General features: G+C 35.3%; 81 protein-coding genes and 1 pseudogene (2 of these 82 cut by a window edge). 23 read left to right on the forward strand and 59 right to left on the reverse strand.

The annotated features are described in order from the left end of the window. From L0669_RS17735 to L0669_RS17765, 7 genes are all read right to left on the reverse strand, one after another. Window positions 1–2,628 carry the 5' portion of a SusC/RagA family TonB-linked outer membrane protein gene (locus L0669_RS17735; protein WP_263759120.1) on the reverse strand. Its footprint begins 420 nt before the window's first position, so the window shows 2,628 of its 3,048 coding nt (coding positions 1–2,628); its start codon is at window positions 2,626–2,628; its stop codon lies off the left edge, out of view. A gap of 540 nt (window positions 2,629–3,168) precedes the next feature. Continuing rightward, window positions 3,169–4,194: a LacI family DNA-binding transcriptional regulator gene (locus L0669_RS17740; RefSeq protein ID WP_263759122.1), complete on the reverse strand. Its 1,026-nt coding sequence runs from the start codon at window positions 4,192–4,194 to the stop codon at window positions 3,169–3,171. Window positions 4,195–4,594: 400 nt separating this feature from the next. Next, window positions 4,595–5,110: a cupin domain-containing protein gene (locus L0669_RS17745; protein WP_263759124.1), complete on the reverse strand. Its 516-nt coding sequence runs from the start codon at window positions 5,108–5,110 to the stop codon at window positions 4,595–4,597. Window positions 5,111–5,136: 26 nt separating this feature from the next. Next, window positions 5,137–6,078 (reverse strand): ROK family protein, encoded by a 942-nt coding sequence (locus L0669_RS17750; protein ID WP_263759126.1) that lies wholly within the window; start codon window positions 6,076–6,078, stop codon window positions 5,137–5,139. 217 nt (window positions 6,079–6,295) lie between these two features. Beyond that, on the reverse strand, window positions 6,296–6,985 hold the full coding sequence (locus tag L0669_RS17755; protein WP_263759127.1) for an SGNH/GDSL hydrolase family protein: 690 nt from the start codon (window positions 6,983–6,985) through the stop codon (window positions 6,296–6,298). A 440-nt stretch (window positions 6,986–7,425) separates the two neighbouring features. Then, the gene (locus L0669_RS17760) at window positions 7,426–8,025 is read right to left on the reverse strand and encodes a murein L,D-transpeptidase catalytic domain-containing protein (protein ID WP_263759128.1); all 600 of its coding nucleotides are present in this window, start codon (window positions 8,023–8,025) and stop codon (window positions 7,426–7,428) included. 214 nt (window positions 8,026–8,239) lie between these two features. Beyond that, the gene (locus L0669_RS17765) at window positions 8,240–8,818 is read right to left on the reverse strand and encodes a Crp/Fnr family transcriptional regulator (protein WP_263759129.1); all 579 of its coding nucleotides are present in this window, start codon (window positions 8,816–8,818) and stop codon (window positions 8,240–8,242) included. 259 nt (window positions 8,819–9,077) lie between these two features. Here L0669_RS17765 and L0669_RS17770 point away from each other — a divergent pair, with 259 nt between their 5' ends. Continuing rightward, on the forward strand, window positions 9,078–9,656 hold the full coding sequence (locus L0669_RS17770) for a cysteine hydrolase family protein (RefSeq protein ID WP_263759130.1): 579 nt from the start codon (window positions 9,078–9,080) through the stop codon (window positions 9,654–9,656). Window positions 9,657–9,729: 73 nt separating this feature from the next. On the opposite strand, the gene L0669_RS17775 is transcribed toward L0669_RS17770, so the two are convergent. The 24 genes from L0669_RS17775 to L0669_RS17890 all read right to left on the reverse strand — a co-directional run bounded on the left by L0669_RS17775 (window position 9,730) and on the right by L0669_RS17890 (window position 55,275). Then, entirely contained in the window at window positions 9,730–11,751 is a 2,022-nt protein-coding gene (locus L0669_RS17775) for a site-specific recombinase (RefSeq protein ID WP_263759131.1), read from the reverse strand. Window positions 11,752–11,902: 151 nt separating this feature from the next. Further along, window positions 11,903–12,250 (reverse strand): hypothetical protein, encoded by a 348-nt coding sequence (locus L0669_RS17780; RefSeq protein ID WP_263759132.1) that lies wholly within the window; start codon window positions 12,248–12,250, stop codon window positions 11,903–11,905. A 121-nt stretch (window positions 12,251–12,371) separates the two neighbouring features. Continuing rightward, window positions 12,372–14,309, reverse strand: a complete 1,938-nt coding sequence (locus L0669_RS17785; protein WP_263759133.1) for an OmpA family protein — start codon at window positions 14,307–14,309, stop codon at window positions 12,372–12,374. A gap of 12 nt (window positions 14,310–14,321) precedes the next feature. Continuing rightward, window positions 14,322–15,242: a PorP/SprF family type IX secretion system membrane protein gene (locus tag L0669_RS17790; RefSeq protein WP_263759134.1), complete on the reverse strand. Its 921-nt coding sequence runs from the start codon at window positions 15,240–15,242 to the stop codon at window positions 14,322–14,324. Window positions 15,243–15,334: 92 nt separating this feature from the next. Beyond that, window positions 15,335–16,597, reverse strand: a complete 1,263-nt coding sequence (locus L0669_RS17795; RefSeq protein ID WP_263759135.1) for a T9SS type B sorting domain-containing protein — start codon at window positions 16,595–16,597, stop codon at window positions 15,335–15,337. 142 nt (window positions 16,598–16,739) lie between these two features. Beyond that, the gene (locus L0669_RS17800) at window positions 16,740–18,164 is read right to left on the reverse strand and encodes a collagen-like domain-containing protein (RefSeq protein ID WP_263759137.1); all 1,425 of its coding nucleotides are present in this window, start codon (window positions 18,162–18,164) and stop codon (window positions 16,740–16,742) included. Window positions 18,165–18,413: 249 nt separating this feature from the next. Beyond that, entirely contained in the window at window positions 18,414–24,317 is a 5,904-nt protein-coding gene (locus L0669_RS17805; protein ID WP_263759139.1) for a tail fiber domain-containing protein, read from the reverse strand. Between the two features lie 684 nt (window positions 24,318–25,001). Beyond that, the gene (locus L0669_RS17810; protein WP_263759141.1) at window positions 25,002–25,601 is read right to left on the reverse strand and encodes a PAS domain-containing protein; all 600 of its coding nucleotides are present in this window, start codon (window positions 25,599–25,601) and stop codon (window positions 25,002–25,004) included. Window positions 25,602–26,061: 460 nt separating this feature from the next. After that, the gene (locus L0669_RS17815) at window positions 26,062–27,057 is read right to left on the reverse strand and encodes a helix-turn-helix domain-containing protein (protein WP_263759142.1); all 996 of its coding nucleotides are present in this window, start codon (window positions 27,055–27,057) and stop codon (window positions 26,062–26,064) included. A gap of 485 nt (window positions 27,058–27,542) precedes the next feature. Continuing rightward, complete coding sequence (locus L0669_RS17820; protein ID WP_263759144.1) at window positions 27,543–28,538, reverse strand: helix-turn-helix domain-containing protein; 996 nt, start codon at window positions 28,536–28,538, stop codon at window positions 27,543–27,545. Further along, the gene (locus tag L0669_RS17825; protein ID WP_263759146.1) at window positions 28,538–29,521 is read right to left on the reverse strand and encodes a helix-turn-helix transcriptional regulator; all 984 of its coding nucleotides are present in this window, start codon (window positions 29,519–29,521) and stop codon (window positions 28,538–28,540) included. Before L0669_RS17825 ends, L0669_RS17820 begins: the two co-directional genes overlap by 1 nt. A gap of 311 nt (window positions 29,522–29,832) precedes the next feature. Further along, the gene (locus L0669_RS17830; RefSeq protein ID WP_263759147.1) at window positions 29,833–32,064 is read right to left on the reverse strand and encodes a DUF6055 domain-containing protein; all 2,232 of its coding nucleotides are present in this window, start codon (window positions 32,062–32,064) and stop codon (window positions 29,833–29,835) included. A gap of 164 nt (window positions 32,065–32,228) precedes the next feature. Continuing rightward, window positions 32,229–34,427: an alpha-galactosidase gene (locus L0669_RS17835; protein WP_263759149.1), complete on the reverse strand. Its 2,199-nt coding sequence runs from the start codon at window positions 34,425–34,427 to the stop codon at window positions 32,229–32,231. A gap of 403 nt (window positions 34,428–34,830) precedes the next feature. After that, window positions 34,831–36,042: a M24 family metallopeptidase gene (locus L0669_RS17840; RefSeq protein WP_263759151.1), complete on the reverse strand. Its 1,212-nt coding sequence runs from the start codon at window positions 36,040–36,042 to the stop codon at window positions 34,831–34,833. A 45-nt stretch (window positions 36,043–36,087) separates the two neighbouring features. Further along, window positions 36,088–38,232 carry a family 43 glycosylhydrolase gene (locus tag L0669_RS17845; protein ID WP_263759153.1) on the reverse strand — a complete coding sequence of 715 codons (2,145 nt, stop codon included), beginning with the start codon at window positions 38,230–38,232 and terminating at the stop codon, window positions 36,088–36,090. Between the two features lie 6 nt (window positions 38,233–38,238). Next, window positions 38,239–40,929, reverse strand: coding sequence for a DUF5695 domain-containing protein (locus L0669_RS17850; protein WP_263759154.1), 2,691 nt, complete (start codon window positions 40,927–40,929; stop codon window positions 38,239–38,241). 86 nt (window positions 40,930–41,015) lie between these two features. Beyond that, entirely contained in the window at window positions 41,016–42,707 is a 1,692-nt protein-coding gene (locus L0669_RS17855) for a DUF885 domain-containing protein (protein WP_263759155.1), read from the reverse strand. A 108-nt stretch (window positions 42,708–42,815) separates the two neighbouring features. After that, window positions 42,816–45,866 carry a beta-L-arabinofuranosidase domain-containing protein gene (locus tag L0669_RS17860; RefSeq protein ID WP_263759156.1) on the reverse strand — a complete coding sequence of 1,017 codons (3,051 nt, stop codon included), beginning with the start codon at window positions 45,864–45,866 and terminating at the stop codon, window positions 42,816–42,818. A 24-nt stretch (window positions 45,867–45,890) separates the two neighbouring features. After that, on the reverse strand, window positions 45,891–48,140 hold the full coding sequence (locus L0669_RS17865) for a S9 family peptidase (protein ID WP_263759157.1): 2,250 nt from the start codon (window positions 48,138–48,140) through the stop codon (window positions 45,891–45,893). 289 nt (window positions 48,141–48,429) lie between these two features. After that, window positions 48,430–49,845 carry an APC family permease gene (locus tag L0669_RS17870; RefSeq protein WP_263759158.1) on the reverse strand — a complete coding sequence of 472 codons (1,416 nt, stop codon included), beginning with the start codon at window positions 49,843–49,845 and terminating at the stop codon, window positions 48,430–48,432. Between the two features lie 601 nt (window positions 49,846–50,446). Continuing rightward, complete coding sequence (locus L0669_RS17875) at window positions 50,447–51,682, reverse strand: NAD(P)/FAD-dependent oxidoreductase (RefSeq protein ID WP_263759159.1); 1,236 nt, start codon at window positions 51,680–51,682, stop codon at window positions 50,447–50,449. Window positions 51,683–51,757: 75 nt separating this feature from the next. After that, window positions 51,758–52,768, reverse strand: coding sequence for a 4-hydroxyproline epimerase (locus L0669_RS17880; RefSeq protein ID WP_263759160.1), 1,011 nt, complete (start codon window positions 52,766–52,768; stop codon window positions 51,758–51,760). A 3-nt stretch (window positions 52,769–52,771) separates the two neighbouring features. Then, on the reverse strand, window positions 52,772–54,340 hold the full coding sequence (locus tag L0669_RS17885) for an aldehyde dehydrogenase (NADP(+)) (protein WP_263759162.1): 1,569 nt from the start codon (window positions 54,338–54,340) through the stop codon (window positions 52,772–52,774). A 20-nt stretch (window positions 54,341–54,360) separates the two neighbouring features. Further along, window positions 54,361–55,275, reverse strand: coding sequence for a dihydrodipicolinate synthase family protein (locus tag L0669_RS17890; protein ID WP_263759164.1), 915 nt, complete (start codon window positions 55,273–55,275; stop codon window positions 54,361–54,363). 138 nt (window positions 55,276–55,413) lie between these two features. Here L0669_RS17890 and L0669_RS17895 point away from each other — a divergent pair, with 138 nt between their 5' ends. Next, complete coding sequence (locus tag L0669_RS17895) at window positions 55,414–56,256, forward strand: AraC family transcriptional regulator (RefSeq protein WP_263759166.1); 843 nt, start codon at window positions 55,414–55,416, stop codon at window positions 56,254–56,256. A gap of 715 nt (window positions 56,257–56,971) precedes the next feature. Here L0669_RS17895 and L0669_RS17900 read toward each other — a convergent pair. From L0669_RS17900 to L0669_RS17920, 5 genes are all read right to left on the reverse strand, one after another. Then, window positions 56,972–58,579 carry a RagB/SusD family nutrient uptake outer membrane protein gene (locus tag L0669_RS17900; protein ID WP_263759168.1) on the reverse strand — a complete coding sequence of 536 codons (1,608 nt, stop codon included), beginning with the start codon at window positions 58,577–58,579 and terminating at the stop codon, window positions 56,972–56,974. Window positions 58,580–58,590: 11 nt separating this feature from the next. Then, window positions 58,591–61,578, reverse strand: coding sequence for a SusC/RagA family TonB-linked outer membrane protein (locus tag L0669_RS17905; RefSeq protein WP_263759170.1), 2,988 nt, complete (start codon window positions 61,576–61,578; stop codon window positions 58,591–58,593). 391 nt (window positions 61,579–61,969) lie between these two features. After that, window positions 61,970–63,910: an OmpA family protein gene (locus L0669_RS17910; RefSeq protein WP_263759171.1), complete on the reverse strand. Its 1,941-nt coding sequence runs from the start codon at window positions 63,908–63,910 to the stop codon at window positions 61,970–61,972. 11 nt (window positions 63,911–63,921) lie between these two features. Then, window positions 63,922–64,827 carry a PorP/SprF family type IX secretion system membrane protein gene (locus L0669_RS17915; RefSeq protein ID WP_263759173.1) on the reverse strand — a complete coding sequence of 302 codons (906 nt, stop codon included), beginning with the start codon at window positions 64,825–64,827 and terminating at the stop codon, window positions 63,922–63,924. Between the two features lie 63 nt (window positions 64,828–64,890). Then, window positions 64,891–72,072 (reverse strand): DUF7507 domain-containing protein, encoded by a 7,182-nt coding sequence (locus L0669_RS17920; protein ID WP_263759175.1) that lies wholly within the window; start codon window positions 72,070–72,072, stop codon window positions 64,891–64,893. A gap of 472 nt (window positions 72,073–72,544) precedes the next feature. On the opposite strand from L0669_RS17920, the pseudogene L0669_RS23715 reads away from it, so the two are divergent. Together L0669_RS23715 and L0669_RS17925 are read left to right on the forward strand one after the other, a co-directional pair. After that, window positions 72,545–72,610, forward strand: a pseudogene (locus L0669_RS23715) (two-component regulator propeller domain-containing protein); the annotation flags it as partial. Between the two features lie 57 nt (window positions 72,611–72,667). Next, window positions 72,668–75,421, forward strand: a complete 2,754-nt coding sequence (locus L0669_RS17925; protein ID WP_263759176.1) for a sensor histidine kinase — start codon at window positions 72,668–72,670, stop codon at window positions 75,419–75,421. Here L0669_RS17925 and L0669_RS17930 read toward each other — a convergent pair. After that, window positions 75,418–76,050 carry a response regulator transcription factor gene (locus L0669_RS17930; protein ID WP_263759177.1) on the reverse strand — a complete coding sequence of 211 codons (633 nt, stop codon included), beginning with the start codon at window positions 76,048–76,050 and terminating at the stop codon, window positions 75,418–75,420. The two genes, L0669_RS17925 and L0669_RS17930, sit on opposite strands and share 4 nt — an antisense overlap. A 226-nt stretch (window positions 76,051–76,276) precedes the next feature. Between L0669_RS17930 and L0669_RS17935 the strand changes: the two genes are divergently transcribed. The 9 genes from L0669_RS17935 to L0669_RS17975 all read left to right on the forward strand — a co-directional run bounded on the left by L0669_RS17935 (window position 76,277) and on the right by L0669_RS17975 (window position 83,666). Beyond that, a complete protein-coding gene (locus tag L0669_RS17935; RefSeq protein WP_263759178.1) occupies window positions 76,277–76,693 on the forward strand; it encodes a hypothetical protein in 417 nt (138 codons plus the stop codon). Window positions 76,694–76,728: 35 nt separating this feature from the next. Next, the gene (locus tag L0669_RS17940; protein WP_263759179.1) at window positions 76,729–77,733 is read left to right on the forward strand and encodes a TQO small subunit DoxD; all 1,005 of its coding nucleotides are present in this window, start codon (window positions 76,729–76,731) and stop codon (window positions 77,731–77,733) included. A gap of 249 nt (window positions 77,734–77,982) precedes the next feature. After that, the gene (locus L0669_RS17945; protein ID WP_263759180.1) at window positions 77,983–79,110 is read left to right on the forward strand and encodes an NAD(P)/FAD-dependent oxidoreductase; all 1,128 of its coding nucleotides are present in this window, start codon (window positions 77,983–77,985) and stop codon (window positions 79,108–79,110) included. Beyond that, on the forward strand, window positions 79,111–79,824 hold the full coding sequence (locus L0669_RS17950) for a methyltransferase domain-containing protein (RefSeq protein ID WP_263759181.1): 714 nt from the start codon (window positions 79,111–79,113) through the stop codon (window positions 79,822–79,824). Then, on the forward strand, window positions 79,821–80,873 hold the full coding sequence (locus L0669_RS17955; RefSeq protein WP_263759182.1) for a type III polyketide synthase: 1,053 nt from the start codon (window positions 79,821–79,823) through the stop codon (window positions 80,871–80,873). Before L0669_RS17950 ends, L0669_RS17955 begins: the two co-directional genes overlap by 4 nt. A 325-nt stretch (window positions 80,874–81,198) precedes the next feature. Next, the gene (locus L0669_RS17960) at window positions 81,199–81,636 is read left to right on the forward strand and encodes a 3-hydroxyacyl-ACP dehydratase FabZ family protein (RefSeq protein ID WP_263759183.1); all 438 of its coding nucleotides are present in this window, start codon (window positions 81,199–81,201) and stop codon (window positions 81,634–81,636) included. After that, complete coding sequence (locus L0669_RS17965) at window positions 81,633–82,907, forward strand: beta-ketoacyl-[acyl-carrier-protein] synthase family protein (protein WP_263759185.1); 1,275 nt, start codon at window positions 81,633–81,635, stop codon at window positions 82,905–82,907. The genes L0669_RS17960 and L0669_RS17965 overlap by 4 nt, the downstream gene beginning before the upstream one ends. A 1-nt stretch (window position 82,908) precedes the next feature. Continuing rightward, complete coding sequence (locus L0669_RS17970; protein WP_263759186.1) at window positions 82,909–83,163, forward strand: acyl carrier protein; 255 nt, start codon at window positions 82,909–82,911, stop codon at window positions 83,161–83,163. Further along, window positions 83,160–83,666, forward strand: a complete 507-nt coding sequence (locus tag L0669_RS17975; RefSeq protein WP_263759187.1) for a 4'-phosphopantetheinyl transferase family protein — start codon at window positions 83,160–83,162, stop codon at window positions 83,664–83,666. Before L0669_RS17970 ends, L0669_RS17975 begins: the two co-directional genes overlap by 4 nt. 25 nt (window positions 83,667–83,691) lie before the next feature. Here the strand turns inward: L0669_RS17975 and L0669_RS17980 are convergent, their stop codons facing one another. Continuing rightward, window positions 83,692–84,420: an IclR family transcriptional regulator gene (locus L0669_RS17980; RefSeq protein ID WP_263759188.1), complete on the reverse strand. Its 729-nt coding sequence runs from the start codon at window positions 84,418–84,420 to the stop codon at window positions 83,692–83,694. Window positions 84,421–84,512: 92 nt separating this feature from the next. Here L0669_RS17980 and L0669_RS17985 point away from each other — a divergent pair, with 92 nt between their 5' ends. From L0669_RS17985 to L0669_RS17995, 3 genes are all read left to right on the forward strand, one after another. Further along, window positions 84,513–85,463, forward strand: a complete 951-nt coding sequence (locus L0669_RS17985) for an aldo/keto reductase (RefSeq protein ID WP_341849975.1) — start codon at window positions 84,513–84,515, stop codon at window positions 85,461–85,463. A gap of 337 nt (window positions 85,464–85,800) precedes the next feature. Beyond that, on the forward strand, window positions 85,801–86,217 hold the full coding sequence (locus L0669_RS17990) for an OsmC family protein (protein WP_173971299.1): 417 nt from the start codon (window positions 85,801–85,803) through the stop codon (window positions 86,215–86,217). A 117-nt stretch (window positions 86,218–86,334) separates the two neighbouring features. Continuing rightward, window positions 86,335–87,132 carry an alpha/beta hydrolase gene (locus L0669_RS17995; RefSeq protein WP_263759189.1) on the forward strand — a complete coding sequence of 266 codons (798 nt, stop codon included), beginning with the start codon at window positions 86,335–86,337 and terminating at the stop codon, window positions 87,130–87,132. Window positions 87,133–87,225: 93 nt separating this feature from the next. On the opposite strand, the gene L0669_RS18000 is transcribed toward L0669_RS17995, so the two are convergent. The 5 genes from L0669_RS18000 to L0669_RS18020 form a co-directional block, all read right to left on the reverse strand. After that, window positions 87,226–88,215, reverse strand: coding sequence for a hydrogen peroxide-inducible genes activator (locus L0669_RS18000; RefSeq protein WP_263759191.1), 990 nt, complete (start codon window positions 88,213–88,215; stop codon window positions 87,226–87,228). A gap of 128 nt (window positions 88,216–88,343) precedes the next feature. Further along, window positions 88,344–89,153: a siderophore-interacting protein gene (locus tag L0669_RS18005; RefSeq protein WP_263759192.1), complete on the reverse strand. Its 810-nt coding sequence runs from the start codon at window positions 89,151–89,153 to the stop codon at window positions 88,344–88,346. A gap of 11 nt (window positions 89,154–89,164) precedes the next feature. Then, complete coding sequence (locus tag L0669_RS18010) at window positions 89,165–90,340, reverse strand: MFS transporter (RefSeq protein ID WP_263759193.1); 1,176 nt, start codon at window positions 90,338–90,340, stop codon at window positions 89,165–89,167. 64 nt (window positions 90,341–90,404) lie between these two features. After that, window positions 90,405–91,268, reverse strand: coding sequence for an AraC family transcriptional regulator (locus L0669_RS18015; protein ID WP_263759195.1), 864 nt, complete (start codon window positions 91,266–91,268; stop codon window positions 90,405–90,407). 168 nt (window positions 91,269–91,436) lie between these two features. Beyond that, a complete protein-coding gene (locus L0669_RS18020) occupies window positions 91,437–92,255 on the reverse strand; it encodes an alpha/beta hydrolase (protein ID WP_263759196.1) in 819 nt (272 codons plus the stop codon). A gap of 255 nt (window positions 92,256–92,510) precedes the next feature. Between L0669_RS18020 and L0669_RS18025 the strand changes: the two genes are divergently transcribed. Beyond that, the gene (locus L0669_RS18025; protein ID WP_173971304.1) at window positions 92,511–92,945 is read left to right on the forward strand and encodes an META domain-containing protein; all 435 of its coding nucleotides are present in this window, start codon (window positions 92,511–92,513) and stop codon (window positions 92,943–92,945) included. Between the two features lie 401 nt (window positions 92,946–93,346). Here L0669_RS18025 and L0669_RS18030 read toward each other — a convergent pair whose 3' ends face one another. Then, entirely contained in the window at window positions 93,347–95,743 is a 2,397-nt protein-coding gene (locus L0669_RS18030) for a TonB-dependent receptor (protein ID WP_263759197.1), read from the reverse strand. 390 nt (window positions 95,744–96,133) lie between these two features. Here L0669_RS18030 and L0669_RS18035 point away from each other — a divergent pair, with 390 nt between their 5' ends. Continuing rightward, window positions 96,134–97,249 (forward strand): PepSY-associated TM helix domain-containing protein, encoded by a 1,116-nt coding sequence (locus L0669_RS18035; protein ID WP_263759198.1) that lies wholly within the window; start codon window positions 96,134–96,136, stop codon window positions 97,247–97,249. 367 nt (window positions 97,250–97,616) lie between these two features. Here the strand turns inward: L0669_RS18035 and L0669_RS18040 are convergent, their stop codons facing one another. The 3 genes from L0669_RS18040 to pdxR all read right to left on the reverse strand — a co-directional run bounded on the left by L0669_RS18040 (window position 97,617) and on the right by pdxR (window position 100,240). Continuing rightward, the gene (locus L0669_RS18040) at window positions 97,617–98,051 is read right to left on the reverse strand and encodes a carboxymuconolactone decarboxylase family protein (protein ID WP_173972513.1); all 435 of its coding nucleotides are present in this window, start codon (window positions 98,049–98,051) and stop codon (window positions 97,617–97,619) included. 32 nt (window positions 98,052–98,083) lie between these two features. Further along, window positions 98,084–98,539: a MarR family winged helix-turn-helix transcriptional regulator gene (locus tag L0669_RS18045; RefSeq protein ID WP_263759200.1), complete on the reverse strand. Its 456-nt coding sequence runs from the start codon at window positions 98,537–98,539 to the stop codon at window positions 98,084–98,086. Window positions 98,540–98,779: 240 nt separating this feature from the next. Next, window positions 98,780–100,240 carry a MocR-like pyridoxine biosynthesis transcription factor PdxR gene (pdxR, locus tag L0669_RS18050; protein ID WP_263759203.1) on the reverse strand — a complete coding sequence of 487 codons (1,461 nt, stop codon included), beginning with the start codon at window positions 100,238–100,240 and terminating at the stop codon, window positions 98,780–98,782. A 76-nt stretch (window positions 100,241–100,316) separates the two neighbouring features. On the opposite strand from pdxR, the gene L0669_RS18055 reads away from it, so the two are divergent. Both L0669_RS18055 and L0669_RS18060 read left to right on the forward strand, forming a co-directional pair. Continuing rightward, the gene (locus L0669_RS18055; RefSeq protein WP_263759204.1) at window positions 100,317–100,958 is read left to right on the forward strand and encodes an FMN-dependent NADH-azoreductase; all 642 of its coding nucleotides are present in this window, start codon (window positions 100,317–100,319) and stop codon (window positions 100,956–100,958) included. Between the two features lie 10 nt (window positions 100,959–100,968). Further along, entirely contained in the window at window positions 100,969–101,853 is an 885-nt protein-coding gene (locus tag L0669_RS18060; protein WP_263759205.1) for a DMT family transporter, read from the forward strand. Between the two features lie 68 nt (window positions 101,854–101,921). Here the strand turns inward: L0669_RS18060 and L0669_RS18065 are convergent, their stop codons facing one another. The 3 genes from L0669_RS18065 to L0669_RS18075 all read right to left on the reverse strand — a co-directional run bounded on the left by L0669_RS18065 (window position 101,922) and on the right by L0669_RS18075 (window position 105,019). Next, the gene (locus L0669_RS18065; protein ID WP_263759206.1) at window positions 101,922–103,136 is read right to left on the reverse strand and encodes an MFS transporter; all 1,215 of its coding nucleotides are present in this window, start codon (window positions 103,134–103,136) and stop codon (window positions 101,922–101,924) included. 58 nt (window positions 103,137–103,194) lie between these two features. After that, entirely contained in the window at window positions 103,195–103,776 is a 582-nt protein-coding gene (locus L0669_RS18070; RefSeq protein WP_263759208.1) for a TetR/AcrR family transcriptional regulator, read from the reverse strand. Between the two features lie 247 nt (window positions 103,777–104,023). Continuing rightward, a complete protein-coding gene (locus tag L0669_RS18075; RefSeq protein WP_263759209.1) occupies window positions 104,024–105,019 on the reverse strand; it encodes an SLAC1 family transporter in 996 nt (331 codons plus the stop codon). Window positions 105,020–105,112: 93 nt separating this feature from the next. Between L0669_RS18075 and L0669_RS18080 the strand changes: the two genes are divergently transcribed. The 3 genes from L0669_RS18080 to L0669_RS18090 all read left to right on the forward strand — a co-directional run bounded on the left by L0669_RS18080 (window position 105,113) and on the right by L0669_RS18090 (window position 107,428). After that, window positions 105,113–105,952, forward strand: a complete 840-nt coding sequence (locus L0669_RS18080; protein ID WP_263759210.1) for an AraC family transcriptional regulator — start codon at window positions 105,113–105,115, stop codon at window positions 105,950–105,952. Window positions 105,953–106,153: 201 nt separating this feature from the next. Next, window positions 106,154–106,543 (forward strand): DoxX family protein, encoded by a 390-nt coding sequence (locus L0669_RS18085; protein ID WP_263759212.1) that lies wholly within the window; start codon window positions 106,154–106,156, stop codon window positions 106,541–106,543. A gap of 81 nt (window positions 106,544–106,624) precedes the next feature. Further along, on the forward strand, window positions 106,625–107,428 hold the full coding sequence (locus tag L0669_RS18090; protein WP_263759213.1) for a DUF1223 domain-containing protein: 804 nt from the start codon (window positions 106,625–106,627) through the stop codon (window positions 107,426–107,428). Window positions 107,429–107,595: 167 nt separating this feature from the next. Here L0669_RS18090 and L0669_RS18095 read toward each other — a convergent pair whose 3' ends face one another. The 9 genes from L0669_RS18095 to L0669_RS18135 all read right to left on the reverse strand — a co-directional run. Then, window positions 107,596–108,363, reverse strand: a complete 768-nt coding sequence (locus L0669_RS18095) for a LytR/AlgR family response regulator transcription factor (RefSeq protein WP_173972501.1) — start codon at window positions 108,361–108,363, stop codon at window positions 107,596–107,598. Continuing rightward, on the reverse strand, window positions 108,344–109,360 hold the full coding sequence (locus tag L0669_RS18100) for a sensor histidine kinase (RefSeq protein WP_263759214.1): 1,017 nt from the start codon (window positions 109,358–109,360) through the stop codon (window positions 108,344–108,346). The genes L0669_RS18095 and L0669_RS18100 overlap by 20 nt, the downstream gene beginning before the upstream one ends. 421 nt (window positions 109,361–109,781) lie before the next feature. Then, window positions 109,782–110,186, reverse strand: coding sequence for a hypothetical protein (locus L0669_RS18105; RefSeq protein ID WP_263759215.1), 405 nt, complete (start codon window positions 110,184–110,186; stop codon window positions 109,782–109,784). 294 nt (window positions 110,187–110,480) lie between these two features. Continuing rightward, window positions 110,481–111,161: a metal-dependent hydrolase gene (locus L0669_RS18110; RefSeq protein ID WP_263759216.1), complete on the reverse strand. Its 681-nt coding sequence runs from the start codon at window positions 111,159–111,161 to the stop codon at window positions 110,481–110,483. A 103-nt stretch (window positions 111,162–111,264) separates the two neighbouring features. Further along, window positions 111,265–112,035 (reverse strand): DUF1223 domain-containing protein, encoded by a 771-nt coding sequence (locus tag L0669_RS18115; RefSeq protein ID WP_263759218.1) that lies wholly within the window; start codon window positions 112,033–112,035, stop codon window positions 111,265–111,267. A 61-nt stretch (window positions 112,036–112,096) separates the two neighbouring features. After that, a complete protein-coding gene (locus L0669_RS18120; protein WP_263759219.1) occupies window positions 112,097–112,507 on the reverse strand; it encodes an organic hydroperoxide resistance protein in 411 nt (136 codons plus the stop codon). 227 nt (window positions 112,508–112,734) lie between these two features. Next, window positions 112,735–113,757 (reverse strand): alpha/beta fold hydrolase, encoded by a 1,023-nt coding sequence (locus L0669_RS18125; protein ID WP_263759220.1) that lies wholly within the window; start codon window positions 113,755–113,757, stop codon window positions 112,735–112,737. A gap of 139 nt (window positions 113,758–113,896) precedes the next feature. Further along, complete coding sequence (locus L0669_RS18130; RefSeq protein ID WP_263759221.1) at window positions 113,897–114,298, reverse strand: cupin domain-containing protein; 402 nt, start codon at window positions 114,296–114,298, stop codon at window positions 113,897–113,899. 270 nt (window positions 114,299–114,568) lie between these two features. After that, window positions 114,569–115,343, reverse strand: partial view of an epoxide hydrolase family protein gene (locus L0669_RS18135; protein WP_263759222.1) — the 3' portion only. Its footprint extends 527 nt past the window's final position; only the last 775 of its 1,302 coding nucleotides appear in the window; its start codon lies beyond the right edge, outside the window; its stop codon occupies window positions 114,569–114,571.

Below are 115,343 nucleotides of genomic sequence, written 5' to 3' on the forward strand. Positions count from 1 at the left end.
TCTAATCATCATGGTTCTTTTTCCAACACCCTGAATAAAAATGCTTAAATCAAAATTTTTGTAATCTAAATTATAAGTCGCTCCGTACGTATATCTTGGAAAAGGATTTCCAAAAACAAATTTGTCATTGTCATCAATTTTACCATCTTTATTAACGTCTACATAACGGTTATCACCTGGCTGAACATTTAATCCTTCCGGAACTGCTGCGCCTTTGATTTCATCCCAGTTCTGGAAAATTCCATCTCTCTTTAAACCAACGTATGAATTGAAAGGCAATCCTTCACGAAGAATAACCTGTAACTCTTCTACCCCAGTTAATCTTTCTTTTCCTCCGTAATCCAGTACTTTGTTTTTAGAATCACCAAAATTCACCATCAAAGTATGATTTAATACTTTTCCTTTATGTCTGTAAGTCGCGCTTATTTCCCATCCTCTGTTTCCTACTTTACCAGCATTAAACATTGGTAATCCTGTACCAAAAACTCCAGGCACCTGAGGCGGTACAAGAATATCTGAGGTTACTTTATCGAAATAATCGAATGAAAATGATAAAGCTCCTTTAAAGAAATCGGTATCAATTCCGGCATTAAAAGTGGCTGCTTTTTCCCATTGAATATCAGGGTTTGCAAAATTATACCCCGTACCACTTACACCACTATTATTAAAACCATAGGCGTTTTGAAAAGTAAAATAAGTCGTTTGGTATTGATAGTTACCTACGTTTTGGTTTCCTAAAATACCATAAGAGGCTCTTAATTTGATGTTACCTACCTTATCGTTATAGTTTTCCATGAAATTTTCTTTGGTCAACGCATAACCAAGAGTTCCTGAAGGAAAGAATCCCCATCTTAATTCATCTCTAAATTTTGATGAACCGTCATATCTAAAACTAAATTCTGCAAAATATTTATCTTTAAAATCATACGAAGCACGACCAAAAAGAGAATTAAGACTATTTTTTGATGAACTTGCATTAGAGTTATAAGAGTTCTCTCCAATTACAGTTTCGCTGGTTGGCGTTCCTAAATCCGGATCTGTATATTTTTTGTAAATACCAATTCCTCTGTCAGAATGATTTTCGTTAGAAACCCCAATCAATCCGCCTACATTATGAACACCACCAAAAGTTTTAGTGTACTCTAACATAAATTGCGTATTCAGGTCAAGACTTTTTCTCGTTTCATCGTTCGTATCTCTGTCAGCACCATAAACTCCCTGAGGCGCAAATTTTACTTCTTTTACTCTGCTGTACATACTTCCGGACCATAAACGTCCTCCAAAAACACCTTTTACTTTTAAGGCATCTGTTAATTTAAATTCAGCATTCAAAGCTCCAAAAACATCATCATTATCATATTTTCTAAAACCTCCCTGCTCTAAAATTCCCAATGAATTAAATTGCTGTAAAACATCATTCGTCAGGTAATTACCATCCTTATCTTTTTGAGTATAATATAACGGAACCCTGAAAGCATCTACCATTAAGGTACCTGTGCTTGATGAGTGATCTGTAATTTTTTGTTTTGAATAGGCTAATGTCGACGTTAACTTAAATTTGCCATATTCGTTCGTAAGGTTTATTCTAAAGTTGTAACGCTCCATTCCTTTTTTAGGCCCAACGAATGTACTTTCCTGATCCAGATATCCTAATGATACTAAATAAGTGGAGTTTTGACTTCCGCCCGAAAAAGATAAATTTTGATTTAACTGAAGCGCCGGTTTTACAATTTCTTCTGCAAACCATTCTGTATCGCCATTTGCTTTTAGCTCAGCAATTTTAGCTGCCGAAAATACTGCTGTTGATTCACCTGAATTAAATGCAGCTTCATTTCTTAGCATTGCATTTTCGTAACCGTGTACTGGCTTGGTAAAATATTTAGGATTATTAAATCCTGTAAGACTACTGTACTGAATCGACATTGGTTTCTCTTTACTACCTTTTCTGGTCGTAATAAGAACCACACCATTACTGGCTCTCGATCCGTAGATTGCAGCACTACCGGCATCCTTTAATACCGATACACTTTCTATATCAGCAGGATTCAAAGCATTTATATCTCCTCCTACTATACCGTCTATAACTATCAGCGGGCTATTATTTCCTAATGTACTAATCCCACGAATGTTTAGGTTTAAGCCTGCACCTGGCTCAGAGTTAGTTTGCTGAATAGTTAAACTTGGCGCTTTACCTTGTAGGGCAAGCGTTGCGTTTACGTTAGGTCTGTCCTTAAAGGCATCATTATTAACCTGATCGATGGCACCTACAACTTTTCTTTTCTTTTGTGTACCATAACCTACTACAACTACTTCATCTAATGCTGAGACATCTAAGTCCATTACTACATTAATAACGCTTCTGTTGTTCACCTTTAATTCTATCGGTTTGTAACCAATCATTGTAAAGCGCAAAGAACCCGTTCCGTTTTTTAATGTTATCGAGTAATGCCCGTCAAAATCAGCATTTACTGCATTTCTGGGATCACTTACATCAATAACCGAAGCTCCCGGAAGAGAAAGTTTGTCTGAAAGAGAAGTGATGACCCCAGTAACCTGAGTTTTTTGATTCTGGGCTGTAACATGGTTATACCCGCCACAAATGAGAATAATTGTGAGAAAAAAATGCATGTACAGCATCTTTTTCTTTCTGCAATTTGATTGTTTCATCATGAAAAATTTTGGTTAGTTAGTTTTTATTGAATTAATTCTGAAGTTTTAAGGATTGCGTTTTTTTGAAATTTTAAAATCACTTCAACTATTTAAAAATTAGCTTGTCTGTGTTTTGGATTGACTAAAATGTTCCGGAAATTTTAATCGGTAAAAAACCAAACGAACTACAATAAGTATTAATTCATAGCAAACATACTAAAACGTTTTAGTAAAAAAAAACTTTTTTTGCTAAATATAATTTTAATGTTAATTTTATAAGATATGCGCTTATTTGAGGTGTATTATTAAATATTACGCAATTAAAATCAACGAAAACGTTATAATAACTGTTAAAATTATTGATCTTAAAAATCGCTATAAATCAATTTTTACGGTCTACAGACCCCTTTTTTTAGTAAAAGGGATAAAAAAAATCTGAGAATCAATAATTGCTTATTGACACTCAGATTTTCTTAAAAATTAAATAGTATTCTACTGTAAATTAGCGTAGTAAATGCCTTACTTCACGAGTGAAGACTCGCGTACTATCAGCTCTGTTTTTAGTACGATTTTATGACTAGTTTCGCTCACATCTTTTTTCTTTAAAAGAGGCAGCATCAGCTCCATCAATTTAGTACTTATTTCTATCAAAGGCTGTGCAACAGATGTAATCGAAGGATCGTAAATTTTGAACATATCATTATCATCAAATGCAATGATCCCTAAATCTTTTATTAATTTCGGATTGTTTTCTTTCAAAACCTCCAAACCGCTTTGTGCAAGATAGTTAGTAGCATAAAATACAGCATCTAAATCGGTATGTTTATCAAAGAAATCCTTAACATACTCCTTCCCTCTTCCCTTTATAATTTCGTTAAACGGAATTTGAAGTGTATGCGGTTTCAATCCATGTTCTTCAACCGCTTTTTCATATCCTGACAAACGCCCCATCATCTGACTCTGATCTGAAGCGGTGGTAATAAAACCAATATTTTTAAACTTATTTTTGATCAAATGTTCCGTCGCATCAAAAGCCGCCTGAACATTATCAATAACAACACTATTACAATCTAATCCTTCAAAAAACCTGTCTAATAAAACCACAGGAATATTATCTTTTATCAAACTTTCAATAGTATCTTTTATCCCCGGAGACGGTACAATAATAAACCCGTCTACCTGACGAAAATTAAATAAATTGATTAATTCATTCGATTTTTCATCATCATTTTCGTTGCTGCAAAAAATAACTTTATATCCTTTTTCGTATGCAATATCTTCAAAAATTCGGGCCAGTTTCGAAAAGAAGTTATTCGAAATATCTTCGACCATAAAAACCAGGATTTTAGATTTTCCGGTTCTAAGGCTTTGTGCAATTTGGTTGGGTCTGTAATTAATTAATTTTGCATAATCTAAAACCTTTTTTGTAAGTTCTTTAGAAATGTGTTTTTCTTTTGCCTTACCATTTAACACAAAAGATACCGTAGTTACAGATATCTTCAATTCATCGGCAATATTTCTAATAGAAACAGGTTTTTTCTTCATTTTAAAATCATTTTTAATTTAAAACCACAATTTTTTGCTCAAATATAGTAAAGTTATTATTGTGGTATTAAATTAGTACTATTTTACTTAAATAAAAATATTAGATCTTATTTCAATTGCAAATCATAAAACCGAATCTTTTTCTTAGGAGCTAATCCCGCTATCCGTTCTAATCTTTTTATTTTTTAAAGGAAAAAATAAAAAGGATTTCCACTTCTATCGGGGCTAGGACAATCATTTTCATAATAATGTTTTCGTCTAGTTTGTCATCCTGAGGAACGAAGGATCACACATATAGCTCGACAAAGATTGGCGACATTCTATATAAGAATTTCTTGTGTGATTTCTCCTTCGTCGAAATGACAATATTGAGTTTAAACTTTTGCAAAATTACTTTTTATTAACGCCCAAAATCATCCTGAAGTCGGACAATATCATCTTCATCCGAAGGATTGTCCTGATCTGTATGTTGCCAGATTTCGGCAATTACGCCCCACGAATCCAAACCTATCAAACGGTGACGTTCTCCTTTATCCATCTGAATAAAATCACCATTTTGCAATGTTTTTAATTCACCTTCTTCATCTGTATCACTAATTTTAACTCCAACCGGACCTTCTACTACTTTCCAGATTTCAGCTCTTCTAAAATGGTATTGCCACGAAAGTCTTTTCTCCGGAGCTACCACCAAAATTTTAGGGCTCAACTTGTTTGTTATTTGTACTTCGTCAAGTTTTAAATGCGGAAAAAACTTAGCAATAAAAGCACTTGCCTGACTTTCTTCAATTACAAAAAAACCACCCCAGGGTCTCGTCTGATCTTCGTTGATGATGCTAAAATTGTGTTGCTCGATTTCGGTTCTAATTTTATCAAACACAATTGCTTTGCTGTCTGTATCTTCTATTTTAATATTCATGATCTTCTTTTTTATTATTTTATTACTTAAAAGTACGGTAATTCTGCTTTAATGCGTTCCCAAAAAACTTCATTAAACAAATAACTTGATCCCAAAATACTTGTTTGCTCCGTATTTTCGACAATAGAAATTGCTATGTCTATATTTTTACTTTTTAAGTTTTCCTGAAATTTAGCTAAAAACAATCGATTCGATTTGGCAATATTTCCGCCAAGAATCAAAAGATCAGCTTGGAAATCAATAATAAAAGGTGCTAAAAATTCGCTTAAATTATTAGCAAAATCATCAAATATTTTTGCTGTCGAGTAATCTTCAATACCGGCAATTTCCTTTACTCCATCCGTTAATTTATTTCCTGTAATACTTTCGTACTGACTCAAAAACCATCTTGTCGAAAAGTAATTATCTGCAATACTATCCTCAAAAGGTTTGTCCCACAAACAACCATTATGCGGCACATTACTTCCCTGAGTAATAGGTAATTTATTGTCTAAAAAAGCAGCTCCAAAACCGGTTCCCAGAGTTATCGCGATTACTTTACTATTCAACTCAGATTCCTGTTTAAGCGATCCTCCTACTCCAAAACAGCTGGCATCATTAAGAAACCTGAAACTCACATTTTGGGTGCTTAAATATTTTAAAAGTTCTTCTGAAACCGAAACATTATATAAAGATTCATACTTATCATTTCCTTCAAACATCGCTATTCCGGTTTCGTACTGAAACGGACCAGGCATAGAAAAAGCGATCCCGATAGTATCACTCAGAGAATAGTCGTATGTTTCCTGAATGATCTGAATGGTTTGATTAATGATATCTGCCCATTTTTTTATAATCACTTCTTTAGAAGCTTTGCTATCTACAGCTCCGCTAAAATATGTTCCCGGAATTATCACAAAATCATTACCATTTACAGCAGCACTGCTTATGTGGCTTCCTCCAATATCTACACCTATTGTTATTGACATTTCTTACTCATTTTAATTATTTTTTTACTCATAATCAATTCAATTAATTATCTCTATTTTTTCTCTATTTTGTTGTGGATAAGTCACTTTATAGCTTTTTAAAATAATATTCAAACCTAAAAAGAAAGACTTTTAACATCCGATACTATATTGTCAAAAAACAATACTATTCTCCTGAATTACTTTTCCTGAATTATAAATTCAGAAAATTTGTAATTTACTTTTTGAGTGCTTTAGAAATCGCTTTTTCTAAAATAGGTTCCATAATAGCATATCCCGCTTCGTTAGGATGCACGCCATCTGTACCCAATTCTTTTTTCAAACCCATTTGTTCGTTTACCATTGCAGAAAAATAATCTACGTAAAGAAGTTTATGTTGTTCTGCGTATGCTTTGAGCACGTTATTGAGCTGTATCACTTTTTGGGCGGGTTCTAAACCAGGTTTCCACGGAAAATCAAATGCAGGAAGTACCGAGCAAATAATTGCTTTTATTCCGTTTTGCTTTGCCAGTTCGCACATCGAAAAGATATTTCCGGATGTTGCTTCTATAGTATAAGGTCCGGTATTTTGAGCGATATCATTTATTCCGGCCAAAATAACTACTACAGACGGTTTTAAGGCAATAACATCTTGTCGAAAACGCAATAACATTTGTGGCGTAGTCTGACCGCTTATTCCTCTATTAATATATTTTTTTGCATTGAAAAATTCAGGTCGTTTATTGATCCATCCTTCTGTAATAGAATTTCCCATAAAAACTACCCGACTATGATCTTTAGCACTCAGGACAGGAACTTTTGCATTTTCGTCTTTATAACGATTTAAGTTCGGCCAATCCTGAGCATTAGAATAATTTACCGAAAAAAGAAGTACGATGAAGTAACAAAAAAATAAGGGTGTTTTCATTTAATTCGCAATGTGTATTCGATTATAAATTAGATTAGATAATTTCTTTTAAATCTGAAGATTAACGAACAATGAATAGTATGATTAAAATTTTAACACTCTGCGTTACAATTAAAAAATTATACACTACAAACATTCATTAATACGCAAAAAAGCGATATCATGTTGGCAAATATACTAAAACGTTTTAGTATAAAAAATATTTTTAAAAAAATTTTATTCGAACGATTGATTCTTTGTTTTATGGAGTAATAAATTAGGCTAACTCAATAGTTTTAAAGTGGTTTGGATTTGAGGTCACAAAGAAAAATAATGTCCTAATTGTACATTCTTTATTGGCTTTTGTTGCAACTAAAACTTAAATAACACAAAAAAGCAAGGTCTAAAACTACGTGTAATTTTAGACCTTGCTCCTTTCCCGAAATGTATTTTTTCTTATTCTAATAATAGATATTCAAAAGTATTTTTGATTTTGAAGCATCAATGATTTTTTCTATTTTTTTGAAGAAGTCTTCGCTTATCATCGGACAGCCCTGACTATTTGAAATATAGTAATCCTGCTCTTCTGAAGGTACTGCAGAATAAGAATGCAAAACGATGGCTCTCTTTTCGGCATTACTATTGGTTGCGTCTAAACCGGCTAATTTATAGGCTTTACCAAACATTCCTTTATATGATCTTCCAACAGTATACCGCCCTAAAGAAGTTGAGCGGGAATTAACTTCGTTACTAAATTTTAAATCTCCTTTAATCTTGGTTTCAGATCCTGATCCGTGGGCGACTAATCCCTGATCTATAATGGTGTTTTTAATTAAATCGTATACAAAAAACCGATACTTCCCAGACTTTATTTGCATATCAACAAAAAAAGCAATTTTAGAATTATAACCTGCATTCTTTTTTAATGCCTCTTTAACTTCTGCCAATTGACTATCAAATCTATCTATTTTTATAGTAGCGGGTATGGTGTCATTTTTATATTCTTTTGCATTCACAAAAAAACTAATACATAAAAATGCTATTACATTTAATACTTTCATAAAAATTTATTTTGCCGTTAAAATAAATGCGACTCACAACGAGAATTCACAGTATTGTAAACTATAATTTACAGTTACAAAAATACTGCGGGCAAATATTTTAAGGGGACCAAATAAATCAAAAAAATAACAAATTAAGACATTATAACTAACTAAAAATCAACCGACAAACTGTTTTAAATTAAATCTTCATCTTTTAGAAAGCAACTAAATATTACAACAATTTCCTCCTGATTTTACTTAAAAATTCATGCGAGATACCTAAATAAGCCGCAATTTGATGTTGAGGAATTCTTTGCTCGAGCGTTGGGTATTTGCTTTTAAACTCCAAATAACGTTTGTCTGCGGTTTTATTGAGCATACTAATCATCCGCAACTGAATTGATTCTAATGCTTTTTGATTCATCAAACGAAAAAGTCTTTCGGTTTGAGGCATTGCCTTATAGAGTTTCTCCTTTTGCTCTTTGTTGATCATGATTACTTTGCAATCTTCGAGAGCTTGAATATTGAGTTTTGAAGGCGTTCCCGAAACGAAACTTCCAATATCCAAAACCCACCAATCTTCTACTGCAAAGTATAAGATATGCTCTTTGATATTGTCTTCGTTATAAAAAATTTTAAAACAACCTTCTAATATGTATCCTTCAAAATCACAAACTTCTCCCTCAGAAAGTAGCATCTGATTTTTTTGAATTTCTTCGATATGATAAAACGAACTCAGTTTTGCAAACTCAGTTTCAGAAAGATCTATATACTTTTTTATGTTTTCGTAAAATAGGTTTTGTTCTGTCATTTGTTTTATAAGATGAGTTTGTTGTGGTTCTCTAATTTAAAAAAAATATTGATTTCCTGAACCAACATGATACTTTATGTGCTGATTTATTCCCTTTTAAGTATTTGGTGAACTAGTTCAACGAATCTATTTTTTGTATCGCTATACCTTTGACAAAAATATTTAAGACATGAAAAAATTAACTTCACTATTGCTCATAATCGCTACTACAATAGCGTGCAATAAAAAAAATGATTCAACAATTCAAAACACAAAAGAAATGGAAAGTTCAAAAAAAGAAAAAACAGCATTAATTATTATTGATATTCAAAATGATTATTTCCCAGGCGGAACTATGGAACTAGTTGAACCTGAAAAAGCGGCACTAAAAGCAAAAGAAGTTTTATCTTATTTTAGAGAAAACAAAATGCCCGTAATACATGTTCAACATATTGCATTGCAAGATGGTGCTACATTTTTTCTGCCCAATACAAAAGGTGCCGAAATTAATTCAATTGTGGCTCCGCTTGCTAACGAAAAGATAATTACAAAAAACTATCCTAACAGTTTTAGAGATACCAAATTATTAGAATATCTGCACGAAAATAATATAACCAATCTGGTTTTCGCCGGTATGATGACTGATGTTTGTATCGATGCAACCGTAAGAGCTTCTATGGACAACGGTTTTACTAATACCTTGATTAGCGATGCTGTTGCGACAAGAGATCGTGAACTAAACGGAAAAGTAGTTCCGGCAAGCCAAATTAATACTGCTTTTCTAGCCGGATTAAATGCTCTTGGCGGTTTATACGCGACAGTACTATCAAGCGATGAATTTCTGGCAAAAAATAAATAATTCAAGGTTATTTAATATAAAACATTGGCAAACCAATTCGGGTTTACCAATGTTTTTTAATTTATAATAAATGCTATTCAGATACCGCACTATTTTTTGGTGGGAAAAAGAACTGCAAAGGTTTACTTCTAAAATATCTAAAGATCGCTCTTGCTACTTGTCTTAATTCTGAAAGCGGAATGTTTCTTGAACGAAATGCCAGCCCAAGCGACAAACTAAAACTCACCATAAAATTCACCAAACCAATAAGCCCAATGCCTAAAACCGACCAGAAAAACATCCATTCGTCTACATAAAAATTAGCGCCATATAAACCCATTGCAAAGTTTCCGCTGGCAAAAGTAATATGTCTGATGTCGATATTTAACCCAAAGAAAATCCCGATGAAAACAGTGCTTCCCATGAAAACACCAAACCAAAAATTGGAAATAATTCCCGCCCATTTTTTTTCGTATAATGAAGCCAATTTCTTCGTCCATTTTTTTCCTAAACTCATTTTAAGTAATGGATGTTCCTGAATACGGTAATAAATATGGTTGTGTTTATCACGATTGGCAATACTACCTGCAATAATCCCGGATAAAAACAGAAAAACCCCAGCTATGGCAGCATGAAGAATTGCCGGAGAATAAATTGGGTTTAAATCATTGAGTAAAACAGGCCATTTTTGCTCTGCAATATTATAATGAAAGATTTGATCGATAGCCCAAATTCCAAATAATGAAACCGGAAAAGCAATCATTACGTTCCCTACAAAAGCAATAAACTGCGAGCGAAATACTCGGGCAAAAAATATGGCAAACTCTTTATACTTGTACTCTTTTTTATCCTGTGCTTTTTGTTTGAAACCTTCCTGTAAAGCTCTTACTAATGCAGAGGCTGTCATTGCGGGTTGTTTGGTAGCCAAAGTAAACCCAAGTATGTAAATGATGATGAATCCTATAGAATAGTTCATGCTGTACAAGAACATATGACTAAAACCACTGGCATGTATTTTACCTAATAAGAGTTTGATGATACACAATATCCCTACAATAAAACCACCACCAGCTGCTGAATAAAGCATTTTAAAATACTCTTTACGGCTGTTGGTAATATAATGTTCACCAGTATTGGCGGTATGTTGCGTTATTTCATACGATAAAAGTTGCGTGCTCTCGTTGACTAATTTCTGAATATTGTTTTTGTTACAATTGTACTTAATCAGTTTATACGAAAGGTAAATCGTGTTTCTGTTCGCGTCTTCTTCGGTGCCTTGTATTAAAAGTGGTAATAAAGATCTTAAGCGATCAAGTTGCTGGCGAATCCGCAATAAGCTTTGATTTACGTGCAACGAAATACCAAATTTATTACTGTTTTTAAACGCCGTTTCGATATAATCCGTGCATTGTTTGTGCAGGATAATCAGTTGTTTGTAATCGAGATCGTCTGCTTTTATTACATTTTCAGGAGATTGAAGCAGTTTTTCATTCATTGTCAATAATTCGCGCTGGAAGGCAATAAACGGACTTTCGAGATTTTCATATTCCGGTACCATCCTGATTACATCAGTTTCCATCGCCGATCCGCAAATGCGGTATGTAATAACTTCCATGGCAAAAACCAATTCGTTAAACGATGAATTCTCTTCGCGTACTCCGTAAATAGATCGAAACTTTAAAAGGGAAAACAATTGCAGAATTTGTTCCTGCGGTATTTTACTAATCCAAAGTAAATCTGTATTCACAAAAAATACCTGATTCAGGATAAATTGTAAAGTGTCTTTTTCGGGCTGCTCGGGAATTAGTTTGGCGAAAATTCTCTTGCGAACTTCAAAAAAGAAATTGGCATCCTGAAGAATCCCTGCATCCGAAAGAATTTTATTGAACTTTTTATTTTCTAAATTAGTACTGATGCAATCCATCAGTCCGTCACGATAATTTTGGTTTTCCTGAAGCAGATAAATGAGTTGAGACAAATCGACTTCGGTTATTTTTTTGGGCTTTTTAGGACGAATTAAATTAACCAATTCTACCAGCAGCTCTATATTTTCTATTTTAGATTTCCATAACTGGTCATTATTAAAGTTTTTTTCGAAAAAATATTTTAATGTCATTTTAGGTTTTCTCCTCAATTTCATTCTATCAAGTTTAATTATTGCTGTTTTTACAAATAAACGCATTCTTTTTATTTAAAATGGTCAAATAAGTATTGAATTAAGGCATTTATATCTATTATATTTAACGAAAGAGTTTTTGAAAGATGAATTAAAACGTTACATTATGAAGAAAAAACTTTAGTTCTGATCGCATTTCCGACTTTACTTTAGATAGATCCAGTAAGAAAAGATCGTCTATCATTTCGAGTTTTGATTTTATTTCTTTACTAAAGGTACAAACAATTAAAGGAGTTCCTCTTTGATAAATTCGCAGGAGATCATATAATTCTTTGTCTGAGTGAATGACAAACAACATAATGGCGTAATGCTCGATTATATTGTCAAATTTTTTGAAGTTTTTATAAACCTCAAATGCAAAATCTTTTTTAAACTCGTACTTCAAAAACCTCGAAAAACAATGCTGACTATCATATACCAATACTTTTTTCTTCTTCATTCTTTACTTTAATTTGTATGTTATTAAACGAAGTATGCTCATTCTTTTTTACAGGTAAAAAAAAAGAATGAGCGCTATTTATTTTGCAATAAAATGACTTCTAATTAATTTGTTTCCAGGTCTACATTGCTGTAATGATAAACTGGCTTCTTCTGTTTTGTTGGTGTTCTTCTTCAGAACATGCTACGCCATCGGCACATTTATTTACTAATTGGCTTTCTCCGTATCCTTTGGCTATTAATCTGCTTTTATCGATTCCTGATTTTATCATAAAATCCATAGTAGATTGTGCTCTTTTTTGTGATAACGCAAGATTATAAGCTTTAGAAGCGCGGCTATCAGTATGCGAAGCTACCTCAACTTTCATCGTAGGATATTGTTTCATAACCTCAACAACTTTACTAATATCTAAAGCAGCATCGGGACGAATATTGAATTTATCCAAATCGAAATAAATCATTTCAATGGCAAATACTTTCGCTAAATCTGTTCCGGTGGTAATTTTTTCGATGTTCTTTTCTAAACCAATATTAAGGTCTGTTTTTCCTTTTTCGGTTGGTATTGTCACCTTTTCTTCGGTGGTTAAGTAATCTTCTTTACTAACTCTTACGTAATATACTTTTCCGCATTCGGCCTTTTCATAACTAAAACTTCCTTTGTCATCAGTAGAAAGTTCTTTTATCACATTCATTTGCTCATCAAGCAAGAGTGCTTTGGCTCCAGCCAAAAAAGAATTCGTTTTTTTGTCTGTAACTTTTCCTGCCAGTACTTGCTCGCACGACAGTTTTCTGGTTTCGATAAATTGGTAGATATCATCGTATCCTTTTCCTCCTTCTCGATTAGACGAAAAATATCCTTTACTGGTATTCGTATCAATTATAAAGGCAAAATCATCCATTGAGCCGTTTATTGGAGTTCCTACATTAGAAACATTCCCAAAACTTCCGTTTGAATTTATTTTGGCTACAAAAACATCCAAACCACCCAATCCCGGATGTCCGTTGGAAGAAAAATAAAGTTCATTTTCTGCTGATACAAACGGAAAAGTTTCTTTGCCTTCAGTATTAATCGTGTTTCCTAAATTTTCAGGTATTCCAAAAAGATCATTATCATAAATTGCTACTTTATAAATATCAGATTCTCCCAAAGTTCCGGGTCTGTTTGAAGCAAAATATAATGTTTTTTCGTCAGGGCTAAGAGCAGGATGCGCTGTACTGAAATCATCGCTATTAAAAGGAAGTTCTTTTACATTCGACCATTTTCCGTTTTCAAGCGTGGCTTTATATAGTTTTAATAAAGTAGTTCCTTGTGTATCTTTTCCTTTTTTACCTTCATTGTAATTGTTACGGGTAAAATACATCGTTTTGCCATCTTTAGTAAAAACCGGAGTAGCTTCGTTAAATTTAGAATCTACAATATTCGAAAAAGGTTGTGCTTTTTCTAATGTACCATTTGCGTTTACTTTGGCAGTATATAAAGTCGAAAATGCCTGATTGGTCCATTTTTGTGTTCGTTTAGCAATTCCTCTTTGTTCGCGCGTACTTGCAAATACAATTTTATCCCCTAAAAATGAAGTCCCGTAATCTGACAAATCAGAATTGATGTCTAAAGTTTCGATAACATAACGTCCGGAATTTTCTTTGATTACCGCATAGTAATCTTTGTTGGCTTCATACAATTTCGCTCTTGAATCGTTACTGTTTATTTTATTAAAGGCATTTAGCATTTTATCTGCGCCATCATAATCTCCAACTGATTTAAGCGTTTGAGAATAGCGGAAATAATATTCCGGATCAACAGTTTGATTGAGCGCAAAAAGTGCTGCATACCACTTATTGGCCTGCGGTAATTGGGCATTAAAATAATACGAGTTTCCTAGTTTTTGAAACAAATCGACTGACTTGTATCCTTTTTCGGCTACGTTTTCGTAAATTTTTATCGCATCGATATAAGCGAGTTGATCATACTCTTTTTCTGCTTTTTTAATTTTATTATTTTGGGCATAACTTTCTAATCCTAAGACTACAATCAGGATGCTGACTACTATTTTTAATTTCATAATAAATATCGTTTAGAAGAATCTTGGTGAAACAATCTTATCGTATTTTTTGAATAGCTCAAATCGTAAGAAGATCTCATGCGAACCTGAATTGTAATTGGCTAATTTTGTGGTTTCGGCATCATAGGCATATCCTATAAATAAACCGTCGCTTACCTGAAAACCTACTAATGCGCTTAAGGCTGCACTCCAACGATACGCTACTCCGGCCGTGAATTTTTCGTTAAACAAAAAGTTAGCGGATAAATCTACTTGCAAAGGCGCTCCTTCGGTCATTTTTACTAATGCGGATGGTTTGAATTTTAGATTATAATCTAAATCAAAAACATGTCCTGCCATGAAGTAATAATGAATCTTTTCTTTGGCAACATAGGTAGACATACCATTATAATGACTGGTCTCCAGTAATGCCGGTGCCGAAAGTCCTACATAAGTATTATCTGAATACAGGTAAACTCCAGCTCCTACATTAGGAGAAATTTTATTCTCTACGTTTTCCTGAAATCCGGGATCGGTAGGATCATAAATATTAAGTTTTGTATAATCGACGTTTAATAAATTGGCGCTTCCTTTTATTCCGAAAGCTAATTTATATTGGTACGATACATCTATTGTATAGGATAAATCTACCCCTAGATTGGTTTCGTCAGATGGCCCTATACGATCGTTAACGAGTGAAAATCCAATACCTACTTTCGAATTTTCGATAGGAGTATGCAAAGAGAATGTTCCTGTTTGCGGCGCGCCTTCGAGCCCTACCCATTGTGTGCGGTAAAGTCCGAAAATACTCATCGCATCCCGCGAACCTGCATATGCGGGATTTATAACACTTGCATTATACATATACTGTGTATATTGTGCGTCTTGCTGAGCACTTATATAATTACAAGTGAACAGAATAATTAGCAATAACCTTATACTTTTTGTCTTCATTTTAATTATTTTTAAAGAATAAATTGCAGGCGAAAAACGTATTGAACTTCTACAATTCATATTATTTATACTCGCTAACAATAAATCGTTTTTTAATTATTTTGATTGATATACAGATATCCTGCTTTTTCTTTGTTTTGGGTATTGGTTCGGTATTTTAAGATATAGAAATAAGTTCCTGTTGGTAGCCCTGCATCTCTGTTTACAGTGGCGCGTCCATCTGAGAATCCTCTAAATACACGATCACTCTCATTGTAACCACTGGTTTGATATACCAACACTCCCCATCGATTATAAATTTCTACTGTATTGTCCGGATATTTGTTGATTCCTTTAATAAAGAAAAAATCATTTTTACCATCGCCGTTTGGAGAGACTGCATTATGAACAATTAAATCATCCTCTTCTTCTACTGGTTTAGTGACTCTCGCCAGTGTAAAAATTCCGTAACCTGATACCTGAGCAGTTACCATAGTTTGTGCATCATCTGTTACGCCACCTTCTGAAATCCATTTTCCTGAAGCAACATCCCATCGCACAATTTGTATTTCGGTACCATTACTTTCTTCATAAATAAACGACGGTGTTGTATCTCTGTTTAAAGTAAGCGTAAGTACAATATTAGTATCTCCTTTATCTTTTGTTATTTCCCAATATTCAGTATCATCAATTAGCCTTATATTATCCTGTTTGCTATTATGAGGATAAGAAGGATCTGAATTTTGTAAAAAATAATGTGATGTATAAGTGTCTGAATTATCAGCAGAATTTGCATGTAAAGAAGGACGATAGTAATTGGCGTCTCCAACTGGATATTCAAATGCTGCTGTACCAATTTTTGCTACTCTTCCGTCAACAAAACTATTATTGCTTGTATTGGTATGCATTCCATTAATTTCAAAAATTACTTTTCCGTTATAACTATCGGCATCAATAATTCCTTTTTGAAAATTTGAATTTCCTGAAACCGAAATATCTGTTGCCAATAAAAAAGGAGATGCTGCAGCTTCATTATTAAAAACAACATTTTTAAAACGCGAATAAACAGATGAAGAAGGAATATCTCCGTCGATAATTTGTTCCTGTTGTCCTGTAAAATACGTTGTTCCTTGTTGCGTAGCTGTAAAATCAACCTTTCCGTCATTTGTATAATGATGAAAAAGATGAACCTGACCATCATTGATAAACTCTCCGGTGTTGGTATTTTTAAAATCAAAATGTACCGAAACCAAAGTTCCAGGTTCAACCTTTATTTGATCGGGATTCAATAACTGCGCTTTTACATTCGATACTGAACAGCACAAAGCAAAGCTCAGCATCGTTGTTACTTTTATAAAAGGGAATCTATTTTTCATAAGAATTCAATTTGCTGCTTTACGCAGATTTAGAAATCAAAGCACAGTTTTTATATTAGTGTGCTTATTTTTAAGTATTTTGGAATGCTAGTTCCTTGCTTTTTAAGTAAAAAAACAAACCTAGATTATAGCTTAGATAGCACTAGTATTTTGAGAGAATTTGATATTTAAAAGTTGGAGCTATTGCTTCTATAATAAGCTGGTAGGATTCTTTTGGAGCTAAAAGTATAATGCTTTCCATTTCATCAATACTACGGCTTCTGCCAGCAGATATCCTTACGGTGGCTGCAGAATTATCATCCACTCGTTTTATGGTAAACACTCTCCCAATTAACATTGAAAATCCTCCCGTAGCAGGTAAGTCTAGCGTAATTGTACCTGAACCCGCCCCACTTGCATCGATTAAAACAACCTCATCAAATATTATATTAAAAGTTGTTGATGCTGTAACTCTTCTGATTGTTGAAGTTTTAAAAGGTGTTTGCCAGGCAACAGTACCCGTTGCACTAGTTGTCAAAATTTGGCCTGAAGTCCCTGGATTAATCTTTATGTTAGCATTATTTAAAAGTGTATTACTCCCTGTATCAACACCAATAACACCTGTACCGCTAAGAGTTCCTGTAGCCAAATCGGTTTTGACCTTACTGATGTCCAGTTCAATCGCTGTGTTTTTAAATGTCGTTCCCGTACCATCAGTAATTGCGATATAATCATTAGCAGATAAATTTCCGGCTCCTACAGTAGGTGGTGCTCCTGCCGGACCCTGAGGGCCTTCGGGACCAACTGCACCATCAACTCCATTTGTTCCGGGTAAACCTTGAGGACCAACTTCTCCTTGTGGACCTTGTGGGCCTGTTAAACCATCAATTCCATTTGTTCCATCAACTCCATTTGTTCCGGGTAAACCTTGTGGGCCAGTTGCTCCTTGCGGACCTTGTGGACCAACTAATCCATCAACTCCATTTGTTCCCGGTAAACCTTGAGGGCCAATTTCTCCTTGTGGACCTTGCGGACCAACTAATCCATCAACTCCATTTGTTCCCGGTAAACCTTGAGGACCAATTTCTCCTTGTGGACCTTGCGGACCAACTAATCCGTCAACTCCGTTTGTTCCCGGTAAACCTTGAGGGCCAATTTCTCCTTGTGGACCAGTTAAGCCTTCCAGCTTAATTTCATTCCAATTATTATCTTCGTCTTTATAAGTCAGCATCTGAGTTGATGCATCATATACTAAAGATGTGACGGTTTCTTTGAAAGTGACTATATCATCTTTATTGATCATTTTTACCCATTTAATGCCATTCCAGAAATAAAATCCCGGTATAACATCGTTTATGGTTCGCGTATTAAAAACTAACAAACTAGTTGTCGCAGTTCCGATAATTGGTGCCTGAAGTGATAATTGTGTCAATTGAACACGAGGCACAAGCAATCCTTTATTTGTAGCCGAAATATCTAATTGAGAGGATTGATCTGGATTTAGAGTTCCTATACCTACCTGACTGTAAGTGACTGTCGTAAAGGATAACGAACAAATAATTCCGTAAAAAGTATTTTTTAATTCCATAAATTTAAATCTTAGTGATATACATTGCAAAGAGACGAAATGCATGTACCCCAAAACGTCAAATAAAGAACAGATTAAGACATAATTCGACCTTTGATTGCTTTTTTAGCAACAATCATATTACTCAAAACCAAAATATTAGCGATTATTCAAAGAACATACGAGTCATTAAATTGATCGTACTCTCTTTTCTAAAAGGGGATAAAATTGAGCACAGCCTTAAAAAAGACTGTGCTAATTCTATTTTAATTATTTTTTAGACAATAACTGTTTTACAGCATTTTTTAAGTCTTCTAATTCTGCTTGTTGTTTCTTTTGAGTTTGTTCTAACTCTTGCAACTTTTTATCTTTTAATACAATTTCATTTTGTTGCTCTTTTACAGCTTCAACAAGTACAGGAATTAAAGTGGTGTAAGAAACCGAGTAATATCCTTTATCATCAACCGTAACAGCTTCTGGTAATATGGCTTCGATATCCTGAGCTATAACCCCCAATTGGTGTTTTTGATCAAAACTCATTTCTTTAAATTCATCTGTTCTCCAGTTATAACCTACTCCGTTAATTTTCATTACTTTTTCTAAAGCGTTTGTAATTGGAGTAATGTCTTTTTTATATCTTCTGTCTGATGATTGAGCCCAGGTTGTTGTTCCTCCTGCAGCACCATTTACATAAAATCTAAATGAAGCATTTGCATCAGCCTGATTAATAGCCATACTACTATTTACTCTGTTATAAACCAAAGCTCTATTAGTAAAAATCCCTGCTCCATTTATATGAACCAATTCGAAAAAGTCATTCCCTCTTCCGTTAAGAGATGATCCTATAATCCATCTGTCATTTGCAGCATTTCGAATAAAATTAAGTTCAGCCGGATCAGCATAATTTCCTGATGTAAGTCCGTTATTAATATGCATAACAGCACCTCTAATTGTACCTGCAACATCTAATTTTTGACCTGCATCTAGTTTACCAATACCTATATTTCCATTATTTAAAATAGACATACGTTTAATGTTGCCCGTCCAAAAATCTAAACCACTTACATTTCCATTTGCGGCAGTTGCTCTATTAGAAGATATTCCTTCACCACTTGTCGTAGGTCCAAAATACAAACCAGTTCTTGTTGTTCCGTTTCCTAAATTTTCTCCATCGACTTGTAATGATTTAGAAATTACAGCATTCCCTACAACACTTAATTCTTTTGTTGGAGCAGAAATTCCGATACCTAATCTTCCGTTTTGTACATCAAAACTTGCTACTGTTTTTTTAACTCCTGAAGTAACCCCATAAACATCTAACGTATTCATTGCTGAAGCAGCCGGACTTATAAATTCTATTCCTCCACCCCATGTGTTTTCTGCACCAGCTTCCCAAAAACTTATTCTACCTTGTGCGTTAGCATTTGTATTACCAACACCATTGCTAAGAAAGTTTAAGGTTGGTGTAACTGATCCGTTAATTAACTGATCTCCGCCAAAAACATTAAATTTATATGCTGATGCAGCTGTAGTTCCAATACTTACACTACCCATTTGGTAAATATTCTGAGTATTTGCATTGGCTTCATTTGTTGTACCAGCTACTCTCCATGGTTCATTAACTGCTATAGTTGCCGGTCTCCAATCTGTACCGCTCCATGATAAAACTTGATTCCCTGTTGGTGCGGCTGTATTTATTGGTCGACCTTGCAATTGGTTTGCATTCCATAAATTGGTTGTGTTTAAAGCAGATATTATACGGTTTGTATTATCTACTGCTATACCTGTACCAGCCGTGTAAACTGGCGCTGGATTACCTGCAGGACCTGTTGCTCCTGTTGCACCAACATCTCCCTTATCTCCTTTTGGACCAGCAACACCAGTTGCACCTGTTAAACCAATCGGACCTTGTGCACCTGCAGCTCCGGTTAAACCTCTTGCTCCATCATCTCCTTTTGGACCTTGCGCTCCAGTAGCTCCGGTTAAACCTTGTGGACCCGCAACTCCCGTTGCACCAGTTAAACCAATTGGACCTTGAGCCCCAGTATCACCTTTTGCTCCAGCAGGACCTGCTATACCTTGCAATCCCTGAGGACCTGTTGCTCCTATTGCACCTGCATCTCCCTTATCTCCTTTTGGACCAGCAGCACCAGTTAATCCTATCGGACCTTGCGCTCCGGTAGCTCCAGTTAAACCTTGTGGACCAACTGCACCATCAGTTCCATCTTTTCCGTCAGTTCCAGCAATACCTTGCAATCCTTGAGGTCCTGTTGCTCCTACAACACCATCATCTCCTTTTGGACCTTGCGCGCCAGTAGCTCCTGTCAATCCTATTGGACCTTGCGCTCCGGTAGCTCCTGTCAATCCTATTGGACCTTGCGCTCCGGTAGCTCCTGTTAAACCTTGTGAACCAACCGCACCATCAACTCCATCTTTTCCGTCAGTTCCCGCAATACCTTGCAATCCTTGGGGACCTGTTGCTCCTACAGCACCGTCATCTCCTTTTGGACCTTGCGCTCCTGTAGCTCCAGCTAAACCTTGCGGACCAACTGCGCCATCAACTCCATCTTTTCCGTCAGTTCCAGCAATACCTTGCAATCCTTGGGGACCTGTTGCTCCTACAGCACCGTCATCTCCTTTTGGACCTTGCGCTCCAGTAGCTCCAGCTAAACCTTGCGGACCAAATGCGCCATCAACTCCATCTTTTCCATCTTTTCCATCAGTTCCGTCAGTTCCGTCAGTTCCCGCAATACCTTGTAATCCCTGAGGACCTGTAGCTCCTACAGCACCATCATCTCCTTTTGGACCTTGTGCTCCAGTTAATCCTATTGGACCTTGCGCTCCGGTAGCTCCAGCTAAACCTTGTGGACCAACTGCACCATCAACTCCATCTTTTCCGTCAGTTCCAGCAATACCTTGCAATCCTTGAGGACCTGTTGCTCCTACAGCACCATCATCTCCTTTTGGACCTTGTGCTCCGCTTGCTCCTGTCAATCCTATTGGACCTTGCGGACCAACTGCGCCATCAACTCCATCTTTTCCGTCAGTTCCAGCAATACCTTGCAATCCTTGAGGACCTGTTGCTCCTACAGCACCGTCAGCTCCATTTGCTCCAGCAACACCTTGTAATCCTTGAGGACCTTGTGCGCCAGCTGCTCCAGCTGCTCCAGCTATACCTTGTGGACCAGTTAATCCAACTAATTGTTCTGGTGTAAAATCTTCATATTTAAAATCTTTTCCATCGATACCATTTGTACCGTTAGTTCCTGCTGTACCTTGTGGTCCAGTTAATCCAACTAATTGTTCTGGTGTGAAATCTTCATATTTAAAATCTTTTCCGTCAATACCATTCGTTCCGTTTGTACCGTCAGCTCCATTTGCTCCGGCAACACCTTGCAATCCTTGAGGACCTTGTGCGCCATCAGCACCATTAGTTCCTGCTATACCTTGTGGACCAGTTAAGCCAACTAATTGTTCTGGTGTAAAGTCTTCATATTTGAAATCTTTTCCATCGATACCATTAGTACCGTTTGTACCATCAGCTCCATTTGCTCCCGCAATACCTTGTAATCCTTGAGGACCTTGTGCTCCATCAGTACCATTTGTTCCTGCGGTACCTTGAGGACCTGTTAAGCCAACTAATTGTTCTGGTGTAAAATCTTCATATTTAAAATCTTTTCCGTCAATACCATTAGTTCCGTCAGCTCCATTTGCTCCGGCAACACCTTGTAATCCCTGAGGACCTTGTGCTCCATCAGTACCGTTAGTTCCGGCTGTACCTTGAGGACCTGTTAATCCAACTAATTGCTCTGGTGTGAAATCTTCATATTTAAAATCTTTTCCGTCAGTTCCGTTTGTTCCGTTTGCTCCATCAACTCCGTTCGCTCCGGCAACACCTTGTAATCCTTGAGGACCTTGTGCGCCAGCTGCTCCTTCTGGACCGGTTAAACCAACTAATTGCTCTGGTGTGAAATCTTCATATTTAAAATCTTTTCCATCAATACCATTTGTACCGTCAGCTCCATTTGCCCCAGCAACACCTTGTAATCCTTGCGGACCTTGTGCGCCATCAGCTCCATTGGTTCCTGCTACACCTTGAAGGCCTGTTAATCCTACTAATTGTTCTGGCGTGAAATCTTCATATTTAAAATCTTTTCCATCAATTCCATTCGCTCCAGCAACACCTTGTAATCCTTGAGGACCTTGTGCGCCATCAATTCCATTGGTTCCAGCTATACCTTGAGGACCTGTTAAACCTACTAATTGTTCTGGTGTAAAATCTTCGTATTTGAAATCTTTTCCATCAACTCCGTTTGTACCATCAGTTCCATTCGTTCCAGCTATACCTTGAGGACCTGTTAATCCAACTAATTGCTCTGGTGTGAAATCTTCATATTTAAAATCTTTTCCATCAATACCATTTGTACCGTTTGCTCCATCAACTCCGTTAGTTCCATCAGCTCCATTAGCTCCGGCAACACCTTGTAATCCCTGAGGACCTTGTGCTCCATCAGTTCCATTTGTTCCTGCTACACCTTGTGGACCAGTTAATCCAACTAATTGTTCTGGCGTAAAATCTTCGTATTTAAAGTCTTTTCCATCAATACCATTAGTTCCGTTTGTACCATCAGCTCCATTTGCCCCAGCAACACCTTGTAATCCCTGAGGACCTTGTGCGCCATCAGTTCCATTTTTTCCTGCTATACCTTGAGGTCCAGTTAAACCAACTAATTGTTCTGGTGTGAAATCTTCATATTTAAAATCCTTTCCATCGATACCATTAGTTCCATCAGCTCCGGCAACACCTTGTAATCCTTGAGGACCTTGTGCGCCATCAGCACCATTTGTTCCAGCTGTACCTTGAGGTCCAGTTAAACCAACCAATTGCTCTGGTGTGAAATCTTCATATTTAAAATCTTTTCCATCGATACCATTAGTTCCATTTGTACCGTCAGCTCCATTTGCTCCAGCAACACCTTGCAGTCCTTGAGGACCTTGTGCGCCATCAGTTCCATTTGTTCCTGCTATACCTCGAGGTCCAGTTAAACCAACTAATTGTTCTGGTGTGAAATCTTCATATTTAAAATCTTTTCCATCAATACCATTTGTTCCGTTTGCACCATCAACTCCTTTAGTTCCATCAGCGCCATTTGCTCCGGCAACACCTTGCAATCCTTGAGGACCTTGCGCGCCATCAGCACCATTTGTTCCTGCTATCCCTTGAGGGCCAGTTAAACCAACTAATTGTTCTGGCGTGAAATCTTCGTATTTAAAATCTTTTCCATCGATACCATTAGTACCGTTAGTTCCATCAGCTCCATTTGCTCCATTTGCTCCGGCAACACCTTGTAATCCTTGAGGACCTTGTGCGCCAGCTGCTCCTTCTGGACCAGTTAAACCTACTAACTGCTCTGGTGTAAAATCTTCATATTTAAAATCCTTTCCATCAATACCGTTTATACCATCAGCTCCATTTGCTCCGGCAATACCTTGTAATCCCTGAGGACCTTGTGCACCATTGGCTCCTGCTATACCTTGAGGTCCAGTTAATCCAACTAATTGTTCCGGTGTGAAATCTTCATATTTGAAATCTTTTCCTGCAAGTCCAGGTAAACCTTCAGGACCTTGTGGACCGGCTGCCCCTCTTGGACCTGATAAACCTGCTAAAGTAATTTCATGTGTTTTTTCATCTTCATCTTTATAAGTCAAAATCTGTGTTGATGAATTGTATGCTAATGATGTTAATGTTTCATATGACTTTACATCTTTAGCAATCTCAACGGTAGTTATTGTACCCGCTTCGTTTGAATAGGTATATGTTCCGTTGCCATTGTTGACCAAAGAAGTAATCGTTTCTCTAAAACTACCTATTTCGTCTTTACTAATAATTCTTACCCATTTTACTCCATTCCAGTAATAAAAACCGGGTGTAACATCATTAATTGTCTCTGTATTATAAACTAATAAACTCACTGCAGCTGTACCAATTACAGGTGCTTGTGATGAAATTTGCGTTAGTTTTAAACGAGGTATCAATATACCTTTGTTTGTAGCGGTAACATCTAACTGAGAGGATTGTTCCGGGCTTAAGGTTCCTACTCCAACCTGACCATAAGATACTGTTGAGAACAACAGTAAACCTATAACTCCTAGAAAAGTATTCTTAATTTGCATAGCGTTAATCTTTAAATTAATAAACTGAACTTTACGTTACACTTTCAAAACCTAAACATTTGCTTCAATTAATGCTCTCTTAATAATTGAAAGACAAGTAAGTTGTTTATAGAATTTTTTGTTTTGAGAAATAACATAAATTATTACATGACAAAGGAAGATATTTCGATAGCCTGTAAACGTCAAAAAAACACCACTTTAAGACACATTTAGGTTTTATACTGATTTTTAAGCAATGAAAAAAGTTTACAAGGCTTCTGAATTATCAATTCCACAAATTTTTAACATTATGATTGTTCGATGCTTAAATTATTTTGCACGGAAAAAGAAAACCATACTTTTAAGGCTGTAACTGTGAAATATTCAAGACATGTAAAAGGCTATATTTAGATTAAAAAGACTTAAATCATAAAAATAAACCTACGAATTTGGTTAAAACACGTCATTAAATCGTAATTTTTTTATATGCTTTCTACTTTAATAAATAATAGAAAAATTAAAATGCTGAGGTAGAAACGAAAACATTAAAAGATTAAAAAAGACGAAAAATGTCTCTTTACAAATAAAAAAACACATAGATATATTTGCCATTATTTGAACCAATATACAAATCAAAAAAAGTTGCCAAAGAAAAATTTCCGTGGCAACTCCGTTTAAAATCTATTATACAACAGTACGTTTTGTTTATCGTTTTTTAGAAACAAAAAATTTACTGTTTCTTATCAATGTAAGTTCTCTTTCTTTTTGAAAATAAATATCTGTATGAGTTCCGGCAAGTCTTAATGGTTTTCCTTGACTATCACGTTCTATAACTTTACCGCGACTCATAATCCATTTGTATTTTCCGTTGGAAGTTAAAACCCTGTGTTGATTTTCAAAATAAGAGGTTTTTCCATCTAAATGATTATCAATAGCAGCGTAATATTTATGAAGATCTTCGGGATGTAAGGCTCTGTCCCAAAGTTCTAAATTGTCAAATACATCATTAGAATCTAATCCTAATAGTTTTAAGGATTCTGATGAATAAAAAACAACATTGGTGGGTATATCCCAATCCCAAATTCCGGCAGCAGAAGCTTCTAAGGCAACCCGGCTTCGCTGGTCGTAAATTTTAGACCTTATTTCTTCGTCTCTTAAATTAGTTATAAAAGGATCGTTCAGCTTAAAAGATAAACTGCCATTTCTCATTGGTGTTGTTTTAGAAGATCCATCTATATCGCTTAGTTTTCTTTGAGGTAATAAACGTTTAATTGCTGCAGTGATTTTTTCTAAATTTAATTCCATTCTTATTCTTATTTAACGAATTACTGTTTTAAAAATAATATTGAAACAGAACCTCCATCTATTCTGTTTTTCCATTTTAATTTCTCCCGTAATACTTTAAAAACTAAATAAACATTCTAATTCTATAAGTATTACAACACAAAGAAAAGTATAGCTATAGATAAGTTACGCCCAATAAACATCACATTAAGACATTATTGAATCCTCTTTTCTTATTGGTCAATATTTTAAAATTGTGTTTTTTAAATAGAAAAAACCTAATTACTAAATTTGATTTAGCCATTAGGTTTTGTTGATTTCTCCAAAAATCTCAAGAACAATAATAGTAACTCTTTTTAATTCATAATTGTATGCGGCTTTAAGGTTAATTATTTACCAAAGTAACGTGCATTTTTTTTCTATTGAAGCCCAAATAATAACAGAATAAGGCATTAAATTGGGCTTACAATGTTTTCTAACATTAATAATTTGAACTAACAAAATCTTCCGAAGGTTTTCTGCCAAATTGCTGAAAATATACTCCCGAAAACAGACTTGGTTTTGAATAATTTAATTCCCGGGCAACATCAGACAATTTCATAAAATTCTCACTCTTAAGGAGTTCATTCGCTAAAATCATTTTTTCTCTTAAAAAGAAATTCTTTGGCGTACTTACAAACCTCTTTTTAAATAAAAATTTAAATTTTGTAACCGACATTCCTGATATTTCAGCCAAAAACAAAACACCCGGAAATACACTGAATAAATTGTTCATCATATAATCTTTAGCCAGATTTAAAGCTTCGGACTCTTTATCAGATATATGATGCAGCATTGGGGCAAGATTCGAATATCTGTCGATAAATTTGGCCAATAATCTTAAACTCACTCCTTTTAAATAAATTTCGAATGCGGGATCTAAGAATGATTTGTTTTTTATGGCATACATAATCAGTTTGCTTTTACTATCAATATGGTCATAGAAAAAGAGTGTATTCTTATCGCTTTTTATCTTTCTTTTAGCGGGATTTTCTATATCAGATTTGGCTATAGATGTACTTAATAATTCTTTGCTTACGATTAATCGCATGGCAAAAACACGCTCACCAATAACAGGTTGAAACACATTTTCTATCGCATTATCAAAAACACCTAACCCAAGATTGGCCTTATAGCCTATTTTGTGCTCAATGCCTTCAATATAGATCAAATTCATTTCGTCGCTAAAATCATAATGTATTATAAACAAATCATTATCTGATTTAAGTCTTCTTAAATGTATACTTTGATTAAAGGTTACGTCTAAAAGTACTACCGAAAGTCCGGGTGTTATGGTGGTGAAAAAAAATCCTCCATCTGCCAATTCATTTGGAACAACTAATAATTTTTCATCAATTAATTCTACATTGAATTGTTCTGCGAGTTCCTTTAGCCAATTTGAGGATAAAGAATAAGTGTGAGTAATTTCAATCATCATTCTAAATGTTTAATTAAGACTTTTGAAAATATTTCAAGAATCTTATGTCCCATTATAAATGGAATCTATTTTTAAAAATTAAATTATGAGAAAGCATGACAATGCCTTGCTTTTATGAGTTAATTAGAAAGAAAAAATGAGGGATTACGAATAGAAAATGATTTGCTATTGATGGAAATAACAAGTATTCATTTTAAATTTTACCAAAATTACGAGAGCACAATAATTTCGATAAAAAGTTCTAAAATATCATTGTAGATGATTCTCAAAAAGATATTTCGACCTTAGTTTTTCTAAATAATTACGTTGCAAATAGACATAAAAATTTAGTCCAAATACGTCATATAAACACCAGATTAAGACATTTTGAAAATTTGTAATACTAATAAATACTATTAATAGAAGTAATAATTGATTAAACTTTGAATGACTTTAATATAAATTATAATCGTAGAATTTGCAGATAAAAAAGAAGGGGTTTAATTCTAAAATTCTGACTTTAAAAAATCATCCACAGGTTTTCTTCCAAATTGTTGGGAGTAGGCTAATGAGAACTTGCTTACTTTAGTGTAGTTTAATTTGCGTGCAATCTCTGATATATCAAGAAAATTTTCGCTTTTAAGAAGCTCATTGGCTAAGATCATTTTTTGTCGGATAAAAAAATGATTTGGAGTTGTGATAAACATCTTTCTAAACAAAGATTTATATTTTGTAACCGACATTCCTGCCAATTCTGCGAGCATATCGACTCCGGGAAATCCGTCGAGTAAATTGTTTAGCATATACTCTTTTGTAAGATCTAAAGATGTTACTTCTTTTTCAGGAATATGATGCAGCATTTGGGCAAGATTCGAATATCTGTTGATAAACTTTGCCAGCAATCGTAAGCTCACGCCTTGCAAGTAAATTTCGAATGCGGGATCTAAGAAAGATTTGCTTTTTATAGCGTGCATGATGAGCTTGCTTTTGCTATCGATATGATCGTAAAAAAAAAGCGTTTTTTTATCACTCTTAATTTTACGTTTACTAATATCTTTTGCATTTCTATTTGCAATCGATACACTTAATAAATCTTTGCTAACAAGCAAACGCATTGCAAATACGCGCTCTCCTACAACAGGTTCAAAAATATTTTCAATCGCATTATCTACGACTCCAAGTCCCAGATTGGCCTTGTACCCTATTTTGTGTTTTACACCGTCAACATGAATAAGATTTATTTCATCACTAAAATCATAATGTATGATATACAAATCGTTGTTTGAGGCTAATCTTCTTATGCGAATGGGTTTCTTAAAAGTTAAATCTAAAAGTACCACCGAAAGTCCTGGTGAAACTTGTGTAAAGAAAAATCCGCCATCAGCCAGTTCCGGCATTACGGTTAGTTTTCCGTCAATAACTTCTGCGCCTTCTCCTAGCTGTGTTACATTATCGTACAGCCATTCGGGAGTCAAAGAATATATGTGACGAACCTCTAACATTATTCTAGTTGTTTAACAAAATCCTTAGGCGACATTCCGAAAAATTCTCTGAATTTTGCAGCAAAGTAGGAACTGTTCGTGAAGTTTAAACGATCCGAAACCTCTGCAATATTAAGTTGTCGTTCTTGCAAAAGTCGTTTTGCTTCTACAAGTTTATTATTTAAAAAGAAAGAGTTGGGTGTCATTCCGGTAATCTTTTTAAACAGTTTTTTATATTTAGAATCTGACATGTTTGCTTGCTGAGCCAGAAACTCGATACTTGGAAATAATTGATTGAGATTTTCTACTAAATACGATTGAGATTTTATAATATACGTTAAATCGTGTTCGTTAATCTTATCAATTACAATCTCCTCAAAGGTCATTTTTTCAATATATTCTGCTAAGAGATTCTGAACCGTTCCTCTTAAATAAAGATCGAACACTGTTCCTCCTACTTCGTGATTGCGCAAATTTGTTAAAAGATTATAGCTATCATTGCTCATTCTGGTAAACTTAACAATCGTATTTAATTCCGGATTTAAAATGTCGTCGGCATGTTCTTTTAGCGACGGATTGTCCTGAAAATATTCTTTTATTAGATCCTTTTTTATAAAAATACAAACAGCAAAAGTTTTGCTTCCTTCCTTAACAATATAATCAGAGTGTAAAGTACTGTCGAGAATTGCCAGGTTATAATTCCATCTTCCAATAGGATTCGAAACATCATCGCATAAAACTACCGCTTCTCCTTCTGTAAGGTTATAATACAGTCCAACAAAATCATCTGTTTTGTTTTCTTGTCTTAAATGAATTTCAGAATTGTACACAACATCTACATAAAGAACCGAAATACCATTTCCCAGATTTAAAACATATCGGTCGCCAGTATGAATATGATCCGGTACTACAATAAAATTGCCTTCAACCGTGCCCTCAAATCCTAAAGCAAATGGTTCAACCCAATCTAATTCTACTCCGTAATGGTGCGTGATTTTTTTCATTCTCCTGATAAAATGTTTTTGTGTGGAATTTTAATTAACAAAAATAGATTTTTTTTCACATTCTTTTTTACGGAGAACTAAATATTTTAGTACAGAATTACTTCGTTTTCTAATTATACATTTAAATATAAGGCTAAGAATAATCTTTCGTACGCATTAAGATGCTGTTTTTTAAAGATGGCAAATCATTTGGTTTTTATCTTATTCTGGTTTTTAATTTGCTTTTATTGCAATAAAAAAACGCTATAAGGTAACTTTATAGCGTTTCTGTTTATAAGAAATAATAATTTGTATTGAATGTCAAACCCAGATTACTCTTTCAAAAATGATTTACTGATAATTTCACTTCCTCTTTGAATGTTAAGCAGGTAAACGCCTTTAAGCAAATAACTGCAGTTGTAGGCAATATCTATTTTGCCCGCCTCGTATACTTTATCTGTAATTGTAGCTATTTTTTGTCCGTTAATATCAAACAATGCAATCGTTACTTTTTGTTGTTCTGTTTGTAAAAAAGAAATGTTGAGGTTTCCTTTTGTCGGGTTTGGGAAAACATTTAAATCTGTTTCCGGATCAGCTGCTACTTTATTGGCGCTAAGCGTAGTTACCGTACAATTGGATGTTGTGCTAAACGCCATTTGTGCAGCGGTAAAATTGGTAAATGTTGCATTGATGTCGATATTTGATGTATCACTGGCACCCTTACCATCGCAATTGTCTCTTCCGTTTCTCCAGTACGGAAACTGCAAATAAACACCTGGCGTAGAGCAGCTGCCAATTTCTGCATCGCCGCCTACAACAACTGAACTTCCAAAATCTCCTGCGAACAACATTGCATTTCCTTTTATATTGGCCGTATTTTTTACGGAACCACCTTCCATCCAGGCATTACCTTCTACAATCGCGCTATTAGATAACGTTGCATTGTATACACAAGCATTTCCTCTTACAATCGCATTGCCGTTTATAGTTCCGCCATCTACCATAGCATAATCATCTATACGCGCATTTCCTGAAATAGTTCCACCTCTTACAATTGCGTAAGGACCTACGTATACCGTAGAGGCTACAGTTGCATTGTTGGACACCCAGCCTCCGCCATTTGTATGCAAATGTCCGTTTGTTTTAAGAAAACTTCTAAAATCAGCTGCCGGCTGAAATCCTTCAGGAGTCGCATTGGCAATTTTTAGTTCATAAGGATATCTTCTTTGTTTTGGATAACCCACATCCATATTGTAATTAACGTGCACTTTTGGTGCTGCAAAAACAACCAGATAAATATTCGCTTCTGTTGATGTATTAAGTGTAAACGAAGCCTCTCCATCGGTTTTATACATTGGGCTGTAACGTGATATTGTACCATCCGTTTTGGTGGTTACAAAACCATAACGCCATCCTGCCTGAGTTGCATTAACTTCTGAATGTCCTTTAAATTTAATCGTAACTTTCTTTTGAGTTCCTGTACAGGTTGGGTATAACGGAATTAAATTCATTCCGTAATCTTGCGGAGCCCAATCATTATTGGTATAATATTGATCTGTTGTTCCTGTAACTTTTGTCAGCAAAGTATATTGCCTGCTGGTATAACGTGGCATGTTTGTTTTTATCGCATTGTAAACGTTTCTGATGGTTTTCCCGAAATTACTCGTTGTATTTATCTGAGAATTCCATTGAATCGGATAATCAAATGCCGGTTGTCGTTGTGCATATCCCCAAAGATAATCATCAAGCTGATCTTGTGTAAAACCTTTCAGTCTCTTAATGGTTTCAAGAGGATGTTCTTCATTCATCGATTCAGCCCACATTCTTCTGGTAAAATCAAATCCTTCTTTTTCCTGAACATAATACATTAAATGAAAATTGGTGTAATGATGTCGGTTAGACGACCACATAAAATGTTTGGTTTGTATCCAGCGGGTCAAAGTTCCGTCAATTTCTGCCCATTGCGGATAAGCCTGAGCGCGCATAAAATTGGCATGTCCTTCATAAAACGGACTCGCCCAATCGTATCCGGCAAATGCTCTCCCCGCACCCGGATTTTCCTGAATGCTCATCATCATTTGCAGCGTGTGGGCAAACTCATGCGATAATGCGCCGCCATCTCTCGTGGCTTCTGGATGTACGAACATAGCGCCAATAGTATTACTAAATGAACTCGCTTGCGCAAAAGCTTCTAATCTGGGATCTGTAGAATTCCAGGTATTCATCATCATAATAATGATCTTATATTTCCCGAAATTGGTTGTTGGGGCATTATTTACAAAATGCAAATCGGTTATGTAGCGTTTAAAGCTAGTTTCGAGCGTATCTGCTACCGATTTTGGCGTAAATCGTAAAGCAGCATCGGCGTAAGCCGCAGGATTCGTTCCTACCTTATCTCCCCAATAAAGCACAAAGTTCGTAGACTCGTACTTTCTGGTGTTAGATACTTTATTATAAAATTCATTATTGGGGTCACTCCATTCTGTGGGAGTAAAAAGCGTTTTCTGTGCAATTGCAAAATAACTGGATAGAAAAACGACAACTAGTAGTAAAAGTTTTTTCATAGTTTATTTAATTAATAGGTTAAGAAATAGCATTCTTTTGTAAATGTAAAAACAACACTAATATCTTTATAAGACAATATTATCTACATTTAATACTATTTTACCTATTTTATTAAACACACCTTTCTGTTTTACAATAAGTTACATAATTACAATTTCAAAAATTAATCAACAGCTGTAATCTCTAGTACAACACTGCTTTCCTGTTTTGCAGAAGAAACTTTTACTCCTACTTTCATCAGGAAATCTCCTGAAAAAACATTTCCAGATGCCTCAAAAGTATTTTTGGCTTCCGGCATGATATTAATTTCTTCGACTTTGTATTTTTTTAAAGGATCAAGTCCTTCTAATCTAACCAGACTATAATTAGGATCTGTTAGCGGATGCAAAGTATAAGAAAAAACTACCGACTTACTTTTGTCCTGACTAACGTACATTAATACCGCTCTGCTTTCGTCATAAGGCGAAATCAATCGGTACAAATCGCCTTGCCAGATTACCGGACTTAACCTTTTGTAATTAGAAACTGCCTGCTGGCAAAATTGCAATTCGTTTGGTTTTAAACCTCCTACGTGAATATCAAAGCCTAATTTCCCCATCATGGCAACATCGGTTTTAAATTTAATCGACTGATTTCCCATAGAGGTCACGTGATTACAAGTCGCCAATGCCGGATAAAAATTAGAATATCCCCATTGTATAAAAACACGATCAAAAGGATCTGTGTTGTCACTTGCCCAAAACTCAGTAAAATAATTCAGCATTCCGTAATCGACTCTTCCTCCGCCACCGGCACAAAGCATCATGGGCAAATTTGGATATTTGGCTTTGATACGGTCAAGCACTTTATACAAACCTTTTGTATATTCTATAAACAAATGCGATTGCTGATTTTTTAAGTAAGTCGAGTAAGCGCTTGTCATCATACGGTTGCAATCCCATTTAAAAAAAGCAACTCCTGATTTCGTTTGCATAATATCGTCTACCACTTTAAAAACAAAATCCTGAACCTGCGGATTGCATAAATCAAGAACCAATTGCGTACGATAAATGCTCTTTTCTCTGTTAGGCAAACTCAATACCCAATCCGGATGTTTTTCGTATAATTCTGTCTTTTCATTGATCATTTCCGGTTCGATCCAGATACCAAATTTTACGTTTGTCTTTTGGGCTTGTTCCATCAAAAAACCAATTCCGTTTGGCAATTTTGACTTTGTTGCCTGCCAGTCTCCTAAACCTGATGTCGAACCGCTTCTTGGGTATTTGTTACCAAACCAGCCGTCATCCAGCAAAAACATATCTACGCCCAATGTTTTGGCATCTGTAAACATATTGGCCAGTTTATTTTCATCAAAATCAAAAAAAGTCGTTTCCCAGTTGTTTAATAAAGTTAAGCGTGGTTTTTCACCATCTTTAAGACCGTATTTTCTAGCCCAGGAATGCAAATTTCTACTTGCCTGACCTTTTCCGTGATTCGAAAACGTATAAATAAATGCAGGCGTTTTAAAGGTTTTTCCTGGTTCCAGATTATATTCTGACGCAAATTCATTGATACCTGAAATAATTCTGAGTTCGTTATTATTATCAATATCAAATGTATACTTAAAGTTTCCTGACCATGCAATTGTACCAGCGATCACTTCGCCCGTATTCTCGCCTGATTTTGAATTTAAAGAAAGAAAAAAACTTGGCGAAGCAAACATATTCGTACGAACACCCAGTTTCGAATCGATCGCTTTAATGCCTCTTGTCAACTGACTTTCCTCCATTCTCACTTCTTCAACCACATCGCTGTAAAACTGAGTCAGCCAATATTGATCAGCATCAAGATGTAATGCTGATGACGCGTAATTGTACAGCATCACCGGTTTTTTCTCATTGTGCAGGATTTCTGTCCACGATTCGATTACATTTTCTTTATAGAATGTTTTATAATGAAGATTAACAAAAACCGGATATTCAGGATCTTTTAATTTGATAATAATCTCAGCAGTATTATTGTCTATTTTTTGAATGGTATGATTTTGATATTCTAATTCTAATGAAGGATTTCCGTCGTTATGAGTGATTCTGATAGCGGGTTCGAATAAATTATCAGTTCCAAAAGTGGGATATGCTGAGTGGCGCAAATCAATTAACGGATTTCCGTCATTCACCACAAAATTCTTGGTGTTTTCTTTTGAAACTGCTTCGTATTCAGCACTATTATTCAGTTTTGTTCCCAAATACGTCTGATACAATTTTTTGTTTTTGCCAACTTTTAAAACTAAAGCCGAAGCCTCAGTCTCGATCTTAATTATTGAACTTTCCTGCGCCTGAATAGGTAAATACATAATAGTCAGTAAAAGTAAAAATCGCTTCATTTTTTTATTTTTTATAAATTTAATACTGTAATGAATTGCAGTATTTATAATTAAATATTAAGATCTTAACACAAACATTCAACACAATCTTGTCATTTCGATTGCTAATGATATAGTGTTTTTTTAGGAGCTAATCCCGCTATCCGTTCCAATCTTTTGTGGCGAACACCGCCACAAAAGGATTTCCACTTCTATCGGGGCTAGGGCAATTGTTTTCATAAGAACTATTTCCCATTTTTGTCATCCTGAGGAACGAAGGATCACACTAGAAACTCGACAAAGATTGGCGACTTTCTAATGTGATCTCTCCTTCGTCGAGATGACAAACTAATCTAAGCCCCTTTGCTTTAAAGAGTTGCTTGTGAAGATTTCTCATTCCTCGAAAAGACAAACAGATCAATAATTAATACCCAAAAGGATTCTCAACACTTTGCATAGGTGTAGTAAACCATTTTGCTCCATTTTCGGTCATGTAAAAATGATCTTCATGTCTGATTCCGAATTTCCCCGGAATGCATATCATGGGCTCATTACTCACGACCATTCCCTCTTTTAGTTTTATTTCGCTTCCGCGGACTAAATATGGGAATTCATGAATGTCTAATCCGGTTCCGTGGCCGACTCTGTGAGGCAATCCCGGTAAATCATAATCCGGGCTAAGTCCGGCTTCCGCCAAAGTTTTTCTGGCCGCATCATCTACAGATCCGCAGGAAGATTCAATTTTGGCAGCATCAAAAGCAGCAAATTGAACCTTTTGCTCTAAATTCCAAATCTTTGTATATTCTTCCGAAGGCGTTCCGTATGTATAAGATCGCGTAATATCAGAAAGATAACCTTCAAGTTTACAGCCTGTATCGATAATAACGGCATCATTTTCTTTTAAAGGCTGAGGAACCGAAACGCCATGAGGATATTGTGTATCATCGGTAAACAAAACAATACAGAAATAAGAACCCGTAGGTATTCCGGCTTTTATATGTGCTTTATTAATAAAATCAACCACTTCGTCAGCTGTAATTCCGGGTCTTAATATTTTGGCTGCAGCACGCTGAACCTCCATAGTAATGTCTTTTGCTTTTTGAATAATGGCAATTTCATTCTTCGATTTTTGCATTCTACAAGCTGCTGTAATTTGTTGCGCATTTATATAAGCGTATGAAGTATTGGCTTTTGCAACTCCATCTACTAAAAAATAAGGGGAAGATTCATCAATAGCAATTCTTCCGTACTCAGAGCTTCTGTCATTCAATATTTTACCAAACAAAATATAAGGTGATTCATGTTCTTCCCAACAATTAATATTGGCCTGAACTTTCATATATTTTTTAAAAGTACCTTCTTCAAATTTTGGTACTATATATTCTAAAGATCCGTCATCAAACAATAATGCACCGACCATTCTTTCAGAAGCATTCCATTTTGTTCCTGTAAAATAATACAAATTGGTTCCCGCGTTAAGGTAAATGGCCTGAACAGAAAGCTCTTTCATTAAACCGGTTGCTTTCTTTATACGCTCAAGATATTCCTCTAACTGAATTGGTTGCACATCATGAGTTCTGTTTTCTATTTTTTCAAGTTCGATTGCAGCCGTCGAACCGCCTATACCTATTGTCATTTTCTGTGTATTTTTATAATGAAAGGCTAAATTAATCAATATTGGTTACTCTGTTTTAGGTTTTGTCTGTTTCATTACTAAAAGTAAATCGTCCTGACTAAGCGCATAATCGTACAAACGTAAGGAAGCCATAAAACCAGAGAAATTTTCTCCGATATCTGATGCTCCAATGATAATTTTGGCTTTAGCAATTGCAGAAGATAAAAGCATCGTTTGCGAATTATCGACAACGCCATCTACATATATTTTCTCTACTACGCCATCAAAAGTTAAAACGATATGATGCCATTTATTAGCTTCGGGAACTTTATTAAATTTCATATCAAAATGACCGTCTAAATGTACTCCCGCGCCATAGCTTCCGCTGTTGTACGCTAAAGCATTGTAAGAATTGGCTAAATTAAATTCGTTTCGATCGCACCATGATGCCAAAATTTCTCCTTCTTTGGCAACATCCGGATTTTTAACCCAGGTACCAACGGTATAAGAACCATTCCAAGCCAAAGATTTCGGAACTGCTTTGTCTAATGTGAATGCACCATTTTTAAAATGAAAAGCTTTAATTCCTTCTGATTTTTCTAAAGTTATCTCGCCGCTTTTAGTGAAAGTTCCACCAATCGAACCTTTATTCGAAATGGTATTTATAGCCGATTTGTTCGCTAATTTAGACGCATCAAGATCAACTAATAATTGCTTAGTACTTTTTACCGCAGGAGGTGTATTTGATGCTTTATTTTTTAAGCGTAACGGAAGATCGAATAATGAACTGTACACTTTTATGTTCCAGACTGCTGCGTACAATCCTGTTTTTTCAGTCGCTAAAACGGTTAGTTTTATATAACGCGCATTCACATCATTATCATCAATCATTGGACTTCCCGCTGTACGATTTTTAGATTTATCGGCATACGACAACCAGTTTTTTCCGTTTACAGAATATTCTAATTTATATTGGTAATAATAACTCGCAAACTCAAATTGCGTCATGATTCTTCTGATCTTTTTTTCTGAACCTAAATCAACAATTAAATGTTGTGGAGTGGTATTATCGGCAGCTTTCCACATGGTAGCATTATTATCATCTGTCGCGTACGAAGGTTTGTATTCGTAATCGTATTGCGTCGATTTTAAGTGATAATAAGACGATGCTGTCGTTGTTTTACCAAAAGCAATATCTTCAGGTACAGCCGATTTTATAAGATCACTTATACCTTTACTTGTTGGTGCTACTTTTTGAATGGTCGAATCATTTTCGAAAATCATTTTATCGATACAAACCTGTCTCGCAAGTCCGCCTCGGGTCATAGGATAATCGTGTTTATGATACACAATGTAATAATCGTCATTCTCTTTTAGAACAGAATGATGCCCTGGACCATGTACACTTTGATCTTCATTGGTACTCAAAATCGGATTGTTTTTTCCGGGCGTAAAAGGTCCGTAAGGAGAATCAGAATACGAATAACGAACATTGTAAGTTTCATCGTGACAAGAGGCTCCGGAATACATTAAAATATATTTAGAACCTTTTTTCATCATATAAGCGGCTTCAAAAGGTTCCGGAGTTTGCGCTAACGGAATATTGGCTGAATGAACCATTTCGCCCATTGTTTTTTTATTTAATTCGCCTACGGCATATCCGCCATTGTAGTGTACCCAGGTTCCCCAGTAACCGTAAACTTTACCATCGGTATCAGTAAAAAACTGTGCATCGAGAGACGGATAACCTTCTCTGGGATATCCGTTTGAAATTACCGGAACATCCTGTTCGCTCAATTTTTTCCATGGTCCAACGGGAGTATTTGAAACATAACCGTAAATATTACAGCCCATTTCGCAGTTTCCAAAATACAAATAATATTTACCATCGTCTCCTACTACAATATCGGGAGCCCAAAAATTTGTAATCGATTTTGCCGAAAAAGAAGGGATTTCCATGATATAATTGTACCAGTTTTTAAAGTCTTTGCTATACCAGACTGTTGGCGCTCCGGATGCTAACATTTCGTTATCAGTTGTAGCATAGATATAATAGGTATCGCCAAACTTTTTAATGGTAGGATCAGCAAACCAGCCCGGTAAAATAGGATTTTGAGCTCCGGGCGCGTTTACAGTGATGTCTTTTTGGGCAAATGCAGTTCCCGAAAAAGCGAGTATAATCAAACAATAAAATAGATTATTTTTTAGCATTGCGTACTATAGATTAATTTGAATCGCTTTTGTTTTTAAAGCAATTTTATAAGCGCCTCTTACTTTTTCATAAGGTAATTTTACGTTCTGATCGATTCTTAAATAAGCATCTGGTGTATAAGCAGTTTTTGGATCTAAAGTAATCGTAATGGCTCCGGTTTTGGTATTATAACTTACTTTTTGAAACGTTCCCGCATCTAGGGTTAACCATATTTTTTTAGCGCCGATGAATACTTTAGATTTAGCCGCTGTTGTGATTGCTACTTCAACTTCGTCTCCTTTTTCTTTTAAATTTCCTCCAAAAGCCAACCATCCCAAATCTTTTTCATTAGTGATAAAAGTGGCTGTATTAACGGCGTAACCAAAAAATCCTGAACCATAATCTCCAGACAAATAATCGATTCTAAGCGTTTCAGGATAAGAGTGAAATGCTGAAGGCCCAAAACCATCCTCGGTAATATTAGAAATTCCTCCTAACAATCCTCCGTATCCTACTTTTAACAAATGAAAATCTTCCGGTGTTTTTCTAAACTGTTCTAAAACCGGAATAGCATTAAGAGCTGATCCATAATGATGAATCTGACGTTCTACTCTTGACAATTTTCCTCCGTATAAAAAGTCCCAATATCTGCGTGCGTTTCCGTTATACGCCCAGTTAGGCATTGTTGGCATATAGGCTAAAATAGCATCCAGCGTGATCTTTGCTTTGTCGTTGTATCCAAAATAATCCGACCACATGTATACTTCTTCCTGACCTGTAGAATCCCAAGGCATTTCACTTCCAAAAGGATAATTAAGCGTTCTCCAATGATCTGCTCTGGCTTTCATTTTAGCTTCCAGATTATTAGCCATCTCGGTGTATCCTTCGGTTTTTAAATCTTTTAAAATCAATAGAAAAACGGTTCCTTCCATTTGACCAAACTGAGCGTAATAAGGCGCTAGTGTTGTCATGGCAATACTTGTTTCGTATGCATTCTTTAAGTACCAGTCCCAGGTATGATTCGTTACCAAGCCTTTGTGGTATCTCGCCAAACGATACATCGTCCAGTGTGCTGCAGCAACGTGCGGATAATTATACGATCTTCCCGGATCATCAGATCCTTTTTTGTCCCAGGCTGCCCATGTTTTATAGTTAATATCTTTGCTGTACGTTCCTTCCGGCATTAAAGTAGGTTCGTAATAAAAAACACTTTTTTTAACGCCATATTTAAGTGTATCGGCTGTATTGTATTGAATTCCGCCCCACAATGTTTTATCAACAAACTGCTGTAATTTGTCTATTTCTTCTTTGTTAGGTTCGATCAGTTGTTTCATAATAGCACCCAGCCAGCCTCCTGCTCCTCCTTCATCGCTTAAACCTGCAATCCATACACGGCTGTCCTGACTTACTTGTTTTTTAGTTTCATAATCGTACGAGATTACAGAAGGGTTTCTGTGAAAAGGATCGTTTTTCTCATTAAACCATTGTGCTGTTGTAGAGAAATGACCAAAATCGGCCACAACATCTTTTTCAGATTTAATCACCTTATAATTAATAGTTTGCTGTAAACCATCTTCATACGTAACGGTTAATCTGGCTCTTCCCCATTTCTTTCCGTTTACTTTATATTGAAAATATCCTTTGTCATTTTTTCCCTTTGCCTCAATTGTCAAAGCGCCTTCCGGTTCGATTTTAAACGATTTTACTGCTTTTTTATATTGTAAAAAAAGTTGTCCGTCTACATCTTGTGGCAATACATAACCCGGAATTCCAATTGCTACAGGACGTTCTTTTTCTATTAAAGTTTTTTGGATATCCTTAATTTCATCCACCAAAACAAATTTTAAAGAAAAGTTTTTCGAAGCTCCCGGCGCCAATGTTAATGATGTTGCCGTATTCCATTGTTCTGCTGATTTCCATTCATTCTCAGCGTAAGCTTTACTCAATGGCATCCACTCATGAAATCCTTCAAATACGATACTTCTTGGCGTAGCATCATCCAATAACGGACGATAGGCTTCAAATGGCATATTTTCTTCAGAAAGTAATAACAACGCGGGACCGTGACCACTTAATCTTTTTACTTCAAGATAACCGGCGTCTTTTCCTATGTAAGGATCAAAAAACACATTTTGCGCATGTGTATCGTCAAGCGATTTTCCTTCGAGAATATTATTAAAAACCATTGGAATTCCTAAGGCGCCAATTTCTACTGCTGCTGATGAATTATTGGTAATTTCGAAACGCATCACTAATTCTCCGTTTTTATTTTCATAATAACGTTTTACCGTAAGCGGAGTTCCTGCGGGAAAAGCATTAGAAAGATCTGCTGCTGCCAATGTAGTTCCTGAAACAGCTAATTCTTTTACTGATGCGCGTTTGGCTGCACTTGAATAATTTTTCCAGGCTCCGTTTGCCTCTTTTATCCTAAAATTGATGTCTCCCAGATGGTAAAGTCCGTCTTTATCGCGAATCGAAAGTCGGTCGCCCGGAGTAAAATCAAAGGTTTTATCTGTTACCGGAGATAAAGTGGCTACGGTTTGAGAAGATTTTAATAATTTAATTTGAAACGATTTGGTACTCAAATTAAGATATCCTTTATCGATTTCCAGTGTCGATTTTTCGGCTTTGATTTTGTCCCAATACTCCTGCGCTTGTAGATTATTTGAAACTAAAGAGCAACAAATCATTACAGCTAATAATGTTATTTTTTTCATATTTCTTATTATTATTTTAATCTCTCTAAACCGACTTTTCAGCCTTTATCTTTTATAATTTTAACTACCGATTTTTTCTTTTCTAGTTATTTAAAATCTGTCGAGAATTTCCAGTTTGTTTTATAATTTTCATCCACAGGCAAATCTTCTAAAATGATTCTTAGCATTTCTACCGGCATTATATTTTCTTTTAAAACACGGTCGTGAAATTGTTTTTCTGTCCATCCTTTGGCTAGTAATTCGTTTCGTAAAGCATAGAATTGTAATCCTCCTGTCATGTAAGCCACCTGATACAATGGCGCATCTCCACTGGCAAAAGAACGTCGGACTTCTGCTTCTGCATTTGCTCTTTCGTGTCCTACTTCATTTACTAATAAGTCGATACATTGTTGTGGTGTCATTTCTCCTAAATGGTATTTTAATGAAAAAATGATTCGGGCGCAACGGTGTATTCTCCAAAATAACATTCCCAGTTTTTGTTCCGGCGTTTGCGGAAATTGTTTGTTCCAAAGGTTGATTTCCCAATACAAAGCCCAACCTTCCATCCAAAACGGAGTATCGAAAGGCTGACGATATGATTTGTAACGACTGTTCATGAAAAACTGCAAATTATGTCCAGGCAATAATTCGTGCTGTACCGTTGCAAACGAAAAATTCGGATTGTTGCCACGCATACTCATAAGCTTGTCTTTCTGATCCATATCTTCGGTTGGATACGAAATACTGATTTCCCATCCTCCTGTAAAAAACGGATTTATCTTTTGACGTTCCGGTGTCATCATAATCATTTGCCAGGTTTCTTTTGTCAAATCCGGCAAGGTGATTAAATCTCTGTCTTCGATAAACTTAACCGATTGATTGTATAAATCAGTAATCGCCTGTGGTTGTTCGCCTGCCGGAACATAAGTGTCTTTAACGTGTTCCAGCGCTTTTTTCCAATCGTTTCCGTAACCCAGTTCTGTTGCAGCTTTGATCATTTCTTTCTTGCACCATTCGAATTGATTTTGTGCTGTAGCTATAAGTTCTTCTGGCGAATACGGAATATATTCGTATGATAAACTTTTTATGATTGCCTCTCTGCCAATTGGCTTTCCTATAATCCCGCTTCCATCGTCTTTTACGCTTGTTTTAGAATAATTTGCTCTTAGAAAATCCTCGTAAACTTTAAGTTTGTCCGACAGGTTTTTATACGGTTTTTGCATCCACCATGTAAAATCAGGATCATAGCTATAATAAAACTCATAAGCTTCTTTTAGTGATTTCTCGAAAGAAACGACTGTTTTTGCTGCTTTGTCTGCTGCAAACCAATCTTTAAATGGTTTGTTTTTTAATGCCTCTGTTTTTTTATCGATACTAAGTCCGGCAAGATCAAATGCTTTTGCCAACTGACTTGAAACAGGTCTTTTTCCTCTTCTTCTTTCTTTAATGAACAGATTAATCTCATCTGAAAAATCCAATACTGAAGCTACTTCTTTATAGGATTTATATTCAATTTGTAAAAAATAATTTTCTTTGTTTATAATGTTCTTAAGCAACAGATAATCTACTTTTCCGTCTTTTGATAAATTCTTAAAATCAATGGTTTGTATTGTTTTTGACCAATCATCGTAAAATTTTGAAAATCGTACATAATATTCTTCTGATTCATTATTAGAATAAAAACTCTGCAAGGCTGTTTTATCGGCCCGAAAAGTATTTATAACATCAATGAGATCGTGTGCGAATGATTGAGCTGCCATTGCTAAAAATAAAAAAAGGGTTAGAAAATATTTTTTCATAGTATTGATTTGATGATTCTGATTGCTTTTTTTGCCACAGATTAAAGGATTAAAATGATTTTCTAATCTGTGTAATCTGTGTAATCTGTGGCATGATTTTTTAGCTATTTATTTCAGCGTAACATCCAGATAAACCGAATGACGTCCATAGCTTTCATAAAATGGTTTATAAACAATTCCGTCGATAGTAAACTCTAATTTCTTAGGGTCTCCTTGTATTGATTTGCTGATATCTTTAACATCTAAAGTTACTTTACGCCAATCTTTTCTTGGTTCAGGTTCCTGTGCTGCAAGCAATATTGGCCCGTAAAATAAACTGGCGATATTTTGCTGATCCATTACTGATTCTAAATGAAACTCAAACGGCATGCGTAACTCAATTATGTCTCCATTTTTCCAATTGCGTTTTAAGGTAAGATAAGTTCCTGGCTGGGCTTTTATCTTTTCCTGTTTCCCATTTATCGCCACAAAAAATCCTTTGGTTGCCCAATGTGGTACACGAACTTTTACATCGAATTTACCATTGCCTTTGATTGTTAATTTTGTAAAATCTTCTTTAGGAAAATCTGTTGTTTGTACTATCGTTACCTTTTTTTCCGTCCATTCTAAAGTAGATGGCACATAAAGGTTTACATATAAGGTATTAGTGTCTGTACTTTTAAAATAAATCGAATTTTGAAATTTTGTATTGCTTTCAATTGCAGTTCCGTTACAACAAGTAAAACCCGTCATGTGAGCATTTCCAAATTGTTTTACAGAACCCGGTCTCAATGGTACGTGATACGTGTTGGCAGGACTATCTTGTGCTACAGATGCCAGAATATGATTGTAAAGTCCGCGTTCGTAGTAATCCATATATTCCGCACGCTGATCGTAAAGGAAAAGATCTCCCGTTAGTTTCAGCATATTATAAGTCGCACAAGTTTCATTTTGGCCACCTGACGAAAAACCATTTTCGTAAATAGTCGCAGGCTGACTTATAAAACATTCTGCATTAGCAGGATTTCTTGCTCCGGCAACACCGCCAATAGTATACATATAATCGTTTACGGTTTTGTACCAAAAGTTATCGGCAACATTGTAATATTCCGGCGTATTAGAATCGCGGTACATTTCGAGCGCTCCCATAATTTGCGGAATGTGCTGATTGGCATGCAATCCGCGGAAAGTATCTACATTTTTCGCCAGTCCGTGCGAATGTTTCGCATCGCCATAGAATACTTTAATATTATCGAATAATTGGGCTACTTCAAGATAATGAGGATCTTTTGTGATGCGGTACAATCTTGCCATGGCTTCGTTCATTCCGCCAAATTCTCCCGCTATATATCGGTTCCACATACTGATAAGGGTTTCTGTTGGCAGCTTTTTCATACGGGCATACACCCAGTCTCCCATTCCTTTTGCAGTTTCAAGCGCTTTTTCGTTTCCGCTTACTTCGTAAACGTCCATTAATCCGGCAAGAATTTTATGCAAAGTATAATAAGGCGCCCAAATTTGAGTTTTTTGTCCTCCGTAAGTTGCACCGTTTTCCAGCATAATAAACTGATCTGGCGGATAAGCGCTAATAAAACCTTTTCCCCAATTTTCATAATCGGTACGAATACCTTCCGGACTCAAATCTGAATCGTAACTTGTTTTTCCGGGACCAAAAGGTACAGCTGTAGGATCTGACACAAATTTACCTCCAGCCTCTTTTGGTTTTCCGGATAACTGTTCTAATTGATATAGTGTATTCACCATATACTCCATTTTCTCTTTAAAGTTGGCCTGAAGCGTTTTATCATAACCCGTACTTGCGTAAGCCTGAGCAATTGCAGTTAAGTAATGTCCTGTTGCATGCCCGCGTAATTTGGTTTCCTGTGTATCCCAAACGCCAAGTGGTTCTGCACCTTTTGGCTGTTCCTGCCCAAAAGCATTGCGGAACATGTACAGAAAAGAATCCGGATCTGTTGTGGCAAGTGTTGTGATGAACTTATCGCGGTTCTCGATAAATTTGGTTTGATTTCCGTCCTGATCATTATTTAAAACAACCTGATCTAGGTGAAATGTTTCTAATTTACGTTGTGGCGTAGCGGTTTCTTTTACTGCTACTACATTTACAATTGCTTTTGGTTTTAAATCTGTTCCTGAAACAGTTCCCGTTACAGTATATTTTCCTGGTTTTAATACCTGACTATTGTCTGTTGGTGAAGGCCAAATAACACGTACATCTGGTCCCTGAACGCCATCTTTATAAACTCCTTTTATATAACTTGGTAATCTTGGCAGAAAACCTACTCCGGTTTCTACAGCAACATCTGAAACGCTGGTTAAATACTGATTATAAAGTTGTGCACTATTTTTAGGAAACGACGGAAGATCTGTTGCCTGTTCTTCCGGAGCTTCTTCTTCCTGATTATCTTTTAGTGAATTATGATAAATTCTGGCAATTTGTTTTTCATTTAATGGAACGCGATAAATCCTGAAATCGTGCAATTTGGCATTAAGAGCAGGACTGTCAGCTTTTAATGATTTCCCGATGTAAAGCACATTTTTATCCCCAGATTTATTATCGAATATCTGATCCAGATTTAATGCTGCATTTTTAGTTTCGGCAACGCGTAATCCGTTTACATAAGTGCTGACAGATTTAGATGGAATATTGATTACAATGGCTATATGATACCATTTATCGGTTTCCAGAGCTGGTGAATTTGTTTTGTATTTTGCTCCTGCACTATTATTGATTTCTGCCTGAAAGCCTCCCTCTACTGCTATTGGTTCAGCAGAAAAATGGGCATTGGTATTTTTTCCAAAATCAAAAAATATTTGGCCTTTTTGTGCTGATCGAAGGAAAATCCATCCTGATATACTTACAGATTCTTCGCCTATTAAAGCTTCACCCGGAAGTGTTACAAAAGCCTTAGTATCTGCAGGTAAAGAAAGTACTTTCCCAAATTGTTCATCATTAACAAACTTAGCTTGTGATTCCTGAATTTTACCGTGTAAATTATTTCTTGACCAGTCTTTTGTATTTCCATCAAATATATAGCGCGCAATCAATCCTGTCTCGCCAATTCCGTCTAAGATTTGATCGCCTCCTTGTGCCATAATTGTTGTTGAAGCTGATCCCCAAAAACTTAACAGTACACAAATAAATAGCCTATATTTTTTCATAATCTAATTCTTTTTAAACGTTTCTTACTTATAAACTTCACTCCATGCTGGTGGTGTCACTCCTAATAAATGCTGCACAAAATAATCTCTGCGTTTGCGTTCTCCAAAATCGCCTCCGGCCGAATGTCCCATTCCCGGAACGGTAACTAATTCAAAATTTTTATTGGCTTTTATCAATGCGTTTGCAAATTGCATGGTCGATGCGGGATCAACATTATCGTCTAATTCTCCAACAATCAACATCAGATTACCGTTTAATTGTGCAGCATTGGCGGTATTCGAACACGCTTCATATTCCGGTCCTACAGGATATCCCATCCATTGTTCGTTCCACCACATTTTATCCATTCTGTTATCATGGCAGCCACAAGATGCAACGGCTACATCGTAAAAATCAGAATTAAATACTAAGGCTGCTCCTGCATTTTGTCCGCCGGCTGATGTACCGTGAATTCCCACTTTATCAATATTCATATAAGAATATTTGGCGGCAGCAGCTTTCATCCAGAGTTTTCTATCGGGAAAACCTCCGTCTTTTAAGTTCTTCCAGCAAACATCATGAAATGCTTTTGAGCGATTAGAAGTTCCCATTCCGTCAATCTGAACCACAATAAAACCTAATTCTGCCAGCGATGACATTGCCCAATAATAAGGCTGAAAGTTCTTCGGCACAAATGAATCCTGTGGTCCTGCATAAATATATTCGATGATTGGATATTTACGATTAGGATCAAAAGTGGTTGGGCGTACAATAACTCCCCAAATATCCGTTTTTCCGTCTCTTCCTTTGGCTGTAAAAACTTCTGGTGCTGTCCAGCCTGTTTTTTGCAATTCAGTAATATCTGCTTTTTGCATTGCTACAATAGCTTTCTGAGTTTCGACACTTTTTAAAATGGTAATGGGTGCCAAATCTACACGCGAATACTGATCGACATAATATTGATAATCCGGCGAAAAAGTTACTTTATGATTGCCGTTTTCTGTGGTTAATCTTGTGAAGTTTTTTCCATTAAAATCAATTCGGCAAAAGTGTACTAAATAAGGGTCCTGATCTTTGTCTAATCCGCTTGCGGTAAAGTAAATTTGTTTCTTTTCTTCATCTACTTTAATTACTTCTCTAACTGGCCAGTTACCTTTTGTTATTTGATTTTTTACTTTACCTGTGAGAGCATCGTATAAATACAAATGATTCCATCCATCACGTTCCGAAGCCCAAATAATTTCATTGCTTTTTTTACTGTCAAAACGGTATCTTTTTCCACTGTATTCTACAAAAGTCGTACTTGTTTCTTCTATGATGATTTTCACTTTTCCGGTTGTAGCATTTACTTCTAAAACGCGATATACCTGATGCCCTCTTTGATTGTATTCGAAAGTAAAACTACTGCTGTCGTCTTTCCATTCAATACCTGAAAGATCGTATTGCTCCTGAAATAAATCGGTGGCAACCGGAATTTGCTTTTTAGAAGCCACAACAAACAATTGCGGACTTTTGAATGGTAATTGATCGCCTGGTTTTAAATAATCTCTGGTTTGCAATTTTGGCTGAAACTGATCTTTCGGACTAGATTCTACAAAATAAATTTTGTGCTCCTCGCCTGGTCTTACTTTATAAGCCATTATCTCTTTGCTATTTGGTGACCATTGCAAATAAGAAGAATAATAAAACCCTTTTGAACCATCATAACTTAACTGCGTTTCTACTTTTGTTTTTTTATCTCTTATATATAAATTATAATTTTTTATAAATGCTGTGTGCAAAGAATCAGGAGAACCTACAGGTTTATTTCCGAGTTCATCGAAATTCCCTCCCCAATAATCATTCGTTTTTACTGGCTTTTTATAACTCCCTAATTTTGTTAATTCGTAAGTTTTTAAATTACACGAGATTTTAAGTGAATCTGTTGTAAAAACAAGTGTTGACAAGCTTTTGTCAAATTCTAAATTTTCTATCGGAAGATCTTTTGCATTCACTTCTTTGCCTGTTATTTTCGAAAGTGATTGTCCTAGTTTAGCAGCATCAAAAGCCTGCTGTTGCTTTTGTTGTTTCGTATCAACCAAAAGAAATTCTTTTCCTTTTAAGAGATTATTGCTATACCACACATAATCATTTCCAACCCAATGAAACTCTTTTGGCGAATTAGTTACCTTATTTTTGAATAAAGAGTCTACAGCATTTGCTCTCTTATATTCTTTTAAAGTTCCCTGAGCCTGAGCTATTAAACAGTACGAAAGTGTTAAAAATACACTTATTTTTTTACCAGTTGTTCTCATAATTTAAATATTAATAAAAATATATATTATTTCTTGACATCTATGGGTTAATATTAACAAATACTAATATTATATTACCCATCAGAACAATAATATGAAGGAAATCAGTTATTAAATGCATACAAAGGATTTGGCCATTGTATATTGTAGAGACGCACAGCAGTGCGTCTAACACTTTGCATATCGATAAACTTTGCATAGACGCACTGCTGTGCGTCTCTACAATAATTACCTGATTCAAAATTTAATACACCTAACAGGTTATAAAAACCTGTTAGGATGATAAAGATTAATTTGGCGTTTTTTCTTTTATTAAATAGTAGATCGGAATTCCTATTAACATAATCAGAACACCCCAACCGCAAGTAGAGAATTTGGTGAATAATAATGACACACAAACTGCCGAAGCAATGATGATATACAACAAGGGTAAAAAAGGATAACCGATTGCTTTATAAGGACGCGCTGCATCGGGCATTTTTTTGCGAAGAATGATGATTCCGAAGATGGTTAGAATATAAAAAATCAACACAATGATAATTACGAAGTCTAATAAATCTCCGTATTTCCCGGTCAGGCATAATACCGAAGCCCATAAACATTGCGCCCAAAGTGCCCAGGCAGGAACGCTTGCATGATTTAATACCGCTGCTTTTTTAAAGAACAAACCATCAGTTGCCATCGTATAATATACTCTGGCTCCGGCCATTATCAAACCGTTATTGCAGGCAAAAGTCGAAATCATGATCATAATCGCGATGATAAGCGTTCCGATATCTCCAAAAATATAGTCTGAAGCCACTACCGCTACCCTATCTGATTTTGCACCGGCAATTTCGCTAAGCGGAATAACGGCTACATACATTAAATTGGTCAATACATAAATGATGGTAACAATTAAAGTTCCCAGAAACATGCTTAATCCCACATTTCGTTTCGGATTTTTTATTTCTCCTGCTATAAATGTAACGCCTGTCCAGGAATCACTTGAAAATAAAGTTCCTACCATTGCAGCAGAGATTCCCGAGATTAATGCTGTTCTGCCTATTGGAAACCATGAGTCTGTCTCGGTATTAAAAGAATGTGGCGTCCAGGCATCTGTCCAGTTGGCATTCCATACCGATGATTTTGCGGCTAATGTAAATCCGAAAATAATCAATCCTAAAATCGATACTATTTTGATGATGGTTAGAATCGTTTGCAAAATCTTACTGTTTTTGACCCCTCGGGTATTCAGATAAGTCAGGAAAATAATGGTGATAATAGAAACGATTTGCGCTACATTGAGTTTGAAACTTCCAACTTCGTAAATGATATTTTCGTCGCTAACCGCAGGAATTAAATAGGCTGTAAATTTAGAAAACGCCACACCAACCGCCGCAATAGTACCGGTTTGAATAACTGCAAAAAAGCTCCACCCGTATAAAAATGCAATTAGTTTATTGTAAGCTTCTTTAAGATAAACGTATTGCCCGCCGGCATTAGGAAACATGGCGCTTAATTCTCCGTAACTTACTGCTGCAATCATAGTAATGATTCCGGAAATAAGCCATATCAAAATAAGCCAGCCTGTAGATCCTACTTGTCTGGCAATATCGGCACTTACAATAAATATCCCTGAACCTATCATGGAACCTACTACAAGCATGGTTCCGTCGAGAAGTCCGAGTTCTTTTTTAAATTCTTCCTTGTTATTGTCAATCATTTTGGTTTGTTTTTTGGTTGTTTTTTGTTTAGGAATGCGTTAATCGTTTTTAATTTTAAATGTGGTCGGCATTTAGAATTTTGTGATGTGAGTTGTAATAAATGTCAAATTCTAAACAATTCTATAATCTTTTTCAGGAGCTAATCCCGCACCCGAGCCTGAAAGAGCGAACTGGCGAAGCAATCCGTTTCAATCTTTTGTGGCGAACACCGCCACAAAAGGATTTCCACTTCTATCGGGGCTAGGAAATTCGTTTTAAAAAGAAGATTTCTGTTTTTAATTTAAGTTGTGTTGTCATTTCGAGCGAAGGGAGAAATCACACTCGTAACTCCACAATCTAAATCGTCAATCTTTGTCGAGCTCCTAGTGTGATTTCTCGTTCCTCGAAATGACAAGATTAAGCTGATAAAATCCGTTTTAATCTGTGTTTTCGCAAAGCGAATCCGTGTCATCCGCGTTCAATATTGTCTCCAATCTTTGTCGAGTTTCGGTTGAAATAACGAACTCTTTATGCCTTTCTGAAAAATTTATTCGCACCAATTCAAAACATCATTAAATAAAAAAACAGCTTCATGTTTGGTTAAAAAATGAAGCTGATTTATTAGAGTTGAAACATTTGCGTATCTACAGAAGTCTTTTTTCCTGAGATGATTTCTTCTACAATTTTACCTGTTGCGGGAGCCAGACTTAATCCCATCATGGCGTGTCCTGTTACTAAGGTCAAATTTTTAAGTTTTTTATCTCTTGCAATGATTGGCATTCCAGAAGGTGTGCAAGGTCTGAAACCAAACCACGTATCTTGTTCTTTTGGTATTTCAATTTTTAAATCCGGATAAAAATCGTTGATTGAATTTACGATTCCCTGTAATCGGTTTTGATTGATTTTGGTGTCATTGGTGTGTGTAATTTCCATTGTTCCTCCAAAACGAATATCGTTATTCATAGGCGTTACAGCTACTTTTCCTTCGCATAAAATTGTCGGAATCGAGGGTTTATGACTTTGATCGTTCAATGTAAAACTGTATCCTTTTCCCGGTAAAATCGAAATACTAACATTCAGCTTCTTAGCAATATGCGGACTCCATGATCCTGTTGCCAAAACTACTTCGTCTGCTGCAAAATTGCCTTTGTCGGTTATAATTTCTGCAATGGCATTATTCTTTAAAACAAAATCATTTACGGTAGTTTGTGAATGAATTTTTACGTTTAATCTCTTCAGTTCTTCTTTAATGAATTGCATGAATTTTTGAGGATAAACATGGGCATCACTTTTATAATGAACACCGCCAATTACGTTTGTAGCGGTTCCTTTTTCTAATTGTGAAACTTCTTCTTTCGATAAAAAATCAACTTCTAAACCTAATTTTTCTGCCAGTATTCCTTCGTGCTGAATTTCCTCTCCTGTTTTTTCGGTTTTATAAAGCATCAAAAGTCCCTTTTCTTCATAAAAAAAAGAATTGTTTTGTTGGGCAAAATCCTGATAGAGGTCTTTACTTAAAAGCGATAAATTGCAAAGTGCGGGCATGGCTTTTTCGACATGCTTTAAATTGGCGTGCTTGTAGAATTGTAATCCCCATTTCATTAAATCTAAGTTTAATCTGGGTTTTACATAAAACGGACTCTGACTATCAAACATCCATTTTATTCCTTGTGCGATCATGCCGGGCTGTGCCAGCGGAATGATATGCGATGGAACTATCATTCCGGCATTTCCGTAAGAACAGCCATCACTCATATCCGATTTATCAAAAACAACTACTTCATAACCTTCTTTGGCTAGATAATACGCTGAACACAAACCTATTATTCCTCCGCCAATTATACTTACTTTTTTCATTAGTATTCTAAATTTAAAAAATCATTGGCAAGAAGTTTTTCTGTAAACCAATGATTTTTTTATATTATCATTTCTTTAAATCACCTGGAAACCAAAAGCATACGGGTCATCATCTTCATCAATAATGATATTATTATATCCGTAAACTTTTGCCCAGCCCTGAATACTTGGTACTATGGCTTTGATATCTCCTATAGAAGTTTCTTCTTCTACTCTTCCAATAAATTTACTTCCAATAAAACTTTCGTGTATATAGTCTTCTCCTTTTTTTAGTTTTCCTTTGGCGTGAAGTTGTGCAATTCTGGCGGAAGTTCCGGTACCACAAGGCGAACGATCGATGGCTTTGTCTCCATAAAAAACAGCATTTCGTCCGGACGAAGTTGGATCGATAGGATCTCCTGTCCACAACATATGACTTACATCGCGAATCGTATCGTTTTCAGGATGAATGAACATATTTGGGTATTTCTCATTGATGCGTTTACGCACTTCCTGACTGTACTGCACAATTTTTCCGGCTGTAAAATCCTGAACGCCTGAGAAATTCTTTTGCGGATCTACGATCGCATAATAATTTCCGCCATAAGCGACATCAAAAACAATTTCGCCTAATTCCGGACAATCAATAGTTAAACCTTCGGCTGCCAAATATGATTTTACATTCGTCAATCGTACCCAATCTACTTTTTTACCGGTTTGTTGGTATTCGATCTGAACAAGTCCTGCCGGCGCTTCCATCTTAATTTTTCCCGGAATTTTGGGTATCACCAAACCTTCTTCGATTGCGATAGTTATGGTTCCTATGGTTCCGTGGCCGCACATGGGCAAACAGCCTGAAGTTTCTATGAACAAAATTCCGAAATCATTTTCAGAGTTGCTTGGCGGATACAAAATACTGCCACTCATCATGTCATGACCGCGGGGTTCAAACATAAGTCCTTTACGAATCCAGTCGTATTCTTTTAAAAAATGTTGTCGTTTTTCGCTCATGTTGTTTCCCACCAAATTGGGACCACCACCAGCGACAACTCTTACCGGATTTCCGCACGTATGTGCATCAACACAAAAAAAGGTTTTTCTTGGCATAAATTATATTGGGTTCTTTGTTAGTATATCGTTTACAGTTCTGGTAATATTTAGCGGATTTTTATCCTGTAAAGCGTCCGGCAATAATTGATTGGGCCAATCCTGAAATGTTACGGGACGAACCCATCTTTTTACCGCCGTTAGTCCCACCGATGTAAATTTACTGTCTGAACTTGCAGGAAAAGGCCCGCCGTGAGTCATTCCGGAACACACCTCTACTCCTGTGGGAACATTATTAAAAATTAATCGTCCGACTTTATTTTTAAGGTTTTCGACTGTCTCTTTAAAATTATCCCATTCTTGTAAATCAGAATTTAAAACTGTTCCTGTCAATTGGCCTTCCAACTCCAGAATAATAGTATTGAGCTGCTGTACATCATCGCATTTGACCACTACAGAAAATGGTCCGAAAACTTCTTTGTGAAATGTTTTATTTTTTAAGAAGGTTGCGCCATCCACCGCAATTATATTTTGCAATGCATAATTGGGCTTTACTACTTTCTCTAAACTAGTTTCCTGTGTATATCCTTCCTGGTCAAGCACTTCTGATTTCAGGTTTTCGTATTGCTTTTTTATAGTGGGATGCAGCATGCAGGTTGGGTCTAATTTGTCTGTCTCTAAAGCTAAAATAGCAATAAAATTATCTAAATCAGCGCTTTTTATTCCTAAAATAAGACCCGGATTTGTACAAAACTGACCTGTTCCTGCTACAGTGGATGCAGCATAATTTTTAGCCCATTTTTCTCTTTCTGTTTTTAAAGCTGAAGGCAAAATAAGTACGGGATTGATACTTCCCATTTCTGCATAAACCGGAATTGGAATGGCTCTGTTGGCCGCGATTTTGCAAAGTGCTGTACCGCCTTTTATACTTCCGGTAAAACCTACTGCCTTAACTGACGGATGTTCTACTAATGCTGTTCCAACTGCGATACCGCTGCTGTTAATATTAGAAAATACACCGTTTGGCATTCCGGTTCTTTTGGCTGCTTTTATAACCGCCGAGGCTACCAATTCTCCTGTTCCTGCATGAAGCGGATGCGATTTTACTACTACAGGACAACCGGCTGCCAATGCGCTGGCGCTATCTCCGCCAGCAGTAGAAAACGCCAACGGAAAATTACTGGCTCCAAAAACGACTACAGGGCCAATTGGAATCTGTAATCTTCGAATATCAGGTTTGCCTTCTGTTTTATTAATGATTGCTTCTACCCATGAACCTTCTCTCAGCATGGTTGCAAATGCTCTCAATTGTCCGGTGGTTCTTCCGCGTTCGCCATTTGCTCTTCCGGCCGGGAGGCCTGATTCCTGAATGTAGGTCGCTAATAAATCTTCGCCAAGGGCTTCTATTTCTTCAGCAATGGCATCCAGAAAATCTGCTTTTTTGGCGTCTGCAATTGTTCCGTAAGTTTTAAAAGCTTCTTCGGCTAATGCTACGGCTTGCGAAATTTCTTCGTCTGTAGCTTCATAAAAAACAGTTTCATTCTCCGAATTTAGTTCGGGATTGATTGTTTTATAGGTCGTTTTACCTTTTGCGGAAAGCACATCTCCAATATAATTTTTTCCTGTAGTCATCGCTTTCTTTTAAACTTTAATTAAATACTTTTATAGGCTGGCAATACGGGTCTGTTTTTCATTGCAAAATCAATGATTGACAAAACGCGTTCTCTTTCTTTACCCTGCAATGGCAATCTTGGTGCTCTTACGTTTTCTGTTCCAAGTCCTGTTGCTACTTCGGCTAGTTTGATGTTTTGTACTAATTGCGGAGAAATATCCAATTCTAATAATGGCATAAACCATCTGTAAATTGCAATTGCTTCGTCTACTTTTCCGGCTTTAACCAATTTGTAAATGGCTACTGTTTCAGCAGGATATGCTACAACTAAACCTGCAACCCAACCATCGGCACCAGCTACTAAACTTTCTAATGCCAAAGTATCTACGCCACAAAGTACTTTTAATCTATCGCCAAAACGGTTTCTGATTCTTGTTACATTGCTTATGTCTCTGGTAGATTCTTTTACTGCCTGAATATTATCCAGTTTTAAAAGTTCTTCGAACATGTCTAATGTTACCTCGATTTTATAATCTACAGGATTGTTGTAAATCATAATAGGTAATAAAGTGCTTTGCGCAATTTCTTTAAAATAAACTACCGTTTCATAATCTGTTGCTTTGTAACGCATTGGCGGCAATAACATTAAACCGTTTACGCCCAACTCTTCTGCACGTTTTGCAAGCGTAATGGCTTCGGTAGTAGTTTGCTCTGCAATGTTTACAATAACCGGAATTTTTCCATCGACTATTCTTAAAGTGTTGGTTATTAAAACTTCTTTTTCTTCTTTAGTCAATGTACTGGCTTCTCCAAGAGTTCCTCCCAGAATGATTCCATTAACTCCAGCATCAATTTGTGCTTTAATATTCTTTTCGAACATTACGAGGTCCAGTTGACCTTCTGCTGTAAACTTTGTCGTTACAGCTGGCATTACGCCTTCCCAATTTATTTTCATATTCTTAATTTTTATCAAAAATAAAGCTTAAAGAAACGAGCCCCTGTGTCATTATTAGCCTTTATCAATACTATATTACCATATCTATTGTATAATCTGTTTTTTTTGTTAATATTTACATATCCTAAAAATATCACGTTGAAAATTCTACCTTTTAAAATACCTAAAACCGAAAGAGAAGCTCTAATTTATCAGGAAGATATCGAGCGTGTTTTCTACGATCAATTGCATCAACATGAAGAAATTCAGATCAGTTATATTGCAAAAGGTTCGGGAACTTTAATTGTGGGAGATTCTATTAATGATTATAAGGAAGAGGATATTTTAGTAATTGGTGAGAATGTTCCTCATGTTTTTAGAAGCAATGTCGAGGCTAGCCCGGAATCTGTAATGCTGACTTTGTTTTTTACTAAAACTTCTTTTGGGAAAGATTTCTTTAGTCTTAATGATATGAGCACGGTAGACGACTTTTTTAAAGATTCTGAGTACGGTATGAAGATCCTTTCGAATCAGAAGAAAATTACACACCATTTTAATAAATTAAAAAAGCAGAACAAAATTCAGCGTATTGCTTCTTTTCTGAAAATTATCAATATTATTATTTCTTCGGAGAAAACACCTCTTTCGTCTTTTGTTTACAAGAAAAAATATACGGATGATGAAGGCCGCCGAATGAGTGCTGTTTTTGAATATGCAATAGAATTCTACCATCAGAATATTACTCTTGATGAAGTGGCAGAAAAGGCTAATATGAGTAAAAATGCTTTTTGCCGTTATTTTAAAAAACGAACCAATAAGACTTTTTTTCAGTTTTTAATTGAAATTAGAATTGAAAATGCCTGTAAACTTTTACACAACAAAAAAGATCTTTCGATTTCGTCTGTGTCTGAACTTTGCGGTTTTCAGGATATTGCTAATTTCAATAGAAAGTTTAAAGAACTTAAGGGGATTTCGCCTTCTAGTTATCGCGCGCAGTTTTAAGTTTTGTTTCTCGCAGATTTTTTTTTAATCGCGCAAAGACGCAAAGGCGCAAAGTTTTTGTTTAACTTGTTTTTACAAATTGTCAAAAAAATAAGGCTTTAGCTAAATATTTACATTTTGGCTAAAGCCTATAGTTGTCTGCGCATTTTTGTCATCCCGAGGAACGAGGACACGAGCGATAGCGAACTGGCGAAGCAATCTCCGTTAGTAGCTCGACAATTTTTGAAATACTTTGTGTGAGTTTCTTGTGGAGATCCCCCGTTCCTCGGGATGACAAACTAAACGATTATTCATTGTCGAGTTTCTTGTGGAGATTTGTTTCTCGCAGATCTTGCTGATTTGGCAGATTTTATTTTTTATTGGACTATAATTTAATATAAAAAACTTTTAACCCAAGAATGATTATCATATTGTCAGGCTGAGCGGAGTCGAAGCCCACGGTTCAACTGGAGCGCCCTTCGACTTCGCTCAGGGTGACAGGATTGTGATTATCGTTATTATGAAAATGAATCTCCTAGCCCCGATAGCAGTGGAAATCCTTTTGTGCCGGTGTTCGGCACAAAAGATTGGAACGAATTGCTTCGCCAGTTCGCTCTTTCAGGCTCGGGTGCGGGATTAGCTCCTAAAAAATGAAAAGCCATTCCTAAAAGAAGGAACAGCTTTTCACACACTTATAATTACAAGTAACCAACTTGTAAAATCTTCATAATAATTTCTAGTATCCCGGGTTTTGCTTTAAATTACTATTTTTAGCCATTTCTGATTGCGGAATCGGGAAAATAGCTCTAAAACTATCATTGGCATCTGCTTTTTTAGAAAACCATGATTTTGTTGAGTATATTCCGAATCGTATTAAATCTTGTCTTCTATGTGCTTCTCCAACAAATTCCCATGCTAATTCGTCAAGGAATCCGCCGTACTGAATGTCTGCACCACCTTCTAAATTTGTAATAACTCCGGCTTGATACGTTCCGTATTTGTATACACTTCCTCCTAAAAGTTTTGCTCCGGATACTACGGCTTTGGCAGGATTAGTGTTTTTGAAATTTCTTTGTCTGACTTCAGTAACAATGGCTGCTGCTGCGCCGGCATCGCCTTTTCTTAGTAAACATTCGGCTTTTATCATCATGGCATCTGCTAATCTGTAAAAAGGAACGTCGTTACTGGCTTGTCCTATTACTCCTGGGCCAATTTCGTATTTCACCATTCGGTACCCTTCGTTTGGTTCGCAACCATCTACGCTGGTCATGTAATTGATGTATTCGAATTGTGTTACTTTATCGTCTAGCATTATTGGCTCGCCTTTACTTGTAAATTGTTTACCTCCTATCCAACAGTCTTTTAATCGTTGATCATCAGGATCGTAAGTATCGATGAACTGAGGGATTCCGCCAGTTCCGTTCCATGGACCTCCAGCTAAATCATAAGTTGCCTGACTTGCGGCTGCCAATGTTCTGTATGGCCAGCTTGTTCCCGGAGCTTTTACCTGATCGTAAGGAATTGATAATATTTGCTCTGTAGAAAATTCATTTTTTATGATGAAATTGTCTCGATAATTATTGTTCAGTCTAAATCCGCCATTATTGATCACATCATTAACCTGAGCCAAAGCTTCGTCCCATTTTGGTGTTCCTAAATAAACACCGGCATTGAGGTACAATTTTGCCAAAGTCATTTTTACAGCCCACTGATTGATTTTACCGTAAGTCGAAGAATTATTCTTATCGCTTAGGTAAGGTAAAGCTGTTTTTAATTCGCTTTCTACAAAATCATAGACTTCTTTTCCTGTGTTTTGAACTGGTAAATATCCCGGAGGGTTGATATATGAAGTTACAATAGGAACATTTCTGAAATTATCTAATAGCAAATAATAATAAATGGCGCGTAATGCTCTTAGTTCCTGAATAACATTTTCTTTGTTATCCACACCTTCTAATTGCTCTATTTGATATATTGCTCTATTGACTTTATTTACTCCTGTAAACATATAATACCAGTTACCTTCGGCCATAGGGAGCGCCGTACCCCAGGTATGTTTGTGCATTGTAATGTAATAATCTCCCCAGCCAATTCCGTTTCTTTGAGGGGTTACCATTAGATCTGATGAATCTTCATAAAGGTTGTAAATAGCATCCCAATCTGAATAAATTTGTCTAAATGAATTGTACGCTGGTGCAATAATACTGGCTAAATCTTCCGAAGTTAATTTAGTATCTTCGGCACTTACTTTGTCATAAACGGTCTCATCTAGATTTGTACATCCTGTTCCTAAAAGGAATAAGCCCGAAATAAGAATTTTATATACTATATTTTTATTTTTCATTTTGATTTAATTTAAAAAGTTACATTTAAACCTAGTGTGATACCTCTTGTACTTGGGTATTTATCTCTACCGTCCATTCCTTGCGACAAAGGATCTTGTCTTTTTATTTCCGGATCTAACCCTTTGTATTTCGTAAATGTGGCTAAGTTATTTCCTGACACATACAAGCGCATTGCGTTTATAATTCTAAATGGTTTTACATCAAAATTGTACGAGAAGGTTACGTTATCTACTTTTACATAATCTCCTTGTTCAACATAATAACTTACATAAGTTTGATTGTAGTTTAATACGGCTTTATCATACACTTTATCGTATGCACTTTCTAGCATATTGTAAGCAATTGTTGGATTTTCGTAAAACATACGTTGTGTATTCAGGATTTGAAAATCGAATGCTCCTGTTAATACCACACTTAAATCAAATTTGTTGTATGTGAAAGTATTAGTCCATCCTGCGTAATATTGCGGAATTCCGTTTCCTAAATATTGCTTGTTGGCATCGTTATACATTTCTGTAGTAAGTGTTTTTCTTGTTCCGTCAGGTAATTCAACGATCCATTTTCCATCAGTTGTAATGTCTACAGATTTTAATCCCCAGAAATTACCAATTGATTGTCCCACTTCTAATCTGTGTGTTTCAAATGAAATTGGATCTCCTGTATTTCCTGTGTTCAGGAAATCTCCCTCGATTTTGTATAAATCATTCGAAAGACTTGTTAGCTTATTTTTATTGTGTGAAAAAGTCATTGAAGAGTTCCAGACAAAATCTTTTGTTCTAACCGGAATTGTATTCAAAAGAATTTCAAATCCTTTGTTTTCCATTTTTCCAACATTTGCCGTAATTTGAGGGAACAAATAAGGAGGAGTTGGTACTTTATAATCCCATAACATATCGCTTGTTTTTTTACTATAAATATCAAAGCTTCCTGAAATTCTATTATCGAAAAATCCAAAATCAAGACCAATATTTACCTCGGCGGTTTTCTCCCAACGCAAATCAGGATTTGGATTACTTACCGGCTCTAAACCTTTAACCCATTTTCCGTTATTATAGAAATAGCCATCATAATTGTACAAAGTCATAGACATATAAGGATCATTAGGTATTACTCCTGTTTCTCCGTAACCTCCTCTTAATTTTAATGTATTTATAGCTTTAACATCTTTTAGGAAAGATTCTTTATTGATGCTCCATCCTGCAGAAACCGCCGGGAAATTACCCCATTTGTGATTGTCTCCAAACTTAGAAGAACCTTCTCGTCTGATACTAAATAATAAATCGTATTTACTATCAAAATTGTAGTTAAGCCTTCCAAAAAATCCAATTAATTTACTGTCGTTTTTATAACTATCCATGGTTGCGATACCATCTGACAAACCATTTCCTGCATCTAAATTATTATACGAAAATGCATCTGTTGGAAAATCTGAATTACGGGCAGAAAATCCTTCATTAACAGTATATTGATAACTATAACCGCCTAATACTGTAAAATCATGCTTGCCTAAATCTTTATGGTATTTTGATGTAATTTCTACATAATCATTATCTGTAACTCCTGTACTTCTTGAGGCAACTCCATTTCTTTTATTTATGGTATTTGAATAGTGTTGTTTGCTCTCAGCGTATCCGGTTAAACCTGAATTTTTATTTTTTGAAAGCTGCGCACTTACATCCCAGCCTGGTAATAAATCAAGAGTTAAATTAGCCGTAAATCTTTGCCATGTACTGTTTCTGTCCTGTGTAGTTTCATTTAAAATGGCTACCGGATTGTAATACTGCAGCTTGTTAGGATCTTCGTTATAAGTACCATTTGGATTGTATACAGGAGCGGTAGGATTTCTGATCATTGCTTGTCTGTAAGCATATGCAGCAATACCTTCGTCGATACCCATATCTTGTGTTCCGTTTAATAAGCTTAAATTGATCTTTAACCTGTCTTTGAACATGGTATGATTTACATCAAATGAAAATCGATACTCTTTGTTATAAGTATTAATAAAAGCCCCTGTTTGATTTACATAGTTAAGGTTTACAATGTAATTTGTTTTAGCAGTTCCGCCTTTTAAAGCTAAATTATGATTTTGAGAAAATCCTGTTCTTGAAATTTCATCTAACCAATCTGTACTGGCACCACCATCTGTAAATGGTAAAGTAACACCTTGTGCACGCAAATTTCTTTGTTGACTGGCATCTAAAAATTTAGCTTTATTGGCAAAACTAGATGTTGTAGCAAATGTTGAATACGTAATTGTTGGTTCTATTTCGCTGTTTACTGTTTTTGTTGTAATAAGAATTACTCCATTAGCACCTCTGGTTCCGTAAATGGCTGCTGCCGAAGCATCTTTTAAAACATCTATCGACGCAATTTCATTTGGCGCTACTGTATCGATACTTCCAGGTACACCATTAATTAATACCAAAGGACCTGTTCCTCCTTTTAAAGTAGAAAATCCACGTAATGTAATATTGGGTGATGATCCCGGATCTCCTGAACCGTTATTAATGGTTAGACCAGCAACTTTACCTTTGATAAGATCAGAGGCATCATTAATGGCTCCTCTTGTAAAATCTTTTTCTTTTACGCTGGCTATCGCACTGGTAATTCTTGATTTTTTCTGAGTTCCGTATCCTACAACAACTACTTCATTTAATTCTTCTTTACTTTCCTGAAGAGTAATATTTACTACATTCTTATTCAAAACAGTAATTTCCTGAGTGATAAAACCCATATAACTAAAAACCAATTTTGAATCTTTATTTTTAAGTGTAATCTGAAAATTTCCATCGAAATCACTTACAACGCCATTAGAGGTGTTTTTTTCTAAAACTGATACTCCGGGAATAGGAATGTTATTTGCATCTGTAATCTTACCGTTGATCTTCTGTTGTGAAAACGAACTAAAAACAACAAACAAAAACAAAATCGTAAAGAACATCTTTTCTCTGTGAGAGGATGTTGCAATACTTTTTAAAACATGCGTGGCTGGTTTCATAATTTAACAATTTGGTTAGTGTATTTTTAACACTTGTAAAATTATGTTAAATTGGAGTTAACGAAAACGCCGATATTACCTTATGATAATACTATATTATCCTCTTTTTTGAAAAAGTCTCTCTATTTAATAAATCAACTAATAATTTAACAAAAAATTACACCAAAAAATAAATTATATCTCTTTTTAAACCCAAAACACCTATAAGTACTCAATATGGTTATGGGTGATATTTCTTTTGAAAAGTTATTGCAAAAGCTATTTACATATTATATAGAAGGAAAATAATACCAAAAACAATTGATACTTACTGATTTTCAGTTTTACAATACAAAAAGCCCCTTCTATAATTATAGAAAGGGCTTTTTATGGTGCATTATTAATTTGACTATTATTCTATCGAAACGATGATAAATTCGCTTCGTCTGTTTAACTGATGTTCTGCTTCTGTACAAGATACGCCATCAGAACATTTATTAAGCAATTGGCTTTCTCCGTAACCTTTTCCGGTTAATCTGTTTGAAGCGATACCATTTTTTGTTAACCATTGTATGGTTGCTTTGGCTCGTCTGTTGGATAAAGCGATATTGTATTCAGCCGTTTGTCTACTATCGGTATGAGAACGAACATCAATTTTCATCTTTGGATATTGTTTCATTACTGCCAGAATTTTTTCAAGCTCAAACGCTGCATCTTTACGAATGAAAGATTTATCCAAATCAAAATAAATAATAGGTATGTTTAGCGTTTTGGCCAAATCAGTTCCTACTCCTATTGGTTTAATTCGTTTTTCTAATGCAACTACCACACTTGTCTCGCCTTCCTCTCCTATTATAGTTACCGGAACTTCTTTGGTTTCAAAATCTTCTTTAGCGGCTCTTACGTAATATTTTTTATTGCATTCTACATTAAAGGTATAAGTTCCGTCTGCCTGAGAAACTGCCTCGGCAATAACTTTAAATTGTTCGTCAAGCAAAGTTACTTTGGCATTCTCCAATACTTTGCTGGTTTCTAAATCTACAATTGTTGCTTTTAGTTTTTGCTCGCAAAGTAGTTTTCTTGTTTCTGTAAGTTTGTAAATATCATCGTTTCCTATTCCGCCTTCTCTGTTTGAAGAGAAAAATCCTTTACTGGATTCGCTGTTGATGATAAAAGCAAAATCGTCCTGTTTACTGTTTACCGGCGCACCTACATTTTGTACCGCTGTAAAAGTGTTGTCGCTTTTTATTGTCGTTACAAAAACGTCAAGTCCGCCTAATCCTGGTCGTCCGTCGCTGGCAAAATACAATTGATTGTCTGCTGCTATAAACGGGAAAGTTTCTCTTCCTTCGGTATTAATCGCCGGACCAAGATTTTCTGGTTTTCCAAAACTTTTGTCGTCGTTTATCGTTACGCTATACAAATCAGATTGTCCTAAAGTTCCCGGCATATCAGAAGCGAAATACAGTTTTTTTTCATCATTGCTAAGTGCTGGATGCGCTGTGCTGTATTGGTCACTGTTGAAAGGCAATTCGGTTATATTCGTCCATTTATCATTAACAAATTCTGCTCTGTACAATTTTAGCAATGTAATTTTCTGATCGTCTCTGCCTCGTTTTCCTTTCAAATAGTTATTTCGGGTAAAATACATTGTTTTTCCGTCTTTGGTAAAAACAGGCGTCGACTCGTTGAATTTAGAATTGATTTTCTTTTCAAATCGTTCTGGTTCGCCCAGTGTTCCGTCCGCTTTTAATTCAGCCGAATATAAGTTGGTAAACGCTTTATTTGTCCATTTGAATGTTTTTCTCACTACACCCCCGGTATCTCTGGCAGATGCAAAAACAATCTTATTGTTGTAATAAGCACTTCCGTAATCGGTTTGTTTAGAGTTTATTCCGGCATTCACTATTTCAAACCTTCCTGAATTGGCTTTTATTTGCTCCAGATAATTTTTATTATTTTCGAATAAAATACCTCTTTTGTCTGTTGCTGTTTTTTTATTGAAGGCTTCGAGAATTTTATCCGCTTTAGCGTAATCTCCGTTTGCTTTTAGCGTTTGTGCATAACGGTAATAATATTCAGGTTCCTGCTCAGCATTCATTTCAAAAAGGGCTTCGTACCATTTGGCAGCCTTCATTAGTTCGCCATTAAAATAATAAGCGTTACCAAGTCGCTGAAACATTGTTTCGTCTTTATATCCTTTTTCTGCAACCTTTTCATAAGTTCCAATTGCATCAATATAAGCGTACTGGGTATAATCTTTATCGGCTTTATTCTGATTTGCTGTTTGCGCGTTTCCTTTTAGCGCTATAAGTGCTAAAAAAAGAGTAGAAACTATATGTTTAATTTTCATCTTTGAAGGATTTAGAAGAATCTTGGTGAAGTGATACGGCTATAATTATTAAAGAATTCGAATCGTAGGAATATCTCGTGCGAACCTGAATTATAATTATTAAGTCTCGTGGTTTCGCGGTCATAAGAATATCCAATGAATAATCCGTCGGTTACCTGAAATCCTGCCATTGCACTTAATGCAGCGCTCCATCTGTAGGCTAATCCAGCTACAAATTTATCATTGAACATAAAGTTTGCCGAAAGGTCTACCTGCAACGGTGATCCTTCTACCATTTTTGTCAGTACGGCAGGTTTAAATTTGATATAAGGATCTACATCGAATACATAACCCGCTATTAAATAGTAGTTTATTTTGTCTTTGAAAATTGCTGTATCATTATCATCGAATCTATTAGTTTCGATAAAATTAGGAACTGATAATCCGATATAGGCTTTATCTGAATGATAGTAAACTCCTGCTCCTATATTGGGTGAGAATTTGCTGTTCAGATCCTGAAATTGCGGATCGCCCTGATGTTCAGGATTTAATTTGTTTACGTCAAGACTAAAAAGATTCGCAGTCGCCTTGATTCCAAAAGACAATTTAAAAGTCTGAGATGTCGGAATGGTATAAGATAAATCGGCAGAAAAAGTATTCTCATTTGTTGGTCCTATTTTATCGTTTACCAATGAAACTCCGAGTCCGAGATTACTATTATTTAAAGGAGTATTTAATGAAAAACTACTGGTTTCCGGTGCTCCATCAAGTCCAACCCATTGCGTACGATATAAACCAAAGATGCTCATTGCTCCTCTTGAGCCTGCATAAGCCGGGTTTATATTAATGGTATTGTACATGTATTGTGTGTATTGTGCGTCTTGTTGTGCAAATCCTACAGCGGAAAAAAACATAAAAACTAAAACTAATTTTCTCATTTATTTTTCTTTTAATAATGACTTAGCTTTTTACGGCTAAGTCATTTTAATTTGTTCTAACTATTATTTACTCAGGTATAAATATCCTGCTTCCTGATGTGCGTTTGAGTCGCTGTCTTTGTATTTCAAAATATAATAATACGTTCCAACCGGTAATCCGTCAGATTGTTTTACTGTTGTACGTCCTTCGGATATTCCTCTAAAAGCACGTTCTTCGTTATTATAGTTTTCACGCTCGAATACTAAAACTCCCCAACGGTTGTAGATCTCAACTCTATTATCCGGATAACATTCTAAACCTTGAATGTAGAAGCGTTCGTTTTTAGCATCTCCGTTTGGAGACATCGCATTAAAGATTTTGATTACACATCCCTGAATTGCTAAAACGGTTGGATTATTTCCTGAATTATCATTGTCGTCAGAAGCATCATTTACAATAACACCTAAAGGATTTTGTCCCGTTACGAAAGCCTGATTAGAAACTTTTCCGCTATTGATATCGCTTTGTTTTAAAGCATATGTTCCTTTGAAGGTTGCACTATCACTTTCTCCCGGAGCTAATGATATTGGTCCTCCTGTCATTACAATTCCAGGAAGCGGATCAGTAATCGTAATATTACTCAATCTTACATTTCCTGTATTGGTAACTACAAAACGGTAGGTTATAGTTTCGCCTGCTTCTGCATTTCCGTTATTATTTTCATCATTAAATACGGCTGTTTTGATTAAGGCAATTCCTGATTTTTGTTCCAAAGTTGTAACGGTACAAGTAGGACACGCTGGTTCGTAAAATTTATCTTTTGGAGTTAATGGTGCAACATCTTCAGAATCATTATCAATACTTACTCCATTAGGATCATTTCCTGTAACCAATGCTAAATTATAAACGGCACCCAAATCGATATCAGATTGTGTAAGTACATAACTTGCTTTAAAAGTTGTCGCATCAAAAGCTTGTGGTTCCAGCGAAATTGGTCCGCCTGAAACAGTGACCATAGGATCAGATACTACAATATCTTTGATCGTAACATTTCCTGTATTGATTACTCTGAAAACATAATTAATACGATCACCTTCACTTACTGATCCGTCATGATTGGCATCTTCGAATATTCCTTGTTTGAATAATTTTAAACCTGGATTTTGAGACAATTTCGTTATTGTTGGATCATTTTTTCCTGGTAAAGCAGGATCGTTACTATCTGATAAATTAGATATTGGAGTTCCCACAATTGGAGATGCTGTTACTAATGCCTGATTGTTTATAAATCCTGCATCAACATTTGCTTGTGTAATTGTATAAGTCGCGCTGAATGTCGTATCATCTTTTGCACCAACATTTAACACCGCAATTGGTCCGCCTGCTACAGTAACCATTGGATCGGTTACTACAACATTAGTTAATTGCATTGTTCCTGTGTTTACTACTGAGAAATTATAGGTAATCGTTTCTCCTTTTTGAGCAAAACCATCGCCATTGGCATCATTGAAAGTTCCTTTTTTAATTACTTCTACAGATGGTACCTGAACAACAACCTCTATTGTAGCATCATCACAAATTAACGGATTCGCTTTTTGGCAAATTGTATAATTTATAACATGAGTTCCCGGCGCTGTGTTAGCAGCAACAGTAATCGTTCCGTCAGGATTTAAAGTTAATCCTGTTGGAAGTGTTGTCGAAGTGGTTAGTGTAACATCTGCTGGTAAAAACGCTGCACCGTCCAGAGTATCATTTCCGAAAACTGTTGGGATAGTTCCTCCCGTTGTTCCGTTGATTGGATCTGGCGTGTCATTATCAGCATTGATTGTGGTTACAATCACAGTTGTTGTCGCATCATCACAAATTAAAGGATTCGCTTTTTGACAAATAGTATAATTTATAACATGAGTTCCCGGCGCTGTATTGGCAGCAACGGTAATCGTTCCGTCAGGATTTAAAGTTAATCCTGTTGGAAGTGTTGTCGAAGTTGTAAGGGTAACATCCGCTGGTAAAAACGCTGCACCGTCCAAAGTATCGTTTCCGAAAACTGTTGGGATAGTTCCTCCCGTTGTTCCGTTGATAGGATCTGGCGTGTCATTATCGGCATTAATTGTGGTTACAATCACAGTTGTTGTCGCATCATCACAAATTAAAGGATTCGCTTTTTGACAAATAGTATAATTTATAACATGAGTTCCAGGCGCTGTATTGGCAGCAACAGTAATCGTTCCATCTGAATTTAAAGTTAATCCTGTTGGAAGTGTTGTTGAGGTGGTTAGTGTAACATCAGCTGGTAAAAACGCTGCACCATCCAGAGTATCATTTCCGAAAACTGTTGGGATGGTTCCTCCCGTTGTTCCGTTGATAGGATCTGGTGTGTCACTATCGGCGTTGATTGTGGTTACAATTACAGTTGTCGTAGCATCATCACAAATTAAAGGATTCGCTTTTTGGCAAATAGTATAATTTATAACATGAGTTCCCGGCGCTGTATTGGCAGCAACGGTAATTGTTCCGTCTGAATTTAAAGTTAATCCTGTTGGAAGTGTTGTTGAAGTGGTAAGTGTAACATCGGCTGGTAAAAACGCAGCGCCATCCAAAGTATCATTTCCGAAAACAGTTGGGATTGTTCCTCCTGTTGTTCCGTTGATAGGATCTGGTGTGTCACTATCGGCGTTGATTGTGGTTACAATTACAGTTGTCGTAGCATCATCACAAATTAAAGGATTCGCTTTTTGGCAAATAGTATAATTTATAACATGAGTTCCCGGCGCTGTATTGGCAGCAACGGTAATTGTTCCGTCTGAATTTAAAGTTAATCCTGTTGGAAGTGTTGTTGAAGTGGTAAGTGTAACATCGGCTGGTAAAAACGCAGCGCCATCCAAAGTATCATTTCCGAAAACAGTTGGGATTGTTCCTCCTGTTGTTCCGTTGATAGGATCTGGCGTGTCATTATCGGCATTAATTGTGGTTACAATCACAGTTGTTGTCGCATCATCACAAATTAAAGGATTCGCTTTTTGACAAATAGTATAATTTATAACATGAGTTCCAGGCGCTGTATTGGCAGCAACAGTAATCGTTCCATCTGAATTTAAAGTTAATCCTGTTGGAAGTGTTGTTGAAGTTGTAACGGTAACATCTGCCGGTAAAAACGTCGCACCATCCAAAGTATCATTTCCGAAAACAGTTGGGATGGTTCCTCCCGTTGTTCCGTTGATAGGATCTGGTGTGTCACTATCGGCGTTGATTGTGGTTACAATTACAGTTGTCGTAGCATCATCACAAATTAAAGGATTCGCTTTTTGGCAAATAGTATAATTTATAACATGAGTTCCCGGCGCTGTATTGGCAGCAACGGTAATCGTTCCGTCTGAATTTAATGTTAATCCTGTTGGAAGTGTTGTTGGAGTTGTAAGTGTAACATCGGCTGGTAAAAACGTCGCACCATCCAAAGTATCATTTCCGAAAACAGTTGGGATGGTTCCTCCCGTTGTTCCGTTGATAGGATCTGGTGTGTCACTATCGGCGTTGATTGTGGTTACAATTACAGTTGTCGTAGCATCATCACAAATTAAAGGATTGGCTTTTTGGCAAATAGTATACGAAATAACATGAGTTCCCGGTGCCGTATTCGCAGCAACAGTAATCGTTCCGTCTGAATTTAAAGTTAATCCTGTTGGAAGTGTTGTTGAAGTTGTAAGGGTAACATCTGCTGGTAAAAATGCAGCACCATCAAAAGTATCATTTCCGAAAACTGTTGGGATAGTTCCTCCCGTTGTTCCGTTGATTGGATTTGGCGTGTCATTATCAGCATTAATTGTCGTTACAACTACAGTTGTCGTAGCATCATCACAAATTAATGGATTCGCTTTTTGACAAATTGTATATGAAATAACGTGAGTTCCGGGTGCTGTATTAGCATCAACTGTAATCGTTCCGTCTGAATTTAAAGTTAATCCTGTTGGAAGTGTTGTTGAAGTGGTTAACGTTACATCTGCTGGTAAAAACGCTGCACCGTCCAGAGTATCATTTCCGAAAACTGTTGGGATAGTTCCTCCCGTTGTTCCGTTGATTGGATCTGGTGTGTCATTATCAGCATTGATTGTGGTTACTACAACTGTCGTTGTTGCATCATCACAAATTAATGGATTCGCTTTTTGGCAAATAGTATAATTTATAACATGAGTTCCCGGAGCTGTATTGGCAGCAACGGTAATCGTTCCGTCTGAATTTAATGTTAATCCTGTTGGAAGTGTTGTTGAAGTGGTTAGTGTAACATCAGCTGGTGAAAAAGCAACTCCATCCAAAGTATCATTTCCAAAAACTGTTGGGATAGTTCCTCCTGTTTTTCCGTTGATTGGATCTGGCGTGTCATTATCCGCATTGATTGTGGTTACAATTACAGTTGTCGTAGCATCATCACAAATTAACGGATTAGCTTTTTGACAAATAGTATAATTTATAACATGAGTTCCAGGAGCTGTATTAGCAGCAACCGTAATAGTTCCGTCTGAATTTAATGTTAATCCTGTTGGAAGTGTTGTCGAAGTTGTAAGGGTAACATCGGCTGGTAAAAACGCTGCACCATCCAGAGTATCATTTCCGAAAACTGTTGGGATAGTTCCTCCTGTTGTTCCGTTGATAGGATCTGGCGTGTCATTATCGGCATTGATTGTGGTTACGACTACTGTAACTTTTGCATCATCACAATTTAGAGGAATTCCAACTTCGCAAATTGTATAATCAAAAGTATACGTTCCTGCTGCTGTTCCTGCCGCAACATCAACATTTCCGTTCGCATTTAGAGTTAATCCTGTCGGAACGCCTGGTGCTTTTACTGTAATCGTAACATCTGCAGGAGCAACTACAGTACCGTTTATATTATCATTTGCAAATATGTTGATTACATTATTTTTACCTGTACGTCCGTTAATATTGTTCACAGTATCATTATCTGCCACAATTACAGATTTTGTTACTGTTTCTGTTGGTGTATCATTATAGATATCTGTTCCGGATGTATCCGAAACCGGATTATTACTACCGTCAACACCATCTGCTTTAGCTGAATTTACCACTTTCTCTGCAATAAGATCGGCCTGTGTTACGGTATGTGTGGCGGTAAAACTTGCCGATGCTCCCGGAAGAAGTACGGCTACAATCGCCGGACTAATACTTCCTGAATCTGCATTAGCATCAGTTATAACAATATTTCTAACAGGTACTTTACCTGCATTGGTTACAACCAAATCATACGTAATGACATCTCCTGCTGTATTAAAAACTCCTGTTCTGGCTGTTTTAACCAATTCTAGTTTTGCCAAAGGAGTAGCAGTATCGCTATCATTTGCTACAGTATTATCAAGGTTATCACCTGTTATTGTTGCTGTATTGGTAACTGCACCTGTAGCTATTATAGTTGCCGTAATATTTAAGGTTGCGCTTGCATTAACAGCAAGATTTCCAATATTCCATATTCCGGTAGATGAATTATACGTTCCTGTACTTGGTGTAGCAGAAACAAAAGTATAACCTGACGGCAAAGCATCCGTTACGGTAACATTACGGTCTTCGTTTGGTCCATGATTTTTGGCTGTTACGGTAAATATAACCTGATCAGAAAGTGTCCCGTTTGCTACTGTTTTTTCGACTTCACGATCGCCACAAACTGCTACATAAATAGCTGCCGATTTTCCGGTAACCCCACAATCACGTGTTCCTGTAATCGAGTAGTTTCCTGTTTTTAACGGAACTATTGACTGGCCCATTGCTCCTGGTATAAGAGCTCCGTCAAAATACCATTGATAAGGTTCTAATCCCGGATCTGCCGTTATAATATTAATAGCACATCCATTGCTGTCTTTTGTAACTTGTGGTAAATCCGGTGTTTCATTAAAAGAAGAAAAGAATCCCGACATCGAGAATCCCCCTCCCTGCTGAACAACTCCTACATTCATTCTAGCTGTAGAAGTAATCGTAATATTTGGAGGATTACCAATCTGTGTGTTTTCGAAACGAATTAAATATACTCCCGTTGTCCCCAACTGAAAACGATTAATACCTGTGGTAGTTTCAATATCATTCCCATTTACAAAAACAGGAGCTGTTGCAGACTCTACCAATACAAATCCAAAATAAGGTAATACCTGTTGTAAATATCCTTTAAATTCGCTTGTAGAAGTTCTCTTTGATCCTGAACATCCACCTACCGGAAGAACAGTTGCAATATCAACTTCACAAGATTGTGCCGTTCCGGAATACACTGCAATAGGTTTATTAGACATGATTATTGATGATGAGTAACGATTAGTAGCATCACCATGATGAATAGACCTGTAAGCTCCAGCTGCAAGTGTAAACGTTGTTGTGTTAATAAAAGTTCCAGTTGGGCTATAATTATCGACTGTAACTGTAGTACCGGATTCTGTTGCGATAATGGTAGATTGTTCAGGCAGATTAGTGAATTCTCCCGCTGTACCGCTACCTCTTACTACTATGTATCGATTTCCTAAAATACTTATCGGAGCCATTTGGTCTACTGCACCATCACCACATCCTCCGGGAGCATCTGTATAAGCTCCCGTGTTGGCCACAACTGGTTTATCTGATTCTAATAAAGCCCCCGTAGTTGTAGGTTGAAATAAGTAACTTTGGCCTTTATTTAATAAAACCAGATTTGTTCCATTTAGCTTTACTTGTGTAGCATCATCAATTGCCATTACAGCATAAACGGGTCTGCCTGCAGCACCGTTGAATCCCTGAATTCCTGAAAAATCAGTTCTGTAATATCCTAATCTAAAAGAAGTTCCTCTTCCCTCATTACCAAAACTTACCAGAGAAGCATTTCCCTTTATGGTTCCCCCATTAGTATCTCCACCACTGCCATTAGCCTGATCTGAAGCCACATTTCTAAGGTTTACAGACACTTTTCCTCCTGTACTTTCTACTATTAAACCTCTGTCATCCTGAATTGTATTAACAGGATTGTTTTGTAAAGTCCAGGGCTGTCCTACGAAACGATATACATCTGGCGCTGCCGATGTTACCGTGCGTGTGGCAAGAAATGTTCCGTCACTTTTCTTTAAAGTCACCGTGACTGCTGTAGCCGACTCAGTAGTAAGAACGATCTCATTGGCATCACTCCAATATTGCCATGGAGAGGGCGCTATGTAATGACTCGTAGCATACTGGGCATTTGCTTTAAATGCCAAAAAAAGAAACAAAACTAAAAACAATAGTTTTTTAAGTAATTTTTTTTTCATAGTTAACAATTGAATTATATTCTGATTTAAACACCCAGAATAAGCCCTTTAAAAGATGAAGTGTTTGGGGTTACTTTTTTCTTTCAAAGGTGATCGTACTTATTCTGGTAACTACTGTAATAATTGATCTCTTGTCATTAGCATTTCTACTGATAAACAAGCACTTGATAATTATAGTAATTTGAGTGCGAATTTCTTTATTCTCATTTTAAAGACGTGTAGAGAATCTATACTCCTGATGTAGAATTAATTCTACAAAAAAGCGCTACATTTTTAACAGTAATGTTTCGTAATATTGGAGGTCGCATTTTGAGCACTCTAAAAGCCTTATTCTTAAAAAAATACCACCATAACGATTAGACATTTTATTCCTTTTATCGTTTGTTTCCTGGCATTATCTCCGGCCAATTCCCTTTTTTCTCAAGCAGAAAACAAGGACTATACGCTTGTTTGGCATTCTGCAGATAATAACATTCTTCCGCAAAATAGTGTCAAGTCAATCATTAAAGACATTAACGGATTTGTATGGCTGGCAACAGAAAACGGTTTGGTTCGCTACGATGGCAATCAGTTTAAAATTTTCAACATCGAAAATATGGCAGGAATGACTACTAACCGAATGGCCGTTTTTCGCGGAAATGCTGCAAAAGACAAGATTTACTTACTGAATGATCTTGCTGAATATATTCTGATAAAAAACAATAAAGCTTCAATAATTCCAAAAAGCAAAGTTCCTGAACAATTTAAAATCAGTAATAATTTATACAAAAACAGGCGTTTTTATAACAATAAAATTTACAGAACCGACAATCAGTATTATTCGATTTCAAGCAAACATATTGATCTTTACGACAACGAAAATAAAATGTTATGGCAGATACAATACGATTACAATGAAAACCAAAAATTCTTCATCATAAATAATATTCTTTATAATTATGATGGAAAGAAGTTTATAAAATTTGAAAACGGAAAGATTCATCCTGTCAAAATAGATCGCCTCACCGGAAACAACTTTTCATTAATTGTAAATAATGTTTCGCAGCAAACTTTTTTTATTGTTGGAGGAAACTTTTATATGCTTGAAAAAAAATCAGGTAAATTTAGATTGAAGCTGCTACTTGAAAATTATGATCTTTCAAAAAGTAATATTGTATCTGCTTATTATGATCCTGAAGATGATATTTTTTATATCGGAAGCAGTACAAACGGATTGCTTGTTGTAAAGAAAAAGCTTTTTAAAACCATTTCCGGCAACAAAACAGATGGCGTTTATTATGCACAAATACCCTATGGAACGAATAAATTTCTAGCAACATCAGGTGAAGTTTTTACTACTGATGGTTCACCTGCTAATTTTCTGTTTAAATATAATAATGATAATTACAGCCTTATGACGGATCGAAAAGGAAACATCTGGACCAAGGAAAATAATATCGTTTACTGTTTTCACAAAAAAAGCAACTTTGTTACCTACAATAAATGGGCTTTTCAGGACAGGGTTACGCAGATTTTTGAAATGAAAGAAGGAAAAATACTCGTTGGTATGAGTGTTGGAGGCTCTCCAAAAGGAAAAATATTTACGCTCGAAGGTACAGAAGATAAATTGTGTTTTGAATTTTATATGAATGTACATTTTAATGTAACCTATATGGTTCAGACAGAAAACAATATTATCTGGACAGGATCTCACTTAGGATTTCATAAAATTTATTTTAAGGAAAAAAAGATTGAAAACATACCCAGAATACAAAAAACGTATGTGAGAAGTATTTACATTGATAATTCGCATAACATTTGGATTACATCTTATGATACAGGCTTTTACCTCTATAATCAGATTACTAAAAAAACAACCCATTTTCCTGTAGACAAAAACAAATACCTGCTTTCTTCGCATTGCATTATAGAAGATCCCAATGGTTTTTTCTGGATCACTTCAAACAAAGGTCTTTTTCAGGTTTTTAAAAAAGACCTGCTGGATTATGCGAATAAGAAAACGAAAAGTGTTTACTATCATTATTATGACAAAGCCGATGGTTTTGGTACCAATGAATTTAATGGAGGCTGCCAGCCATGTGGTTTGTTATTAGAGAACAATCATGTGACATTTCCTTCTATGAAAGGAATCGTTGTTTTTGATTCTGAAAAAATAAAAAAGCTGCTGCCTAAAGGAAATATTTATTTCGAACAAGCTGAAGTGAATAATAAATATTCGCCTATTATTAATGACACACTATTTTTAAAACATGATTTTGAGCGCCTTAGACTTTTTATAAACAGTCCCTATTTTGGTAATTCTAATAATTTAAATATCGAAACCAAAGTCGAGGGTCCTATAAATCAGAAATGGGAACAATTAATAGACAATAATATTTCGTTTACAACCCTACCTCCCGGAACTTATTATTTAAGTGCCAGAAAAATGACCGGTCGTAATTCAGAATATCAGTACAAAACACTGATTATCATTATTTCTCCGGCTTTTTATCAAACCGTTTGGTTTCATATATTGTTGATTCTTTTAATGATTACAGGATTGTATTATCTGGTAAAAATGAGATTAAAATATATTCGCCTAAAGAATATCCTTTTAGAGAAAAAAATAGCAGAGCAAACCTCCCAGCTCCGAAATACCATTAGTACATTAAAAGACACTACTGCAAATTTGAGCAAACAAATCGTAGACCATAAAAAACTTATTGGTATCATTACACACGACATTAAAAGCCCTTTGCGCTTTTTGGCGATGACTGCAAAACATATTTATCAAAATCCAAATGATCCTGATGCGGTTAGTGATGGCATAAAATCACTACACACTTCTTCATCGCAGTTGTATAATTTTGTAGGGAATATTCTGGAATATACTAAAGTTTCCAGACAAGATAACTTATCGAGTTCATATTGTTTACATACTCTGGTCGAAGAAAAAATTACAATTTTCTCGAATATTGCATTTTCTAAAAAAATTATTATCTACAACCTTATAAGTGTGAGCCATATTGTAAATAACAACAGATTATTATTTTCGATTATCATTCATAACCTGTTAGATAATGCCATAAAAAATACTGCTTCGGGAAAAATTATATTGAGTTCGGGTATAAAAGAGAACAAAGTATATTTTGAAATAGAAGATTCAGGAGTCGGAATGTCAGCAGAATTAGTACATCTTTATAATAACAAAAAAATACAATTTAGGACTGAAAAAGATGAAAAATCAGGTATGGGACTTCAGATTATTACAGAACTTCTGGAGATCATGAAAGGTAAAATGAAGATCGAAAGCAGTGCTGTTTTTGGTACAAAAATTACGATTACATTTTCAAATCCAAAAACGAACTAGTTTTTGTAGATCCTTAAAATTTCGACTAACCGAACTACATTATTAATGCCCAGTTTTTCAAAAATTCTATTTTTAAAAGTACTCACCGTTGTCATTTGAATATTTAATTTATTCGAAATTTCAAGATTTCCTTCTCCGCTAACCAAAAGTTCAGCAACTTCAATTTCTCTGTCAGAAAGACTTTCGAGTGGGTTTATGGGAGTTTTGTATAAAGCATTTTCCAGGATTTTTTCCTTAACAGCATCACTAATATACTTTCCTGTTTCAATAATAGACCGTACCGCTTTTACAATCTCTACATCGCTGCTGTCTTTATTCAAATAACCATTTGCTCCGGCATGAATATAACGCAGCGCATATTGTGTTTCGTCATAAGCAGAAAACATCAGGATCAACAAATTCGGATAATTTTGCCTTATTTTTTCAATCATTTTGGTGCTGTTTCCACCAGGAAGATTGATATCCAGAAAAATCAAATCCTGCTTTTCGCGTAATTTACTAATCACCTGATCAAAACTATCACAATGGGTGATATTTATCCTCTGGAAAGCATCTTTTAATATCAAAGAAACTCCATGTCGCACAACGCTATGGTCGTCTGCCAGTAGTATATTATATTGTTTTTTCATGGGGAATTTTACAAGTCAAAAATACGTTTTTTCGATGAACTAAAAGCAATTTTTCAAAATCAATAAAACTAAACTATAAACAAATCGACTAACTAAGTCTTTTTAATAGTAATATAAGACAAAATATTATGATTTTATGCGAGTATACATCAATATTCACCCAACAGAAGTTGTTAACGTTTTGCAAAACCAGTAAAAGTTATTTTTAAAGCACTATTTTTATAAAATGAAATTAGAAAAACCTACCACTATCCTAAAGTATCTAAAGCAGTTTTTGCTGCTGGTGGGTTTGATCTATGCTTTCTCTAATTGTCATATCAAAAAATCAGTTTTGCATTTTGCCGGAATTGAATCTGTAGTGCTTTCTCAAAAAAGCCTGACTCAATTGCCCGTTCAGGGATCTTGTACGGTAAATATTCTCAACAAGAATCTTGCATCAAAAAAAACAATTGCTGCAACGCAAATACCTTCATTACATAAATTAAAATGCTTTAATTTTCAAACCAAAGAAAACAAAGACTTTAATACATTATGTGTGAATCCTGCTTTCGAATTCAATAAAAGTTCGGCAAGCTTTCCTCCTATATTTATAGTATTTAAAAATCTAAAAATTGCTCCGCGAGTGGTTTCGTATACCGCTTAAAACAATTTTTTACTTTTTAAATACTATAAAATATCATGCAACATCAAAAAACTTTTGACGTGAACGCTATCGTTCCGTTGGCTTTGCGTTTAGTAGTGGGCTGGACCTACTTTTCGGCCTTTTGGAGGCGACTTATACTCGAAAACAAACTCATTCCCGAAGAAGCGGGATATATAGGAGAAAAATTTAATCACTTTTTGCCTAATGCTCTTGGCATAAAACCCGTTATAGAATATCTGGTTACTCATCCTGATGCTTTATGGATCAATATGGTTGCTTTTACAATTATCGAAGGTATTGTAGGTTTGGCACTAATGTTAGGCTTATTTACTCGATTGATGAGTATTGGCGTTTTCTTATTAGCATTAGGGATTTTATTGGCTTCCGGCTGGATCGGAACGACTTGCCTTGACGAATGGCAAATTGGAATTTTAGGCCTTGCCTCAGGATTTACTTTGTTTTTAACCGGAAGCAATTACCTTTCGCTTGACGGTTATTTTATATCAAAAAAATCACGTTTTACCCAAACAAAATGGTTTCGCTTTTTAGGATCAGGAGAACTGAATCTGGGATCTCATAAACCGTTACTTTTAGTAATTGTCTTCTCTATTTTTGGACTTACTTTATTCACCAATCAATATTTTCATGGCGGAGTTTACGGCACGTTACATAACAAATCTGTAAAACCAAAGCTTGAAATCAGCAACTTAAAAATTGATCGCAACGAGCTAACTTTCGATGTTTATCGCGTAGAAGGCGTTGATGTTTATGGTTCATTTTTAATTGGTATTTCGCTTAAAAACGAATCAGGAAAACAACTTTTACAGCTTGATGGAAATGATCTTGCTCAACTATCTCCTCAAACAATATCCAATCATTATGTAGCCAAGATAAAACCCGGCAAACATAGTTTAGTCATTCCGTTGGGCGCAAAAGCCACGATCAAAATTCCGATCGACAATAAATGGGATTTTCAAAAAAGTGCTTATACACTTACCCTAACAGACATCAGTGGCGCAACCTGGACAGCAGGTTTCTAATTTTAAAAAAGCGGGAAGCTTATATCTTCCCGCTTTTTTGTTTTAGAATTATTATAAACTAAAAATTCGAAACAAATAAAGCTGTAATTTTATAAAGAACCCGTGAAATTATGTAATTAATAATTTAACAACTTTTCGATCTTTGTTGTAAACAATCTCGTCAGGAACAGATTTATCGTTGCAAATTTTAAGCAATTTTAATATAAAAATGTATTAAATATTTGAGATATAATAGCTAAATTGCTTAGTATGAAAACAAATTCAGATGTCGTTATTATAGGAGGCGGTCTTGCTGGTCTGGCGGGCGCTTTGCATCTGTCTCAAAAAGGATTAACCGTGACTTTAATAGAAAAATCGGGTTATCCTCGTCATAAAGTTTGTGGCGAATATGTTTCAAACGAAATCCTGCCCTATCTTCATTGGCTTAATGCCGATATTTCAAAATTACACCCTGCCACTATCAATAAATTTGAGTTTACCACACGCAAAGGAAAAACAGCTTCTGCGAATCTTCCGTTAGGCGGTTTTGGAATTAGCAGGTATCAGCTGGATAATTTTTTGTTTCAAAAAGCAATAGCCAATGGCTGCATCATTATAAAAGAAATGGTTACCAATGTTGCTTTAGATAATGATCTGTTTACCATCAATACAAGTAATCAGGTTTTATCATCAAAAATAGTATTGGGCGCTTTTGGCAAACGCTCGAATATCGATCAGGTATTATCAAGAGATTTTTTCGTAAAGAAATCACCCTGGTTAGCTGTCAAAGCGCATTATTATGGCCATTTTAATAATGATGTTGTGGCATTGCATAATTTTAAAGGCGGCTATTGCGGCGTTTCAAAAGTCGAAAATGACATCATCAACATTTGTTATCTGGCCGATTATGAAACCTTTAAAAAATATAAAAATATCGAAGAATATCAGCGTAATGTATTGTATGAAAACAAACATCTAAAAAATGTATTAGAAAATAGTACGCTACTTTTTGACAAACCTCTTACGATAAGCCAAATTTCTTTTGATAAAAAAAAGCCCGTAGAAAATCATATTTTAATGATTGGCGACACCGCCGGACTTATTCACCCCTTATGCGGCAACGGAATGGCAATGGCAATACACAGTGCAAAAATAGCCTCAGAATTAGTCTTGGATTATTATTCCGGAAAGCTCAATTCACGAGAAGAATTAGAAAAAAGCTACACCCAACAATGGAAAAAGCATTTTGGTAAACGCTTGTTCATGGGACGTCTTTTGGCTAAAGTTTTAAAAAATAAAACAATTACCAATACTCTCGTTGCTATTACTGTAGCCTTACCTGCCCTATTACCTGCAATTATCAAACAAACGCACGGCAAACCAATAGCAATTCATTAAATGGCCATAGATACTACATATAGAACACAGGAAACGGAGATAATGGATGATTTTTTTCTGGAAGGAAAAGAACTGCAGGAAGCTTTAGATAAAATTGCCAGTATCAACAGGTTATTAGGCGGTAATAAACTCACGCTTCACGGACTTAAAACATTATTGAAAAAATCTGACGCAACGAAAACCATAACAATTGCAGATATAGGTTGCGGTAACGGAGATATGCTTCGTATGCTGGCCAATTACGGTAAAAAAAACAACCTGAATCTTACACTTATTGGAATAGATGCAAATGCTTTTACCATCAACTATGCCCGAAAATTATCTACTGAATATCCTAACATTGAGTATGTATGTGTGGATATTTTTAGTGAAGATTTTAATGCTATTGAATATGATATCGTTTTGTGTACACTTACGCTGCATCACTTTTCTAACGAAGAAATATTAAATATAATGACTACCTTTAATAAGAATGCAAATATTGGCATTGTTATTAACGACTTGCACCGCAGCAAATTAGCTTATCGCCTTTTCGAAAAAATTTGTGCTGTTTTCAAATTAAACAAAATGTCGCGCGAAGATGGACTGATTTCTATATTAAGAGGATTTAAGAAAAAAGAACTGGAGAATTTCTCTAAAAAATTAGATTTAAAAAACTATACCATAAACTGGAAATGGGCTTTTCGTTACCAATGGATAATTGCTAAAAAATGAGTGTAAAAATTATAACAGTTGCCAAGCAACTACCCAAATATTCGCGTGCAACTGCAGACATACTTCCGTTTTTGGATGTATGGCTGAAGGATCAGGACGAACGTTTCATTAAAAAAGTAAAAAAGATTTTTGAAGGCGCAGCTGTAGACAAACGCTACTCGATAATGGATCCCAAAGAAGTTTTTACAGCAACTTCTTTTGAAGATAAAAATGATATTTACAGCCGTGAAGTTATCGTTTTGGGAGAACAGGTATTAGAGAAAGCACTCAACAAAGCAGGTTGGGAACCACAAACTCTCGATTATATTATTACGGTAAGTTGCACCGGAATAATGATTCCGTCTTTGGATGCTTATTTAATTAATAAAATGAAACTGAAACAGGATATCGTAAGACTTCCAGTAACCGAAATGGGTTGTGCAGCCGGGATATCAGGGATTATATATGCCAAGAATTTCCTGAAAGCCAATCCGGGGAAACGTGCTGCCATTATAGCGGTAGAATCTCCAACGGCAACTTTTCAGCTCAATGATTTTTCGATGCCTAATATTGTTAGTGCAGCAATTTTTGGCGACGGTGCGGCTTGTTGTTTATTATCGTCTTATGAAGAAGATTACGGCCCTGAAATACTTAATGAAGAAATGTATCATTTTTATGATGCCGAACATATGATGGGGTTTAAACTGACCAATTCTGGTTTGCAAATGGTCTTAGACATTGAAGTTCCGGAGACTATTTCTTCTCATTTTGGAGATATTATACATCCTTTTTTGAAAAAAAATAATTTAGAAATAAAAGATCTCGATCATATGATTTTTCATCCCGGTGGAAAAAAAATAGTCAACACAGTAGAAGCTCTTTTCTCCGGATTAGGCAAAAATATCGATGCAACAAAAGAAGTTCTCAAACAATATGGTAATATGTCAAGCGCCACGGTTTTATATGTTTTAGAAAGCATTATGGATGAAAATCCAAAACCGGGAGAAAAAGGATTAATGCTGAGTTTTGGCCCGGGATTTTCGGCACAGCGTGTTTTATTGCAATGGTAATATAAATTGAATTTGATTATTGTGATATAAAATTGGACGCGGATTTTACTGATTCGCTACGCGAAGACGCGGATAAAAACGGATTTAAAATATTGAAATTTTGTTTACTTCAAGTTAAAAAAAATCCGTTTTAATCCGCGTTTTTACGAAGTAAATCTGTTTTATCCGCGTCCAAATTACACACAGATTAAAAAATATTTTAATGATCCGAAAGCATTCAATTTTTAATAAAATAAAAAAATCCGTTTTAATCCGCGTTTTTACGAAGTAAATCCGTTTTATCCGCGTCCAATCAAACAGCAACTTCTTAAACGAAAAAAAAATTATGACTTTAGAAAATATTTTAGCGCAGTTACCGTACAGCAAACCTTTTTTATTTGTGGATGAATTACTGCATGTAGATGAAAATAGCGTTAGCGGAACTTATACTTTTAATGAAGATCTGGATTTTTATAAAGGACATTTTAAAGACAATCCCGTAACTCCCGGTGTTATTTTAACGGAGACAATGGCGCAGATTGGTATGGTTTGCCTCGGAATTTATTTATTGGGAAATGACTTTAATAAAAACACTGTAATAGCTTTTACATCAGCAGATATGCAGTTTTTAAAACCTGTTTATCCTAATGAAAAAGTGACCGTAACTTCTCAGAAATCATTTTTTAGGTTTGGCAAACTAAAATGTGATGTAATTATGAAAAACGAAGCCGGACAAGAAGTCTGCAAAGGCGTATTGGCTGGTATGATTACTACAAAATTATGAGCAAAAGAGTTGTAATAACAGGTTTAGGCGTAGCGGCTCCAAACGGGGTCGGAATTCCTGCATTTGCTCATTCCTTAAAAAACGGAATATCAGGCATCAGACATGATGCGCAATTACAGGAATTACAATTTTCTTGTCAGATTGCCGGTCAGCCACAAATATCAGAAGAATTAAAATCGGAGTATTTTACAGAATTAGAACTTCGTGGTTTTAATAGTACAGGAATTTTATACGGTGTTATTGCCGGAATCGAAGCCTGGAAAAATGCCGGATTATCAATAGAAATAAACGAAGAACCGGATTGGGACAGTGGAACCATTTTTGGATCCGGAACATCAGGCATCGATAAATTTCGTGAAAGCATTTATAAAATAGACGAATTGCAAGTTCGGCGACTGGGCAGTACGGTTGTCGCGCAAACCATGAATAGCGGAATTAGCGCTTATCTTGGCGGAAAACTGGGTTTAGGCAATCAGGTTACTACAAATTCATCCGCCTGCGCTACAGGAACCGAAGCAATAATGATGGCCTACGACCGCATACAAGCAGGACAGGCAAAACGCATATTAGCAGGAAGTACAGGAGATAGCGGCCCTTATATTTGGGCGGGTTTTGATGCGCTTCGGGTTTGTAGTTCTAAATATAATGATACTCCCGAACAAGGTTCAAGACCTATGAGCGCCAGCGCAGCAGGATTCGTTCCCGGAAGCGGTGCCGGTGCTTTAGTAATCGAAGAGTTAGAAAGTGCCTTAAATCGTGGTGCTACTATTTATGCCGAAATATTAGGCGGAAATGTCAACTCCGGCGGACAACGGGGCAATGGCAGTATGACGGCTCCTAATAGCACGGCTGTACAAAAATGCATAACGGATGCCATAAAAAACTCCGGAATTGCGGCAACTGATATTGACGCCATAAACGGACATCTTACCGCAACGACAAAAGACAGTCTGGAGATTGAAAACTGGACTAAAGCTTTAGATCGAAAAGGAACTAATTTTCCTTATATTAATTCCCTGAAAAGTATGACCGGACATTGCCTTAGTGCCGCCGGAAGTGTCGAAAGTGTTGCTACGATACTGCAGCTTCATGAAGGTTTTTTATTTGGAAATCTCAATTGCGAAGATCTTCACCCGGAAATTACTGAACTTATTGATGCATCAAAAGTGCCTTTAAAAACAATTCATAAAAATCTTAATATAATTGCCAAAGCAAGTTTTGGCTTTGGTGATGTTAACGCCTGTATAATCTTTAAAAAATTCGAAAAATAATATGAACAAAGAAGAACTTATAGCAAAATTAAAAGTGATCATAAAGCCTTACACCACAAATACTGAAGCTTATGACAATCTTACCGAGGAAACCGATTTTATTAATGATTTGAGTATTAATTCGGCTAATTTGGTAGATATTGTTTTAGATATTGAAGAAGCATGTGACGTAGTAATTGACAATGCTGATATGGAGCGAATGCTTGACGTAAAAACTGCGGTAGAAATTATATCTGACAAACTTGCTGCAAAATGATTGGTAATGATGTTATAGATATCCTGCAATCCCGCCATGAAAGTAATTGGCGGCGAAAAGGCTATATTGAAAAACTCTTTACTCCATCTGAGCAATTGCTAATCTCGCAAACATCAGATCCTGAAACCATGTTATGGCTGCTTTGGAGCATGAAAGAAGCAGCCTATAAAATCTATAATCGACAAACGAAAATACGAGCATACATCCCTCAAAAACTCGAGTGCGCTATTATCTCAAAAAATGATCATTACGCTACAGGACAAGTTATTTGCCTGAAGAATGTTTATTATACAAAAACTATTTTCTCAAAAGATAGTTTACACACCGTAGCTGTAACCAGCAAAGATCATTTCAATAATGTAATTGAAATTGAGAAAAAATACATTATTAAAGATCAAGACGGAATTCCTTTTTTGTCTCAGCCTCCCTTACATATTTTAAAAGACGTTTCGATAAGTCATCACGGACGTTTTGAAAAAGTGGTCGTTATTGATCAGAAATAAAACAGAAATTTATAGTGTTCTTTTTTTAGCTAATATTCAGTTTACTGCTGTATTTGCCATGTTCCTTAATAAGAAATTCCATTATCCGTAAAGATTCTATAAATTGTGGTTCTTTAAATCTAAACGAAGGGCCGGAAACACAAAGTACCGCTATCGGTTTATTTTTGAAAAATATAGGCATCGCTACACAATTTAAATCAGGATCGTACGCCTGAACATCCAGGGCATAACCCGCTTTTAGTATTGTTTTAATTTCGGTTTCAATGGTAGCAACTTCTTCTATATTATATTGTTTACTTAAATTACTTTGCAAATGTGTCGAAAAAGCAAGAAATGATTTTCCTATAGCCGTAGTTGTCATTTCATACTCTTTACCTGTATTAAGCGTAATTTTTACCGCCCTGTTTGGTTCACATTTAAGTTCGTGTCTGTAATAAGATCCCATTTGTACCGCGAGATATGAGGATTCATTGGTAAGACTTGTTATTTTTTCTAAAATTGGCCGTAACTCACTTTTGAGTTCATTAACAGATAACAAAGGAGCGTACAAGCATTCCAGTTTTGACGTTATTCGGTATCTCGGGCTTACGTCATCTTGCTCTAAATAACCTAGCTGTTTTAAACTGTCTAAAAAACTATGAACAGAATTTTTCTTTAAATCCAAAGCCTTGGCAACATCATTAAGTCTGACGAAATTACCGCTTGAAGCAATGTACTCTAAAATTTGAAATGTTTTTTTTACCGATTGATTCATAAGTTCATATATAATGAACAAAATTACATTTTATACTATTATTAAATACAAAAGTTCATTAAATAATTACATTTGATTAAAATTTAAAAATTATGATACAAAATAAAACATTAGGTAATTCTACGATCGAAATTGCGCCGCTAGTTTTTGGAACAAATGTATTCGGCTGGACTACAGACCAAAAAATGACTTCTAATTTACTGGATCAATTTACTGATGCAGGATTTAATGCCTTAGATACTGCAGATGTTTATTCGAAATGGGTACAAGGTCACGAAGGTGGAGAATCTGAATTGGCTATTGGAAAATGGCTTAAAGAATCCGGTAAAAGAGACAAAATTATGTTAGCTACAAAAGTAGGTGCCGAATTCTCTGATACTAAAAAAGGATTGAGTAAAAAATACATTATTCAGGCAGCCGAAGATTCATTAAAACGACTTCAAACCGATTATATTGATTTATACCAATCTCATTATGATGATCTTAATACGCCTATCGAAGAAACTTTAGAAGCTTATGACAGTCTTATCAAAGCAGGAAAAGTGAGAATAATTGGTGCTTCAAACTTTACTCCTGAACGTTTAGAAGAATCCCTTACCATCAGCAAGAACAATAATCTTCCTGCTTATCAAACCTTTCAACCGGAATATAATTTATACGATCGTCATGATTTTGAAGATAATATAAAACCAATTACCGTAAAGAATAATTTAAGTGTTATTAGTTATTTTTCCCTTGCAAGTGGTTTCTTATCTGGCAAGTATCGTGATCAAAGCGATCTAAAAGACAGTAAAAGAGGTGCATTCGTAGAAAAATATTTAAACGAAAAAGGATTTAGAATTCTTAAAGCACTAGATATTGTAGCTTCAAAACATCATGCTGTTCCGGGAACAATTGCATTGGCGTGGATCATACACCAACCTGAAATTTCAGCTCCTATAGTTAGTGCAACAAATCCGGAGCAGTTAAAGGAGTTAATAAACGCAACTACAATACAACTGGATACAGAAGATCTTTCATTATTAAATACAGCCAGTTTGTAATTTAGATCAAACTATTCTTTATACAGCATCCTCTACTCTGGTAGACAGATTTGATATTTATTTAATTTTAAAGGACATTGAATACTTAAGTGTAAAAACATTTAAATATTTAATGTCCTTTTTTTATTCTGCTTTAACGCTCCAAGAAAGTAATAATACTCCATAAACCCAAGGAAATCAAGGTCATTATAACCTTAACCTTTCTTTATCATAAATTAAATTTATAAGTGCCAAAAATTATTAATTTGATTAATAATAACTACCGCCATAAATTTGTCTCATCAAAATCAAACAAACGATTTGAATCACAAAATAAATAACTTAAAAAATTAAGATCATGAAATTTACAAGAAGAGCAAACGCAAACTGGAAAGGTACAGGAATGGAAGGAAAAGGTACAATTAGTACTCAAAGCACAACATTAGACAACGCACAATTATCTTTTAAAACCCGTTTTGAAGAAGGTGTCGGAACCAATCCTGAAGAATTAATCGCAGCAGCACATTCTGGCTGTTTTACTATGCAACTAAGCTTTTTACTTTCTGAAGCAGGATTTGTACCTGAAGATTTAAACACCGAAGCTAAAGTAACTTTTGAAGACGGAACCATTACTTTAATTCAGTTAATCCTTAACGGAAAAGTTCCAGGAATTACTGAAGAAGATTTTCAGAAAGCGGCACAAAAAGCAAAAGAAATTTGTCCTATCTCAAAATTATTAAATACTGAAATTACTTTATCAGTAACATTAGCATAACTACTAAATGTTGGTCTGAGCGGGGCTTCGACTTCGCTCAGCCTGACAAAAACAACACAACAACAAAATAATTGAACAACAACACATTTGCAACACAACAATTTAAAATTTACAAAAATGAAAACAATCTCTTTAAAAGAACAATTGAATCGCTATTTCATGTTCGCAGCACTTATTTTTAGTTTGTTATTTGCTACAGTAAATTCAAACGCACAAACAAAAACAACTACAGCGCCTATTAAAAATGTAGTATTGGTACACGGTGCCTTTGCTGATGGTTCTGGCTGGAAAGCTTTATATCAGGTATTGACTAAAAAAGGATATAACGTTACCATCGTTCAAAATCCTTTAAGCTCACTTGAAGATGATGTTGCTGCAACAAATGTAGTTTTAGACAGACAAGACGGACCAACTGTTTTGGTAGGACATTCATGGGGAGGAAGTGTTATTACTGAGGCAGGAAATCACCCAAAAGTTGCAGCATTGGTTTACGTAGCAGCTTTTCAGCCTGATAACGGCGAAACAACTGTACAATGGTTAATGACTGCTCCTCCAGCTCCTGAAAATGGTGTATTAAGTCCTGACGATAAAGGAATTGTATATTATGATAAAGCTAAATTTCATGCTGGTTTTGCTGCGGATATCAGCAAAGAAGATGCTGAATTTATGTACGCATCTCAAGGTGCATTCTACGCAAAAGGATTTGGAACTCCGATCACTAAAGCTGCATGGAGAGACAAACCTGCTTACGGAATTGTTGCAACGGAAGATAAAAGTATTGCTCCGGAAATCGAACGCGCAATGTACAAACGTTCTAATACAAAAGTAACCGAAATAAAAGGAAGCCACGTAGTATTTATGTCGCAACCAGAAGCTGTTGCTAAAGTTATAATTGCTGCTTCTTTGAAAAAATAAATTTAAAATAAATTCCAATTTTTTAAAATTCCAAATTCCAATTGGCTTGTCTTCAAGTTGGAATTTGGATTTTTTTTATTTGGAATTTTTATTTTAAGTTTTGGAATTTAACTTTATGTAATCACTAACCGATTTAGCAAAATAAGGTGAATCATTCCAGCGTATTTTACGAAAGGCGAAATCTTTCTTTAAAGAATCAGGAAGGCAATTCCAGATCGCTTCATTCATTTTTTCGAGTAATAGTTTTTTCGAAAAGGAATCCGAAACCACCAAACTGATTTCTCTTACGGGTTTTGGTTCTTTAAAAGGTTTAAAAAGTCCTGAATTGTTTTCGTTCAAAATCGAAAGCTCTGGTATAATAGCAAAACCTAATTGCGCACGTACAAGATTTTTTAAGGTTTCGATTGAACTAATATCATAGGTGAATTGTTCTTTTAATTTCCCTGGGGATTTGATTCCGCAGATATCAAGTAATTGCGCATTGTAGCAAAACTCGCTGTGAAGCAACAATAATTCAGTTTTATCTCCCGGCTGAAGTTCGTAAAACTCATTATTCGCCATAGGATGATGTTCGTTTAGATACGCTACAAAAGGTTCTTTAAAAATAGGATGTTCTATTAAATTAGGGTTTCCGGTAGGTGTCGCCATCAAAACTACGTCTAGCGAACCCGTTTCTAATTCTTTCATCAATTGTCCCGTATTCGCTTCTCTGATAATAAAATGTACTTTGGGAGTCGCTTCTTTCATTGCCTTTATAAACAACGGAATCAAATAAGGCGATAAAGTCGAAATCACTCCTACTCTAACTTCACCTTCGAGCAAGTTTTTTTCGTTTACCACAAAATCCCGAATTTCATCGGCTTCACGAAGTATTTTCTTTGCTTTATTTATAATCTCAATTCCAAGTGTGGTAGGCGTTAACGGTACTTTATTCCGATCGAAGATTTTAATACCTATTTCTTCTTCCAGATTTTTCAACTGAATCGTTAGTCCAGGTTGTGTTACCATACAAACCTCGGCAGCTCTGGCAAAATGGCGTTCTTCATCTAATGCTACAATATATTTTAATTGTTGTATCGTCATGATTATAAAATTATTTTATAAAGATAACTAAACATATTGTTTTACTTATGACATATTAGAATAAAAAACAGGCAAATGAAAAAGTTTTCTCTCGCCTGTTTCGGTATTTTTTTACTTCAGAATAAAGTTTAATCCATTTTTTCCTCCCTACGTTCTGCTGTAGATTCACTTTCAGTTTTTCCTGCTTTCCAATATGACGAAGCATTATATTCACTTCTGTCCCATCCTTTTTCTACTTTAAAATAATTTCTTAGTACTTTGACGGTATTGTATTCTGCTGCAATAAATGCAAATCTTTTCGTTTTTATGTCAGGAAGCAGGATGCTCTTTACAAATTGTGCAAGCTCACTTCCTTTTTCGGGATGTTTATTATATACCCAATCTATACTTACATTGGCCTGAGATATGAAATCAATTTTATCCTTTTTCCCGTATACTTCGAGTACTGCTTTTACATTTACTCCCTTCGGAAGTTGTTCTAAAATACTTCCAATTACCGGAAGTGCGGTCGCATCACCTACTAAAAGATACTCATCAGCCTGAGGAACCAAATCTCTTACATTTTCTTTCATAGCAATACCTAAAATATCCCCTGCTTCAGCATTTTGAGCCCAACCAGAAGCAGGACCATTATCACCATGAGCTACAAAATCAATACTTAATTCTTTTTTTTCAAAATCGATACTTCTGGTTGTGTAAGTTCTCATTACAGGCAAAAGCTCAGATAAGACAACGCTTTCTTTATTCGTAAAATAAATAACATTCATCCCTTTGGGCGGAATATATATTTTGTTGTTAGATCCGGGCTTCACATTCGCAATCAAATCTAATTGCTCGTTGGTAACCTCAAAAACTACACGAATATAATGTGGTGTTATAAAAGACTTATGCTTTACCGTAAATGCAGATCGAATAACTTTTTTTTGATAATTTTCCATAATCATTTCCATTAATCTCGTTTAAATAACATAGTTCCCAAAGCCAATAAACAGCTAATACTCCCAAACAAATAGATATCCTGATAACTAAACCAACCCGCAATTAATCCTGCCAACGGCCCGGCTAATCCCAATGAAAGATCAAAAAATGCAGCATATGCTCCTAAAGCAGTTCCTCTCATTTGAGGTTTTACTTTTTTGATTGCCAATACTCCCAAAGAAGGAAAAACAAGCGAAAAACCAATTCCGGTCAAGGCGCAACCTATCAGAGCCATTTCTTTGGTAAAAGAAGTATAAATAAGAAATTGTCCGATAACTTCAATGATCAAAGAAACTACAGCTACTTTATACCCTCCGTATTTATCAGGATAAGAAGCAAAAAAGACTCTTGTAAGGATGTAAGATAATCCGAAAATCATAAAGGCCAAAGAAGCATCTCCCCAGTTTTTTTCGGTAAAAAACAAAGCGATAAAAGAAGCAATACAACCAAAAGCCATAGAAGAAAAAGCCAGTGTTAATCCCTGTTTCGCAATCGTTCCTACTACTTTATAAAATGGTGTTCTGATATGCTCTTTGTCAACTGGTATCGCTGGTAGTTTTATGGTCGAAATCCAGCTTGCAAGAGGTAAAATTACAATCATGCCTAAGGCGTAAACAATACCAAAATCTTTAGCTATCCAAATGCTTAAAGGAGCTCCTACGGCAATTCCGCCATACATCGCGATTCCGTTCCAGGTCATTACTTTTCCTGATTTTTCATGTCCCACTAAACCAATTCCCCATGTTAAAGCGCCAATCACCAACAAACTTTCTGCAATACCGTGAACGATTCTTGCCAGTAAAAGAAGTAATAATGACACCAAAGGATAGGACGCAAATGAAGCTGCAAATACATAAATTATCCCTGCAACCATTACCAAAAGTATCCCGCCAAGTTTAGACCTTTTAGCTCCTTTGGTATCGGTGATTTTCCCAAAATAAGCCCGCGTTAAAAGAGTGGTTAGCGGTTGTAAACCAATCACAAAACCAACAATTAAACTATTAAACTTTAAATCGTTTTGTACAAACCCCGGCACGATTCCTAATGTTAAACCTATCGTGAGGTAAATAGCAAATACCGATAAAATGATTGGAATTGTGGCTTTATAAAAGTCAATTGTTTGTCCCTTTTCTAAAATTCTACTCATGTTTTTTTGTTTAAAAATTACGAGTACAAAGGAATGGGCTTTATAAAGAAACAGAAATGGCTAACTAAGAGTTTTGATTGGACAAATCGCAGTAATTCTTTCTAAATTCTAAAGGCGTAATGCCTTCATTCTTTTTAAAAAATCTGGAGAAATAAGTATGATCTTCATATTGCAATGAAAAAGCAATTTCTTTAGTATTTAATTGTGTGTAAAAAAGCAATCGTTTCGCTTCCAGTAAAATTTCATGCTGTATCCAGTAACTTGAGGCACATCCGGTTTGTTCCTTAACCATTTCGTTCAGATAAGGTACCGAAATATGTAATAAAGCAGCGTAATCTTTAGGTCTTTTTAATTCTAAGAAATGTTTATGTACCAATTGTCTAAACTGAAAAGTCAATTCTGTTTTTCTATCAATCCCGTTTTTAGGATTTTCATTTTTAGAAAACTCCAAAACTGTCATTCCCATCAAACTATCGACAAGCGAACGAATGATGTTTTTTTGAATATCAGTAACGGCTTCACTTAACTGGTGAAGTATCAATTCTACAGCATTAAATAAAACAGTATTCTGGATGGGTACAACCTGAGAAACATTTTGATGCGTATCAAAAATCCTTCGATATGTGTTTTGCAGGTAAGATGGGTTTAAAAAAATAAAATATCCTTTAGAATCCATTTGTTTGGTATAATAATGTACCTGACCAGGAGCAATAAAAAATAACGCCTGATCCTCTATCTGATGATTTTTAAAATCAATCATAAGTTCTATCAATCCTTTTTCCTGAATATAAAAAACATAATGATCGTCTCGGTGTGCTTTCGTTAAATGCCCGCTAAAATCTACATTATTAGCTACTATTTCTTTCACCTGAATACCTAAGCTGTCCAGTTCTTTGGTGTGAATTTCTATATTCAGTTTCTTTTTCAATAGTTGTTTTTTAAGTGGTATTCTGAAAGATAACAGGGAACAAATTTACTAAAGATTATTTTAGATGTAGCAGAATCAAATGTTATAACTAGTTTTTTATTTTATCAAAATAGTAAAAACCTATTTACTTAATGAACAAGCTTTTACTATTATAAAATTACAGTTCTCTTATTTTTCAGCATTAAAAAAATTATCAAACAAAGCCAATTGATTCGATAATGATTTGTTCCAATATTTTGGATCATGTCCGCCAGGAGATTCTGTATAAAGATGTTGTATTTTTTGATGAGTTAAAAGCTGATGAAAATCTCTGTTCATATCGATCATTTGAGCGTCTTCAGTTCCGCAATCTAAAATATAGAATTGATTGGCTAATTTCATTTCGTTTGTTTTATCAAAAGTGAAATATTGCTTAGGTAAATCTTTAAAATCTCCTAAAACTTTATCTACCTGATAATTATGAAAGTTTTCTCCAAATCGATTAAAATCTAATGCGCCGCAGGAACTTCCCACGATAGAAAATGTATCGGTATAAAACACACCAATATTCAACGCGCCATATCCGCCCATACTCCAACCTAGAATTCCTCTAAACTTTCGATTCTTTATCGTGGGGTAATTGGCATCTATATATTCGACTAATTCTTTTCCTATAAAGGTTTGATATTGCGATGTTTTATCTACAGGACTATCTACATACCAACTATTAAAATTACCATTGGCCAACACATAAATCGTATTATATTTTTGGGCTTTTCCGGTAAGATCCGGAATATCCTGTTGGTACGTTCTGTCCGGATTTCCGCTATAGCCGTGCAGAATATAAATGGTTTTATAGGTTTGCCCTTTAATCAATTTTGGAGTAATTATAACTGTTTCGATCTCTTTATTCATCTTTTTGCTCCATACTTTTTTATGAATAATTTCTTGTGCAGAAATAGATAATGCTATTGCAAAAAGTGCTACGGTGGTAAATAATGTTTTCATCTTTTTTATTTTTAATGATGAGACAAAATTCAGCTATAGAAAATGCAAAAGCATTTACATTTGTTGAGGAATTAAATTTTTATTTATCTATGTGTACGAGCAAATCGATATCGCAATAACCTGTTAGACCTTAATAATCTAACGCGATATTTTGTTTCTTTTTGATCATTATCAAATTAAAAACTAAAAATAAGTCAGATTTATGGCCCAAATTTTGATTAAAATCTTTAAATTTATGTTTTAAAATCTTATTTTATGAAAAATTACGTATTGGTATTCGTCGCTATTTTAGCATTATCTTTTAATTCTTGTACAACAATGAAAGACACTTCAAAAACTGCCGATCTTTATAATACAACGTGGGAACTGGAGTATATTTCTGGTCCGCGTATTGCTTTTGAAGGCTTATTTCCTGATAAAAAACCGTTTATTAAATTTGATGAAGCTACTAAACAAGTTTCCGGAAATGCAGGTTGTAACGGTTATAGTGCTCCATTTACTTTAAAAGGAAAATCACTTACTTTTGGAGAACAAGGTCCGGCTACTTTAATGTATTGTGAAGGTGGTGGAGAACAGGTTTTTACAAAAACGATTAAAAATATTGATAGTTATTCTATTGATAAAGATGGAAAACTGAACCTGATCATGAAGGATATCCCAATGATGAGATTCAAAAAAGTAACTAAATAATTTGGTTGCTTTACATTAGAATAATTAATAAAGCAAAATCCCTCAATTTCAAATCTTGAGGGATTTTTTTATGGATGCAAAAATATCATTAATTTAAGAGTATCTACAATACATATTGTAAACACTTACTATTTTTTTACCGCAAAGCACGCAAAGATTTTATATAAAAATGCTTATAGAAACGCAAAGTTCGCAAAGCTAAATCAATACAATCCTGATAGATATCGGAATTGTGAACTTTTTGTTTTTTATAAAAGAGAAAAGTAAAAAATCTTAGCATTCTCTGCGTTAATTTTTTTTCTCCTAACTCTTAGAATTGGTTAAAAAAAAGGTTCCTGACGAAAAAGATCGCCAGAAACCCTCAAATAAAAAACAAAAAATATTATTATCAGTTGCTGCTTTTAGAAACTATATCCAAGAGCCAGGTTGAATCTTGAACCGTTACCTCTGGTATAATTGGCGTTTGTGCCATAAAACTGAGAAGTTGTCGTGTAATAATCTGTATTGAATAAATTTTCGATTCCGAGTTTTACTCTAATGCTATCCGTTACTTTATACGCCGTAGCAACATTCCATAAATTGAAAGATTTTATTGGGCCTTCGCCAATGGCATACGCTCCTTTTGCATTAGGCTGAAACACATCACGATCACCAACCAACATCCAGTACAACTCAACGTTTAATCGTTTGTCGCCATATTTTGCGTAACCCGTAACTTTAACCGGCGGAATTCTGTTTGATTTTAAATAAATATCATTATCTCCATAAAAATGCCCGTCAGAATCTTTATCGCCTCTACCTTGCACGTAGGCATAGTTTCCTCCTACTGTTAATGATTTAATGACTTGATAATCTGCCTGAACTTCATAACCCCAAACACGTTCCGGCAAACGCTCGGCAACCAAATAACCATCAACCTGAACCAAATTTGTTCCTAGTTTTGAAGTACTGAAATAATAGGCCGCACTCAAATTAAATTTCCCTAACTGACTGCTAAAACCTCCTTCGTAATTATTAACGATAATGGGCTTAGTTTGTAATTTTGAAATCGCATCTTGTTTCGCATTCGTAAGAACACGACCAAGATCGAATACAGAGAAAGCCTGAGAGAAACTCACAAAAGGATTAAAAAACTTAAATCTTGAATAACGAATTCCGGTATTAAAAACAAAAGCATCATAAGTTAGATCTCCGCCTTTTACAGCAATACTTCCTGCCCCGTTTGCTCCCGTAGCAAGCGTATTATAATCATCGATATTGATTTTAATATTTTCTAAACGTAAACCTGCCTTTACCGTCCAGTCGCTAAAAAGCTGCGTTGATAATTGCGCATACGGCGCCAGATTGACCATATTAATATTGGGTACCCAAACCCTGCCATCTACCAGTTTTTGATTGGTTTTATCGTTAAGTAAATCAAAACCATAGGTAACATCTCCTGAAAAATTCGAAGAAACGGTAAACGGAGTATTCAAATAAACTCGTAAACCTTTTTTAGCCGATGCCGTTTGAGATTGTCCTCCACCATAGAAAAAGGCAGAATTAGAAAATATCGTAAGGAAATCCTGAAAATATAAATTTGCTGTAAACGAGGTATTGCCAAATAGTTGTTTGTTTACATATTGAAGATTTGCATTATGGTTATAACGTGTTCCTTCATCAACCCCTGGTCTGTTTCCTAAAATACCTATCGCGGGACTCACTCCGTAAACACCATTTTTAAGAATAAAATCAGAATCCTGATTCGAACTGAAATAATTGTACATCAATTCAATTCTTTGCTTATCGGTTAAATTGTAGCCTACTTTAGTAAAAATATTATACGTTTTGGTTTCGCCTAATCCGTATTCAGGAGAAATAACCTGACCTTCTCCGTCACGAAAAACACCCGTTTTTTCGTAAGTGCCGCCTACGATATAATTGAATTTATTGATTTTTCCGTAAAATTGCTGGTTAAATCTGTATCCGGCCGTACTGTCTCCTTTTATGTTTCCGGTAGTTCCGGCCTCACTATATCCGGCAAATTTCTTTTGAGTTTTACCTGATTTTGTAATATAATTAATCAAACCTCCATCGGCACCGTTACCGTAAATAGCGGTTGCGCCTTTTATCACTTCAATACGTTCGATTACCGAAGGATCGATAGAACGAATTTCTCTTCCTGCTGATTTTAAGGGCGTCGATTGCGGAATCCCGTCAATAAGTACCAAAGGATTTCTCCCGCGAAGTGTTTGCCCGTAATTACCCGTATTGTTTGTTGCTGATCCTAAACCCGGAACTGCATACGCTACAATATTGGCAATATTCGGGCTCACGATTGATAAATTATCAATGTCTTTTGCATTTATTACTGTTACAGAAGATGGTGTTTTAGATAACGTTTCGACCTTTCTGCTTGCCGAAACGATAATTTCGTTCAATTCGGCACCACTTTTTTCAGAAGTTTCTTCAGCTTGCGCAGCGTTACCTGAAGATTTTAATTGAAGACTAACCGTTGCAGTTTCATTATTTGCAACGGTAACTTCTTGTTCTAGTCCTTCATATCCTGGTGAAGATGCCTGTAAAGTATAGATGTTTTCTACTATTTTATTAAATGTAAAACTACCATCGCTATTGGTAACTGTCTTGTATTTTGAATTTTTAAGGATAATGGTTATTCCTGAAGCTGATTTTCCGTCAGATGTGGTGATTTTTCCTTTTATTTTCCCGCTTGTTTGTTGCGCAGAAGAGGTTAAAACTGAAAATAAAAAGCTAATAATAAATAAAAACCTGGGTGTTCTTACACTAAAATGATTCATTGGTTTTAAGTTTGGTTAGTTTTGTTCTTATTTAGAATTAATAAAAACAGTGCAAAAATAGAAATTAATACTAGTTTAACAAGTAATATTTTAAGTTAATGTGAGGCAGCAGATGGCACACCCTTTTATCAAGCACAAAGCATTACTTTTTAAGTATTTTATTTTAATTCATTTATAAGATTTCAGCCATAAAAAAAGATGATTATTTCTTTTTTAACGAAATAAATCCGTGTCATTGCAATCTCATTTTATTTCAATTTTAAAGTTTCGTAAAATCAAAAAAGTTTTTTAGACACACACTACAGATTTAGTCTAAATAAGTATAAATTTGTGCGGGAATTAAAGAAATTTACAAGTTAAAATTGCTTGTGTAAACTGGAAACAGCATTTATGAATAAAGGATTTAAAAAAAACATTGGACTATTGCACTTGTGGCTAGGTCTTGGTTCTGGTTTAATTGTTTTTATTGCTGCATTAACGGGCAGTATTTTGGTTTTTGAAAAAGAAATTGACGGCGCCATTCATCCGGAATATTATAATGTTGCTGCAGTAGGAACGACTAAAAAAACGATTGATTATTGTACTGATATACTTCAGAAACAATATTCGATAAAAAAGATTACGCGTATTTATACGTTTAATGATCCTTCGCGTACCATGCAAATTTTAGCCAAAGACTCTGATAAAAAAGCACAGTTTTTTTCTATCGATCCTTACACGGGTAAAGTTCTCGCTACAACTCCTCAGGAAAAAAGATTTTTTGTTTTTGTTTTAAAATTACACCGACAGTTATTGCTGGGTGACACCGGCCAAATCATCATGGGAACTTCATGTTTGATATTTGTTTTCATGCTTATTTCAGGATTAATTTTATGGTGGCCAAAAAAGATAAAAAACCTAAAACAAAGACTTACTGTAAAATGGATCGCTTCTTTTAAAAGAGTCAACTGGGATTTTCACTCGACTTTTGGATTTTACAGCTTTTTTATTTTATTACTAATTTCATTAACCGGATTAAGTTTTGCTTTTACCTGGTTTCAAAACGGTGTTTATTTTCTCGCTGATGGTACTACGAAAAAGCCTTCTGCTAAAGTAAAAAATCCAACAAAAATAGATCCTAAACTGAATCATACGGCTTTCTACCAAAGTATTTGCGATAAGACGGATAGTATTTTTCCTTATGAAGGAAACATCCAGATCAGGATGCCTGTTGACACCATTAATAGTATTACAGTATTAAAAGAATATTCAGAAAAAACAATTCCGCATCAATCCAGCGCTGCTTATTTTGATAAATATACGGCCAAAGAAATTGAAGCAAGACCTTATGAAAATTTTTCGAACGGAGATAAAATAAGACGTCTCAACTACCCTATTCATACGGGAAGTATTTACGGTTTACCAACCAAAATACTTGCGTTTTTGGTTTCTCTTTTTGCTTTGACTTTACCTATTACAGGATTATTGATCTGGTTAGGGAAAAAGAAAAAAACAGCGAAGTCGTAAGAGCTTATCAAATTCACAATTAGCAGGTTATTCGCTCTGTCTGTCATTTCGAGGAACGAGAAATCTCCGCGAGCAGCTCGACAAAGCTAGGACTCTCTTTGCGGAGTTTCTTCTGGAGATTTCTCGTTCCTCGAAATGACAAATTAACCAAAAATATTATTATGAAAATGATTGCCCTAGCCCCGATAGAAGAGGAAATCCTTTTGTGCCGGGGTTCGGCACAAAAGATTGGAACGTATAGCGGGATTAGCTCCTTAAAAAAAACTTTCTAAAAAAGCTTAACTTGATGAGATTGCCCGAAACAAAAAAGGATTTAAAACTCAAAATAATGAAGCTTTAAATCCTTTTTTTTAATATGTCTGATTGATTACGCAGGAATTAGATTTGTAGCAATACCTATTCTGTTCCAGGCATTAATGGTAATAATGGCCAAAATTACCTGAGCCAAATATTTCTCATCGAGAACTTTAGCTGCAGCTTCGTAAGTTTCGTCTTTGACATGATTACTTATTAAAGTGATTTCTTCGGTCAAAGCCAAAATCGCTCTTTCTTCATCGGTAAAAAACGGAGTATCACGCCATGCATTCAAAGCATAAATACGTTGTTCTGTTTCGCCTGCTTTTCTTGCATCTTTGGTGTGCATGTTAATACAAAACGCACAACCATTTATTTGCGAAGCTCTAATTTTAATTAACTCTTTGTGCGTTCTTGTTAGCGATGTGCTTTCGATAAATTTCTCCAGTCCTAAAATAGCGTTGTATCCTGCTGGTTCTACTTTGTCAATATGAATTCTTGTTTTCATTTTTTTTCAATTTAGATGATTATTGTTTTAATTTAAGCGATATGATATTTCTCTAATAAAAAATTAAGATTTTGAAATTCTCTTACTGTCAGTTTGTGCGAAAGTTTTTCTTCTAAAATCTCCATTTTGGGCTTTAAATCTTTCATGATTTCAAGCCCGGATTTTGTGATGAATACGTCTATTTTTCTTCGGTTTTTGCTGCAAACTTCTCTGGTTACGAAACCTTTTAGAAGTAATTTATCGACCAAGCGTGTGGTATTACTGGTTTTGGAAATCATTTTTTCCTGAATATCGCACATATTGGTCGCTTTACCATTTTGATCTTGCAGAATCGCCATAACATTATATTGTTCTGATGACAAATGATATTGCTTTAAAATCTCTCCAAAACCTTCCGACAATAGATTTTGTGTATGCAGAATATTCAACAAAGTCTTTTTGTTTAAAGCTATTAAAACCGATTCGTTTGTTGTAATTGTATTCATCATTTGTTTTTCTATACCGCAAAATTAGAACAACAAACTGGATGCAAAATATACCAATTTTAAAATAAAGACTAGCCCAGTTAAATGATATAAAAATCAAATAATTTATATGCAAAAAAAGATAGCCACAGATTAAAGGATTAAAAAAATTAGCTTAAATCTATTTGAATCTGCGTGAAAAAACTTTAAACACACAGAAATACTAAAGCTACATTTCTATGTGTTTAAATTATACTCATTGGTTTATAAGCTCTTTTTAAGAATCTCAAATGCTTTGATGATTTCGTTGTCATCGATAGAAGCAAAACCAATTCTCATGGCATTTTTATCGAAAGATTCATTTTTATAAAAAAGTCCGTTATCGATATGAAGTCCATTTTTTAGGGCATTTTGGGACATTTTGATTAAATCTGTTTTTTTATCGAAAGTTGCCCAAACCGCAAGTCCGCCTTCCGGGATTTCAAATTCAATATCATTTTTAAAGTCCGTTTCAAGAATATCACAGAAAAGATTTCTTCGATGTTTATAAATTTTTAATGATTTGCGAAAGTGTCTTTCCATTTCGCCATTATTAAACAATACCGAAAAAGCATCTTCAAGAAGCGTATCACCTTGTTTATCGATCAGTTCTCGCAACGATGCCGCAGCATTAATAAAAGCTGGTGGCCCAGACATAAACCCAATTCGTAAAGCCGGAGCAAAAGTCTTCGAAATTGAACCTATGTAAATAACATTATGATTGTGGTCGATACTCGCCAAAGGCAAATACGGTTTATTTTCGTAATGAAAATCGAAATCATAATCGTCTTCGATAATAGCAAAACGATATTCCCTGGCGAGATTTAATAATTTCAATCTACGCTCCATACTTAAGGTTACAGTTGTCGGGAAATGATGATGCGGAATGATGTAAAGTGCTTTTATGGTTTGTTTGCGTAAAATATTTTCGAGATAATCAATGTCCATCCCGTTTTCATCAACCGGAATACGAATTAATTTCGCTCCTGAATGTTTGAAAGTATCATCGGCATAACCGTAATTTGAAACTCCTACAGCAACGGTATCACCAATAGTAAGAAGTAATTGAGCGGTAAGGTAAATTCCCATTTGGCTTCCTTTAGAAATCAAAATATTATCAGGCGAAGCCACCAATCCTCTTGTATTCGAAAGATAGTTTGAAATCGAAATACGCAAATGTTCAGATCCTTTTGAGCTGCCATATTTCAGGAAGTTTTTACCGTAAAATTTTCGTGAAAGACTTCTGTATTCACGCATTAACTGATCTACAGGCGCCAGACGAACATCAGGAAAACCATCATCGATTCTAAGTCCGGTTTTTTGAAAATTTGTACTTGGAATACTATTGCTAAAATGATTGGTCCATATAAAAGACTCTTGCTGATTATGGTTTTTATCAGTTTGAGGCAAATTAGGTTTGGAAATCACAGGCAATTTTGAAAGTACAAAAACCCCTTTTCGCTCAACAGATTCAGCCCAACCCTGACTGATTAATTCTTCGTATGCCAGTTTTACGGTATTTCTGTTAATGCCAATTAGATCTGCCAATACTCTCGAGCTCGGCAATACATCCGAAGGCTGAAGCGTACCGTTGGTAATCAGGGATACAAAATTATTGCATACCTGAATATAGATATTGACGGATGAATTTCTATCGATTTGAATTAAGGATTTATATGGCAACATCTGGGCTGTAGTTTTTATAAAAATTGGTATACAAAGTTAACCCAAAACAGCGCTACTTTTGACAAAAATTATTAAAATGAAAAAAATATTAGTTATCAATTCAAGCGCAAGAACGCTTAATTCTCACAGCAGAAATCTTACTGAAGTATTTGTAAACCATTGGAAAAGCATTCATACTAATCCTGAAATTACGTTTCGTGAATTAGGAAATACGGATGTTCCTCATATTAATGAAAATTGGATTGCAGCAGCTTTTAAACCTGAAACAGCAAGATCTGAGGAAGAAAAAGAAGCGCTAAAAACAAGTGATCTATATATTGCAGAATTACATCAGGCGGATATTATTGTTGTAGGAACTCCTATGTACAATTGGTCGGTACCGAGCGCGCTAAAAGCTTATATTGATCAGGTTGTGCGCGTAAATGAAACCTGGAAACTGAATCCGGGTAATTATGAGAATCCATATATTGGTTTATTAGAAAACAAAACAGTGGTTTTATTATTATCGAGAGGTTCTCAGGGATATGAAAAAGGAGAATTTAACGCGCATATGAATTTTCAGACCGATTATTTAAAAACAGTTTTTAATGTTATGGGCGTACACAATATTCATATGATTGCAATCGACGGAGCGACTCTTAATCCGGAACTATTGAAAGAAAAAATAGAAAATTCACATCAAAAAGTACAATCTCTTATCGAGAAAGAATTGCTTTAAAATGGCACGAATGAAAAATAATGTTCTCAAAGGAAGTTTGTTTATTGCACTTGGAGCCTCGAGTTACGGCATGCTGGCGACCTTTGTAAAAATGGCTTATCAGGAAGGATTTTCAACGGCCGAAGTGACGCTTTCGCAATATATTCTTGGCTTTGCAGGACTTTTGATTTTGAGTTTATTTTCTAAAACAAAACAGAAAGTTAAGACTGAAAAATCGAATTTTAAAAGTGTTTTTAAGTTGATTCTTGCCGGAACTTCTTTGGGCTTAACCAGTACTTTTTATTACTTATCTGTGCAATATGTACCTGTGAGCGTTGCGATCGTATTGCTAATGCAAACTGTTTGGATGGGCGTTATTGCAGAAATGATTATTTATAAAAAAATACCCGGATTACGTAAAATCATTTCGGTTTTAATCATTTTGATTGGGACAGTATTAGCGACCAATTTGCTGCAGGAGTCTGTAATTATAAATTGGACAGGCTTTTTCTGGGGAATTATGGCGGCGCTTTCATATACGGCTACTATGTATTCTTCGAACAATATTGAGCTGGATTCTCCTCCGTTAAGAAGAAGTCTTTTTATGATTTTAGGAGGATTTATTGTTATTGCTCTGATATTTCATTCTTCGATAAATACTCATTTTTCAACTGGTATTTTTATGCGTTGGGGAATTGTACTTTCCCTGTTCGGCACGATCCTCCCTCCTCTTTTATTTACAAGAGGAATGCCTTTAACCGGAATGGGTTTGGGCGCTATTATTGCTTCTGTAGAAATTCCTGTTTCTATACTTGTAGCGTATATTTGGCTCCAAGAACCTGTAGATTTTATACAATGGATGGGTGTAATTCTGATTCTGTTTGCAGTAGTATTGATGAATATACGGAAAGGTTAAATTCCAAAAATTAAATTCCAAATTCCAATTAGCGTTGGAATTTGGAATTTATTTATTGAAGTTTATTTTTAAGATTTAACCGTAACCGTTGCTAAATTCTGTACTCTTTGTTTATTGAAAAGCATGAAAACAATAACAACAATAGCAATTAGAGAAATATTGGCAAAGCCTAATAACAACTGACTTTTTACAGCATATAAATTAACAAATCCGTAGCTGAATAAAGAGCTTAACATATAAGTTCCTCCGCCTGTAAGTCCGCTGGCAACTCCGGCATTTTTAGAAAAACGACTTAGACAATAGCTGTAGATATTATTATAAATGAAGCCTCCGCAAATATTAAGCGCTAAAGTATATCCTACCAAAGTGTAAATATTACTGGCTATAGAAGAAGTTGCAATCATTAATACTACCAAAACTACTTGTGTTGAAACGGCAATAGTAACTTTTTTGGCCAATGGTTTATGAATCAATGATTTTGAAATAATACCGCCTGCCATAACTCCTAAACCGGACAATAATGAGCTATAGCCTGTTGTAATGGCTGAATATCCAAGAACGCGCTCTATAATAAAAGGACTTGATAAGCTATACACTAAAACAACGCTATAACACATAGCCAGAATTAAAACACCAAAAGTAAAATCATGTGATTTTAGCATTCCTGAATAGGTTTGTGCAATGCTTTTTAGTTTGAAAGGATGAGAAAATTTTAAAGTTTCTCCGCTATATACAAGTTCTAAAGCCAGGAAAATCAATGATAATCCGCCAAGGAAATAAAAATTAGATCTCCAGCCAAAACTATGTTCTAAATATCCACCTAAAAAGGGCGCCATAATGGGTGCGCATGCCCAAATAATAGAAAATAAACTAATGTAGCTTTTTAGTTTTTCGCCTGAATAGAGATCGACAAAATAGGCTCGTTTGGCAATAACGATAAAGGCAATTGCAATTCCCTGAATAATTCTCATGGCATAAATAACATAAATATCAGGTACTAAAGCAATCACAAAACTGGCTATAGAAAATACGGCAAGCGAAGCAATATTAATTTTAAAACGTCCGAAACTGTCTAAAATACTCCCTATAAAAATCTGGCTTACGCCGAGGCTAAACATAAAGAAAACAAGCGAAAGCTGAACGGCTCCTGCTGAAACGTGTAAATCTTTTGCCATAGCCGGAAGCGAAGGCAAATAAATATCTGTGGCAAATCCGGATAGCGGAATTAAGGATAGGGCTAATAAGGTACTAAAGCCCTTATGGTTTTCTTGTAAATTTCTCATTTTTTAAATTAGTTACTATTAAATCAGACCGATCGGTCTAAAAAAGTTTAAAAAAAAACTACAATACATAGTTTTCAAATTCTGTTTTAATGCTGTCCAGAATAATTTTCATTTGGTCATCAGTTCCTAGAATTTTTCTACATAAAATTGCGCCTTCTATCATGGCGAAAACTTTTATGCTAAAATGCTCCGGATTAATATCTGATGATAATTCATTGTTTTTTATTCCTTCTTCAGCAATGGTAAAAAATCTGTTTTGGGCAGCACGAATGGCTTTTTTAACCTGTTCTTTCATGGCAGGATTGGTATCGTCAGCTTCTACTCCAAAATTCAAAATCGGGCAGCCATCTGCTGTATTGATGTCATTGGCATACACATTTAGCAAATTAATCAGTTTTTCTCTGGCTGATTTTCCTTCGGCTACAGCCAAATTTAATTTAGTCGATAATTGAGATCTTAGGTATAAAAATGACTCTTTACAAATTTCTTCTTTGCTTTCGAAGTTTCCGTAAATACCGCCTTTAGCCAGTTTGGTAGCTTCCATAATATCGCTTAATGAAGTTCCGGCCATTCCTTTTTTGTTGATTATATGCGCCGATGCTTCAATAATAAATTGTCTGGTTCTTTCTGCTTTACTCATGACTTTCTTATTTGAGAGAACAAATTTAGACCGTTCGGTCTTTATTTGCAAATATTTTAACTTTTAATTTAATTATGAGTTACTTACATGTTATTTGTTTTTTAGAAAATGGCCCCCGGATTGTACGGATTAAACGGGTTTGCACTGATTTATTATTATTGATTTTTTAAATTTTTCTCTTCTTACGACAAACCTGACAGGTTTTAAAAACCTGTCAGGTTTAGTACATGAAACTAGAATATCTTTTTTATTTCGGAAAATAATTACCTTTCCATAACAGTTTCACAGATCCTATTGTCACTCCTAAAACGACAACATTCATGATACAAAATATAATTATCGCTAGAATCGAAACCGTAAAATCAGCACTTTTTAAAGCAAAAATCGAAAGTCCTTGTGATAATGTTGCAATGCCGAAAGTATATGCCCAATATCCGGGTGCAAAGGCTTGTTCTTTTAACCATTTAAAAGCAAAAGTTATGGCAACAAAAACAAATACTGCATACCCCATTAAACCATAAACTATCGGAATACTTAGATTATTTCCGCATAAAACCTGATAGGCGACAAATAAAATTACAGCCGGCGCCATGTAAATTCCCATAAAGTTTCTCGTTTTTGCGCCAAGTCCGCCCACGGTTAATTGTTGCGTAATTACAGAATCCATAATGAGCCACGAAATAGTTCCGATTCCTAAAAGTACATAACCGTAATTCGTATATCCTAATAATCCGGCTGCAAGTGCATTAACCAAAATACTGGCGGTAAAAGTCAGGAATAAAGAAGGTGTTGTATGTTCGGTTTGGCGTTCTTGTGTCCATAAACCCGAAAGTTTGTAAGCTCCATAAATAAGGTTTGATACAGAACCCACCCAAAACAAAGAAATAGCAATTGACTGACTGTAAATATGAATCGCGATTGCCATTAGTATAATCGATTCAGGAATTAAAGCCAGAAACGACGATTGTACAGGATCATTAAATTCGGTTACAGCCAGTTTTCTGTGCTGAATCCATTTGTTGCAATACAGCAATAACCACCATAAAAACGATAGCAAGGCTAAACCTTCTAAGACTTCTCCAATATAAGAAGGTAAATGCCATAATGATGTGGCGTTTCTCCAGGCATTTCCTGTTTCTGCTAATCCTAACGTCATGGCAAAAAAGGAAGCGGGCGCGATTGGCAATGTAATCTTTTGTTTTTGAAACTGTTGTTGTGCGGTTTTGTCTACGATTTTGTTCATTATTAAAATATTTGATTTAACTTTGAGCAAAATTATACTGATTTAAGGATTTTATAATTGTAATATCATTCGTTAATTTAGTAATATGTTGTTATGATCAAAACCAATTTATACCTTCCGTACGAAGTTGTTTTTAAAGAAATAAACGAATCCCTACATACAGAAGTGGGTAATAATTTCTTTGAATTACTTTATATTGTTTCGGGAACCGGCATACAAACGATCAATGAAAATCGATTGTCGTATGAACCGGGACATCTATTTTTGATCACGCCTCAGGATTCTCATGCATTAGAGATTGCAAGTCCTACAACTATTTTTCAGCTGCGTTTTACGGATATTTACATTAAAAATGGTCCTTTTACATCGAATAATCTTTATAAACTTGAATACATTTTACAACACGCCCATCATCAGCCGGGATGTATTTTAAAAAGAATTACCGACAAAAATCTGGTGCATCCTGTTATAGAAGCTATCAGGCATGAATACCACAATCCTACTTTGTATAATACAGAATTGATTCAGTTGTTGATTAATACTTTGATTGTAATTATTGCCCGAAATATCTCTGAATATCTTCCGGAAAACATCAACAAACAATCTGACGGAAAAGCGCATACCTTACTGGAATACATTCAAACGCATATTTACGAACCTGAAAAATTGAGTGTAACGGTTATGAGTGAAAAATTCGGCATTTCTGAAACTTATCTTGGCAGGTATTTTAAGAAACAAGCCAATGAAACTTTACAGGATTATATTTCGAAATACCGCATAAAACTGGTCGAAAACCGATTACTTTATAGTGATTTGCGTGTAGGCGAAATTGCGAGTGAATTGGGTTTTAATGATGAAAGTCATCTCAATAAAATCTTCAAAAAACATCGGGGCACTACTCCATCTGCTTTTAGAAAAAATCAGGTCAATTAATTCGTTTGTAATTTTAAGATTTTAAACTCATTACTAATCTTTATTTCTAAATTCTCTTTAACACCTGAACTTTCCAAAATTGATCAACTTAAGGATTGTCTATTTCAACTTTTAAATTGTCCGTTTCAACATTTTTTCAATTTTAAATTGATGGCTTATGGCGCAAATTTGTCCTATAAATCAACTTAAAAAATAGAAATCATGAGTACAAAAACAACAAAAATTATTTACTGGACAGGAATCATTTTAACTTCTTTATGGTTTGGCGCCAGCGGTTTTTTCGAACTAACAACCAATCCAATCGTTTGGGCAATTACACAACAATTGGGCTATCCGGAACATTTTATTTATCTGCTTGGCGTAATGAAAGTTGCCGGAGTAATCACTTTATTAATTCCGAACAAATTGTTACGATTGAAAGAATGGGTATTTGCAGGAGTATTTTTTGACATTACTTTCGCCTTCTTCTCTAAACTCGCCGTTTTAGGTTTTCCCGCAACTACAGATGCTATTATTGCTTTTGTAATGGTAAGCGTAACTTATATCATGTTTAGAAAATTGTATACAGCAACTTATACCTTAAATAATTAAGCATACAGACCTTTACTTTTTTAATCCTGCAATCCCGATAGCTATCGGGATTGCGCTTTTCAATCATTCAAAATAAACACAATGAAAAATACACTTTTAATAAGCGCTCTCGTTGCGCTTTCCGTTCTCTTTTCGCTCAACTGTTTCATGTTTCCGGATAGTTACGAAGAACTGACCGGAAAATTAAAATCAGAAAAAATTAAACTCGAAACTTCTAATACTAACGGATTTGCCGTTGTAGAACTTTTTACTTCCGAAGGTTGTTCGAGTTGTCCGCCTGCAGATGAATTGATGGCAAAATTACAGCAGGAAAGCCAAAACCAAAACATTTACTTCCTGGCGTATCATGTTGATTATTGGGATCGTTTGGGTTGGAAGGATCAGTTTAGTTCAAACGAATTTACAGTTCGACAACAACAATATCAAAACTGGCTGAATCTTTATGTGATGTATACGCCGCAATTTATCATTAACGGAATGACCGAATTTGCGGGTTATAATGAAACAACGCTTTCTAAAAAGATTTCGGATGCTTTGGTAATGAAACCCACTTCTAATCTGGAACTTATCGCAAAAAGCACTGATAAAGATTCTATAAGCATTCATTTTAAAACAAATGAGATTCAGGAAAACAGCAATTTGTTTATTGCTACGGTTCAAAAAGAAGCTATTTCGAAAGTCGCACGTGGGGAAAATAAAGGAGCTACTTTACATCACGTTCAGATTGTAAGACAGCTTAAAGGTTTTCCTTTAAATGAAAAAGAAGATAATTTGAAAGTTGCAAAACCAACTAATTTTGAAGCTAAAAATTGGGAATTAATAGGCTTTATTCAAAATATTTCTACTGGGAAAATTTCCGCTACAGCGAAAGTTAATTTGATGTGAAAATTGCCCACAGATTAAACGGATTTAAACTGGTATTCACTGATTATTCTTTTTATGATCAGTGATTTTTTATGCCAAAGATTAAAATGATTTTAAAGATTTTTTTTAATTAAAAATCATTTTAATCTGTGAAATCTGTGGCATATAAATTTTAAGTATAAAGCTATTTATCTATTCTCTAACCAGCTCAAAAAAGCAGTTGCTTTGTCTTTTCCTACCAATAATTTTTCTTCGGTTGGTATCGTTAATTTCAGGATTAATTTGCGGGAAAAATAATGTTCTGCTTCTCTAATGGCCGAAAAATTAATCAGATACTGTCTATTTGTTCTAAAGAATTGAGTTGGCGATAAAAGTTTATGCACTTCATCCAGAGATTGCGTGATCTGATATTCGGCTTTATCGAAAGTCATAATCGTGGGCGTTTCATTTTTAATGTAAAAAAATGCAATATTCTCTGTAAGAACGGTTTGATATTTATTGTTTTTGAAAACTAAAAAACTAGTCTTTCCTGTATTCTCGCCTGTTCTGGTTAATAAATAATCGAAATCAGGCATCGCTTTTTTATTTCTTTGAAAGAAATTCTTCAGTTCTCCTGCTTTTTTAATCGCCTGAGCAATGCTTTCTCTTGAGAATGGTTTCAATACATAATCGATTCCGTTTGCTTTAAAAGCTTCAATCGCATAATCATCAAAAGCGGTACAGAAAATTACAGGCGATAAAACTTCGACATTTTTAAAAATTTCAAAACACAATCCATCCGCCAACTGAATATCCATAAAAATAAGATCCGGCTGATCATTCTCTGATAAATAACTCACAGCGCCGTCTATACTTTGTATGTACGACAAAATTTGAGCATCTGGCCTGATACTCAATATAAGCTGACCAAGTGCTTTGGCCGTTTTTACTTCATCTTCAATTATTACGATAGTCATAGGTCATTGGTATTTTTACTTTAAAAGTAGTTTCGTTTTTCTCGATTTCAATTTCTCTGTGAATCAAATGCGAAAAGCGCTGGTTAATATTGTCCAATCCTACGCCGGTAGACAATACGCCTCTTTTGAGCTGTATTTGATTTTCGATCACCAGGAAATCTCCTTCGGTATATAATTTAATGTGTAGGGGTTTATCTAATGAAACCACGTTGTGTTTGATGCAATTTTCGATTAATAATTGCAATGTAAAAGGCGGAACAGCCGAATCGTATTGTCTTTGATCGACTTTGTTTTCAAGAACAAATCCGTCCTCGAAACGGGCTTTTAAAAGGTATACGTACGAATCCAAGATCTGAAGTTCTTCTTTTAGCGGAATCAAATCCAGTTTTCGGCTTTCTAATGTAAATCGATAAAAATCGGATAATTTCAGGATAAAATCAGAACTCTGCGGATCCTGAATATCAACCATCGATTTTAAAGTATTGAGACTATTAAACAAAAAATGCGGATTAACCTGTTGTTTTAAAAGTTCGTATTGCGCGCCCAGATTTACAGCTTTGGTACGTTCTAGTTCTACGCCCATTTGTTGGGTTTGGTAGTTTTGAAAAAGCAAATGCAAAAACATATACACAATCAAATTGATTAAAACACCTCGCAGTTCGAACATGATTGGCGCGTCCATTTTTGATATTTGAAAAAGTTCCTGATGCCCAATTACCAAAATCACCATGACCACAATACCCATTATAACGCTCAGTAAAAGTTTCCAGTTGAATAAACTTTGATGCGTGCGTTGCGAAGAAAATTTAGGCAAACTGTACATGTTATAATACCATATAAAAACGGAAAACAACAAGGTAATCGAAGAGTTTATAATGATGTCTCCCAGAGTAGAATCGCCATCAAATAATTTGGGTATCGAAGCAAGAATTGCCAGTGCTATAGAACTTCCCCATATAACTTTTGAGGAAACCTGAAAGCGTTTTACTTTTTCCATATTTGCGTTTTTTTTAATCTTGCTTTGGTAAAGATAGAATTTTTTAGAAGTATTTTATATTGAAAATACTGTTGTAATGCTAAAAAAAAGTCTTGATTTCTTTAAGTTTTGTATTAATTAATTACTTTAAATAACACACTAAAATTAATTGATTTTCTTTTATTAAGGTTGATTTTTTATTTGTGTTAGTATTTAATAAATACTTTGCTTCGAAAATAAGTCTGCGCATTTTTGTCATTTCGACGAAGGAGAAATCACACACGAAATTCTATCCTGAATGTCGCCAATCTTTGTCGAGCTTCTGGTGGAGATTCCTCCTTCGTCGGAATGACAAAAATGACGATTATAAATGCTAAAGAAGGGTTCTAATCCTTTAAAAAGAATAGGAAATCTAAATTATAAATGTGCATATTATCAAACCTTAAAAACTGTAAACCAATACCGTATCACTAAATAAAGCTGGTTCATCAAAAACTAATTTCTTCTCGGTAAAACCCATTAAAGAATTTCCAAATAGATTTATTTTGTCTTTATCGATCACCTTAATCATCGAAAGATTATTGGCATAATTACGGTTATTTTCGTTTAAAACAGTATTCCATTTTTGACTTGATAATTCAGAGCGCAGGTCTTTTGAGAATTTATTTAATGTTGCAATACTGTCATTCTCATTCATAATAAATTTAGGAAATATAAAGGATTCAAATATTTGATTATTTTGAGAATGTATGGCTTTATATAAACTATTACTTGAGTAATTTTGAGCGTTAGATTTTACAGATAAAAAGAAAAATGCAACGACTAAAAAAGAGAATATTGATTTCATAATGATAGAATTTAAGAGTTAAAAAGTGTTTTAATTTTAAACAAATTTATACCATTGCCATTATAATAAGAAGCCTAAAAAAGGTCAAACGGACAACTTAAAAGCTGAATTGGACAAGTCTCGATTTGAAGAAATTTATGTGTTTATATTTTTTGAATTGTATTGCCCAAAAGAATCGCGCAAAGTCGCAAAAGCGCAAAGAAAAATAAGCAAAAGAGCTAAACTTTGCGACTCTGCGACTTTGCGCGAGAATAAATTTTACTATATAAAAAAGTGCGAAAAAAACTTTACCTTTTAAATATTGATTGTTTCTCCAATATCTGGCAAATACAAACTCAAACCTGCGTTTTTAAATTCTTCGATTGCATTGTTTTTATTCATTTTAATAAATCCGAATGTATCATAATGAACGCCAATGACTTTTTTCGTTTTTACAAGTTCTGCTGCTTCAATCGCATCGTCGATTCCCATTGTCAATAAATCTCCTACGGGGAAAACTGCAAAATCTAAATCTACCCATTTTGCCACCAAACTCATATCTAACGTAAGTGCCGTGTCGCCGCTGTAATAAAAACTACCTTCGGATGTTTTAAAAGCAAATCCGCTGGCAGATCCTGCGTATGCACCATCCGGAAAACTGCTTGAATGCTGCGAAATAAAAGCTTTTACAGTTCCGAATTCAAAAGTGCCTTTACCTCCTGGATTTATAGGCTGAAGATTTTTAAGTCCGAGTTTACCAAAATAATGGTACAATTCCCAACTGCCAAATACGGTTGCTCCCGTACGATTTGCAATGATTTCTACATCGAGCATATGATCAAAATGTCCGTGCGAAACAAAAATATAATCTGCTTTAATTGTATTAATATCAATGTCTTTTGCTAATTCGTTTCCTGAAATAAAAGGATCAAACAACAAGTTTTTGCCCTCTACTTCTACTGAAAAGCAAGAATGGCCGTAATAGGTTACTTTCATATTTATATATTTTAATGGTTAATTCAGAATTACTAAATTACTAAAAATCAAATAATTAACTCAATAAGTTTTAAATCAAGCTGTAAAAAATTTTCTCGTAATTTTATAATGAAGGTTCTTGAAAAGCTGCTTTATTAGCACCTAAAATAATTCCGTCGTTTCTATCCTGAACAAAACCAATTACTTCCCAGTCTTTTGTATTAAAGTCTTTAGGCAAATGAACAATAGCAATTCCAGATCTGTCTTTGTTGAGATTTACGGTATGCAAATGATGTACGATTTGATAATGCGATAAAATACGATGAGCATTCTCCCCTCTTTTCACATTGCTTTTCGCCGCTTTCTGAACTACTGCAATCAATAAACGACTGTTTTTTGATGCTCCTTCTACGGCATATTTTACCGAGAGACTATTGTTGATTTCGCTTGCTTCTAACTTTAAATCGGCAACAGCGGGTTTAGAAAGTGCTGATTTAATCGCATTTCTCACCACAGGTTCCTGCGAAGCAATATATTCTGATTTTCCATTAACAATTACTTGTGGTGTGTAGATAGGCTCTTTTCCTAAAAATTTAGCGTATTCGTATTGTCTTTGAGTATAATCGGGATTGCTAAAAATATCTTTCCAGCCTTGTTTGTCCCAATAATCAACATGGTAGGCCAAAACATATAAATTGTTGTCTTTATACTCGCTCTGAATTTTTCCCATCAATTCATCCGCGGGAGGACAACTCGAGCAACCTTCTGATGTAAATAATTCTAAAAGTGCAAAACTTTTCACTTCTTTTTTATCGGGATTGTTTTGAGCAAAAGCAGTTGTTCCTATAAAAAAAGCCAATAAAGCAGTGAGATGTATTAATTTTATTTTTTTCATGATTTCTATTTTTTATAATCTAAAAAGCCTCCACTTTCGAAGAGGCTTTCTGTTTAAAATATTAAAGAATATTAATGGTAACATCAATGTTCCCTCTTGTTGCTTTAGAATACGGACAAGTTTGGTGCGCAGCATCTGTAAGTTTTCTTGCAACTTCAGGATCAATTCCCGGAAGGCTTACGTTAAGACGTGCTTGTAGAAAATATTCTCCATCAGCCAGACATAAATCAACCTCTGCATCTACAGCAGTTTCTGCCGGAACTTTAACGCCTAATTTTGAAGCTGCTATTCCCATTGCTCCCATAAAACAAGCTGACCATCCCGCTGCGAACAATTGTTCCGGATTCGTTCCCGGACGTGATGTCCCCGGTGAACTTAATTTGATATTTAATTGATCGTCTGAACTTTGAGATGCTCCTTCGCGACCGCCTGTTGTGTGTGTTTTTCCTGTGTATAATACTTTTGTTTCCATGATTTTTTAATTTTAGATTTTAGACTTAAGATTTTAGATTTATTTGAAAATTTGAATATGAATGCTTAATGATTTAACTGTAAATCGCGTTAAGATTTTTAATTTTAAGGGTTTTAAAAACGTTATGAACGCAAAGCTTTGTGTGCTTTAAAATAGACCTAGCGAACTTTGCGTAAATCCTTGCGTTCTTTGCGGTTAAGCTTTTGTCGTTAAACTTTTCTTTTTGCTTAAATTTTAGTAACATCAATGATCGCCTGAGCAAATGCTTTAGGATCTTCCTGCGGAACATTGTGTCCAATTCCTTTTAAAATTCTGTGTTCGTATTTGCCGGTGAATTTATTGGCGTATGCTTTTCCGTCTATATTGGCGCCGTCAAAGTCGCTTCCTATTGTGATTGTCGGAACTTTAATTGCTGGTCGTTCTGCTAGTTTCTTTTCTAAACTATCGTATTTAGATTCTCCCGCTTCCAGAGATTGTCTCCATCTGTAATTGTGAATTACGATTGCTACATGATCCGGATTATTAAAAGATTGTGCCGTTTGATCGTACGTTGCTTTATCGAAATTCCATAACGGAGAAGCTATTTTCCAGATCAGTTTATTAAATTCATAGGTATTTTGGCTATAGCCTGATTTTCCTCTTTCGGTAGCAAAATAATACTGATACCACCATCCTAATTCAGCCTGAGGAGGTAACGGTTTTAAATTGGCTTCAAGATTTACTATCAGATAACCACTTACAGAAACCAATCCGTTTAGGCGTTCTGGCCAAAGTGCCGCCATAACCACCGCTGTTCTTGCTCCCCAATCGAATCCGCCAATAATGGCTTTATCAATTTTAAGCGCATCCATAAAAGCAATAATATCACTTGCTAATGCTGCTTGCTGTCCGTTTCTAAAAGTGTCTTTAGAAAGAAAAGTCGTAGTTCCTGATCCTCTTAAATAAGGCGTAAGAACTCTGTATCCTTTCGCTACTAAAATAGGCACTACTTCATTATAACTGTGAATATCGTAAGGCCATCCATGAAGCAAAATTACCGGAGTACCAGTTGAAGGTCCTGCTTCTGTGTAGCCCACATTCAATAATCCGGCATTAATTTGTTTTAATGTTCCCAGAGAACTTGCCGTTGTAACTTGTTTTTCTGATTGCGCATTTACCAATGTCATCGCAAAAAATAAAGCTGCTACTAAAACTATTTTTGAAGTTGTTCTATTTACAAAACTACCTCTATCTTTTTGTATTGTTTTCATAATTCTTTTTATTTTAACAGTTTGATTATTAGTTAATTTCTTCGTCAAAAGTATACCGATAACCATCTTTGTACAATCAGAAAATAGTTGAAACGGACGAAGTAAAACCTGAAACGGACAAACCTAAACCTGAGATTTTTTATTTTTTCATAATCATAATCGGTTGCCCCTTCTCTACAATATAAGTCGCTAACTCAGCCGCTTTTGCATTGGTATGATTGTTTGCCGAGTGAAATTTTCCTGCAGGAATAAAAAGAACTTCGCCAGCTTTTAAGGTTACCGGAGTTTCATCTTCAATCTGGTATTCTAATGCGCCTTCCAGAACATAGATTACTTCTTCTCCCGGATGTGCGTGTTTGCCAAACGAAGTATGAGCATCAAAATCAATTCGGGCCTGAACCATTTCTTTTCCCGGAATACTTAAATCATGTTTTTGTAGATCGGTACGTTTTACTCCGCTTTTTTGCGCCTGAGCATTTGATGGAGCGAACAATGCAATAAGTCCTACGATCAAGATTGCGTATATTTTATTTGTTTTCATTTTGTTTGTTATTTTAGATTATGTGTTTAATAATTTTTCTCGCAGATTGAGCAGATTGGGCAGATTTTATTTTTAAATCTTTAAATCCTTTGCTTTGATCTTAAACACATAGAAACATAGCTTTACTGAATCAAAAAAGGGCGTTTCACTTTAAATAGTACCGCATAGCAGGACTATGTTTAAAAATCTTGATTTTTTAAAACGAACTTTATGTAAATTATAAAATCTATGTTTCTATGTGTTTAAATAAATCTACATAACGATTTCTAGTTATTTTCTCAAAGATTTAAACGCTGCGCGAAGTTCTTCTGTAAAAAGTTGTGGTTCTTCCCAAGAAGCAAAATGTCCACCTTTTGAAACTTCATTAAAATAGATCAGGTTTTTATAACTTTTCTCTGTCCAGCTTTTTGGTGCCTGATAAATTTCTCCAGGGAAAACAGTTACTGCCACCGGAATTTTTATATCGTTTGTTTTTTGTTCTACCACATTAAAGTTGTTGGTATTATTCTCCCAATACAATTGTGCCGATGAGTTGGCAGTGTTTGTTAACCAATACAAAGTAATATCATCTAACATTTCGTCTTTTGTAAGCGATTTTTCTGCATTTCCGCCGCTATACGTCCATTCGTTGAATTTATCTAAGAAAAACGAAGCCAATCCCACCGGAGAATCCGTAAGTCCGTATCCTAAAGTCTGAGGGCGAGTTACCATCATTCCGGCATAACCACCACCTCTGGTATATAATTTATTAAGTGATACAAAAGCCGCTTTTTCTTTAACCGACAATCCTGCAGGAGCCGGATCTCCGTCTTTTAAAGCTTTTGCAATATCAGCAGGAACTGTTGCCGGCATGTTTACATGAATTGCCAATAATCCTTGCGGAGCCTGACGCGCCATCGCATCTGCAATTACAGAACCCCAATCGCCTCCTTGAGATACATAATTTTTATATCCTAAACGTTTCATTAAAACATCCCAGGCATTTCCAATTTTTTCTGGTCCCCAGCCTGTTCCTGTTGGCTTTTCCGAAAAACCATAACCTGGC

Source organism: Flavobacterium bizetiae, from assembly GCF_024271895.1.
GTDB lineage: Bacteria > Bacteroidota > Bacteroidia > Flavobacteriales > Flavobacteriaceae > Flavobacterium > Flavobacterium bizetiae.

Coding starts and splice junctions, on each gene's coding strand:
- L0669_RS17795 (WP_263759135.1), bottom strand. CDS start 16,597: ATGAAAAATAGATTCCCTTTTATAAAAGTAACAACGATGCTGAGCTTT.
- L0669_RS18010 (WP_263759193.1), bottom strand. CDS start 90,340: ATGAGTAGAATTTTAGAAAAGGGACAAACAATTGACTTTTATAAAGCC.
- L0669_RS17820 (WP_263759144.1), bottom strand. CDS start 28,538: ATGTTAGAGGTTCGTCACATATATTCTTTGACTCCCGAATGGCTGTAC.
- L0669_RS18085 (WP_263759212.1), top strand. CDS start 106,154: ATGAGTACAAAAACAACAAAAATTATTTACTGGACAGGAATCATTTTA.
- L0669_RS17925 (WP_263759176.1), top strand. CDS start 72,668: ATGGCAGGAATGACTACTAACCGAATGGCCGTTTTTCGCGGAAATGCT.
- L0669_RS18020 (WP_263759196.1), bottom strand. CDS start 92,255: ATGAAAACATTATTTACCACCGTAGCACTTTTTGCAATAGCATTATCT.
- L0669_RS17940 (WP_263759179.1), top strand. CDS start 76,729: ATGCAACATCAAAAAACTTTTGACGTGAACGCTATCGTTCCGTTGGCT.
- L0669_RS17950 (WP_263759181.1), top strand. CDS start 79,111: ATGGCCATAGATACTACATATAGAACACAGGAAACGGAGATAATGGAT.
- L0669_RS18125 (WP_263759220.1), bottom strand. CDS start 113,757: ATGAAAACAATACAAAAAGATAGAGGTAGTTTTGTAAATAGAACAACT.
- L0669_RS18035 (WP_263759198.1), top strand. CDS start 96,134: ATGAATAAAGGATTTAAAAAAAACATTGGACTATTGCACTTGTGGCTA.
- L0669_RS17845 (WP_263759153.1), bottom strand. CDS start 38,232: ATGCTAAAAAATAATCTATTTTATTGTTTGATTATACTCGCTTTTTCG.
- L0669_RS17865 (WP_263759157.1), bottom strand. CDS start 48,140: ATGAGAACAACTGGTAAAAAAATAAGTGTATTTTTAACACTTTCGTAC.
- L0669_RS17965 (WP_263759185.1), top strand. CDS start 81,633: ATGAGCAAAAGAGTTGTAATAACAGGTTTAGGCGTAGCGGCTCCAAAC.
- L0669_RS17975 (WP_263759187.1), top strand. CDS start 83,160: ATGATTGGTAATGATGTTATAGATATCCTGCAATCCCGCCATGAAAGT.
- L0669_RS17830 (WP_263759147.1), bottom strand. CDS start 32,064: ATGAAAAAACTTTTACTACTAGTTGTCGTTTTTCTATCCAGTTATTTT.
- L0669_RS17960 (WP_263759183.1), top strand. CDS start 81,199: ATGACTTTAGAAAATATTTTAGCGCAGTTACCGTACAGCAAACCTTTT.
- L0669_RS17840 (WP_263759151.1), bottom strand. CDS start 36,042: ATGACAATAGGTATAGGCGGTTCGACGGCTGCAATCGAACTTGAAAAA.
- L0669_RS17970 (WP_263759186.1), top strand. CDS start 82,909: ATGAACAAAGAAGAACTTATAGCAAAATTAAAAGTGATCATAAAGCCT.
- L0669_RS17870 (WP_263759158.1), bottom strand. CDS start 49,845: ATGATTGACAATAACAAGGAAGAATTTAAAAAAGAACTCGGACTTCTC.
- L0669_RS17825 (WP_263759146.1), bottom strand. CDS start 29,521: ATGAAAAAAATCACGCACCATTACGGAGTAGAATTAGATTGGGTTGAA.
- L0669_RS17785 (WP_263759133.1), bottom strand. CDS start 14,309: ATGAAATTAAAAATAGTAGTCAGCATCCTGATTGTAGTCTTAGGATTA.
- L0669_RS18105 (WP_263759215.1), bottom strand. CDS start 110,186: ATGAAATCAATATTCTCTTTTTTAGTCGTTGCATTTTTCTTTTTATCT.
- L0669_RS17945 (WP_263759180.1), top strand. CDS start 77,983: ATGAAAACAAATTCAGATGTCGTTATTATAGGAGGCGGTCTTGCTGGT.
- L0669_RS17995 (WP_263759189.1), top strand. CDS start 86,335: ATGAAAACAATCTCTTTAAAAGAACAATTGAATCGCTATTTCATGTTC.
- L0669_RS18115 (WP_263759218.1), bottom strand. CDS start 112,035: ATGAAAAAAATAAAATTAATACATCTCACTGCTTTATTGGCTTTTTTT.
- L0669_RS17765 (WP_263759129.1), bottom strand. CDS start 8,818: ATGACAGAACAAAACCTATTTTACGAAAACATAAAAAAGTATATAGAT.
- L0669_RS17740 (WP_263759122.1), bottom strand. CDS start 4,194: ATGAAGAAAAAACCTGTTTCTATTAGAAATATTGCCGATGAATTGAAG.
- L0669_RS18075 (WP_263759209.1), bottom strand. CDS start 105,019: ATGAACAAAATCGTAGACAAAACCGCACAACAACAGTTTCAAAAACAA.
- L0669_RS17915 (WP_263759173.1), bottom strand. CDS start 64,827: ATGAGAAAATTAGTTTTAGTTTTTATGTTTTTTTCCGCTGTAGGATTT.
- L0669_RS17850 (WP_263759154.1), bottom strand. CDS start 40,929: ATGAAAAAAATAACATTATTAGCTGTAATGATTTGTTGCTCTTTAGTT.
- L0669_RS18045 (WP_263759200.1), bottom strand. CDS start 98,539: ATGATGAATACAATTACAACAAACGAATCGGTTTTAATAGCTTTAAAC.
- L0669_RS18040 (WP_173972513.1), bottom strand. CDS start 98,051: ATGAAAACAAGAATTCATATTGACAAAGTAGAACCAGCAGGATACAAC.
- pdxR (WP_263759203.1), bottom strand. CDS start 100,240: ATGTTGCCATATAAATCCTTAATTCAAATCGATAGAAATTCATCCGTC.
- L0669_RS18100 (WP_263759214.1), bottom strand. CDS start 109,360: ATGGAAAAAGTAAAACGCTTTCAGGTTTCCTCAAAAGTTATATGGGGA.
- L0669_RS18025 (WP_173971304.1), top strand. CDS start 92,511: ATGAAAAATTACGTATTGGTATTCGTCGCTATTTTAGCATTATCTTTT.
- L0669_RS17835 (WP_263759149.1), bottom strand. CDS start 34,427: ATGAAGCGATTTTTACTTTTACTGACTATTATGTATTTACCTATTCAG.
- L0669_RS17750 (WP_263759126.1), bottom strand. CDS start 6,078: ATGTCAATAACAATAGGTGTAGATATTGGAGGAAGCCACATAAGCAGT.
- L0669_RS17900 (WP_263759168.1), bottom strand. CDS start 58,579: ATGAAAAATAAAAATATAGTATATAAAATTCTTATTTCGGGCTTATTC.
- L0669_RS17810 (WP_263759141.1), bottom strand. CDS start 25,601: ATGGAATTAAATTTAGAAAAAATCACTGCAGCAATTAAACGTTTATTA.
- L0669_RS17805 (WP_263759139.1), bottom strand. CDS start 24,317: ATGCAAATTAAGAATACTTTTCTAGGAGTTATAGGTTTACTGTTGTTC.
- L0669_RS17755 (WP_263759127.1), bottom strand. CDS start 6,985: ATGAAAACACCCTTATTTTTTTGTTACTTCATCGTACTTCTTTTTTCG.
- L0669_RS17815 (WP_263759142.1), bottom strand. CDS start 27,057: ATGATGATTGAAATTACTCACACTTATTCTTTATCCTCAAATTGGCTA.
- L0669_RS17990 (WP_173971299.1), top strand. CDS start 85,801: ATGAAATTTACAAGAAGAGCAAACGCAAACTGGAAAGGTACAGGAATG.
- L0669_RS18120 (WP_263759219.1), bottom strand. CDS start 112,507: ATGGAAACAAAAGTATTATACACAGGAAAAACACACACAACAGGCGGT.
- L0669_RS18055 (WP_263759204.1), top strand. CDS start 100,317: ATGAAAAAAATATTAGTTATCAATTCAAGCGCAAGAACGCTTAATTCT.
- L0669_RS17745 (WP_263759124.1), bottom strand. CDS start 5,110: ATGAATATTAAAATAGAAGATACAGACAGCAAAGCAATTGTGTTTGAT.
- L0669_RS18130 (WP_263759221.1), bottom strand. CDS start 114,298: ATGAAAACAAATAAAATATACGCAATCTTGATCGTAGGACTTATTGCA.
- L0669_RS17910 (WP_263759171.1), bottom strand. CDS start 63,910: ATGAAAATTAAACATATAGTTTCTACTCTTTTTTTAGCACTTATAGCG.
- L0669_RS17955 (WP_263759182.1), top strand. CDS start 79,821: ATGAGTGTAAAAATTATAACAGTTGCCAAGCAACTACCCAAATATTCG.
- L0669_RS18095 (WP_173972501.1), bottom strand. CDS start 108,363: ATGACTATCGTAATAATTGAAGATGAAGTAAAAACGGCCAAAGCACTT.
- L0669_RS17800 (WP_263759137.1), bottom strand. CDS start 18,164: ATGGAATTAAAAAATACTTTTTACGGAATTATTTGTTCGTTATCCTTT.
- L0669_RS18070 (WP_263759208.1), bottom strand. CDS start 103,776: ATGAGTAAAGCAGAAAGAACCAGACAATTTATTATTGAAGCATCGGCG.
- L0669_RS17890 (WP_263759164.1), bottom strand. CDS start 55,275: ATGAAAATAAATTGGGAAGGCGTAATGCCAGCTGTAACGACAAAGTTT.
- L0669_RS17780 (WP_263759132.1), bottom strand. CDS start 12,250: ATGAAGAAGAAAAAAGTATTGGTATATGATAGTCAGCATTGTTTTTCG.
- L0669_RS18000 (WP_263759191.1), bottom strand. CDS start 88,215: ATGACGATACAACAATTAAAATATATTGTAGCATTAGATGAAGAACGC.
- L0669_RS18060 (WP_263759205.1), top strand. CDS start 100,969: ATGAAAAATAATGTTCTCAAAGGAAGTTTGTTTATTGCACTTGGAGCC.
- L0669_RS17770 (WP_263759130.1), top strand. CDS start 9,078: ATGGAAAGTTCAAAAAAAGAAAAAACAGCATTAATTATTATTGATATT.
- L0669_RS17790 (WP_263759134.1), bottom strand. CDS start 15,242: ATGAAGACAAAAAGTATAAGGTTATTGCTAATTATTCTGTTCACTTGT.
- L0669_RS17930 (WP_263759177.1), bottom strand. CDS start 76,050: ATGAAAAAACAATATAATATACTACTGGCAGACGACCATAGCGTTGTG.
- L0669_RS17905 (WP_263759170.1), bottom strand. CDS start 61,578: ATGAAACCAGCCACGCATGTTTTAAAAAGTATTGCAACATCCTCTCAC.
- L0669_RS18090 (WP_263759213.1), top strand. CDS start 106,625: ATGAAAAATACACTTTTAATAAGCGCTCTCGTTGCGCTTTCCGTTCTC.
- L0669_RS17980 (WP_263759188.1), bottom strand. CDS start 84,420: ATGAATCAATCGGTAAAAAAAACATTTCAAATTTTAGAGTACATTGCT.
- L0669_RS17880 (WP_263759160.1), bottom strand. CDS start 52,768: ATGCCAAGAAAAACCTTTTTTTGTGTTGATGCACATACGTGCGGAAAT.
- L0669_RS18110 (WP_263759216.1), bottom strand. CDS start 111,161: ATGAAAGTAACCTATTACGGCCATTCTTGCTTTTCAGTAGAAGTAGAG.
- L0669_RS18080 (WP_263759210.1), top strand. CDS start 105,113: ATGATCAAAACCAATTTATACCTTCCGTACGAAGTTGTTTTTAAAGAA.
- L0669_RS17775 (WP_263759131.1), bottom strand. CDS start 11,751: ATGACATTAAAATATTTTTTCGAAAAAAACTTTAATAATGACCAGTTA.
- L0669_RS17860 (WP_263759156.1), bottom strand. CDS start 45,866: ATGAAAAAATATAGGCTATTTATTTGTGTACTGTTAAGTTTTTGGGGA.
- L0669_RS18065 (WP_263759206.1), bottom strand. CDS start 103,136: ATGAGAAATTTACAAGAAAACCATAAGGGCTTTAGTACCTTATTAGCC.
- L0669_RS17985 (WP_341849975.1), top strand. CDS start 84,513: ATGATACAAAATAAAACATTAGGTAATTCTACGATCGAAATTGCGCCG.
- L0669_RS17875 (WP_263759159.1), bottom strand. CDS start 51,682: ATGAAAAAAGTAAGTATAATTGGCGGAGGAATAATAGGTTTGTGTTCA.
- L0669_RS17885 (WP_263759162.1), bottom strand. CDS start 54,340: ATGACTACAGGAAAAAATTATATTGGAGATGTGCTTTCCGCAAAAGGT.
- L0669_RS18005 (WP_263759192.1), bottom strand. CDS start 89,153: ATGGAAAATTATCAAAAAAAAGTTATTCGATCTGCATTTACGGTAAAG.
- L0669_RS17760 (WP_263759128.1), bottom strand. CDS start 8,025: ATGAAAGTATTAAATGTAATAGCATTTTTATGTATTAGTTTTTTTGTG.
- L0669_RS17920 (WP_263759175.1), bottom strand. CDS start 72,072: ATGAAAAAAAAATTACTTAAAAAACTATTGTTTTTAGTTTTGTTTCTT.
- L0669_RS17935 (WP_263759178.1), top strand. CDS start 76,277: ATGAAATTAGAAAAACCTACCACTATCCTAAAGTATCTAAAGCAGTTT.
- L0669_RS18030 (WP_263759197.1), bottom strand. CDS start 95,743: ATGAATCATTTTAGTGTAAGAACACCCAGGTTTTTATTTATTATTAGC.
- L0669_RS17855 (WP_263759155.1), bottom strand. CDS start 42,707: ATGAAAAAATATTTTCTAACCCTTTTTTTATTTTTAGCAATGGCAGCT.